Origin of the sequence: Marinobacter sp. (genome assembly GCF_965229985.1) — a bacterium.
In the GTDB taxonomy this organism is placed as follows: Bacteria; Pseudomonadota; Gammaproteobacteria; order Pseudomonadales; family Oleiphilaceae; genus Marinobacter.
In genome coordinates, this window is record NZ_OZ245935.1 from 3,043,046 (window position 1) to 3,158,388 (window position 115,343).

Here is a 115,343-nt window from a genome sequence, read left to right on the forward strand (position 1 = left end):
TAATGGAAAAACCGAGAAAACCCAGGCCGATGAAAGCACCAATCACCGCAACCGGAATGGTCACCGCAGGAATCAGGGTGGCGCGCCAGGAACGCAGGAACAGGAAGATAACGAGGATAACCAGGGACACCGCGATGGCGAGCGTGGTGACCACTTCCTTGATGGACGCCCGGATGAAAATGGACTCGTCGTAGCTTTCCGCGATGGTGACTTCCGGCGGCAGGGTCTCCCGAATCTTTTCCAACTCGGCGCGGACCGCATCGGAAACGGCCACGGTGTTGGCCTTGGACTGACGGATAACACCCATGCCGATGGCGGTCTGGCCGTTCGCGCGCAGACGGCTGACATCCGACTCCACCCCCATCTGGACATTGGCCACTTCCCCGAGACGCAACAGGTCATTACCGTCCCGGCGAATCACCAGTTCCCGAAACTGTTCCACATTCGACAGTCGGCCTTCGGCACGCACCGTGAAATTGCGAGTGGACGAATCCACCGATCCGGCCGGTAACTCCACGTTGTTGGCGCGCAGGGCCCGTTCAACTTCTGCCACGGTGATATCCCGGGCGGCAAGCCGCTCACGGTCCAGCCAGACCCGGATGGCATAACGCCGCTCGCCACCGATACGTACGTCGGCAACACCGTCGAGAACCGACAGCCGGTCCGCCAACACCCGGTCGGCAAAATCACTCAGCTCGGCACTGTCCCAGACATCACTGCGCAGGGTGACCCACATCATCGGGCGGGCATCGGAATCCGCCTTACGCACTACCGGCGGATCTGCTTCGTCCGGCAACTGGTTGGCCACCCGGGACACCGCATCACGAACATCATTGGCGGCAATATCCACATCCCGGGCCGTGGTGAATTCGATGCTGGTTCGGGATTCGCCCTGCTCAGTAGACGATTCAATAGAACGAATACCCTCGATGCCACTGATGGCACCCTCGATCACCTGGGTAATCTGGGTATCTACCACCTCGGCTGCCGCACCGGTGTAATCGGTGGAAATGGAGACAACCGGTGGGTCAATATCCGGGTATTCGCGCACCGGCAGGCCCAACAGGGCTGCCAGCCCGAAAACCACGATCAAAAGACTGAGAACCGTTGCGAACACCGGTCGCTTGATAGAGACATCAGAAAGAACCACCGGTTACGACTCCCTGGCCGTGATAAATCGGTTCTCGGGAATGGCCTTGTCATCTTCCAATACCCGAACCCGGTCCCCGCTGCTGAGCCGGTCCTGACCGGTCACAATCACCGGATCGTCCTGGCTCAAACCCTTCGACACTTCCACAAAACCCGGCATGCGCGAACCCAGGTTGACCGAAACCCGCCGGGCAACACCGTCTTCAGCCACAAACACATATTGTTCATCACCGCGGATCATCACCGCCTGTTCCGGGATAACCAGTGCTTCCCGTTCCCGGAGCGTCAGGGTGGCGGACATAAACTGCCCCGGGCGGAGCAGACCCTCCGGATTATCGATCAGTGCCCGCACCGGCAGCGACCGGCTCAGCTCACTGACCCGGGAACCCAACTCCACCAGCTGACCGGAAAACTGCCGATCCGGGTAGGCCGGCGATGCGCCGCGAACCCGTTGCCCAAGACTCACCTGCCCCAGAAAACGCTCCGGAATGGAAAAACCCAGCTCCATACGGTCGGTGGTATCCAGGGTGGTCACCGAGGTTCCGGCCGTGATGTAGGCCCCGACGCTGATGTCACTCAACCCGACCACACCGGCAAACGGCGCTTCGATGCGGTGGTTCTCCAGACGGACCCGACCCGCCTGACGCTGCGCCTCGGCCACGTCGACAGCCGTTCTCAGCTCATCCACCTGGGACTGGGAAATACTGTTGTTGGAGCGCAACCGCTGTGCCCTCTCTAACTTCCGGCGGGCATCCGCCAGTTGGGCTTCAATCACCTGCAGATCCGCCCGGGCCTGGCGATCATCCAGTCGTAAAAGCACCTCACCCTGCTCTACCCGGCGGCCGGTTTCCAGATTCAGTTCTACCACCCGGCCACTGACTTCCGTGGTCAACTCCACCGCATTCAGGGCTTTCAGACTGCCAACTGCATTGACCACATCCCGCACCATCTCCATCTTCGGAAGGAGCGTGTTGACGGCACTGGCAGGACGCTCAGCACCGCTCTGAGCGGCAGTGCCCTCATCCAGATTCTGGTACACAAAGGCACCGCCGATAGCAACTGCCACCAGCACCAACGCAATCAACCACTGTTTCCACATAGGATTTCCAGATTCTTCCAATTCTCGGTTAGTCGTCTGTTACTTTTTCTGGATCACCAGCACCACTTCGCCCACGTCGATTCCCCACTTGCTCATGGTGGTCTGGTTGATCAGCGTGTCGGGCGTGATCAGATACATCCAGTCGTCCATGCGCACATCCAGAGTACCGTCACCGTATGACACACGGAGGACATAATTCATATGAATGGCGTTACCGCGCCAGCGCATGGTTCCGGGTTCAACCACATCGCCTGCGTCGGCATGATAACCCTCCTCGGAGGGAGTCAAGGTCCAGACCCGGGTCTGCACCTCGCCGTCATTAAAGCGGAACACCTCATCCAGGGTGCCCACACCCTCATCATCCCACGACGCGCTAATATCCGCATCGAAGGTACGAATCACCTCACCGGAGAAATTCTTGACCACCCCCCGGGCGGAAAGTTCGCCAGTGAAGAACTCTTCCGGGACCAGTTCGGGTGTGCGGTCTGCATAATCCTCGAGTGACGGGCTGGCACAGCCGCTGAGCAGCAGTGCCGAAGACAGTACCCAGAGTATAGGTGTCGACAGGCGTTTCGATATCTCAGTAAACGGGCTTTGCATGACTTTTACACTCTCTGAACGGGTTTATTGCGGTTCTTTGGCGAAAAGGAATACGCCACAACCGACTTTAGCGATCATTGCCGGACTCTCTCCGGGCTTTCCCCGGGCTTTTACGTCATCTCGGCCAATTGTCCATTCTGACAGTCTGCCGGGCGCTTTTCGTCAATGGCAGCGCCCGGGTATTGGCGTAAAACAACAGGTAATGGCGGGTGATTGCCCACCGAAGATTCCGAGAAAGACACAGAGGATTCCGCTATGCCGGTTTACAAGGCGCCCCTGCGCGACATGAAATTTTTGCTGAACGAAGTGTTCGACTACCCGGGTCATTACGCCACCCTGGCCAGCGGTGAAAACGCCACGCCCGATATCGTGGATGCGATACTCGGCGAATGCGCAAAGTTCTGTGAAGAAGTGCTGAGCCCACTCTACCTCTCCGGCGACGAGGAAGGCTGCAAACTCGAGAACGGTGAGGTCACTACACCTGCCGGTTACCGCGAAGCCTACCAACAATACGCCATGGGTGGCTGGCAAGGGCTCTCCGCACCCGAGGAATACGGCGGCCAGGGCCTGCCTGCGTCCATGGGACTGCTGAAACAGGAGATGATGGGCACAGCCAACTGGCCTTTCTCTATGTACCCGGGTCTGTCCCTGGGCGCCATGAACACCATTTTCCTGCACGGTTCCGAGGATCAGAAACAGACCTACCTTGCACCACTGACCGAAGGCCGTTGGGCCGGCACCATGTGCCTGACCGAACCCCAGTGCGGCACCGATCTGGGCCAGGTGAAGACCAAAGCTGAACCCCAGGCCGACGGCAGCTACCAACTCACGGGCACCAAGATTTTCATCTCCTCCGGCGACCACGACCTGACCGAGAACATCGTCCACATCGTATTGGCCCGTCTGCCGGATGCCCCCAAGGGTACCCGGGGTATCAGCCTGTTTATCGTGCCCAAGTTCCTGCCCGACAGCCAGGGCGGGGTGGGCGAACGCAACGCGGTGGTCTGTGGCAGTCTGGAAAAGAAAATGGGCATCAAGGCCTCGGCCACCTGTGTGCTCAATTTCGATGGGGCCAAGGGTTATCTGATCGGGCCCGAGAATGAAGGCCTCAACTGCATGTTCACCTTCATGAACACCGCCCGGATCGGCACCGCAATCCAGGGTGTCGGGCCGGCGGAGCTGTCCTATCAGTGGGCGTTGGCCTATGCGAAGGATCGACGCTCTATGCGGGCACTTTCCGGTAAAAAAGAACCGGATCAGGTGGCCGATAGCCTGATTCATCATGCCGATGTGCGCCGGATGCTGCTAACCCAGAAGGCCATCGCCGAAGGCGGCCGGGCCATGCTGTATTACGCTGCGCGGCTGGCCGATCACATGGTGGAAGGGTTCACCGAAGGGGACGGTAAAAAGGCCGACAAATACGATGACAAGCTCGGCTTCCTGACACCGATTCTGAAGGGCTTTCTCACCGAACTCGGCTGCGAAGCGGCCAACCTGGGGGTTCAGGTCTTTGGCGGCCATGGTTACATCCGGGAACATGGGATGGAGCAGATTGTCCGGGATACCCGCATCGCCACCCTGTACGAGGGCACTACCGGTATCCAGGCGCTCGATCTGTTGGGTCGAAAGGTTTTGCTGATGACCCAGGGCGGCGCGGTCCGCGAATTCACCCTGAAGATTGCCAATTTTGCCCGCAAGCATCTCACCGACAAACGGCTGCGACCCTGGGCGCTTGAGCTACTCAAGCTGACCGGCCAGTGGAACCTGTTGACGGTCCGGATCATGCTCGCAGCCCGCAAGGACCGGGATGTGGTGAGCTCTGCGGCCTATGATTTCCTGATGTACAGCGGCTACGTCACCATGGCCTATATCTGGCTGCGCCAGGCCGTCGTAGCTGTGGATAAACTCGATAACGGTGGCGAGGATTCGGCTGCTTTCTACCAGGCCAAGCTCGGAACCACCGAATTCTATTTTGAGCGCCTGTTGCCCCGGGCCCAGAGCCACGCTGCCAGCATGCTCAGCCCCAGCAAGAACCTGATGCAACTGGATGCCGATGATCTGGCCTTTACCGGATAAGCTATCCGGTCCCTCCTGGTCCCGGGCAAGGCCCGGGATTTTTTTGCCCTTGAAATACGCCCGCCTGACCCCACTTCACAGGTGCATTTCCACACTGGAGTTATTAACTAACTGAATTAAATAGAAAAGCTTTGATCTCGAGCATAAAAGAAGGAGGTTCGAATATGGAAACTCGTGCTGACGACTTTTATCCCACCCGCCTGGAACGTCCCACTGAAAGCTTTGAGCGCCAGGACCCTGTGGTGCACAGCAAAGTATCGGAACGAGCTGATGGACCACTGAGTGAAACCGAACTGGCGCAGTATGAACGCGACGGCTTTCTTGTCTTCAACAATTTTCTCGACCAGGCCACCGTTCGCCAGTTCCGGGAGGATCTGCGGGCCTACGAAGACGATGAGAGTATCCTTCGGTCCGAAGGTACCATTACCGAGCCCGGCAAGCAGGAAATCCGCTCGATTTTCGGCATTCACGAACTGTCTGATCGCTTCGACCGGCTGACCCGGAATCCGAAGATTCTGGCGATGGTTCGCCAGCTTCTGGGCAGTGAAGCTTATATCCACCAGTCACGGATCAACTTCAAACCCGGCTTCCACGGCAAGGGCTTCGACTGGCACTCGGATTTCGAGACCTGGCACGCCGAAGACGGAATGCCCCGGATGCGGGCGGTCAGCTTTTCCATCGCCCTCACCGACAACACGCCGTTTAACGGCCCGTTGATGCTGATTCCCGGCTCCCACAAGACCTTTGTGCCCTGCGTCGGCCGCACGCCGGAAGACAACTACCAGTCATCCCTGAAAAAACAGGAACTGGGCGTTCCCAATGATAGGGACCTTGCCGCCATGGCGGACGAATACGGTATCAAGGCCCCCACCGGTCCCGCCGGCTCGCTGATCATCTTCGAATGCAATACGCTGCATGCGTCAAATGCCAATATGTCACCCTGGCCGCGCAGCAATCTGTTCTTCGTCTACAACAGTGTGGAAAACCAGCTTCAGGCCCCATTCTGTGGCAACAAACCACGGCCGGATTTCCTGGGCAATCGCACTAACATCGAGGCCCTGGTGCCAGTCTCAGAAGACGAACGCCGGAAAACCGGTTAGCCTTATTTACCAATACAGAAGCTGCTGAAAATCTTGCCGAGAAGTTCATCCGGGGTGAGATGCCCGGTAATCTCGCCCAGGGCATCCTGGGCCGCCCGCAAATCTTCAGCGAGTAACTCACCGGCACCGACCCCTTCCAACTGGCTCTGGCCCTGGATCAGCAGGGCCTGGGCCCGCTCCAGGGCATCCAGGTGCCGGCGTCGAGCCAGGAAACCGCCTTCGGTAGTGCTGGCAAAGCCCATGCACTGTTTCAGGTGGTCCCGCAGAATTTCCAGACCTTCAGCAGATTTTGCTGCCAAACGGATGACCGGCGCACTCTGGTGGTCTTCAGCGCTGATTCCTACCATTTCACCGGACAGGTCCACCTTGTTGCGAATAACCGTCACAGGCGCGTTGGCCGGCAACTGGTCAATGAAATCCGGCCAGATTTCATGGGGACTGGTTTTATCAGTGGTGGTGGCATCCACCATCAGAAGGATGCGATCGGCCTGACGGATTTCATCCCAGGCCCGGGCAATACCGATCTGTTCCACTTCATCCGGACTGTCCCGGAGACCGGCCGTGTCGATGATGTGCAGCGGCATACCATCAATATGGATATGTTCCCTGAGGACATCCCGGGTTGTACCTTCAATAGCCGTAACAATGGCCGCCTCGCGACCGGCCAGGGCATTCAGCAGGCTGGATTTGCCGGCATTGGGTCTGCCGCCAATGACTACTTTCATACCGTCCCGAAGAATGGTCCCCTGCTGGGCTTCGGCCAGGATTTTCTCGAGCCGGTCCAGCAGGTTCTGAAGATCACTGGCCACCTTGCCATCGGCCAGGAAATCAATCTCCTCTTCGGGAAAATCGATCGCCGCTTCAACGTAGATCCGCAAGTGGGTCACCGCCTCCACCAGATCCTCGATCTGCCGGGAAAATACCCCCTGCATGGAACGAACGGCACAGCGCGCTGCCTGTTCCGAGCTGCTCTCGATCAGATCGGCAATGGCCTCAGCCTGGGCCAGATCCAGTTTGTCGTTCAAAAACGCCCGCTCGGAAAACTCACCAGGGCGGGCCAGTCTTGCCCCCTGGCTGCACACCTCCCGAAGCAGAATATCGAGAATCACGGTACCGCCGTGGCCCTGAAGCTCGAATACATCCTCACCGGTGAAGGAGTGGGGGTTGGGGAAAAACAGCCCAATGCCCTCATCAATCAACTCGCCCCGACTATCGTGGAACGGGCCGTAATGGGCATAACGGGGTTTGGGCTCGAACCCCAGCATCTGTTGGGCAATGGCCCGGGCCCTGGGACCGGACACGCGAACGATGCCGACCCCGGCCTGTCCGGGTGCGGTGGCTATGGCTGCGATGGTTTCAGAACTCTGGCTCATGCTTTTTCCACAGGCTGAAAACAACAAAGGCTCCACACAGGAGCCTTTGCCGGGTCGGTTAGGGCACCAGTCAGTGCTTCTTGCCGGCCATTTCTGCTTCGATCTTGCGGGTAATGTACCACTGCTGGGCGATGGACAGAATGTTGTTCACCAGCCAGTACAGAACCAGACCTGCCGGGAACCACAGGAAGAACACGGTGAAGATCAACGGCATCATCTTCATGATCTTCGCTTGCATCGGATCCGGCGGCGTCGGGTTCAGGCTCATCTGAAGGAACATGCTGGCGCCCATCAGGATCGGCAGGATGAAATACGGGTCCATGACTGACAGATCCTGAATCCACAGCATGAACGGCGCATGGCGTAGCTGCACACTTTCAAACAGTACCCAGTACAGAGAGATGAACACCGGCATCTGCACCAGAATCGGCAGACAGCCACCGAGCGGATTGATTTTCTCCCGCTTGTACAGCGCCATCATTTCCTGGGACATGCGCTGTCGGTCGTCACCGTACAGTTCTTTCAGCCGGGTCAGCTGAGGGGCGACCGCCCGCATCTTGGCCATGGATTTGTAACTGGTGGCAGACAGATGGAAGAAAACGGCCTTCACCAGTACGGTCAACAGGATAATGGAAACACCCCAGTTACCAACGATGCTGTGGAACCAGTCCAGAATGATGAACAGTGGCAGGGAAATGAAGAACAGCCAACCGAAATCAACGGTACGGTCCATGTTCGGAGCCATTTCTTCCAGGCGCTCAATGATCTTCGGTCCGACATAGGCCCGGGCACCAATCTCGGCGGTCTCGCCCGGAGCAACGTTGGTTGCCGGATAGACAAAGCCCATCACAAAGTTCGTGCCACGCCGGGTGGTCTGGTACTGGGCAGGAATATCACGTTCTGGCACCCAGGCAGACAGGAAGTAATGCTGGAGGAAAGCCAGCCAGCCGTTGGTGACAGACTGGTTGATCTGGGTTTCCTGCAGATCGCCAAAATCAAATTTCTCGTAGGGATCCTCCGGGGAGCTGATCACCAGACCCAGGAATGCCTGGATACCCATGCTGGTCTGGGAGGTTGGGTCCGGGGCCTGGTCACGGACGATCTTGCCGGTGAAATTGGCCTGCCAGTCGTCGCTGGACTGGTTTTCGACCAGGTATTTAACCCCGATCTCATAACTGTTGCGTTCGAACTGGTAACGCTTGGTGATCTGGACACCGTTATCAGTGGTGTAAGTCAGATCTACCTGAAGCTGGTTGTCACCCTCAGCCATCTCATAGCTGGAGGCATCTGCACTGTAGACCGGAGCGGAACCGTTCTTGCGGCTATCAGGACCATCACGACCAATCAGACCACTTTCGAGAACGTAAAGACGGTTCTGGGTGTTGTTCAGAAGCGTCAGCGGTTCTTTGCTGTTGAGTGATTTGTCGTAGTCAAGTAGTTGGGCTTTTACCAGATTGCCGCTGACCCGATCGATCTGCAGGTCGTAGACGTCGGTGCGGACAGTGATGAACTGATCGCTCACCGTGGTGTTGTTTTCGGTTGAGCTGACGACAGCCTGGCCTGTTTCCGGGGTCGTGAACTCGCCATCACCATCCACCTGAGCAGCATTATCTTCCGGAAGCACCATATCGTCTGAACTGCCCATGCTGCCGGTGGACTGCGAAGGCTGAGATTCAGCGACTTGAGCCGTCTCCGGCTGCTGATGGTAATCCTCATTCCAGGCAAGCACCATCAGATAACTGACAATAGCCAGGCCGGCAAATAATACGATGCGTTGAATATCCATAGAGTTACTGTCTGGTCTGGGTTGTTGTATGGGAATGATCAGCGTGTACGCAGGTTGTTACGGTTTCCTGAATTCGGGGGTCTGTTGTTCCCGGTACAGGATCATAACCGCCTTCCGCCCAGGGATGACACCTTAACAGACGCCGGATTGCGAGAAATAATCCTTTAAGTGCGCCATGGTAGCTTATGGCTTCAACGGCGTATTGTGAGCAGGTGGGATAGTGGCGGCAGTGGCTGGCCATCAGGGGACTGATTGCGTACTGGTAGAAGCGGATGGGCAGAAGCAGAAGCTTGCGCATTAACCCGTTCCTCGACCGGCAGTTTCCGACGTTGCTGCCCGGGATGGCTGAGATTGAGCGTACTTTTTCCTGAGGCGTCGCCAGAGGTCGTCCATGGATGCCCGTACCGACTGGTTGTCCAGGGAAACCAGCCCTTGGCGTCCCAGAACTACAAGGTCGAGACCGGGCAGATCCGTCTGGTGCCGGAAGCTTTCTCTGACCTGGCGTTTTACCCGGTTTCTCTGGACGGCCAGCTTCAGGTTCTTCTTCGAGAAGATCAAACCGATCCTGGCGTGACCGAGGTTATTCGGTGTGGCCAGGATCAGAAAATTCCGGTGCGGAACTTTCAGCTGCACGTCGTTGAAGACTTTGCCGTAATCAGCAGGTCGCAGAAGACGATGTGATTTCGGGAAACTCAAAGCCTTCATGAGGCAATCAGAGCTTACGCGGACAGACGTGCGCGGCCCTTGGCACGACGACGGGAAATAACCTTGCGACCGTTGGCAGTGGCCATACGGGCACGGAAACCGTGAACGCGCTTACGCTTCAGGACGCTTGGTTGAAACGTTCTTTTCATGGTGATGATCTCACAATTCGTAAGTTGGAAATTCAGTAACTGGCTGGAAAATGAACAGCCAAAACAGGAGCGGCATTCTATGCAAATACCGGTGGGAATTCAATGGTTATTGCTAGGGGGTTATGCGCATGCTGAAAATTCCAGAAAGGTCTGGCCAGCTAATAAATTCAGTAAGTCTTTTTAGAATTCTTTTAAGGATTAATTATTACTGTTATTAGTATCGAAGGTTTCTGTGGATAAGCGATAAAAAATATAGAAAAACATACCCTTGCGCGGTTTATAAGGTTATTGATAAGGCGCCCTGAGCGCTGTGGACGGTGGCAGGGCGAAATGTGGGTAAGTCGGATCTGCACGATGGATCCAAGTTATCCCCGGTTGCGTCCCGGGGTTTCTAACAGGGTTAAACCCGGGCTGTACACACAGGGCTGTGGGTAATTTTCCTGGAAGTTATTTTCTGTACACAAGGCTGTAGGTAAGTTCGTAAAAAACTGAAATACATAGAAATAAATTTCCACAGGCTGTTCATGAACCGGCTGCGGCTCTTTCACTGGAAGGCCGGTCGGGTTAGAATCCGGGGTCATCTCACTGGACAGGAAGTCCCTTGTCCGTTCAGAGACATTTCAGGGTTATCGGGAGCAGGCTGTCGTGCCAAACAGTATGTGGCATCAATGTCTTGAAGTACTCCGGGACGAGTTTCCCGCACAACAGTTCAATACCTGGCTCAGGCCCCTGCAATCCGATCATCGGGAGGGGCAGCTGATGCTGTTCGCACCCAACCGTTTCGTGATGGATTGGGTGAATGAAAAGTACCTGCGGCGTATCGAAGAGGTGCTCAAGGATCTGAACGGCGGGCAGGCTCCCCGGGTCAATATGAAAGTGGGGTCGGCACCCCGTGAAGATGAACCGGTCAAACGCTCGGAAGCACCTGTGCGAGTGAATGGCCAGGTTCATGAGGAAACCGGTAGCCGGGTCACCGAAGAAGAAAAGGGTGTGGCTGCCACGGTGGCCGGTTCGCCCTCTGTTCGCCCGAAAAGTGGCAGCGAGCGGCGGCCGGTTCAGGTTGAAGGGGACATCAAGCACCAGAGTTTTCTGAATGAAGGGTTCACCTTCGAAACCTTTGTTGAAGGTAAATCCAACCAGCTGGCACGGGCCGCGTCGATGCAGGTGGCCGAGAATCCGGGTGGTGCCTACAATCCGCTGTTCCTGTACGGCGGTGTTGGTCTGGGTAAGACCCACCTGATGCACGCCATCGGCAACGAAATTGTCCGTCGCAACCCCAAGGCGAAGGTGGCCTATCTTCGCTCGGAACGGTTTGTAGCAGATATGGTCAAGGCATTGCAGCTGAACGCCATCAACGAGTTCAAGCGCTATTACCGATCCGTGGATGCGCTGTTGATTGACGACATCCAGTTCTTTGCCCGCAAGGAGCGTTCCCAGGAAGAGTTCTTCCATACGTTTAATGCGCTGCTGGAAGGCGGTCAGCAGGTCATCGTGACCTGTGATCGATTCCCGAAAGAAATTGTCGATATGGAAGAACGACTCAAATCCCGGTTTGGCTGGGGTCTGACTGTGATGGTTGAGCCACCGGAACTTGAAACCCGGGTGGCGATTCTTATGAAGAAGGCCGATCAGGCCAACGTGAAGCTCAGTAGCGAAGCGGCTTTTTTTATTGCCCAAAAGATTCGTTCCAATGTTCGGGAATTGGAAGGGGCGCTGCGTCTGGTGATAGCGAATGCTCACTTCACCGGTTCTGAGATTACTCCCCCGTTTATCCGGGAGAGCTTGAAAGACCTGTTGGCGCTGCATGAGAAACAGGTGAGCATCGATAATATTCAGCGCACAGTGGCAGAGTATTACAAGATCAAGGTCGCCGACTTACTCTCCAAACGTCGAACCCGAACGGTCACGCGACCCCGGCAGGTTGCCATGGCGCTGTCGAAGGAGCTGACCAATCATAGCTTGCCGGAGATTGGCGATGCCTTTGGCGGTCGTGACCACACAACCGTATTGCATGCGTGCAAGAAAATCGTGGAGTTGCAGGAGACTGATCCGGGCATCCGCGAGGATTATCAGAATTTTATGAGACTGCTGACCACCTGATGCCGGGCGTTGGCGAATAACATTCACCCTTCCAACATAAAGAAAGCTGAGTGCCATGAAACTGACGATCAGCCGTGAATCCCTGCTTACCCCGCTGCAAAGCATTGCCGGCGTGGTGGAAAAGAAACAGACCATGCCCGTGCTCTCCAACGTGTTGCTTGTGGCGGAGGACAATACCCTGACCCTGACCGGTACCAATATGGAAGTGGAACTGGTGGCGCGGGTAACACCGGTACATGTGGATCAGCCTGGCCGGATTACCGTTCCGGCCCGCAAACTGTCCGATATCTCCCGGGCCCTTGGTGACGAAGCGCCGATGGAGCTGTCCCTTGAGGGGGATCGTTTGCATCTGCGCTGCGGGGCCAGTCACTTCACATTGTCCACATTGCCGGCGGAACACTTCCCGAATGTGGAAGACGAAGACGAAAGCTTCCGCCTGGAGCTGCCCCAAAAAGAACTGGGCCGGATGCTGGATGCAACGGCGTTCGCCATGGCCCAGCAGGACGTTCGCTATTACCTGAACGGCCTGTTACTGGAAGTGGACAAGGATCATGTAAGGACGGTGGCGACCGATGGCCACCGACTGGCCATGGCACATCTGGAACTGGTGACCAATTGCCCGGAGTTGCGGCAGGTGATCGTTCCCCGTAAAGGGGTTCTCGAACTTTCCCGACTGCTGGATGACGTGGAGACACCGGTCACCCTGGTAATCGGTGACAATCACCTTCGGGCGACTGTGGGTTCTTATACCTTCACCTCGAAACTCATTGAAGGCAAATTCCCTGACTACAACCGTGTTATTCCGCGTGGGGGCGACAAGATCGTTCTGGCCGACCGCGCGACTCTGAAGAATACCCTGCAACGAGCGGGTATTCTGTCCCATGAGAATATCCGCGGTGTGCGACTAAACCTGGCATCGAATGAGCTCCAGGTCTTCGCCAATAACCCGGACCAGGAACAGGCCGAAGATGCGCTGCCGGTGGACTATCAGGGCGAATCCCTGCAGATCGGTTTTAATGTAGGCTATCTGGTGGATGTAATGAACGCGCTGGATGAGGACCAGGTAAAAATTACCCTGTCCAACCCGAACAGCAGTGCGTTGATAGAGGCGCAGAATGATAACCGCTGCCTCTATGTTGTCATGCCCATGAGGCTGTAGGAGGAGATGAGGTTGATGAGTACCGTAACGAATGGAATCAAAGGCGCCTTCAGGATTGGCCAGACTGTGTCGGTACTCGGGCGCACCGGGATTAACTGGCTGCGGGGGGATCGCCCTCCCACGCCCAGGCTGCTGAGGCAGACGTTTGAATCCCTGGGTGCGACTTACATCAAGCTGGGTCAGTTTATTGCCAGTTCACCCACGTTTTTCCCCAAGGAGTATGTGGAGGAATTCCAGTACTGCCTGGACAAGACCCCTAACCTGCCCTTTGGTGTGATCAAGAAGATCATCCGGGACGAACTGGGTCGGCCCCTTGATGAGGTTTATGCGGAGATCGATCCGGTGGCGCTGGCCTCGGCATCGATTGCGCAGGTTCACGCCGCCCGGTTGGTATCCGGTGAAGAAGTGGTTATCAAGGTCCAGAAACCGGGGGTTGAGAACATTCTGCTGACGGACCTGAACTTCCTGTATCTGTCCGCCCGAATTATTGAAACCCTGGCACCGAAACTGTCCTGGACTTCCATGTCCGGTATTGTGGAGGAAATCCAGCGGACCATGATGGAAGAGTGCGACTTTATCAAGGAAGCCAACAACCTGAAGGTTTTCCGGGATTTCCTGCATGACACCCATAATGAAGACGCGGCGGTGCCCAGGGTGTTTGAGCATTGCAGTACCCGCCGTATTCTGACCATGGAGCGCTTCCACGGTGTGTCACTGACGGACCTGGAGAGCATTCGCGGTTACGCCCGGGATCCGGAGCGGACCCTGATCACTGCCATGAACACCTGGTTTGCCAGCCTGACCCAGTGCGAATTTTTCCACGCCGATGTGCATGCGGGTAACCTGATGGTGCTGAAGGATGGTCGGGTTGGTTTTATCGATTTTGGCATTGTTGGTCGGATCAAACCGGATACCTGGCAGGCGGTCAGTGATTTTATTTCGGCTGTGATGGTTGGCAACTTCGAAGGTATGGCCGATGCCATGATCCGTATCGGGATTACCCGCCAGACGGTCCGGGTTGAAGATCTCGCCGCTGATCTGCGAAGGCTGTATCAGCAGATGGACAAGATGGTTCCGGATGAAGTGCCTTATGAGGCAGACCAGGCGGAGGACGATGTTAATCACATACTGATGGATATGGTTAAGATTGGCGAAAGCCACGGTCTGCATTTCCCAAGGGAATTTGCTCTGCTGCTGAAACAATTCCTGTATTTCGATCGGTACGTTCACATCCTCGCTCCGGAAATGGATGTGTTTATGGATGAGCGGTTGAATATGCTCCATTGAGGCTGTCGCCTTGAGCGGTTGGCTTTTGTACACTAGGGCAGCGTTACTGAAGGGAGGTAACGCTGCCCTTTTCGTTTTGCGGGTTTTGTTGGTTTCCTTCCCCTCCCCTTCGAGTTTGCTTTTCTATGGCGCTTGTAAAATTCCAGACTGAAAATTTCCGCAATCTGTCTTCTGCGCCTGTCAGCTTCTCGCCTTCTTTTAATCTGTTGTACGGAGAAAACGGCAGCGGCAAAACCAGCGTCCTGGAAGCCATTGGTTATCTGGGGTTGGGGCGTTCTTTTCGGGTGAACCGTCATCAGGCGGTGGTGAGTCATGGCCAACAACGACTCACGGTGTTCGGCGGTCTGGATCACGGTCTGGAGGAAAAGGACGGCGGGAATGACTCTGAGCTCGTGCATCGGTTGGGAATATCCCGTGATGTCGGTCAGAAGGAAACGGTTTTGCGGGTGGATGGTGAAGCAGTGCGCAGCCTTTCTGGCCTCGCGAAACATCTTCCGGTATCGGTAATCGACCCCGGTGTTTTTGATGTGATCGCTGGAGGACCTGGAAAGCGGCGGCAGTTTCTCGATTGGTTAGTGTTCCACGTGGAACCTTCTTTCGGATCGTTATGGCAACAATGCCAGCGAGTCACATCACAGCGGAATCAAACGCTGAGAAATGGTAGACTAGACGAAGCTTTAATGCGGGTCTGGGACCATCAGTACGCTACCCTGAGTGAACGCATTACCGAGGCTCGGTCTCGCACCTTTAGCCGATTCAAGGCGGCTTTTGAAAAGCTGGTTCGGGAGGTGGAAGTACCCTGGACCGAAGGTCTGAGGCTTGAGTACTACCCTGGCTGGGATGTAAGCCGCCCACTGGTGGAATTGCTTGCAGATCATCGGGAGCAGGAACGAAAGGTTGGACACACGCTTTATGGTCCGAACCGCGCGGACATCCGGCTGAAGTTTCAGGGCAGGCCTGTTGCCGAAACCTTCTCCCGGGGCCAGCAGAAAACCCTGGTTATTTTGATGAAGATTGCCCAAGGCATGGTGTTGAGTGAGCTGGGCAAACAGGTGACCTTTTTGCTTGACGACATTAACGCCGAGCTGGATGAGGGGCATCGGGCCATGTTGGCCAACAGGTTACAGGCATTACGTTGTCAGGTGTTTATCACATCGATAGAGCGCCCCCTGGTGGGACAGCTCTGGCCCGGGGGTAACGCACCGGATTACAGATTGTTCCACGTGGAACATGGCAAATTGACGGAAGAATAAGACCGGTGCGAAGAGCTAGAAAGCCCCGGCCTATCACGCTTCAGGAGTTTCCGAATGAGTGAATCTAACTATAATTCCTCCAGTATCAAAGTCTTGAAAGGACTGGATGCGGTGCGAAAGCGGCCGGGTATGTATATCGGGGATACCGATGATGGCACAGGCTTGCACCACATGGTCTTTGAATTGGTGGATAACTCCATCGACGAAGCGCTTGCGGGCTACTGCTCAGAGATTGGGGTGATTATCCACCCGGACGAATCGGTGACTGTTAAAGACAACGGCCGTGGTATTCCTGTAGATCTGCATGAAGAGGAAGGGGTTTCGGCAGCGGAAGTTATCATGACCGTGCTGCACGCCGGTGGTAAATTCGACGATAACTCCTACAAGGTGTCCGGTGGCCTTCACGGTGTGGGCGTTTCCGTAGTGAACGCACTGTCCTCTACCCTCACCCTGACGATTCGTCGTGATAACAAGGTCTACGAGCAAACCTACACCCATGGTGTTCCCAATGCGCCTCTGGCGGCTGTTGGTGAAACCGATGCCTCGGGCACCAAGGTACATTTCATCCCGTCGCCGGAAACCTTCACCCACATTGAATTCCACTATGACATTCTTGCGAAGCGCCTTCGTGAACTGGCGTTCCTGAACAGTGGCGTGCGCATCCGTCTGACCGATGAGCGCTCAGGTAAGGAGGAGGTTTTTGAATACGAAGGCGGTCTGCGGGCCTTTGTTGAGCATCTGAACGCCAACAAGACACCGATTAACCGGGTATTCCACTTCAATCGCGAGCGGGAAGACGGTATAGCCGTGGAAGTGTCCATGCAGTGGAACGATGCGTTCCAGGAAAATCTGTACTGCTTCACCAACAACATTCCCCAGCGGGATGGCGGTACTCACCTGGCCGGCTTCCGCGCCGCCCTGACCCGTTCGCTTAACAATTACATTGAGCAGGAAGGTCTGGGCAAGAAAGCGAAAGTTGCGACTTCCGGTGACGATGCCCGTGAAGGCCTGACCGCCATCATCAGCGTGAAGGTGCCGGATCCGAAGTTCTCCTCCCAGACCAAGGACAAACTGGTGTCCTCCGAGGTGAAAACCGCGGTGGAGCAGGAGCTGTACCAGAGTTTCGCGGAATACCTGCAGGAGCAGCCCAACGAAGCCAAACTCATCGTCAACAAGATGATCGAGGCTGCCCGGGCCCGTGAAGCTGCCCGCAAGGCGCGGGACATGACCCGCCGCAAAGGCGCCCTGGACATTGCCGGCCTGCCCGGAAAACTGGCGGATTGCCAGGAGAAAGACCCCGCCCTCTCTGAACTGTACATTGTGGAGGGTGACTCGGCGGGTGGCAGCGCCAAACAGGGCCGTGACCGGAAGACCCAGGCTATCCTGCCGTTGAAGGGTAAGATCCTGAACGTGGAAAAAGCCCGCTTCGACAAGATGCTCTCCTCTGCGGAAGTAGGCACCCTGATTACAGCGCTGGGTTGTGGTATAGGCCGGGAAGAGTTCAATCCCGACAAATTGCGTTACCACTCGATCATTATCATGACCGATGCGGACGTGGACGGTTCCCACATCCGGACCCTGCTGCTGACGTTCCTGTTCCGTCAGATGCGCGAAATCATCGAGCGTGGCCACGTCTTTATCGCCATGCCACCGTTGTACAAGGTCAAGCGGGGCAAGCAGGAGCAGTATCTGAAGGACGAGAAAGCCAAGGAAGCCTACCTCACCCAGACGGCACTGGAAGGCGCCCAGCTCTATGTGAATCCGGAGGCTCCGGCGATCAAGGATTCCGCGCTTGAAACCATGGTCAAGGACTACCAGGCCGTTATGAACATGATTGGCCGCCTGTCACGGGCCTACCCGGCCAAGGTTCTGGAGCAGATGCTCCAGAACGTCACGCTCAAGCCCGAGCATCTGAAGGAAGAAGAGTCCGTTGCACGCTGGGTTGCACGCCTGGGTGACGGCCTGGATCTGGACACCCGTACTGGAACCAAATACACCTTCTCGGTGACCAAGGATACTGAACGGGGCCTGTTCCTCCCGAAAGTGACCATCTATGTTCACGGGATCCCCTACGATCACGTCTTCAGTCATGAGTTCTTCGAATCGTCCTCCTACGCGGCGATCGCCCGTATGGGTGAGACTCTGGATGGTCTCATTGAGGAAGGTGCCTATATCCAGCGGGGTGAGCGCAAACAGGCGGTTCTGTCTTTCGAGGGCGCTTTGGACTGGCTGATGAAAGAGGCCCAGCGCGGCCTGAACATTCAGCGCTATAAGGGACTGGGTGAGATGAACCCGGAGCAGCTGTGGGAAACCACCATGGATCCGGAGACCCGTCGTATGATGAAAGTAACGATCGAAGATGCCATTGCGGCCGATCAGATCTTCACGACTCTGATGGGCGACGATGTAGAGCCCCGTCGCGACTTCATCCAGACCAATGCGCTGGAAGTGACCAACCTGGATATCTGATCAACAAGTTTCAGGTGCAATAAAAAGCGGCGGAGGCTTTCAAACCTCCGCCGCTTTTTCATGTCCGGCCTTATCGGAAACCCTCCAGGACTGCTATTTTCCAGCGGTTGATTCCGAGGACTTGTTACTTTCCTTCTCTTTTTCGGCCAGATGAGGCGCCATCACCTCTTCCAGAGTGTACCCGGTCAGCCGGCGGATGGTACGCCAGAGATAATAAAAGATGAGCATCATCATGATCATGGAAGGAATGGCGATCATTGGATAGCTCACCAGGGTCATCCGACCAAGCTCTTCATTAAAAGCCTCCGTACCAGACGGGCTGACAACGATCCACTTGGCAATGACGTAGTTCATGATCGATGAGAACAGGAAAGTGCCGGCAAAGAAGTAACTGGCCTTGAGCAGGCGTGCCTCGAACTCTTCAACCCGGTTATGCTCCTCCAGCGTCTTGTGGATTTTATCCACATCCAGAACCGACGGGTTATACAGGAGGGTTCGTACCAGCGGATATTTCGTCCTTGTAGAAGCCAGTACCGCCAGACCAATAATCGCCGGAATCGCAGCTTCCTTGATGGCCAACCATCCCGCATCCAGCTCAAGCAAGCCAATGCCGCCAGTCAGGCCAACGCTGATCAGACCGAGTACCGCGATGAAGTTCTTTTTGCGGTACTTGACCAGCTCGAACAGACCCCAGCCCAATGGAAATCCCAGGCCGATAAGCAGCGCGTTGACGTTGCCCAGATGTTCCTCGCCACTGAATTTCATCAGGATAACGGAGGGGATAATAATGCTGACCAGCAAATCGACCCAGGGCCTTGGCTTGTGGTCCGGTACGTTGGCGGAGCTCGGAGACGTCATGATCTAGCCTGGTTGGTGAAACTGTAGCAGGCCGAGGGGCACTGCCGGAGGACTCCTGGCAGTATACGACGAATCCGAGCCCGGACGTAACCGGTGTTAGAAGGCTCCCGAGGAAGACATGGGGGAGCCCGAACTGCCGGTCTGCAGACTGTTATTTGCACCAGACTGCCAGACCAGCTGAGACGAAGGATCGGATTCACTGCGCTTGATACACTTCCATTCGACGCTGCTGTCGGCGGGCATCTCGAAGGTGCCGGCCCAGGTGGGATAGTTCGAGGCATCGAGTTTCAGGGCACCGGCCGGCGACCAATTGCCTAAGTCACTGTTATTTCCTGTGATATAGACGCTCTGTCCCCAACTGGTTATCCCGTTGGCGCACTGAAAGGTAACCGATACCTTGTCAATATCCCCGGCGTTGTCGTTGCCTGAGTTGTTGTCTCCACTATCCCCGTTGCAATCCGCGCCAACATGCAGGGCTGCAGCCTGCATTGCAGGAATATCCAGCGTAACCTGCCCACCCTGAACGGTGACACAACTGCCATCACCTGCGACATCCCGATAGTCGCCATCCGGGAGGAAAGTGCTGAACGTTCGGAACAGGTTGCCACCTTCCCGGTTAATGGCGACAAAGCCCTTATCGCCACGGCTAAAGGCAATCTGATTGCCGCCGTTGTCCCACCATCCGGAGACGCCGGTGCCATCGGTTATATTCCGGAACTCCACCATATTGGCAATGGAACCCCAGCGGTGCTCACATATCCAGGCGCCGCCACATTCAGCGCTGCCATTCTGATAAACCGACTGGGCAGGCGGGCCCTGATCACCATTGGAAAAGCCATAGCTGGACATCACTTTCGGGTAGCCGTAAGGCCACGCCAGCATGAATACATTGGCGAGGTTATACAGACTGCCGTCTTTGTAAGTCACCACATTACTGCCACCGGCACCATGGCCGCGCTGGTTGTCATGATTGTCGGTAAACACGACGGCGTTACCTCCGGCCAGAAAGCCCCAGCTCTCTCCAAAACTGTTCAGGTAGGCAAGTTTCTGATTTTTAAACACATTGCCGATAGAAGAGCTGTACCGGAACTCGGTGACATCGGAAGTGCCGGTGTATTCCCCAGCACTCACCGCTTCCCCGCCAAGGTCAATCACTTCCTGGAACACATACAACGGCTCGTTCACTCTCGAAAGGATCCCGCTGATGTCCCCGGGCGCCATATGCTTCGCTGCATCAATCCGGATGCCTTTCACACCGAGAGAGGTCAGGTGATTCAGATAACCGGCTATGGTGTTCTGAACGTAGGCCGCATCGGTATCCAGGTCTGGGAGGCCCACCAACTGGCAATTCCGAACCCGCCAGGCGTCGGTTCCATAATCCTCGGGATTGATACCACAGGGCGTATGGAAATCGTTACCGCTGTAGACCGGAAAACTGAACGAACCGGAATCGTAGTACGAACCAGCCGTCCCGGTCCCGGACCCATTGGCCATATGATTGATGACCGCATCGGCGTAGACGTCAACCCCGGCGGCGTTGCAGCGCTGGACCATATCCGCAAAGGCGCTGGCATCGCCACTGCGACTGTTTAACTGATAACTGACAGGCTGATACCGGGTCCACCAGGCGCCACCCTGGATATGCTCCTGAGGCGGCGATACCTGCACCGCGCTGAATCCCTTTGGACCCAGGAAATTCTCACACTCCTGGGCAACATCACTCCACTTCCATTCGAAAAGATGGACAAACGCTCCTGCCTGGGCCTGTTGCATGGGCAGGGTGGTCATGATCACGCCTAGAGTGGCGCCGGCGATAAACCGAGGTAATTGAATCATTGCATGCTCCTGTGTTGTCTTTGTTTTGGTGCATCGAACAGGCAAAAGAGCGTCAGTCGACGTTTCTCACCTGCTCACAGACAACATGCAGTGATCAACAATTGGCCAAAACATCCTCACAAGGATTAAAAGGGGCGTAGTGGCAGGAAGGGTATAGTTAAAGGTCACACTCAGTGGTTTGAACACCAGTGATCAGGTTATTCCAAAGCAGTCCCGGACATAAAAAAAGCCGGGCTTGTGCCCGGCTTCTCTGACTCCTCACGAAACCCAGTACCGATCAGGCACCAACTTCCTTGAGGCTCTCTTCCACAATTGCCAGACCTTCTTCCAGCACATCGTCTTCGATGGTTACCGGCATCAGGAACCGCAATGTATTGCCGTACATACCACAGCTCAGAAGAATCAGGCCCTTCTCCTTCGCCTTCTTGGTCACCGCGGCCGCCAGTTCCGGCTTGGGTGTCCGGCTTTCCTTGCTTTCTACCAACTCAAAGGCAGCCATGGGACCGAGGTTGCGCACATTATCCACGTGGGCGAACTGTTCCTGCCACTGGCTGAAGCGCTGTTTCAGCTTCTCGCCTAGCGCCTGGGATTTGCCAAGAATGTCCTCCTCCTTGAACACATCGAACACGGCCAGTGCTGCGGCACAGGCGGTCGGACTACCTGTATAGGTACCGCCCAGCGAGTTCGGGCCGGAAGCATCCATGTACTTGTCGGTGCCAACAATCGCGGAAATCGGCATACCATCTGCCATACTCTTGGCCATGGTCATCAGGTCCGGCTCAACGCCGCTATGCTCGATGGCAAACATCTTGCCGGTACGACCAAAGCCACTCTGAACTTCGTCCGCGATCATCAGGATGTCGTTCTCATCGCAGATCTTGCGGATTTCTTTCAGGAAGCTGGTCGGTGCCGCGTAGAAACCGCCCTCACCCAATACGGGCTCTATGACGATCGCTGCGGTGTTATGCGCCGGGGAATCGGCTTTCATAGCCATCTTCAGGCCACGCAGTGCTTCGTCTTCGCTGACGCCGTGGTATGGAACGGGGTAAGGTGCACGATATACGGTTCCGGGCATGGGACCGAAATCCGTCTGGTAAGGGGCAGCCTTGCCGTTCATTGCCATGGTGTAGAAGGTACGGCCGTGATAACCGCCGTCAAAGCAGATCACGTTGGTCTTGCCGGTCGCCGCACGGGCAATCTTCATGGCGTTTTCCAGGGCTTCTGCACCGGAGTTGGCCAACATCACCTTGGCATGGCCACGTACCGGTACCACGCCGCTGAGTTTCTCTGCCAGTTTAACGTAGCCCTCATAGGGCATAACCGTCTGGCAGGTATGCATCAGCTTGTCCAGCTGTGCCTTGACCGCTTCAACCACCTTTGGATGACGGTGGCCAATGTTCAATACACCGATGCCGCCGGCAAAATCGATCATGCGTTTGCCGTCTGCATCCCACAATTCCGCATTCGTTGCGTGGTCGGCAAACTGTTCATTGGGACTTGCCGCGCCCGCCGCAACGTAGCGTTCTTTGAGTGCCTGCAATTCTTTATTGCTCACTTTGCCATTCTCCCTGGGTTCAGGTTCGAAAGTTTCACCTACCAGTGTAAGTAGTACGGTGACAGGAAACAAACCGACTATTGTCGCCCTCAGGCGGCATTCTCCCGAAATTGCAGTTTTGCGAGGCGCTGATAGAGGGCGTTATGGCGCATCAGCTCATCGTGGCTGCCCACGGCCAGCAGGCGCCCCTGGTCCAGTACCGCAATACGGTCAGCGTCCCGGACTGTTGCCAGACGATGGGCAATCACCAGGGTGGTTCGCCCGGATGTCAGCGCTGGCATCGCCTGCTGGATCAGGTTTTCACTTTCAGCATCCAGGGCACTGGTGGCTTCATCCAGCAACAGGATCGGGGCATCGGCAAGCAGCGCGCGGGCTATGGCAAGACGCTGCTTCTGGCCACCGGACAGGCCCAGGCCGGCATCCCCGAGCCGGGTTTCGTAGCCTTTGGGCAGAGCCTGGATAAAATCATGGGCATGGGCGATCTTCGCCGCCTGCTCGACGTCTTGCTGACTGGCATCGGGCCTCGCGTAACGGATGTTGTCGGCCACAGTGCCATGAAACAGGGCGGGATTCTGGGGCACCAGGGAAAAACACCGGCGCAGGTCATCGAGAGACAGCTCGGCGGTGTCCATGCCATCGATGAGAATGCTGCCCTCCGTTGGCTGGTAGAAGTGCAGAAGCAGATCAAACAGGGTGGATTTGCCGGCTCCGGACGGCCCCACCAGGGCCAGGGTTTCGCCGGCTTCTACCTCAAGCGTCAGATCCGTCAGCGCGGGCTGTTCCGAACGCCCGGGATAGCTGAAGCTCAGATGGTCAATCTGAATCGTACCGTGCACGTGTTCAGGAAGCTCACGGGTCGCGCCTTTACGCTCAAACGCCGGCTCGGTCTGCAGCAGCTCAAACAGCCGTGCCGCCGAACCGGCCGCCCTCTGCAACTCGCCAATTACCTCACTGATGGCACCGGCAGCAACGCCCACCAGCAGACTGTAAAACACGAAGGCCGCCAGCTCGCCGGGGCTGATCCGGCCGTTAATTACATCCAGGCCCCCGATCCAGATAACAATCCCGACGGCGCCCATCACCAGGGAAATAGCCAGCGTGGTCAGCCAGGCGCGCTGCCGGATACGTTGCCGGGCAATGTCGAAGGCCCGTTCCGATACCTCGGAAAAATACCGACGGTCGTGGGGCTGGTGGTTAAAGGCCTGAACGGTCTTGATCTGCGTGAGGTTCTCGCCCACGTAACTGCCAACATCGGCCACCCTGTCCTGGCTGAGCCGGGACAGCGAGCGAACTCTCCGGCCAAAGAACAGGATGGGAGCAATCACCAGCGGAAAGCCCAGCAGAATGATACTGGCCAGCTTGGCGTTGGTGATGAACAGCAGCAGCAACCCACCGACCAGCATCAGGGCGTTACGCAGGGCAATGGATACGGTGGAGCCAATCACCGACTGCAGCACGGTGGTATCGGCGGTAAACCGCGACTGGATTTCCAGGGCCCGGTTCTGCTCGAAAAACCCCGGATGAAGATCAACCAGGTGGTTGAAGACTTTTTTGCGAATATCCGCCACCACCCGCTCGCCGATCCAGGACACGAGATAGAACCGGGCAAACGAGCCAAATGCGAGCCCCAATACCAGGATGAAAAACAGACCGATGGCCCTGGCCAGGTTCTCCGGCGACTCGGTGGCTAATCCCTGATCGACGAGAATACGTAAACCCTGCCCTAACCCGAGCGTAATTCCGGCCGTAAAAATCAGCGCCACCAGGGCACCGGCGACAGCCCGGCGATAGGGGCTGATAAAGTCGATGACCAGTTTCAGGGCTTTGCGGTGACGAGTGTTAATGATGTGCCTCCTGGATACGGGGTGCTGTAGACTCCGCTAACAATACGGTTTGTACTCCATACAAGACCTATCATACAGCTACGCAAGAGCGTGCGGGTGGAGCGGCTTGCCAGGACCGTCGAAAGCCAGGGATGGCTTTCGCCGAGCGTACAGGGACGTATTTACAGCGTGTCCTGGCAAGCCGCTCCACCCGCGCGCTCGACTACTCCGAAGCGGAAGGAACATGAATTGAGAGCCTACGCCGACAACGATTACCCGGCAGATCATAAACCGGACTGGAAAATCATTTCAGGCCTCTGGCCCTACCTCGCCGAATTCCGCGGCCGGGTGGCCTTATCCCTGGCTTTGCTGGTCTTGGCCAAGCTGGCCACCGTCGCCACGCCCATCGCCCTGAAATACATCGTCGATTACCTGGACCAGAACCGCGGGGCGGACATGCTGCTGTGGATTCCAGTGGTTCTGGTGGTGGCCTATGGTTCGCTGCGCTTTGGCGCCACCCTGTTCAATGAGCTTCGGGATGCGGTTTTCGCGCGGGTGGCCGAGCGGGCCATGCGGCGGGTGTCCCTGCGGGTGTTCGAGCACCTGCACCAGCGGGAACTGGCCTTTCACCTGGACCGCAAGACCGGTGGCCTGGCCCGGGATATCGAGCGGGGTACCAACGGCATCAGCTTCCTGCTGCGCTTTACCCTGTTCAACATTGTGCCCACCCTCCTGGAAATCCTGCTGGTGGCCGGCATCCTGTTCGTGGTGTTCAACGTCGGTTATGTGTTGGCGATTCTGGTGGCCGTGGTGGTCTACGTGGTCTTTTCCATCAAGATTACCGAGTGGCGGACCAAATTCGTGCGCGAAGCCAACGCCCGGGATAACCAGTCGAACTCGCGGGCGATAGACAGCCTGCTGAACTATGAAACCGTCAAATATTTCAATAATGAACGCTATGAGGCGCAGTTATACGACGTCGATCTGGACGACTGGGAACAGGCCCGGCTGAAAAACCGGTTGTCGTTGGCCGCGCTTAACTCCGGCCAGGCATTGATTATTGGTCTGGCGATGATCGTGATCATGGCCATGGCGGTCCAGGAAGTGGCCAGCGGTGAGATCACCCTGGGTGACTTCACCATGATCAACGCTTACCTACTCCAGCTGTTCATTCCCCTGAATGCCCTGGGCTTTGTCTATCGGGAAATCCGGCAGGCCCTGGTGAATGTCGAGCGCCTGTTCAAACTGCTGGGGGATAAACCGGCCATTGAAGATGCCCCGGATGCCACCGATCTGGCTGTGGATAAAGGCGAAGTGCAGTTCGACCATATCCACTTTGCCTACCGCCCAGACCGGCCCATCCTGCGGGATGTGAATTTCACCATCCCGGCTGGCCACAAGGTGGCGGTGGTGGGGGCCAGCGGTGCCGGCAAATCCACCCTCGCCCGCCTGCTGTTCCGTTTTTACGACGTCGATGAGGGCGCCATCCGTATCGATGGCCAGGATATCCGGACCGTGACCCAGGACAGCCTGCGATCGGCGATTGGTGTGGTGCCCCAGGATACGGTGCTGTTCAACGATACCCTGTACCGGAACCTGGCCTATGGCCGGCCGGAAGCCACCGAGGAAGAGGTCTATCGGGCGGCCCGGATGGCTCACCTGGAAGACTTTATCCACAGCCTGCCGGACGGCTATGAAACCAAAGTCGGCGAACGGGGCCTCAAGCTCTCCGGTGGTGAAAAACAGCGGGTGGCCATTGCCCGGGTGATTCTGAAGAACCCGCCGTTGCTGATTCTGGATGAGGCCACTTCCTCGCTGGATTCACTGTCGGAGCAGGCGATCCTTGGCGCGCTCAACGAAGTCAGCCAGCAACGGACCACGCTGGTAATAGCCCATCGGCTCTCCACCATCCGCGATGCCAACACCATTCTGGTGATGGACGGCGGGCGTATTGTCGAAAGCGGCAGCCATAACCAGCTGCTGGCCGCTGGCGGCCACTACTCCCATCTCTGGGCGCAGCAGCACAGCAGTCAGAAAGAAAGCAATGACGACAAAAAGGACGCCAGTGACTAATCCGGCCTGAGCCTTTCGGCCAGGCCTGAGGCACGCACCACCTGCTGCCCGACAGCGTCCCTCAGAACCTCCTGGGTGCCGGTAATCAGGCTGAACCAGTTCCGGGCCCGGGTGATGCCGGTGTAGATCAGTTCCCTCGTCAGGACGGGGCTGAGCCGGTCTGGCAGCACCAGGCAGGTGTGGTTGAACTCTGAACCCTGGGATTTGTGCACTGTCATGGCGTACACGGTTTCCAGCTGCTGCAGACGACTGGGCGAGATCCAGCGGATACCGCCAGGCGCGTCGCTGCTGGGGAACGCCACTCGCAGGGTGTATCGGGGCTCACCGGTTTCAGTCCGGTCCCAGGGCACGCTGACGGTAATGCCGATGTCGCCGTTCATCAGGCCCAGGTTGTAGTCGTTACCGGTAATCAGCACCGGCCGGCCCGGGTACCAGCCCTCGGCCCGCGGGATCAGCTTTTCCGCCAGTAACTGCCTTGCGACCCGGTCGTTCAGTCCTTCCACACCCCAGGGGCCCTTGCGCAGGGCACAGAGCACCTGGAAGTCACTGAAGGCTTCAAGGAGCTGTACCGCCATCGCATCCCAGTCTTCGCGAGGGCTGTTTTCGTTCAGGCCGTGATTCTGTAACCGTTCCAGATAATGGCGGTAACCAACGGGTGGTGGCAGGTTCCGGCCGTTCACATGCCGACCCTGCCCGGCATTGAGGAATGCCTCCGGTGAACCGGTGATGGCATGGCGACATACCAGATCCAGGGTGTCTTCCGGATCCGGTTTTCCGGATTGGCCGTTGAGCAGGATGACGTCGTCGAAGGCCGCTTCCCGGATATGGCGCAACATGTCGCTATCCAGCGCATTGGTATTCACGGCTTCCGCGAATGCCCGGATGCCGCTGTCTTCCCGGAACCGGTAACTCTTGCGCAGCATGGCCACGGCCTGGTCCATGGGCAGGCCGGATGCGTCCACCAGAGACTCCGGTATCTGGCTGCCGGTCATGGCGGCCAGCCACTGTGCCGTTTGCGGGGTGTAGTGGGCCTGCAAGGCCCGCTGGCACAGTTCACCCAGTACCGCACCGGCATCCACCGAGGCCAGCTGGTCCTTATCGCCGAGGAGGATCAGCTGGGCGCTGGCGGGCAGGGCATCGAATACCGACGCCATCAGGTCGACGTCCACCATCGAGGCCTCGTCGATCACCAGGATATCCACCAGCAGCGGGTTGTCGCGGTTATGGCGGAATTTGCGGGTATCCGGCCGGCTGCCCAGCAACCGGTGCAGGGTGGTGACCCTGGTGGGAATGTCAGCAAGCTCCACGTTGCCGGGCAGCTCGGCAAGGGGCAATCGGCTGACAGCACCACCGATGGATTCGTTCAGGCGGGCGGCCGCCTTGCCGGTCGGGGCGGCCAGGCGGATGCGGTATTTGCGGCCGGCCCGTTCTGGCGATTCCCCGGCGACCGCCTGCAGGGCTGCCAGCAGATTAACTACCGTGGTGGTCTTACCGGTGCCGGGCCCGCCAGTGATCACGGCGAAACGGTTGCGGGCGGCCAGGGCACAGGCCAGCTTCTGGTAATCCACCGGTTCTGACGACTGGAACAACTGGCCGAGTGCGCGGGACAGGGTTTGGGCCGGCCCGGATTCCGGATCTGCCAGGGCGGATGGCAGAGCCAGGCGTTGCATGATGCCCTCGGCAATGCGTTGCTCGTAGCGCCAGAATCTGCGCAGGTAAAGCCGGTGCCCATTCAGCACCATTGGTGTTGTGTGTGAGCCATCACTCACTGCGCAGGCCCTTCCCAATATGCTCAGACATTCCGGCAGCGTCACAAAAGCAAGCACCTCGGCCGGTTTTGGCTGGTCCGGTTCGCCGGTGCCGGAATCGGTGAGTGGCTCGTAAACCGACTCCTCCGGTGGCAGTGACAGGGTATGGCCGGCATCGGCAAGGAGATGGCCCAGATCCACGCAAACATGGCCACGACCCACCTGATGCGAGACCAGCGCCGCCAGCAGCAGAACCAGCGGGTTCGGGCGTTCGCCCTGCTCTTCCGACAGCTCCCGGATCAGCCGGGCGAAACCCACATCCAGCGGGCGGATCCACTCCGCCTGCTGCCAGTGAACCAGCAGAGCCTCGGTTTTATCCGGGCTGGTGAGCAGATCGTTGATATCGATGCTGGTACCACCGGCTGCCGTCATGGTCGAGGTTTCCGGAGCGGTGTCCTCGGCGAACAGATCAATCTGGTGGTCGGATTTTCCGGTGTGAGAACGGGAACGGCTCATGCAGCCACCTCCCCGGTTACGGACTCGCCATCGAACAGGGCATCCAGTTGTTCAATCAGGGCTCTGGGTGGTTTGTCGGTGAAGGCACCGCCGCTGGCGGAATCAACGCCTCGCAGGAACAGGTAAACCGCGCCGCCAATGTGCCGCTCGTAGTCGTAATCCGGCAAACGGGCTTTCAGCAGCCGGTGCAGGGCCAGCAGATAGAGCACGTATTGTAGGTCGTAGCGTTTATCCAGAATGGCGTTGCCCATGGCCTGGTCGGTATAGGTGCTGTCATCCTCGCCCAGGGTATTGGATTTGTAGTCCAGCACGTAATACTGCCCGTTGTGTTCGAGCACCAGATCGATAAAGCCTTTGAGCATGCCGTTGAATCGGGTCTCCTCGACCCGGGGCCGGTCTGCGCCGTTCAGGGTGTGCGCGGTCACCAGCTGGTCCAGTTTCCGGACGCTGACGTTGCGGCTTTCAAACCAGAACTCCAGTTCCGGGCGCAGGGTGGTCAGGTTCGCCAGGCTGATGCGTTCTGTGCCGGCCCGGTCGAGGCTCAATGGTCTGCTGATCAATGCCAGCAGCCAACGCTCCAGCGGTTCCACCCAGTCACTCCAGCCACGGGTTCCGCAGCGTCGGGCCAGTTGCTCATGAAGCAGGGGCGGGTTATCCACAACCCGCTGGAACCCCTGCTGCGTGCACCACTCCAGCAATTCGTGCAGGAAAGTGCCGGGGCCGGCGCCCTTGGGAAAGTTGTGCTGGTTGCGGTGCGTAGCTATCGGTTCCGCCTCTTCCCCTGCCTCCTGGCTGCTTTCTTCCAGCAGGTTCTGGGTCTGGGCGTCTTCCACCTCACCGGTGAAGGCGATTCCGGTGCCGGTCATGCCGGTGTATTCGATGGACGAGTAACTGGCAATCCACCAGTCCTCTTTTGCCTCCCGGGAGGAGACCAGCGCCGGGCCGAGGGCCTCCGGGGCCTGCTCGTGGTATTGCGTCTCGTCCGGATCCGGTAACGGGGTAATCCGGATCTCTGCTCTGCCCTGGGCCAGCTGACTCAGGCGGTCGCTGATACGGCTCTGCCCCTCGCCGGCAATCAGGTAGCCCAGACCACTTTGCTGCCAGTTGTCCAGGGCCGCCGTGCCCACCCAGGTGGCGAACCGGGCCCGGGTCAGGGCCACGTAGAGTTTGCGGATATCCTCACCCAGGCGTTCCTGGTCGGCCCTGGCCACGTCTTCCGGTGCCGGGTCGAACACGGTAACCAGCCTGCCCTGGTCATCGTGATAGCGCACGAAGGCCTGCTTTTCACTCTGGGCGCGAAAGGCGGTGCCAAAGGGCAGGAACACCAGGGGGTACTCTAGACCCTTGGATTTGTGCACGGTGATGACCTTCACCAGGCCGGCATCGCTTTCCAGCCGCAGGGTACGGTGTTCGTCTTCCTCATCGGCTGCCCGCAGGATCTGGGTGTAGTGGTGCACCAGGGCATGTTCGCCGTCCAGTTGCAGGCTGTCCTGCTGCAGCAATTCGGCAATGTGCAGAATGTCGGTCAGCCGCCGTTCGCCGTCGGGCCGTTGCAGCAACCGGCCCGGGACCTCGAAATCCATCAGGAAACTGCGCAGCATGGGAAGCACACCCTGCTTCTGCCATTGCTGCTGGTAACCGATAAAGCGCTCGATTTCCCGCTCCAGCACGAGCTCGTCGGTGAGCAGCTGATTCAGGGCATGCCAGGACCGACCCAGGGTGGGCGTGGCCAGGGCGGCGCGGATGTAAGCCAGTTGCCGGGGCTCGGCAAACGCCCGCAGCCAGCACAGTATTTCTTTGGATTCCCGGGAGGTCAGCACCGAATCCCGGTCTGACAGGTAGACGCTCTTGATGCGTCGCCGACCCAGGGCGTCCCGAACCGCACTGGCCTCGTTGCGGTTGTTAACCAGTATCGCGATGTCTTTCGGGGCAACCGCCTCCAGATCCTCCGGATTATCCGGCAAGGCAAAACCCGCCTGCCCGGCTTGGCCCAGGGTCAGCAAACGGGCGATCTCGCTGGCGCAGGTTTCTGCCACGTCGGCTGTAGCGGTGCCCTTGGCAATACCTTTTGGATTGCCGTCCCTGTCCTCTTCCCCGGATTCGTGGGTCCAGAACACCAGGCTGGGCTGCACCTCGCCGTTGATCGACCAGCTTCGTTTGGTGCCGTTGGCGTCCACTCCCTGGAACGGCAGCGGTGAGGTGTCGCCCTTGCCGAACAGGAAGGCGCCGTCCCGGCTGTGCTGGTCGCTGTGTTCAAATACCCGGTTGACCGCCGCCACCATGGTTTTGGCGGAGCGGAAGTTCTTGCCGAGTGTGTAGGTTCGCTCTTTCACGCCCTGCCTGGCCTGCAGGTAAGTGTAGATGTCGGCACCCCGGAAGCCGTAAATGGCCTGCTTGGGATCCCCGATCATCAACAGGCAGGTGCCGGCGTCGGCGCTTTCCACATCATAGATACGGTCGAAAATGCGGTACTGCACCGGGTCGGTGTCCTGGAATTCGTCGATCAGGGCCACCGGAAACTGGCGACGGATGGTGGCCGCCAACTGGTCGCCACGGGGACCGTGCAGCGCATCGTCCAGCCGGGTGAGCAGATCGTCAAAGCCCATTTCCGAGCGCTTCTGCTTTTCCGATTCCAGCCGCTCGGCAATCCAGTGGCTGGCGTGGCGCAGGATATCGGATTTGGCACTGGGCTGGTTCTGGCTGAAATCCAGCAGCGCTTCGATGGCGTCGAGAGCAGGGTGATGGGGGGCGGATTCATCACCTTTGAGAATATTGTCGAGACCCTCGGGCGTCTGATTTTTGTAGCCGGCGGCCGTGTCGATTTTCTCGGGCAACAGGTCGTCCGATTCCGCCCAGGCGACCAGAAAGTCCCAGACCTTGACCATGGCATTCTTGCTGGCGCCGTGGAGCCGCTTGCTCTTGTTCAGATCGTTCAACAGCTCGATGACGTCTCCTCGCCACTGGCTCCAGGGGTAAGCCTTCAGGGCCTGTGACTGTTCCAGACGCCGCCTGACTACCTGGTCGATGGCCTGGTAAACGCTCTCCGGCGGTGTGCCCAGGCTCTGAGGATCGTCAATCAGGTTGCGAACACCCTGGCGCAGATCCCCGGGCGTTTTCCAGTGACCCAGGGCCTCATCCATCAGCAACGGGGGCAGCGGGTAGACAAAGGTGCGCCAGTAATCCCGGGCGACCTCGTCCAGCAATTCACTCTGGTCGGTTTCCAGGGTGAGTTTGAACAGGCTGCCGCTGTCGAAGGCGTGCTCGCTGAGCATGCGGTTGCAGAAACTGTGAATGGTGGATACCGCCGCCTCATCCATCCACTCGGCGGCCAGCAATAGCTTTTTGCGGCATTCCGGCCAGCTGGCCGGATCCGGGTAGCTTGCATTCCGTAGCTGATAGATCAGTGCGGTTTCCGCGGGCGGATTAGGCTCGTCGGGTGCGTCGGAAAACACCTCGGCGGCCTGGGTGAGCCGGGTGCGGATACGGTCACGCAGCTCCTTGGTGGCAGCCTCGGTAAAGGTCACCACCAGCAGGTTGGGAGGCAGCAGGTTCTGCAACGGGCTGTCGGGGGACTGGCCGTGGCCAAGCACCAGGCGCACATACAGAATGGCAATGGTGAAGGTTTTGCCGGTGCCGGCACTGGCCTCGATCAGGGCACTGCCGTTCAGGGCCAGGGCCAATGGGTCCAGATTCGGGTTCCGGTTGTCCATCTGTTCCGTCATTCCACACTCCCGATCTGATCCGCCGCCGACTTGCCCTGCTCCGCTTCCCAAACCGGCACGTAGAGCTGATGCAACAGGGCTTCAAATTCGCCACTGGCCATCAGCCGTTCCGGCGTTTCGAACGCGCCCATCAGGTAACCGGTGTCCCGCTCCAGGGCAGTGGTGTAGGCCTGCTCTGCCTCATTGATGGCACGCTCGTGATCACCGACATACTTTTTACCGCCGTAGAAACTGGTGATCCAGGCAAAGCCGGCCTCGCAGTGAATCGGCAAGGCCCGGGTGGTGGCTTCCATCCATCGGGTGAGTACCGCCTCGAACAGCGGTCTGGCCTGTTCCGGAGCCAGAGCTGCAAAGCGGAACCGGCGGCCCTCCTCCTTGCCCAGAACCAGGGTTTGGAAAGGCTGCCCGCTCAGTTGCCCGGCAAGATGAATCAGCCAGTCCCGGATCAGGTTGGCGTAGCGTACTTTCCTGCCCGATCCGGAGCCGCTCAGCAGGCTGGAACTGGCCACCACCAGCCGGCACAAGTCGCCCTCGGCATTGCAGCGAAGGCCGTCTATCAGATCGGCAACGGCTACCGAACCCAGGGCATTTTCAAACGGGTAGTCAAAAGGCAGAGGCTCGGCGACCGCCTCCGGCCAGTCAGCCAGTGCGTTCTGGTACCGCTCGAACAGGTCCGGCAAGCGACCGGCCAGCTCGGAGCGCAGGCGGTGCTCGGTGACGCCCATCCCCAGGTCCCCGCGTCGGGCCATCCGGTCCAGGGTTGTTTGCAATCGTTCGTCCAGTTCTTCTTCATTACTGGCTTTCAGCAGCCCGTCCTGAATCAGCTCGTTATCCAGGCGCCAGCGGTCCAGACCGTCCAGATCGAAATTCTCGTTGTCGGTGTCGTCGTCTTCGACATCCTCGAAGCGCACCTGAAGTCGACGCTGGTAAAAGGTGTCGATGGGCTTTTTCAGGAAAGCCGCCAGATCGTTCAGGCTGATGGGCTCCTCGGGCGCTTGGTACGGAAGGGCAGACTGCGTCTGCTCTATCGCCCCAGCACCATGAGCACTGCGCCATTCCCGTTCATAGGTGAACAGATGACGGGCCTTCAGGACGTCGTTCAAGGGCCTGGGTGGGCTGTCTTCGCCCTCACCACCATTTTCCAACCCGTTGGCTTTCGGGAAATAGGCCCGGCTGAAGGGTTGCAGTGGATGCTGGGTGGTTAGGGCTTTGGTGACCTTTGCCTCCGGTTGCCCGGCCACGGACCAAAGGCTGTCCAGATGATCCTGTAGCTGACCCACCAGCACTGACGGTGGCCGTTCCGAATCGTCCTTGATGCTGCGGCCGACCCAGCTGATGTACAGCTGCTCCCGGGCAGACAGCAGGGCTTCCAGGAACAGGTAGCGATCGTCTTCCCGGCGGGAACGGTCTCCCGGGCGGTAGTCCTGGGCCATGAGGTCGAAATCCACCGGCGGCCGTGAGCGGGGGTAGTCACCGTCGTTCATGCCCAGCAGGCACACCTTCCGGAAGGGTATGGCCCGCATGGGCATCAGGGTGGCGAAATTCACCTTGCCGGCCAGGAAGCGCTGGTTCAGGCCGCCTTCATCCAGCCCCTCCAGCAGAATATCCTTGACGATATTGAGGGGCAGTGTCTGTTCCTGCAGGCCGGCGGCCATGGCGTCATCCAGCCACTGTTCCAGCTGGCGGCGGAATCGGTTCAGCAGCAACAGGTCGCTGCCTTCCACTTTGTGGAAAAATTGCCCGAGCATCTCTGAAAACAGGCGTTCCCAGTCTTCGGGTGTGCGATTGGTCTGCAGCGCCTGCCAGAGGGCTTCCAGTTGATGCACAAAGTCGTTCAGGCGGCCCGCCAGGCTGGCCTGAAGGCCGCCGATTTCGCCAAAGGGTTCCACGCCGCCCCAGGGCTCGTCGTCACCCATGCCATAACCCAGCAGCATTGACCGCAGGCCGGATTGCCAGGTATTGCGTTCCAGTTCCGCCGGCAGGTCCAGGCTTTCCCGGTGCCGGCCGTGCAGGCCCCAGCGGATATTGGCGCCCTCTACCCAGCGCCGGGCCAGGGGAATTTCCTCTTCGTTAATCCCGAAGCGATCCCGTATGCCCGGCACCTCCAGCAGGCTGATGATCTCACTCACCGCGAATCGGCTTCGTGGCAGTGACATCAGGGTCTCCAGGGCGATCAGCACCGGTTCATGGTGGCGCTGGCCCTGGTCAGAAATGGTGAAGGGAATGTGGCGCTTCCGGCCGGGCTGGTAACGGCCGAACACGGCCTGGATGTGCGGCGCGTACACGTTGATATCCGGCACCATCACGATGACATCCCGGGGCCGCAGCGTGGGGTCCGCGTTGAAAGACGCCAGCAACTGATCGTGCAGGATTTCCACTTCCCGTTGGGGGCTGTGGGCCTGATGGAACGCCAGGGAATGATCCTGCTGCAAATCCAGTTGTCGCTGCTGCTGGCGGATTTCCTGCAGGGGCGTCAGATTGTGGATATCGTTCTGCAGCTGGTGCAGCAGGCGCGGTGTGTCCTCGTTGCCATGGTTCGAGAAGATATCGATTTTCTGGTCCGGGGTCTGGAAGCTGCCCCGGTATTCCTCCGGGTTGTCGAACTCGTCCAGCAGCCGGATGTAGTCGCGGCCCTGCTTGCCCCAGGCGGCCAGCAGCGGATTGGCGTGCTGGTGCAGCTGGTCTGGATCTTCAACGGATGATAGCGCGGGATGGGTTTTGCCCCGTTTACGTTCGGCGGTGAGCAGCTCCCGGTCGCTAATGATATCGGCCCAGTAAAACTGGCAGGGGTTGTGAACGCAGAGCACCACCTCGCTAAACCGGCTCAGGACATACAGGGCTTCCAGCGCTTGCCGCGGCAGCGAGGAGACGCCGAACACGACAATACGGGTCGGCAGCCGGGACGGGTTGGCGGGTGTCGGAAGGCGCTGGCCCTGTTCCATGAACCGGGTGTGGATCTGCGAGCGGCTGGTATGGGCTTCCGCGCCCACATCCTCAACCAGCCGGCGCCAGAGCAGGGGCTGCCAGCGGGTTTCCGCATCCAGCGGCTTCTCCTCTGCCCGGGCCGTGATTATCACGTCTTTGCCCTGCTCCCAGGCCGCCAGCCAGTCGGCCCGGAACACCTGGTACTGGTCGAACAGATCCGCCACTTTCTCAGCAAGCTGGAAATTGCGCAGGTCCGGATCGTGGCCCTCCAGAAACCGGGCCAGCGGGGTAAAGGCTTCGTCCTGCCCCACCAACCGGGGCAGCAACCGGTACAGCCGCCACACCAGGCGACGCTTGTCGAAGGGCGACTGTTCCGGCACCTCGCCGTCCGGGAGCACCGCCCGATAGGCCTGCCAGATAAACCGGGCCGGGAACAGAAAATCCATGCCGGCGGCAATGCCCAGGCCGCCTTCCATGCCATCGTCAGTGCGCTTCTCCGCCAGTGCCAGCTTCAGCCACTGGGCAATGCCGTTGCTCTGTACCAGGAAGGTCTCGCTCTGCAGCGGGGGCATGGGGTTATGCCGGCAGATGTACACAACGGCCCGGCGCAGATCTTCCAGATGGTTGGCGTGGATCGCGTGAAACCCGGGTTCGATGTTGGCGGGTTGCCCGGTGGACTCGGTGGAGAGTGCGGCCATGAATTTCCTTGTCTGGTGTGCAGTTCAATCCTGTTGCCACAGGTTACCGTATGTGACCACAGATGCGGACAGTCTGAAACGTCTGAACACCGGAAATCATGGCGGCCCGTTGCGACAGGCGGTGTCGTGAACTATCTGCGCAGGAGAGACGCATTATGTGGACACTGATCACCGGCGCCGGTTCGGGCATTGGCCGGGCCCTCGCTCTGGAGCTTGCCGCCCGGGGCCATAACCTGATTCTTGCCGGCCGGACCCTGGCGAAGCTGGAGGAGGTGGCGGAAACACTTCGCGCCGAGGCACCTGACTGTGAAGTGATGACACTGGGCGTCGATCTGGCGGATCCGGGCAGTACCCGCGATCTGGCCCACCAGGTGAGTGATGCGGTCGATCACCTTTCAGCCTTTGTCTATTGTGCCGGCGTGGGTGAACCGGCCGCGGATTTCGCCAGCCTTGGCCTGATTGATTTTCAGGAAGCGCTGGCCGTGAACGTGTCTGCCCCGATGCTGCTCACCCAGTCGTTGCTGCCGGTGCTCAAAGGCGGCGATCCCGCGTCGAGGATTGTCATGATTGGTGCGGGTATGGACAAGCACGCCCAGCCGGGAACCGGCAGTTACGGGATCAGCAAAATGGCGTTGCGTCGGCTGGTGCGCCAGATGTCCGTGGAATTCGACACCATGTCGGACGGACCGGTGGTGAGTCTGTTCCAGCCGGGGCTGGTGGATACTCCCGGAATCAGGAGCCATATCCATAAGGCGGGTGAAATGAACCTTCCCCATGCGGAATGGCTGAACAGGCGCCTGGCGTCCGGGGACTGCCTGACCGCCGAGCAAGCCGCCAGTGCGTTGGCGTTCACGCTGAACCAGGTTCCGGAGAGTGATTTTCACGGTGCCGTTTTCAACGGCGCCGATCTGGTGGATTCCTTGTCGTTTGCCGGAAGCTGACGGCTGGCGAAGTGGATCCTTGCCTTAAACCCCTATCTTGAAGGGTAACCCGCATGCTTAAAGGGGAACCCTCATGGTTTCGCCGCTGCTGTCCGGCATACCGATCATTTCGTCGGTACCGGTAGGCGGAATCACTTCGGTGCTGGCTACCTGATAATCGTGAAAGTATTCCCGTACCGCGCAGGCACCTGAAAACAGAACCGGCTTGTCGTGGGGATCGGTCAGAACATAGCCCTGACCATCCAGATAGAACCTCGCCATGTCATAGCGCCCCTCCATGGAGACGATCTCCAGCAAGGAAATGGTGTCGTGTTTGTGGCTTTTCAGTTCGCCAGTATCCATGTGCATCGGAAGTCTCCCGCGGGCTCGTTGTCGTAATGAAGGTTACGGAACACACAGCCAAACAGGTCAATAAACGAGCAATCATGAGCAGGATTGGTTTGGTCAAAGCCGCCGTGGACGAGCAGTTGGATGACAACTACGACCTTTTGGCCATGAGAATACTTTTCCCCCCGGATCGCCCGGCAGTAGAAATCAATCAGGAAATCAAGGACCTGTATGTATACCCGGAACGGCTCAAGACGGGGTATCGGGACGAGTGGCGTGCCATTGCCACCCGTGCGTTGTTCCGGAATGCCTTTGGTGATCACTGGCGGTCGGATGAAGACAATCTGGATCGGTATCTGAGTTTTCTTCGGGAGCAGGCCATTCCCCGCTGTGTTCACGAGAACATTGACCTGTTCCGCATGCTCGGAGAAGTCCTTGCCATCGCCAGGTCTGACAACGCCATTGCCTTTCCCGATCCGAAGCGTCGGGCACTGATGAAGATCATCTGGCCGGAGAAGGGCAGCCGGTAAGATGAATCCCCCTGCCGAAACGCGAATCCGGAGCCCTGTTCCGGCCGTATTGTTTAAAAGATGAACAATAGAGAGGTGCCATCATGGGTCACCAAAACATCATATTCGGAAAGTGGCTGATTCCCGTTCTTCTGACTTTTATGGGGCTGGCCATCCTCGGGTCCTCACAGTCTGTAGCCAGCGACAAAGATGCGGAAATCCGCGACACCATCCTTCGCCAGATCGAAGCCTTTGCCAACAACGACGAGGAGCAGGCCTGGGCCCACGCCTCCGAGGGCATCAAGCGTCGATTCGGGTCGTCCCAGGTGTTCGTGGATATGGTTCGCGAAGCCTACCCGGCTGTGCACAATGCCACGGCCATCGAATTTACCCAGCGCGTGCCCCATGGCGCCTTTGAAATCCAGGTGGTGCGGTTGCAGGGACCGGAAGGCAAGCGGTGGGACGCCTATTACCGGATGGTGTTGACGGAAGGCGCCTGGAAGGTGGCCGGCGTGAGACTCCAGCCGGCCGAGCTGGGCATTTAACGGGCTCAGGCCAGGTGCCGCCCGCCGTCCAGGGGCAGGGTCCTGCCCGTGATGTAGGGATTGTCCAGCAGGAACTGCAGTGTAGCGACAGCGACCTCGGTCCCGGGCTCGATGCCCAGCAATGATTTTTTCAGGGTTTTTTCCCGGTAGGCCTCGCTGTCGCCCTGGTTGAACATGATCAGGGAGGGGGCAACCGCGTTCACCTTCACTTTCGGCGCCAGCAACCTTGAGAACGAAAGGGTCAGATTGGCCAGAGCCGCTTTGCTGGCGGCATAGGCGATATGCTTTGCGCTGCCCTTTTCCACCACATAGTCCGTCATGTGGATGATATCGGTTGTCGAATCACCCTGCTCCAGCATTGATCGGCACGCGAGGTTGATCCGGTACGGCGTCATCACGTGGATCTGCATCATGGCGTTCATCACGTCTGCCGGCTCCGAGTCCTCGCTCTCCGGTAACCAGTCCGAGGCATTGTGGACAATCGCGCGGAGTTTGTCCGTCCGCGCTTTCAGGGCCTCGATGAAGCCATCAATGCCTTCGTCGGTGGCAAAATCCGCGTGGAGACATTCGGCACCCGCTTTCTGCAGTGCATCGATGGCCGGGCGATAGGTGCGGTAGGTAACGATGATGGGCTGGCCACGATCAAGGCAGGCTCTGGCGAAGGCCAGGCCGATTCTCTGGCCGGCGCCGGTGATCAGAATAGGTGCGGTCATGACATCTCCAATCAGGGTTCAATCTGCTTAATCTCCGAATTGAATACGTCAATAATCGTCTCGCAGAGCCATTTATGACCGGATTCTTTCTCCGAGTTCTGATCCCAGCAAAGGTCAAAGGAGAACACCACCTCCTCCAGTGGCAGCGGGGCGGCTTTGAGATGTTTGAGGCGCGGATCCAGGGCCAGCAGGCGCTGTGGCGCTATGGCAATCAGATCTGTTTTCAGCAGGATATCGGGAATGGCGTCCCAGCTGGACACAATCAACGCAGAATGTCGTTCAAAACCACGCCCGGCCAGGGCGTCATCAATCACCGTTGTACCCGTGGACGCCTGGGAGAGTTTTACATGGGGCAACCTGGCATATAGTTCAGGGGTCATCGGCTCCGACGCGGCGGGATGGTCTGGTCGCATCAGCACCACAACGTCATCGGCCATAAGCCGTTTACTACGGACGGCTTTGGGCTTGAGCCGACCGGGGGTCAAACGAATCTGGGCGTCTACCCGGTCCCACTCGGAGCTCTCGGTGGAAATCGAGAACGGCAGAATATCGATGGTGATATTCGGCGCTTCTTCACGAATCCGCCGCGAAAAACTTGGCAGGAAAAAGCCGGAGATATAATTGGCCACCTGCATGCTGAACACGCGCTTTGACTCGGCTGGCACAAATTGCTGCTGGGCACTGATCGCGCTGGACAGGTACGACAGGCCGTCTTCCACCTGGACAATGAGTTCTTTGGCTCTTTCGGTGGGTTCCAGCCCCTTGGCGGTGCGGTAAAACAGCTGGTCATTGAGCATCAGGCGCAATCGCGCGAGTGCGTGGCTGACGGCCGAGGGGGAGAGCCCAAGCTCATTGGCCACTTTTGATATCGAGCGTTGTTCCATGATGTTGGTGAAAATTACCAGCAAATTAAGATCAAAATCGCGTAAATTCACCATATTTATTAATTCTCGCAGCTTGCCGTCATTATTGTTATCGCAACGTCCTCCTGGCAGCGCTGTCGCGCTTCAGGCCGGCCGTTGAGTGCCAGAGGCATCTGACAAGTCTCGCAGACCCGGCAAATTTGCGCCAGATTCAGAGGTGTTGGCAATCAGAGGGAAGCCGGTGCCCTGTTACCAGGCACCGGGTTGAGAGGAGCGGTTACGTGCAGAGATTCCGGAAGCAGGCCACCACAATGGCCCGGGTTCAGCCGAAGGTTGCGGGCAGCCAGAGGGTAATGGCCGGGACATAGGCCACCAGTGCCACCACGCCAAGCAGAACCAGCATGAAGGGCCAGATATGGCGCGCGACAGTCTCCACGCGCAGCCCGCTGATGCTGGAGGCGACAAAAATGGAATAGCCCACCGGTGGCGTCACCATGCCAACGGCAAAGTTGATGACCACCATGGCCCCCAACTGGATCGGATCCAGACCGATCTGCTGGCCCAGCCCTATAAGGACGCCACTGAGAATGACCATAGCGGAGATGTTGTCCATCACGGCGCCCAGCAGCAGCAACATGATATTGACGATCAGTAGCAGGATGATCGGGTTGTCCGTGAGCGCAAGCAGCGCCTGGGTGAGCTGGGCCGGAATCTGTTCACTGGCCATGACCCAGGCGAACCCGTAAGCCACTGCAACGATGAACATGATAACGGCGGTCGTTCTCATAGAGCTCATCAGGATAGAGGGCATTTTCCTCCAGTCTAGATCGCGGTACAGAAACAGGCCGACAATGGCGCTGTATAGGACACCGACCATAGCGGCTTCGGTGGGAGTGAACATGCCGCTGTAGATGCCTCCAAGTATGACAACCGGGGCAAGCAGGGCCCAGATGCCATCCTTCAGAGCGAACAGGAATTCTTTGCCGGTGGCCCGCTTTTCCTTTGCGACGCCGTGATGCCGGGCGTAAAGGACACTTACTACACAGAAACCGGCGGCGGCAATAAGACCGGGAATGATGCCAGCAAGGAAGAGCTTGGCGATGGATTCCTCCGCCAGTACACCCCAGATAACCATCGGGATAGAAGGCGGAATCATTTGTCCCAGCGGCCCCACTGCGGTCGCAAGTGCCGCGGCATACCCGCGCTGGTAGCCCCGGTCTTCCAGCTCATCGATCATGATTGAGCCGACGGCCGCTGTGGTAGCGGGGGCGGACCCGGAGATTGCGCCAAAGAAGGTTCCTGCAGCCACTGTCGACATTGAGAGGCCGCCAGTCAGATGCCCGAAGAAGGTTTCAGCGACTCGCACCAGCCGCCGGGACAGGCCGCCTGCACTCATCACCTCACCTGCCAGGATAAAACCGGGAATGGCGAGTAGGCTCGTGACGCTGCTTCCGGCAATGAATTGCTGGGGCAGAATCATCGGATTCACATCGGCCATCCAGATGCCCACAGCCGCCAGCAAGCCGATTGTGAATGCAATGGGTACACCGAGGGCCAGAAGAACAATCAGGCCAATTATCATGACCAGGCCAATCTCACCCATATTAATGCTCCGAGGATTTGTGGATCGGCCGTGGCCGGACAAGAAGAATCAGGGCATGAATACTGATCAGCGCGCCTCCGACAGGAACCGCTGCATTCTTGACCCAGACTGGATAGCGGATAGCGGGCGATACCTGGCCGGCGGTGAACTCCGCGAAGTTCCAGCCGGTCCAGAGCATTACCAGCCCGAAGCCGATGATCAGCACCATGATGCTTCGTTCCACCAGTTCACCGAGAAGCGCCGGTAGCGAGTCGACCAGCAGGGTTACCCGAACATGGCCCCCGGTGCGGACCAGCGCGCTGGCAAACAGGAAGACCGTCCAGGTAAATGCCAGAGCTGCGACTTCATCGCTCCACACCAGCGCATCACCGAGTACGTAACGGTAGAAGACACCCAGTAGCAGGCTGCCGATCATGGCCAGAGCAGTCACCACTCCGACAGCCTGGGATCCCAGGGCCAGGGCGTTTCCAAATTTATCCAGGTACTGATACATCCAAACGGTTCCCGGTCAGAAGTCCCGATAGATTCGGGGTGTTCCAGGACAGGTGGCGTTACTCGGCCACCTGCTCCAGGGCCATGTCGAGAATATCCGCGCCAATCTTGCTGCGGTATTCGTCGTAGACGTTGGCAACCTTGCTCCGGAACGCCTCCACATCGTCGACCTCATTGACCGTCATACCCGCCGCCTCGATCTGGTCAAGAACCGCACCGTTATTGGACGCAACGGTCTCGCGCTGGCGATCAATGGCCCGCTTGGCGGCCTGATGAACCAGTTCCTGGGTTTCCGGAGAAAGCTTGTTGAAGGTCTGCTTGGACATCAGCAGGGCCAGGGCGTTGTAGGTATGACTTGTCAGGGACAGATAGTCGGTTACTTCCGGGTACTTGTTGGCAAAGATAACAGGCAGCGGGATTTCCAGCCCGTCGACCGTGCCCTGTTGTACCGCGGTAAAGACATCACTCCAGGCCATGGGTACCGGGTTTGCACCTATGGCGCGGAAGCTGGCAATGAACAGATCGCTGGGCTGAACCCGCAACTTCACGCCGTTGAAATCCTCCGGTGTACGGATTGGGCGCTCGTTGTTAATGGTGTGCCGGAAGCCGGCTTCCGGAAAACCAAGCCCGATAATGCCTTTGGCGTCCAGCTTGGCAAGCAGTGTCTGGCCGACTTCGCCATCCAGGACTTTGTGTGCCTGCTGGTTGTTGGCATACAGAAAGGGCAGATCGTTGAGCTGGAATGCAGACTCCAGAGTACCGACCTGGGTTCCCGTAATCACACCTGCGTCCATGGTTCCGAACTGCATGGCTTGCAGCATCGCGGTGTCGTTGCCGAGTTGGTGGTTGGGGTAGAACTGAACGTTGAATTCGCCCGGTGCGGCGGCCTCGAGCTCTTCCGCAAAGTAGTGGGCGGCGATTGCGTAGGGGTCGACTTTACTGTCAGCCGTGGTCCAGCCGAGCTTGATGGTTGTCTGGGCCTGGCTCAACGTGGCGGCGCTGGCCAGGAGGGCGGCGGCGATCAATTTACGATTCATGAGTTTCATTGTTTTTCTCCGATGTAAATCAAACTGGGAAGGTGTTTTGTCTTGATGGTATCCCCTTTCCAGTCAGGCAGGTTGTGCCAAATTTATTTGTGTTTATTTGCTCCGATTTTGATCGGTAAAAAATAATCTAGGGTAAGAAAAACAAAAGCGCAAATTTAATATTATTCAGTCATTTGTGAATAAAATTAAAAAGACACCTTCCTGAATTCCATTCATAACAACCTGAATATAATTGAATTTGCAAAAACTGATAAATCATATTATTTATTTGTGAGCTGATTATTTATTTAATGGGGTTCGTTATTAATTAATAAAAGGAAAAAGCAATGAGCCAGGAAGTGTCGTGTGAAATAGAGCGCCTGGAAAAAGATTTTTTATGGCCCGAAAACAAACGATTGGCGATTAATTTTAATATCGCTTTTGAAATGTGGACGCCGGATTCGTGTTCCAGTGTGAACCCCATGGGCAATGTTCTGGCCGGTGATATGGTAGACCCAAACGCCGACAGTTATGGTCGTTATAACGCCAATGTGGGCGCGAAAAGGCTGTTTGATATTGCGGAAAGCTACGGCGTGGCCACCAGTGTGTTTACCTCCGGTCTGGTTGCAGAACACTGTTCGGCTGAGCTCAAAAAACGCTTTGACTATGGGCATGAGATCATCGGCCACAGCTATGGCCAGAACATGCTTTTCCCGTATCTGAATGAACAGCAGATCGAAGACAATATAAAAAAATCGACTGCGCTGATTCAGCAAGCAACCGGTCAGAAGCCTGGCGGCTGGATCAGTCCCAGAATCACCTCCGATCTGGACGTTCAGCGCAGGCTATCCCTGCATGGCTACAAGTGGCACGGCGATGCACTGGATGATGATCGACCGTACCTTCAGCGGTTTTCCGACAGTACGATCATGGCGATCCCGGTAACCATCGATTTCAATGATCTGCCACACGCCATGCGATTTGGCAGAACGCCCGAGCAGTTTGTCGAGATGTTCACAGCGACGTTGGACAGGCTTTTGGCGAGCAATCGCGAAACCCTGATTCTGGATGTGATTGTTCACGGCCACTGCTATGGCAGGCCTGCGGGCGCCTGGGCATTTGAAGAAATCGTTAAGCGATGTGCCCAGCAAAGCGAACTGTGGCTAACCACCAGAGGACAGATCTTTCATTATGTGAGACCATTTTTCGACGATTGATACCGGAGGCAAAACGCCCACAGCAACTATGGCAGTACGGAACCCGATAAGCCCGCAACCGGGTACCGCAGATCTGAACAATCCGCTGTACTATCTCGAAAACATGGAAACCGTCCTTGGCTGGGTGCAGAGCCATCACGGCGACTTGCTGACGGCAGAAGAGCTGGATCGACTGGCCAGCTTTCATACCCTTTCTCTGCCGGCCCGGGCCTTGCTGACCCGCATGGTGATGCGTACGGGCGATCTATTTCGGTCGGACAAACTCAAGTACCCGGAGCTTGGCGTACCAGAGCACAGGGCCCTGGCGGAACTGTCTGACGCGGGCTGGCTGGACACCGATCCCATGCTCAGCCTGGACGGGCTGTTTCGCCTGTTCACGCTGGGAGAACTGCGTCCGGCTCTGGGGCCTCTGCTAAAGGCGGCCGGAGAGCCTGCCAACCTGCCCAAAGGCCAGATGCGCGACGCCCTGCTTCCGGAGTTTCCCGACCCTCTTACCGTCGCCGACTGGCTCGGTCAGCACGCCAGGCCGGTGGTCAGGCTCAAAACCATGGCGTTGTTTGACCGGGTTCGCCTGATGTTTTTCGGCAACCTTCGCCAGAGCTGGTCCGATTTTGTACTGGTGGAACTGGGTCATCAGCAATACGAGCCGGTCACTTTCACACCGGATTCCCGGGCGTTCCAGCACCGTTCAGAGGTGGATCTGTATATTGCCATGCACCAGTGCCGGGAGTGGCTGGACGCGGGCATACCCGCTGTTGAGGTGTGGCCGGAAGTGCCGGGGCCTTCGGACAATGCCTGGTTAACCAGTCGGCGCGACCGGCTCTTGCTGGAATTGGGCCGGCAGGCGGAGCGTCAGGGGGAGCGTGAGCTGGCGGTAGAGTCCTTCGCTCGCAGCGGCCATCGGGAAGCGCGGTTGAAGCAGCTCCGGTTGCTGGAGCGGCTGAAGCGTCACCAGGAAGCCTGGGTCATTGCCTCCGAGTGGCAGAACCAGGAACTGAGCGATGCCGAAGCCCAGGGCCTGGCGCGGATTCTGAAGCGGCTTGCGAACCGGCTTGGCCAGACCGCGCCACAGCCTCCGGCGAAGCCGCCAATCCGGGACATCACCCTGACCCTGCCCAAACCGGAAATCGGATCCGTGGAGTACGCCGTCCAGCACCATCTGTATCAGGACGATGCACCCGTATTCTATGTGGAAAACACCCTGATCAACGGACTGTTCGGCCTGCTCTGCTGGCAAACCATCTTTGCGCCGGTGCCGGGGGCCTTTTTCCATCCATTCCATGTGGGCCCCGCCGACCTGACCCGGGAAGATTTCGTAAACCGTCGCCAGGCATCCTTCGAGCAGTGCTTTGGGTTGCTGGCGGATGGTCGTTACCGGAACCGGATTCTGGAGAATTATCGGGCCAAGCAGGGCACCACCAACCCTTTCGTGATCTGGCCGGTCATCACCGAGGAACTGCTCAGCTTGGCGCTGGATTGCATTCCGCCGGAGGATCTGGACAAGCTGTTCCGTCGCCTGTTGTTGAATATCCGGGAGCATCGCAGTGGCTTCCCGGATTTGATTCGCTTTTTTCCGGGTGCCACCGACACGGCAAAGCGCTATGAAATGATCGAGGTGAAGGGGCCGGGTGACCGGCTGCAGGATCACCAGATCCGTTGGCTCGAATTTTTTGCCGGTGAAGGTATCCCCGCCAGTGTCTGCTACGTGCGTTGGCAAGGCGATGGGGTGATGGGATGACGGTGAAGGTTGCCGTCCGAACCCTTTGCGAATTTGCCGCCCGCAAGGGTGATCTGGACTTCCGCTACACCCCGGCCCCCAGTGCCGAGGAAGGCATCGCCGGCCATCAGGCCATCCAGTCCCGGCGCGGCTATGGCTACAAAAGCGAGTATTTACTGACTGGTGAATGCCTGGGGTTATTGCTTTCCGGGCGCGCGGATATTTATAACCCGCACCGTGGCCGGCTGGAAGAAATTAAGACCCACCGGGGCGACCTGGCCCGAATCCGCGAGCATCAGCGGGCGCTTCACCGTGCCCAGTTGCGAGCCTACGGAGCCCTGTTGTGCCGGCAGGAAAACCGGAAAACCCTGGAGCTGGCACTGATCTATTACGACACTGGCAGGGACAAGGAAACGCCAGTGGTGGAGACCGCCAGTGCCGAAGAGCTCTGGCAGGAACTGGAAACCCTGTGTAGTCATTACAAGGCCTGGGCCGAACAGGAAGAGCATCACCGCGAGCAGCGCAACTCCCTGCTCTCCGGCCTTACTTTTCCTTTCCCAGCGTTTCGCCCCCGGCAGCGCCAGCTGGCGGAGACGGTGTACAAGAACGCGGTAAAGTCCGACACCCTGCTGCTGGAAGCCCCCACCGGTCTGGGCAAGACCCTGGGCACTCTGTTCCCGGCGTTGATGGCCATGCCAGCGGCCGGGCAGGACCGGCTGTTCTACCTCACCTGTCGCAATACCGCCCGTCAGTTGGCCATGGATGCCTTGGCGCGCCTGCGTTCGGCTCAAGCGGCCTCGAACTGGCCCCTGCGAACCCTGGAACTGGTGTCGAAAGACGACGCTTGCGAGCACCCGGACAAAGCCTGCCATGGCGAATCCTGCCCCCTGGCCAAAGGGTTTTTCGACCGGCTGCCCGATGCCCGGGCGGAAGCGGCCCAGACCGAGGGCACACTGGATCAACACACATTGGCGAAGATCGCCGCCGGTCACGAGATTTGCCCCTACTTTCTGGCCCAGGAAATGGCCCGGTGGAGCGATGTGGTGATCGGTGATGTGAACCGGCTGTTCGATCAATCTGCCCTGCTCCATGGTTTGATTCGCCAGAACAACTGGAAGACCAGCGTGCTGGTGGATGAGGCCCATAACCTGGTGGACCGTGGCCGGGGCATGTATTCGGTTCGGTTGGATCAGCAGCGTTTGCTGAGGATCAAAAAAACCGCACCGAAGCCGCTGAAATCCGCCATCGACCGGACAGCCCGGGCGTGGCAGAGCCTGATCCGGGATCACCAGGCTGATACAGAGAGCCCGGAGTTTCTGGAGACACTGCCCACGCAATTGCTGGGTGCCCTGCAGGCCATGGTCTCCAATCTGACCGATTATCTCGCCGACCATCCACCGGATCTGGCCCTGCAGGAACTGCTGTTTGAAAGTGTCGCCTTCATGAAGCTGGCGGATACGTTCGGCGATCACTCCCTGTGTGAATTCCAGCGGGCCGGTCGGGGACGGGCCAGTCTGACGATCCAGAACCTGATCCCGGCGGATTTTCTGCGAGAGCGGTTTGAAGCCGCGCATTCGGTGCTGCTCTTTTCCGCCACCCTAAGCCCGGGTGTCTACTACCGGGATCTGCTGGGGCTGCCCGAGGATTCGCGCTTTACCTCCTTGCTCAGTCCGTTCAGCGCGGATCAGTTGCAGGTTCAGTTCACGCCCGGCATCAGTACCCGACAGGTTCACCGGGAGGCGTCCCTCCAGCCCATCGCCGAGCTGATCGCCCGCCAGTTCCGGGAGCGGCCCGGGCATTACCTGGCGTTTTTCAGCAGCTTCAAGTACGCGAAACAGGTCAGTGAGGCCCTCGCGAACCAGGCCCCCGATGTCCCCCAGCGAGCACAGGCGCCGGGTATGTCTTCCCAGCAACGGGCGGACTTTCTGGCAGGGTTCAGGGAACCGGAAGGCAGTGTGGCGTTCGCCGTTCTGGGTGGGGTGTTCAGTGAAGGGATTGACCTGCCCGGGGATCAGTTGATCGGGGCCTTTGTTGCAACCCTTGGTTTGCCGCCTTTCGATGCCTGGCATGAAATCCTGAAGGCTCGCCTGGAACAGCGCTTCGGCGCCGGTTATGACTACACCTATCTGATTCCGGGCCTGCAGAAGGTTGCCCAGGCGGCCGGGCGGGTAATTCGTACCCCGGAAGACCGGGGCGTGATCTGGCTGATTGATGACCGGTTTCTGCAGCCGGCCATCAACAGGTTTTTTCCTCGCTGGTGGCTTGCAGAGAGCCACTCTGACGATCCGCGGCGCGAATCTTCAGAGACCGGTTAATCACGGTGGTGTCGACGGAGCCTTTCTGTGCGATAGCCGACAGGGCCTGTTCGAGCGTGGCATTGGCGATGGCCTCATGATTCTGGGGCAAAGAGTTCACCGCCAGTGGAAGAAAGTCCAGCAGTCGGTCATCGCCGAAGGTCGCAATTTTCAGAGTCTCCGGAAGCCGGCCCGGCTGTTCGAGCAGGGCATCCAGAACCCCTTGAAGCAGCGTGTAAGAGGCGGTAACCAGGGCATCCGGAAGGCCATGGTCAGTCAGGATCCGACGCATCATTGCGGCACCCGAGGCACGATCGTAATGTGGGCCGCTCTCCACCAGGGAAGAGACGCCGGCCTCACCTGCTGCGGCCAGAAAGCCTTCCCGGCGCTCCTGGGTCATGGCAATCTCCGGTACCGCATCCAGCCAGGCGATGCTGGCGGTTCCCGCATCCAGCACGGAACGAGTCAGGATTTCGGCTGCTGCACGGTTATCGCTGACCACGCATCGGATCTGATCCGGTGACTGGGACCGGTCGACTGCAACCACCGGCAGACCCTCTTTCTGCAGTTCGGGATAGAAGGGGTCGTCCAGGGCCAGGGCACTGGCGACAATCAGCGCGTCGCAGCGCCTCGCTTTCAAGGCTCGGGCCAGGGACTTTTCGGTCTCAGGGTCGTCATCAGAGCCGGCAATCAGGAGCTGATAGCCTCTCGCCCTCGCGCCCTGCTCAAGCAGCTTGGCCAGCCGGGCATAACTGGTGTTCTCCAGATCCGGCAGGATAAAACCGAGGGTCCGGCTGGCGCCACCCCGCAGCGCTGCCGCCTGGGTATCTACCTGAAAGTCATGGGCCTTGGCCACCGCCAGCACTTTCTCGATGGTGTCCTGTTTGATGCGCCGTGTAGCGCCCTGGCCATTGATGACATAGCTGGCCGTGGTTCTTGAAACGCCGGCAAGCCGGGCAAGTTCCGCAAGGGTCATGGGCGACAGCTCCGATTAAAAGATTGCTTGATTTCTGATCATATCTGTTTCATCATCGATTTTAAGCATGCTGACACGATTCAGCAAACAAAAACCGATACGCGGTATCGAAACAAAGACGCAGTATCAAAACAAAAAGCGAGGCAACGATCATGCTGACGCTGACTGCCAATGACGTTCTACTGGGTGCCACTGCCTCTGACTGGCAGGACGCACTGCAACAGGCAGCCCGGGATCTTGAGGCCGCTGGCCGAACATCCCCCGATTACCTGGCCGGAATGAAGGCCCGTGAACAGCAATCGTCCACGGTACTGGGTAACGGCATTGCCATTCCCCACGGTACACCGGAAAGCCGGGATGCCGTTCTCAAAACCGGTATCCGCATTCTTCAGTTCCCGGAAGGCATCACCTGGCACGACAATGCACGGGTTCATGTGCTGGTGGCTATTGCGGCCCAGTCTGACGAACACCTGGATATTCTCCGCCACCTGACCCGCGTGCTGGACAAGCCCGGGCTGGCGGAAAAATTGGGCCGGGCCACGGATGCCGCCGAGCTGGTTGCCCTGCTATCCAAAGCTCCGGCGGTGGCCAAATGCGACACCGAAACCCTGTGCCTGGGCATCGATGCTTCCACTCCGAATGAGCTGTCCCTGATTGCCGCCGCGCGCCTGCAGAGCCTGCGCTGTGTGGACACAGAGTTTCTGGCCAGCATTATCGGTCAGCCGCCAGTGGCCCTCGGCCAGGGTTTCTGGCTGACCCATCATACCGTTGGTGCCAGACGCCCGACCCTGTCCCTGGCGACACCCAGGCGGGCGACGCCGGAACTGCGGGGCGTGTTCTGCCTGGCCGGTCCCGGTGACGAATGTCATGACCTGCTCGATCGCATTGATAACTTCCTGGCTCGTAATGAACCCATTGATGGCCTGAGCGCCGAGGCTGTGCTGGCCCGGCTGTCCGGTGAGGCTGCTGATGCGGTCACCGCCAAAGTGACCCTGCTTAATACCCACGGGCTGCATGCGAGGCCAGCGAAGCAACTGGTCCAGGAGGCCCGCCGACACAATGCCGGCATCCGGATTCGTCTTCTGGAGGGTGACGGCAGTGCGGTGTCCGCCACCAGCCTCACCCGGGTGATCGGCCTGGGCGCTCGCCGGGGCCAGACGCTTCTGCTGTCGGCAACAGGAGATGAGGCCGCGCAGGCCATTAACTCCCTGACCAAAGCCATCGAAGAGGGTCTGGGCGAAAAGGTCGCGCCGTTACGCTCGGCGGAGCAGCAAACAGCGGAGCCCAGCGTTCAGCCTTCAGAGCCGTTGGCTGATGACCAACCGGTGAAAGCCGTGGCTGCGTCACCGGGGCTGGCGCTGGCGCCGGCGTTTGTGATGCGCCAGCCGGAGCTGGAGTATCCGGAGTCCGCCGCGGACAGTGAGCAGCAGATCCAGCGCCTTAACCAGGCCATGGATGAGGCCGATGGTCAGCTCCGGACCCTGATCCGGCAAGCTGAAGGTGGTGAGGCCGCGCCAATTCTTTCGGTGCATGTGGAGATGCTACAGGACGAAGATCTCTACCAGGCGACGCTGGAAGCGATCAACGAAGGGGCGTCCGCCGAGGCAGGCTGGTGGAAAGCCATAGATACCGCGGCCCGGGCCCAGGAAGCACTGGCTGACCGTTTGCTGGCGGAACGCGCCGCGGATCTGCGGGACGTCGGGCGCCGGGTCCTGGCCAACCTCTGTGGCGTGGGCATGCCGACGCCGCCGGACACCCCTTATATACTGGTGGCCGATGATCTGGGGCCGTCGGATGTGGCTCGGCTGGATACCACCCGGGTGCGCGGCCTGGTCACAGCCCGCGGGGGAGCGACGTCCCACAGTGCGATTCTGGCCCGAGCCCTGGGCCTGCCAGCGGTTGTGGGTGCCGGTGAGCGAATACTGACTATCCTGAATGGCTCTGATCTGGTGGTGGATGGCGAACGGGGCTGCCTGGTGCCGAACCCCGGGGCCGGGCGATGCGAGAAGATCCGTCGCCGTTTGCAACAACTGGAAGCGTTGCAGGCCGAAGCCCATGAAAACCGCAATCAGCCTGCTACTACCGAAGATGGCCATACCATCGAAGTCTGCGCCAATCTCGGCAACACCGCACACACCCCGGATGCCGTGGAAAGGGGCGCCGACGGTGTTGGCCTGCTTCGTACCGAGTTCATTTTCATGGCCCATCCGGAAGCGCCGGATCTGGCCACCCAGGTCAGTGAATACCAACACGCGTTTGACGCCCTGAACGGCCTGCCCCTGGTGGCCCGTACCCTGGACGTGGGCGGCGACAAGCCCTTGGATTACTGGCCGTTGCCCCAGGAAGACAACCCGTTTCTGGGCATGCGTGGTATCCGGCTGTCACTGACCCGGCCGGACATCCTGGAAACCCAGGTGCGGGCGCTGCTGACTGCCGCTGGCGACCGGCCCCTGCGCATCATGTTCCCTATGGTCAAGGATGTAGAAGAGTTCCGGGCTGCCAGGGCAATTGTCTCCCAAGTGCAGGCGGAGGTGGCCGCCAGCGATGTTCAGGTTGGCGTGATGATAGAAGTGCCCTCCTGTGCCTTGCTGGCGTCGACCCTGGCGCCCGAGGTGGACTTCTTCTCGGTCGGCACCAATGACCTGACCCAATACACCCTGGCCATCGACCGTGGCCACGGACAGCTGTCGGCGGAATCGGATGGACTGCACCCCTCGGTATTGCGGCTGATCCGGATGACCGTGGAAGCCGCTCATGCCCACAATCGCTGGGTCGGGGTATGCGGTGAGCTTGCGTCCGACCCCCAGGCCATTCCGGTACTGGTCGGGCTGGAGGTGGACGAGCTGTCTGTGACCAGCCGTCGGGTACCCCTGGTCAAGGCCTGTATTCGTGGCCTAAACCTTGAAACCGCTCGTCGGCAGGCTGAAAAGGCCCTGTCCCTGGCAACGGCGGCCGAGGTGCGTGATGCCCTGGAGGCCTGGTGATGGCCAATATCCTCACAATCACTCTGAACCCGGCCCTGGATCTCAGCGTTGAAACTCCGACCCTTGCCGTCGGTGAAGTCAATCGCACCGGCAATACCCGGCTGGAACCGGCGGGCAAGGGCATAAACGTGGCCCGTGTACTCGCGCGACTGGGCCATTCGGTCACGGTGACCGGCCTGATGGGCGAAGCCAATGCCACGTCCTTTGAGCGCCTATTCGCCGCCGAAGGGCTGCAGGACAGCTTTGTGCGCGTTCCGGGCCAGAACCGCATCAATATCAAAATTGCCGAGGCCGGTGGCCGGGTGACCGACCTGAACGGGCCGGGTTTCCGGATGCCGGAAGATGCCCTCCAGCGCCTGGAATTCCGGCTGGCGCCGCTGTTGCCGGAATGCGACGTGGTGGTGATCGCTGGCAGTCTGCCCGATGGTTTTCCGCCGTCCGGACTGGCAGCCCTGGTGCAGCAGGCCTCCAGGGCCGGCAAAGCCGTTTGGCTGGATACCAGTGGCGAGGGCCTGAAGGCCGGCATCAAAGCGGGACCCTTTGCCATCAAACCCAACACGGATGAGCTGTCTGACTGGGCCGGCATGCCCCTGAAGGATTTGGCCTCAGTCGCAGCTACGGTTGACGGCATCCGTGCTGGCGGCGTGTCCCACGTGGTCGTGTCCATGGGTGCAGACGGCGTGTTGTGGTCGTCGCCGGCCGGCACCTTGAGATCGCAGGTACCTCCGGTCTCGGTGGTCAGCACCGTGTGCGCCGGCGATACGCTGCTGGCGGGCATGCTTCATGGTGTGCTTCTGGGCCAGCCCGATGAGGTAATACTGAAGTTTGCCACCGCTTTGTCTGCCGAATGCGTGCAACACATCGGTGTCGGAGACCCCGAGGCCCCGGACTTTTCTTCCCTTCTCCAAAAAACCCGGGTGCAGCCGTGGCCCGCGGAAAACAACACCGGAGAGATGCCGTTATGAACCTGATTATTGTGACCGCCTGCCCCCAGGGCGTGGCAACTCGTTTTCTGGCCGCACGTGCCCTTGAGCGGGCGGCGAACCGGCGCGGCTGGTCTGTTACGACTGACACTCGAGGCCCGGATGGTAAAGCGGACAACAAACCCAGCGAAGAGGCTATCCGACAGGCGGATCTTGTTATTGCCGCGGTCGGTGTCCCGGTAGATCTGGAAGCCTATGCAGGCAAACGCCTGCTGCAGATTCCGGTCACCGCCGCCCTACCAGATCCCGACGCCATCCTGACCAGGGCACAGGCAGAAGCCACACCCTGGGACCCGGCAATGGCCAGTCAGGAATCTGCAGCAACCAGTTCCGCTGTCGGCAGTGCCTCGGTGGGTAAGCGGATTGTTGCCGTTACTGCCTGTCCCACTGGCGTCGCCCATACCTTTATGGCGGCGGAGGCACTGATCGCCGCGACGGAATCCGCTGGCCACAAGATCCGGGTGGAAACCCAGGGCTCAGTTGGCGCGCAGGATCCTCTAACTGCCGAAGAAATCGCTGCTGCCGACGTGGTGATCCTGGCCTGTGACATTGAGGTGGACCCGGGACGCTTTGCCGGCAAGCGGGTCTGGCGGACCTCGACCGGTGCGGCCCTGAAAAAACCAGCCGATACCATCCGTGATGCCCTGGTCGAGGCCGTGGTTTTTGAAGGCGGCCAGCAGAAAGCTACCAGTGGTGCCGGAAGCGGCGAAAAGCGGGGGCCCTATAAGCACCTGCTCACCGGCGTGTCCTTCATGCTGCCCATGGTGGTTGCTGGCGGTTTGCTGATCGCCCTGTCCTTCGTATTCGGAATTGAAGCGTTTCAGGAAGAAGGCACGCTGGCTGCCGCCCTGATGCAGATTGGTGGCGGTACCGCGTTCAAGCTGATGATTCCATTGCTGGCCGGGTACATCGCCTGGTCGATTGCCGACCGTCCCGGCCTGGCGCCGGGCATGATCGGTGGGTTTCTGGCGGGTGAGTTGGGAGCCGGGTTCCTCGGCGGTATTGTGGCGGGTTTCCTGGCTGGCTATGTCGCGCGCTTTATCAGCCAGAAACTGCCGATGCCAGAGAGCATCGAATCGCTGAAGCCGATCCTCATTATTCCCTTGCTGGCCAGTCTGGTGACGGGCCTGGGGATGATCTATGTGATCGGAGAGCCCATGGCCGCCATCATGGGCGCCCTGACCGGTTTCCTCGAAAGTATGGGAACGACCAATGCGATCCTGCTTGGTGGCATTCTCGGTGCCATGATGTGCTTTGATCTGGGAGGGCCTGTCAACAAGGCGGCCTATACCTTCGGCGTGGGTCTGCTTTCAGAGGGCAGCGGCGGCTCGGCACCGATGGCGGCCATCATGGCGGCAGGAATGGTGCCGGCGATCGGCATGGGTGTGGCGTCGTTCATCGCCCGGCGTAAGTTTGCAGAGGCGGAACGCCAGGCCGGACGGGCGTCCTTCGTGTTGGGTTTGTGCTTTATCTCGGAAGGAGCGATACCCTTTATGGCGAAGGATCCGTTGCGGGTAATTCCGGTGTGCATGATCGGTGGCGCAATTACCGGTGCCCTGTCGATGCTGTTCACCGTCAAGCTGATGGCACCCCATGGCGGGCTGTTTGTGCTTGCCATTCCGAACGCGGTTAGTACCGTATTGCCCTACCTGATTGCGATTACCGTGGGATCACTGGTGATCGGTTTCGGTTACGCGTTGCTGAAAACCGGCAAGGCGGAAGTGGCGACAGCGGTAAGCTGAAAATGTAAAAACTGCGGCCCTCGTCTGAGGGCCGCAATTAATCAACCGAATACAAAAAACGCCAGCTTGTTGCCGTCCGGGTCTTTCACATAGGCGCCGTAAAACTGGTCCGGAATTCTCTGCCCGGGCTCACCGTCGCAGGTAGCACCAAGCTCGATCGCTTTCTTGTACATGGCATTCACGCCTTCTTTGGAACCCGCAGGAAGGGCGACCATATTGCCGTTGCCGGGATGGTTGGGCTCTTCGTTGAAGGGAACGCAAACGGCGATCATGGGCTCGCTCATTCGCTTGCCGATAAAGGCGATACGGCCCATGTCCAGAAGCAGCTTGGCCCCCTGGTCACTCAACAATTCAGCATAGAATGCCTTTGCTCGTTCCATATCACTGACGCCAAGGGTGACGTATCCGATCATACCTGTTCTCCGTTGATGATTGTTTGGGGCGTATTTAATACGTTGAGCACCAGGCCGGGATCATTCTCCGTCGCCATCGGCCACTACCCGATTACGCCCAGATCGCTTGGCGGCATACAGTGACTGGTCGCAGGCCGATAGTAAATCCCGAACCGAAGTGCTCTGGGTATCTGACCCGGACCAGTTAACTACCCCGGCACTGAACGTGATGCTGAAGGTTTCTCCTTCATCACTGATAAAGCTCTCTGTTTGCAGGGCAATCCGCAGGGATTCCGCCACCTGGCCGGCTTCGGACAGCCCGGTATTGGGCATGAAGATAATAAATTCCTCACCCCCCGTGCGGGCTACGATATCGGATTTTCGGGTGCTGGACTCGATGATATCGGCGAAGCGCTTTAGCACCGCATCGCCGGTTGGGTGCCCATAGGAATCATTGATGATCTTGAAGAAATCGATATCCAGAGAAATCAGCGAGAAAGTATCTCCGTACCTCTCTCCCTGCACGACGGACTCCTGCAACTTCCGCAGCATATACCGCCGGTTGTATAGCCCGGTCAGTTCATCGGTAATTGAGAGTTGTTCCAGCTCCAGTTCCAGGTTCTTCTGGGTGTCGATATTGATGGTCATGCCGTGCCAGCTGATTCGGCCATCAGGATCTTTGTCGGGCAGTGATACGCCCTTGAGCCAGTAGCTTCCGCGTTTGGTCTGGACGCGGTATTCGCAAACCCACTCCTCCAGGGTCTCGGCAGAAACGGCGATGCTCTCGTGCACTCTGGGGAGATCATCCGGATGGATCAGGTTGAAGATCTTGTCGGGATCAGACAGACATTCTTCTGCTGTCAGTCCGTAAAAATCCCAGGTTTTTTCGCTGAGGTAGGAAAAGTAGTAGCGACCGCCCGGTTCCAGCACAAAGGTGTAAATAATGCCCGGCAGGGATTTGGCGAGTTGCTCCATCTGGTGTTGGCTCAGCTTCTCCCGGGTGACATCCAGGTGTGTTCCCATCAGCCAGCGGGTATCCAGGCCTCGATCGTCGGTAAGCAGCGTGCCACGGGTGTGAATGTAGCGCCAGTCCCCGCATTTATGGAGCATGCGGACCACGCAATCGAACTGTGGGGCGTCACCATCCAGATAGCGGGCCAGAGCCTCGCGGGCCTCCTGGAGGTCCCTCGGATGGCAAAGGTTTTCCCAGGTCTTGAAGGTGACGGGCTGGAGTTCTTCGAGGCAATAGCCGAGCAGGTCTGCCCAGCGAGGATTGTAGATAACCTCGCCAGTATCAAGATTCCATTCCCAGGTACCCGCTCCGGTGCCTTCCAGAATTGCTTTCAGTCGGATTTCCGGTGTCAGTTCCATGTGCCTTCACTCTGAGTACGACGTTCAGATCACCCAGTCGTTCCGCGTGTCCCGGTTTTGCCATTCAAATCGCTGTGCCCATTCCAGGGCCTGTTTCAATGGCAGTGGTTTGCTGTAGAAAAAACCCTGGCCCAGCTCACATCCCAGTTCAATCAGTTTAGCCTCTACCTCTGCTGACTCAATGCCCTCGGCCACCAGACGACGTCGGAAACTTTTCGACAGACTGATGATGGCACTGACAATCATGTCGCTGTCTGGATTGTCGAGCATATCGAATACGAACGAACGATCGATCTTGATTTCCTGGGCAGCCAGCCGGCGGAACAGGTCCAGGGAAGAGTAGCCGGTGCCAAAGTCGTCAAGCGAGACGTCAACGCCCAGCTCACGGCAGGCGCTGACGTTCTCGAGAACGCGGTCGGTATCGTCCAGCGTTGTCGTTTCCAGAACTTCGAGTATCAGGCGCGAACGTATCGCTACCGGACATTCATACAGGGCGGCCTCCAGATCGTCCCGGAAGCCCGGACCCAGAAAGTGCGACGGGCTCAGGTTTACGCTGATGGTGTAGGGCAGCTCATTGCTTTGAAACTCCTGGAGTCGTGTGATGGCTTCACCCAGCACGAAGTTGCCGACCTTGCGGGCATATTCGGTGTATTCAATGTGGTCCAGAAAATGACCGGGGCCCAGCAGGCCATCCTCGGGATGATTCCAGCGGATAAGTGCCTCAAAGCCCTCCACCCTTTGTTTGCCGAAGTGAATCTTCGGTTGATAGTAGAGTTCCAGCTGGCCAAGCTCGAGAGCAGTGCCCATCTGCTCAATCACTTTGATTCGTTCTTTCCGGGAGTAGTGAGAATCCAGATCAAACAGCACGTAATTATTTTTGCCCGCCTCCTTGGCTGCGTACATGGCCTGGTCTGCGTGGCGAAGCAGCTGGTCGGCGTCCGAGTCGTCCTCGGGGTAAACCGTGACCCCCATGCTGCCGGACAAATGCAGTACATTGCGTTTGTAATTTATCGGTTGGCTAATGGCTTCCAGGAGCCTGGCATAGACTCGTTCGTCGTTGACATCCCTCAAAATAGCCACGAACTCGTCGCCGCCGAGGCGGGCAACCACATCATGAGCTCTGACACTCGCAAGCAGTCGATCGGCGACCGATTTCAGTACAGCATCGCCGACGGCATGGCCATGCTGGTCGTTGATGTCCTTGAAGCCATCGAGATCAATAAAGCACACCGACACCAGACCCTCGCGCTGATTGGCTTCAAACAACTCCTGTTCAAACAGTTCGGTCATCCGGCGCCTATTCGGCAGGCCGGTGAGCGCGTCGTAATTGGCTGCCTGTTCGAGATGCTTCTGGTGTTCCCGCTTCTCCTGGTACAGGCGCTTTCGCTCGATCAGGTTGCCCACAGTCTGCATCAGAGGTTCCAGTTCCTCGGCCAGTCTGGCGGTGTATCCGCCCAGGCGATTGGCCAGGCCAATCAGACCGATTTGCCGATCCCCGGAAAAGACCGGGATACCGATGTAAGCCGTTATGGGGGGGTGGCCTTCTGGCAGGCCCTTCGCTCTGCTGTCTGAGGCTACCGAGTCAGAAACGATGACTTCGCCAGTGGTCATGGGCAGGCCGAGGATATTGTCGAGGCGGTCGAAAATCATGCCCCTGCGCTCAACCTCTTGATAAAGCGCCTGGGTTTCGGGGCTCCAGGCTATATTGGTGATTGCACCGATCTTCAGGAACGGAGCGTCGTCGTTCCGTTGGAGTACCTCGCCAATGAATCCGAACTGGCTCCCGGTTAGTGCCAGCAGATCATTGAGCATCAACTCGAAGGCCGCGTGTTCGTTATCGCTGGTCAGAAAGACATTCTGTGCCCGATGAATGGCACGGCTCAGATGAGAGACTTTGACATACTCGCCCGTCGTCGTGGAAAGAAAAGCCCGCTCTAGTTCGTCCTCTACAATACTTGCGAGGCTGCGCAGTACGTCCAGCTCGATCTCGGTGAACATGCGGGGCTTGTCATCAATGATGCAGAGTGTGCCGATCTTGAAACCACTGGGTTCGCGTACCGGCATGCCGGCGTAGAACCGGATGTGGGGTTTACCGGTAACCAGGGGATTGTTCCGGAAACGGGGGTCTTTGGCAGCATCCTCCACCAGCAGGATTTTGTCCTGCTGGATAGCGTAGTCACAGAAGGCGACAGAACGAGGTGTCTCGGATTCGTCCAGTCCCTGTCGGGATTTGAACCACTGGCGTTCTGCGTCCAGGACCGAGAAGAGCGCCGTCTTAACCCCGTAATAGTGCTTCGCAATCCGGGTCAAACGTTCGAAGCGCTCTTCTGGAGGAGTATCGAGAATACCGAGCCGCTCAAGCGCCGCCAGTCTGCGTTTCTCGATACCCGGGTTTGCCATCGGCCAGTCTCCGAACAAGGTTCAACGGCTATTTGAACCTTACCACCAGTTCGTGGAGTTCACTCGCGATCTGCTCCATCTCCCTCACACTATGAGTGGATTCTTCGCCTTTGGCCAGATTGTTTGTGGCCAGCGATGAGATTTTTTCAACCTGCTCATTGATCTGATCAGACACCTGGGCCTGCTCTTCCACCGCAGCCGCCATCTGCATGGCCATTTCGGCGATGGTACTGACAGTGCCGGCGATGTCGTTCAGGGTCTGCTCCGCTTCCAGCATTTGCTCGAGGCCCGCGTCAGCCGCGGCCGTGCCCTGATCGGCGACTTTCACAGAATCTGATGAGCGGCTGATCAGCGCCTCCACGATGCCGTGGATGTCGCTGGTGGAATCCCGGGTTCGTTTGGCAAGACTGCGGACTTCGTCCGCCACAACGGCAAAGCCACGCCCGTGCTCTCCGGCACGGGCTGCCTCTATGGCTGCGTTCAGAGCAAGTAGGTTGGTCTGATCTGCGATGTCTTCAATAATCTTTGCGGCTGAGGCGATTTGCTGGGTCTGCGTTGAAAGCTGCCCCACCGACGCACTGATTTCGTGAACGGTTTTCTTGAGGTTCTCAATGGCCTTACGGGTCCCGGCGACCACCTCCGAACCCTGGTGGGCGAACTCCCGGGCGCCCTCGGCTTTGTCCGCCGTTGACTGAACGTTGGCGGATACATCGGCAATGGTTTGCGACATCTCATGAACCGCTGCAGCCACCTGTTCAGTTTCTGCTTGCTGCTTGTTTAGCGTTTCCTGCGCCTCATAGGCGATTTCCAGCCCCCGGACGGCGGTGGTTTTCACCTGGCCGGCGGAGTCCTCCAGCCTCGTCAGGACGGCATCAAGATGAGATCGCAACGCCAGTACCGCTACCTTGATCCTGCCAAGCTCCAGGTCATCGTCGGTATAACTCTGAGCTGCAAGGTTATCGCTGAAGTTGTTTTCCAATAACTTCATTACCGAGGTCATGAGGTGCCGCTTTGCCATGTGCATCCATATGGCGTAGGCAACCACACCGATGGCCAGAACCATTTCAGAGAGGTATTCATGGCTGGTTACGAAAAGCGCTGCAGCAACCAGGAAAACCAGGCCAAGGAACAGGGATGCCGGCTGGACGCGTTGCGAGAGCTTTGTGGACGATTTTCCGGCCCGCATGGATGCGTAGAGTCTTTCTGCCCGTTGGACATCGCTTCTTTCCGGACAGGAGCGGACTGATTCGTAGCCAACGATCTGGCCCTTTTCAGTCACTGGCGTGACATAGGCACTGACCCAGTAGAAGTCACCGTTTTTGCACCGGTTTTTGACCAGCCCCATCCAGGGTTTACCGGCTTTAAGGTAAGACCACATGTTCTCATAAGCCTCGGGCGGCATGTCCGGATGACGAACGATGTTATGGGGTTGTCCAATGAGCTCTTCCCGACTGAAGCCGCTGATTTCAACGAAGGCTTGATTGCAATGTTTTATCTTGCCTTTGAGGTCGGTTGAGGAAATCAGTTTCTGGGACGGCTTGAACGTTTTTTCGTGGTTGGTTACGGGAAGGTTTTTACGCATTGAGAGTCCTCAAAAAGTCATGGCCTGGCCATTCCTTGATCAGGATAAGTGAAAAGCTGAATTGGTAGTATTTCTTATTGAAAGCCCTCGTAAAGAAATAAATCCAGGAGCGCAAGTACGGTTACTGCAGAAATATCGGGATTGAAAAATACCGGAACGGAGCGTTCCGGTATGGCATGAAATCAGTGTTTGGCTGAGCGCGGCGCCGGCTTGGCCAGCCATTCGTGTCCCTTCAACATCCCGTGCCAATAGAGTGTTGGCAGCTGCTTGGCCTTCAACCACCAGGCGGCGCGGGTAGCCTTGGTGCCGTCGTTGATCCATTTCGGGAAGCTGGGCTGGAGTACTCCACCGTAGCCGAATTCTGCCAAAACGATCTTTCCGTTCTCCACCGTGAGCGGGCATGAGCCATAGCCCATGTAGGCGGCTTCAAGGGGCTGGTTTCGGAGCGTGGCCACCAGGTTTTCCGCCACCACCGGCGCCTGTTTGCGCACCGCAGCGGCGGTTTTAGCGTTGCCAGTTCCGCTCACGTCGCCAAGGCCAAAGATGTTGGCGTAGGCTTTGTGGCGCAGGGTGTCGTCCTCAAGATCCAGCCAGCCGCCTTCATTGGCCAGGGCAGACTCCCGGATCAACTTCGGTGCCCGCTGGGGTGGCACGGCGTGCAGCATATCAAAACTAATCTCGCGGTCCTGGTTCTTGCCCTCGCTGTCGGTCGAGCGGAACACAGCCGTTTGCGCGGCCCCGTTCACAGCAACCAGCGTGCTCTGGAAGTTCAGGTCAATGCCGTATTTTTCGATGTAGGCTTCCAGGGCCGGGACGTAATCGGCCACACCAAACAGAACGGCGCCAGCGTTATGGAACTGGATATCCACGTCGTTCAGCACACCATGCTTGAGCCAGTAATCGGCGGACAGATACATCGCTTTCTGGGGCGCGCCGGCACATTTGATCGGCATTGACGGCTGGCTGAACAGGGCGCGACCTTTCTTGAGGTTCTGAACCATGTCCCAGGTGTAGCTGGCCATGCCCTCCCGGTAGTTGGAGGTGACGCCGTTGGAACCGAGGGCCTCTTCGAGGCCTTCGATGCCAGCCCAGTTCAGTTCCAGGCCAGGGGCGAGCACCAGGGCTTTGTATCCGATGGAAGAGCCATCGCCCAGGGTTACCTGGTTGTTGTCCGGGTCGATGCCGCTAACCGGTTGCTTATACCAGGACACGAAACTGGGCATAACGTCTGACATGGGCTTGGAGGTGACCTCGGGCCTGAACACGCCGCCGCCGACCATGGTCCAGCCGGGCTGGTAGTGGTGCCGGGTGGCGGGCTCGACGATGGCAATGTCGATATTGCTGTCCCGTTTGTGAATGCTGGATGCCACCGATATACCGGCCGCCCCGCCGCCCACGATCACGACTGTGTGACTTTTGACGCTGCCTGTGGTGGTTGTGTTGCTGGTCATGCCTCGAACCTCTTGTCTTTGTTTGCTCTGCGCGTGTGGTGCTTGAGATATATCAAAGCGTACCAAACTTATGGATCTATCATTAGATTAATTGGGAATATGCGGGGCAGGCCAGCTTTACGTCAGGCATAGCGTTGAAAGTGACTTTGTCACTGAAGGCTCGATCTTGGCCAGATACATTGGTTTTGAAGTCTTTCGATCAAACAAAAAGGAATTTCTCCCATGATCAAATCAATCAAAGCCATCGCCGCCGCTGCGCTGATTGCCGCCGTACCTTTCAGCGTTCACGCCGACAGTCATAAAGGTGGTGTTGAAGAAGTGCTGGTGATCCTGTCCAGCGATTCGCTGCAGACCCAGGGCATGGCGATGGTGCTTTCCAACACCATGGCCCAGCAGGGGGCCAAGGTAAACGTGCTGCTCTGCGACAAGGCCGGTGACCTGGCACTTAAGTCCTACGAAGCGCCTGCGCTCAAGCCCAAGGATGTGACACCGGGGCAGATGCTGCGTGGCCTGCTCAAGCAGGGTGGCGAGGCGAAGGTGTGTGCGCTGTACCTTCCGAACAGCGACTACGGCAAGGACGATCTGATTGACGGCGTTGGCGTTGCCATGCCGCCGGAAATGGCCGGCCAGATGCTGAACTCGAAGATTCGCACGTTCACCTTCTGAGGGCGGAAGCCCGGGGCGCAACGACCCCGGGCGTTTAAATCCCACTCACGGACGATAGATCTTCTCTGGATTGAGTTTCATGGACCATGGCAGGCCGTTGTTCTGCCAGCCGTTCACGATTCTCATGCCTTTCTTCTTGCCTTCTTTGGCACCACTGCCCTGAAAGCCGTGGTCAATGTACTTCACATTGGTGAAGCCCCGTTCCATCAGGTATTCCGCGCTGGGCTTGCCACGGCTGGAACCGGAGCGGCACATGGTAATAACCAGGTCATCCTTGGTAAGACCTTTCTCTTTAAGCGCTTTTTCTACGTCTACCGCGAACTCCGGATTGGTGTTCATGGCAAACCGACCCTTGTCATCAAGGAAAGTCGAGCGATCGGCGAGTTTGAACGGGATATTCTTGTCGACGACATCGGTAAAGCCAATAAACATGATTTCCACTGGATCCCGGACATCCACAAACAGCAGTTGGTCCCCCTGCTTCTGAACCATGTCATAGGTTTGTTGTGGGGTAAGGGAAAGTGCTTCTTCTGCCTGGGCGCTGAAAGCAATGGTGATAGTGGCGAGCAGGGCTGTCAGTATATGCTTCATGATGGCTTCCTCCTGCATTGGGGAAGCCCGCCGAACGGCGGGCCCCTTATTTATCCGCGAACGGGATTAAAGCTTGGTGGTGCGGAGGTAAGGACGGATTTCATTCCAGCCCTGCGGGAACAGACCCTTGGCTTCCTCGTTGGAAATGGAGGGCGGAATGATCACATCGTCTCCTTTGCGCCAGTCTGCCGGCAGGGCAACTTTATTGGCATCACCGGTTTGCAGGGCATCGATAACCCGGAGGATCTCGTCGAAGTTACGGCCTACCGCCATCGGGTAGGTCATGGTCAGACGAATCTTTTTGTTCGGGTCGATGATGAACACATTGCGTACTGCGGCGGTTTCGCTTTCACCAGCGTGGATCATTTCGTACAGCTCGGCCACTTTGTGGTCAGCGTCGGCAACGATTGGGAACTGGAGGTCGCAGTTCTGGGTGTCGTTGACGTCTTCAATCCACTTTACGTGCTCTTCCACGGTGTCGGTGGACAGACCCAGGGGCTTCACGTTGCGGGCTTCAAATTCTTTCGCCAGCTGAGCCGTGCGGCCCATCTCGGTGGTGCAGACCGGGGTGAAGTCGGCCGGGTGGCTGAAGAAGAATACCCAGGAATCGCCTGCCCATTCGTGGAAGTTGATCTGGCCGGCGGTGCTGTCGATGGTGAAGTTCGGGGCGGTAGAGCCAAGCAATAAACTCATGATGAATCTCCTGTCGGGTTTTGCTGGTGGAGGCGTATTGCCTCTTGATGTCGGAATAACGATAACCCGTTCGATGGCTCTTAGCCAATATGGTTATATCTATAGAACAAATAGGTTTAACGCATTGGAGAGTAGAAGAGAGCCGCGGGGCCAGTGTTTGTCACGGAACTGCCATAAGCTGCTGATAGCGTAGCGAAGCATCGGGTATGGTCTTACATACCCTCCCTCTGTTTCAGGATCGAAGAGTTGCCAACGGAAGGCCTGTTCAACTGCCAGTCAAACGCCATTCCGCCAGGGTAACTTTAATGCAGCGAAAGCCCGCCTCCTCCCTCAGTGCTGTTCAGATCGCCATGCTGGTTCTGGGCGCCCTGATGGTTGTCTTTATCTGGGCCCTGTTTGGCTACCAGACCATTACTTCCCGAACTGAGGCGCTCCAGGCAAGACAGTCTGAGCACCGCAATCTTGCGTTGATCGTTTCTGAAAGTCTCAAGCAGATGACGGATCGAGCCAGAGCCATGGGGAGTCTGGTGATGGCAGATCCTGCCCGGGAAAGCTCGGGCTTTGAAAGGCTGCTGGGCTTGTTGGCCGAGGATCCGGTATTCAATCGTTTGAGTGTCTACGACGGCAGTGGCAATGTTCTTTATGCCAGCCACCCCGAGGCCGCCAGGATGAGTCTGTCTGATTGGTATGGACAACTGGACCGGCACCTGGACGAGCACGGTTTCGTGCCTCTATTACCGCATAAGTCGGGAGATCCGGAGTCAAACAGCACTGGTCCCAGCTGGCGCCTTCCATTCCTCGTGCCAGCTGGCGCGCCGGGTTATGAGCCTTTAAACAGATTGATCTTGGTCGAACTGGATATCGGTTACCTGGCGGGTCTGCTGCAGCACGTAGAACTGGGGCCGAAAGGCTTTATCCAGATTCTTGATGCGAAAGGCGATGAGTGGATGCGTGCGGATACCAATGGCGTCATTCTGGGCGGCCTTCGCATTCCACGTATCAAGCCTGCGTTGACAGGCCGGCTCAACACTGGAACGAACAGGTTTGAGAGTGCCGGACAGCGGTACCAACAGGTATTTGTCACCCGACCGATCCATGGTTTTACAGTCAGTGTCACCCAGCCTTTCGCCGAAATTCTTGGTCCGCTTTGGAGCGATCAGTATAAGCAGTTGATCCTGAACTTATTGATGACGCTTTTGGTGGGATGCATCGTGCTCTGGCTGGTGCGTGCTCTGAAGCAGCAACAATCCGTTATGCAGGCCCTGCAGCTATCGGAGCGCAAAAATCAGCAACTGATTCAGCGACTGGAAGGTGAGCATGCTCGAAGTAGCCGGGCAGCATCCATTGACCACCTCAGTGGCCTCTACAACCGCCGGCAATTCCTCGATATCGCCACGGGCACGCTCGATGAACAGCGCCGCAACCGGCGCCTGTCGGCAATGCTGTTTATCGATCTGGATCGTTTCAAATCAATCAACGATTCTCTGGGCCATGAGGTGGGTGACCTCCTGCTTCAGGCTGTTGCGGGCAGGATTCAGCGCCTGCTGGACACCGATGATGTCGCGGCCCGTTTTGGCGGCGATGAGTTCGTCGTCCTGCTGGCGGGCAATCGCACCGAGAGTGACATTGAGCAGTGGGCCGATGGGGCAACACGGCATCTGTCCGCGACTTATGAGCTCAATGGCACGGAATTGAACAGCAGTCCCAGCATTGGCATCGCGATTTGCCCGAGGGACGGCCAGACTGTTGAAAGCCTCTTGCGCTGTGCCGACGCCGCCATGTACTCCGCCAAAAAGGCGGGCAGGGGCCAATACCGCTTCTTTGACCAATCGCTCAATCTCAAGGATGTGGAGGAGTTCCATCTGGAACAGGCCTTCGCAGATGCTCTGCGAAATCGTGAATTTGTAATGCACTACCAGCCGCAGGTTTGCCTGGATTCCATGGAGGTGGTCGGTTACGAGGCCCTGGTGCGCTGGCAGCATCCGGAATTCGGTCTGCTTTTCCCCGACCGCTTTATCCCGATGGCGGAAAACAGTGGATTTGTTATTCCTCTCGGCATGGAGGTCTTGCGGCTCGCCTGTGCCCAGATAGCAGAGTGGAAACTGGATGATGAAGTATCAATAAGGCCGATTGCGGTGAATGTTTCCCCGATTCAGCTTGCCCAACCAGAGTTTTGCCGACAGGTGCTTGAGCTGATCTCAGAATATGGCCTGGAGACGCGGCACTTGGAGCTGGAAATAACCGAAACTGCGATGCTTGATGTTAATGCGGTCGAGAGCCTGCACTCTCTCAAAGCTGCTGGTGTGAAACTGAGTCTGGATGACTTTGGCACAGGCTATTCAGGATTTGCCCACCTGGAAGCGGTTCCAGTGGACAAGTTGAAGATTGACCGAAGTTTGATCGCTAAAATCTGCAATAGTCACGACGACAGCCCGATTGTTTCTTCCACTATTATTCTGGCTAAACGAATGAACCTCAAAGTGGTTGCGGAGGGTGTCGAAACAAGGGAACAGGTAGTGCACCTGAAAGTTGCCGGATGCGATATAGCTCAGGGCTATCACTTGAGTCGGCCTATGCCGCCAGAAGACATTCCGGATTTTCTCGAAACTTTTTCCAATGCGGAGGCTGCTGTTTGATGCTTCGACTACTCGCCCTGCTAATGGGAGTCATCTTGCCTTTGACGCTTCTGGCGAAAGAAAATCCGGGGGTGTGTGAGGTTACCGGGCTGACATTTACCGTGGTGCCCAAGAAGGACATCGATGAGCAGCTTCAGGAATTTCAGCCTTTGATGGCGCTTCTCAGTGATGAGCTTGGCGTGCCGGTTGAGCTGATCAGGGCGAGCTCCTATGAGAGCGCGATCGACTCAATCGTTTCGGGCGCCGTCGATGTTGCGGTGCTGGGTCCGGCATCTTATATCATCGCTCGTAGACGCAACCCCGGCATCGAAGCCTTTGCATCTCTGGCCGTGGAAGCTGGATTCTTTACGCCAGAGGGCAGCTACTATAATTCCATGCTGATCGTGAATGATGGAACCGGCGTGAAAGACAGAGAAGGCCTGAGAGGTGCCCGTGTTGCTCTCGGCGACCCCTCCAGCACCTCGGGGGCTGTGGTACCCAAAGCCATGTTCCCGGAAGTCGTTGGCGTGCCGTTTGAGCGTTTCTTTGGCGCCCTGGTGTACGCCGGGGGCCATGACAAGGCGATGGATGCTCTGCTAGACAGTGACGTTGATGCTGCTTTCGTCTCCAGTGCCCGCGCGGATGAATATCTCAGACGGGGAATTATCAATGCAGATTCTTTCCGCGTGCTTTGGCGCTCATCGCCCTTGCACTACGATCCTTTCGTTTTCCGCAATAACTTGTGCCATTCTGTTCGTCAGAAGTTGCTCGAGTTGATGACTACGCAATCACCACGCCTGAGTGACTTTCTCGACAGCCAGCACGCCACCCGGATTACCCCAGTGGGGCATGCGGATTATCAGGCGCTTGAGGGATTGATGTAGATTCGGGCTCTTGCAGGAGTTGGCGTTTGCCATTAAGAGAGGGTGTTTTGCCAAAACACAGTGCCCGGCAAAGCTGGGCTATGCTTGCATTCATCACACTGGTGTTGGTCCAGACAGGCTGCGCATTGCCCTCCCTGAAAGACCGGTCGCAGTCCGAAGCGTTTGCTCAAGAGCTAACTGCAGATACCCGTCTTGGTCAGGCGATTAGTAAAGAAATCGAAAGTCATCCTGACCTGAACGGCATTGCTACGCTGGAGCATCCCCTTGATGCTTTTGTTGCCCGCGCGTTGCTCGCCGAGGCCAGCGATACCTCCCTGGATGTTCAGTACTACATCTGGCGGGATGATATTACTGGTAAGTTGCTTTTGTACTCGCTCTATCGGGCGGCCGAGCGTGGCGTTCGGGTTCGACTGCTTCTGGACGACAACGGCATCGCCGGCCTGGACGACTGGCTGGCGGCGCTGAATCACCATAACAACGTTGAGGTTCGGCTGTTCAATCCGTTTGTGATTCGCAGCTCCCGGGCCCTCGGGTTTCTGACCGATTTTGGTCGCCTGAACCACCGGATGCACAACAAGTCATTCACGGCTGACAACCAGGCCACCATCATTGGCGGCCGCAACATTGCCGATGAGTATTTCGGTGTGGGTGACGGTGCCCTTTTCGCGGATCTGGACGTTCTGGCGATCGGGCCTGTCGTGGATCGTGTTTCCGGGGATTTTGATCGCTACTGGGCGAGTCAGTCTGCGTACCCGGCGGATCGGTTGCTGGCAGGCGCCAATGATGAAGATCTGGATGCTATGGCAGCCGACCTTGCTTCCGTTCAACAGGATGCTGAAGCCCGGCGCTTTGTCGCTGCTTTGCACAATTCGGATTTTCTCAAAGCGTTATTGGACGGGGAGGTGTCGTTTGTCTGGGCGCCGGTGGAGATGGTCAGCGATGATCCGGCGAAAGCCCAGGGGCTCGAAGAAGAGCAGGGTCTATTGAGCCAACAGCTCGCCCTGGCACTCGGTGAACCCAAAAAGACAGTGACCCTGGTTTCGCCCTACTTCGTTCCCGGTAATCGTGGCGTTGAGCTGTTCCGCGACCTTGAAAGCGCCGGTGTGGAGGTGCGGATTCTCACCAACTCCCTGGAAGCCAACGACGTCGCCCTGGTGCATTCAGGTTATGCCAAATACCGGGAGGCTTTACTGGAAGCGGGTGTCGAGTTGTTCGAGCTGCGTAAATTCAGGTCGGAGAATGAAGACGAGCGCCGTAGCTCTGGCGGTATTGTCGGCAGTTCCGCAGCCAGCCTTCACGCCAAAACGTTCGCAGTGGATGGCGAGACGCTTTTTGTTGGCTCCTTCAATTTCGACCCCCGTTCAGCAAACCTGAACACCGAGCTGGGATTCCTGATCAGGAGCCCGGAACTGGCCAACGCCCTGGAGTCGGCTTTTCCCGAGCAGGTAAAGCTGGCGGCCTACGAGGTTATCCTGGACGACGAGGGTGAACTGCGTTGGCTGGAATTCAACGGAGCGGAGACAGTCGAACACCGTCATGAGCCGAATACCGGGGCTTTCAAGCGTGCGTTGGTGTTTCTGTTTTCCTTGCTTCCCGTGGAGCCATTGCTTTAGTTATATAATCAGCGCTGTGATTGATGGCGGCGAAGTTAGGGTGATCTTTTGCTGCGTACTGATAGGGGAGAAAGGAAGGAAACAAACGGGAAAATGGTCGGCGTGGCAGGATTCGAACCTGCGACCCCTTCGTCCCGAACGAAGTGCGCTACCAAGCTGCGCCACACGCCGATCAACGGCCGGTATTATACGGATTCACTTTGGTTTTACCAGCCCTCGGCGGATAAAAGGGCATCCGTAAATTTGCTGAGATTATCGTAGATACTGACATCGGCGCCGGGCATCGGTCTGGCGTCCAGGTGGCGTTCGGTTTCCTCGCCATTGCCGGTTCTTACCAGTACCGGGTGGCAACCTGCAGCGTGGCCGGCTTCCAGGTCTTTGCGGCTGTCCCCGACCATGATGGCCCCTTCAAGGCTCGCCAGGTGAAAATGTTGGCGAATCTGTTCCAGTAGCCCCGTCAGCGGCTTGCGACAGCAGCATTGGTCGTCTGGATGGTGGGGACAGTAGGCGATGAAATCGATGCAGCCACCCTCGGCCTCCACCAGTCGCTCCAGCTTTTCATGCATGGCGTCCAGTTCATCGGTGTCGTAGTAACCTCGGCCGATGCCGGACTGGTTGGTGGCGATGGCGATGCGGTGGCCGGCGTTACAGAGCCGGGCCACCGCTTCTACGCTGCCGGGAATGGGGTGCCATTCATCCGCTGAGCAGATGTAATTGCCATCGTATTCGTTGATGACCCCGTCCCGATCCAGAATGATCAGCATCGCTGTGCGCGCGTTCCTTCGGCTGATCTCAGCCTGCTGTGGGCAGCAGGGAGATATCCGCAACGCGCAGGAACAGGTTGCGCAGACGGTTCAGCAGAGCCAGTCGGTTGTTCCGGATGGCGTCGTCGTCGGCCATGACCATCACCTCATCAAAGAAGTTATCCACCGGTTCCCGCAGGCTGGCCAGGGAGCTCAAAGCGCTGGCGTAGTCGCCGTTCTCGAACAGTGGCAGGACCTTGGCGGCCTGTTGGTCAACCTGCTCGGCCAACGCCTTTTCCGCACTGTCCTGCAGCAGGCTGGCGTCGACGGTTTCACCGATGCTGTCACCACCCTGCTTGGTCAGGATGTTCGAAACCCGCTTGTTGGCGCCGGCCAGGGCCTGCGCTTCGGGCAGCTGGCGGAAAGCTTCCACCGCTTTCACCCGGCGGTCGAAATCCAGCGGGCGGGTCGGACGGCGGGCGTGAACGGCCAGGTAAACCTCGGCACCAATGCCCTGCTCATCGTAATGGGCGCGGAAACGCTCCAGCATGTAGTCCACAACCGTGCTGGCGGTATTCTGCTCGGTCAGTACCGTGAAATACTCTTCGGCCCACTCGCAGCATGTCTGCAGATCCAGCGGCAGTTCACGTTCGATGATGATGCGAAGCACACCGAGAGAGGCCCGGCGCAGGGCGAACGGGTCCCGGGTGCCGGATGGCGGCTGGTTGATGCCGAACAGGCCCACCAGGGAATCCAGACGGTCAGCGATGGCAATGGCACAGCCGGTCAGGGTTGTTGGCAAATCGTCGCCAGCGAAACGGGGCATGTACTGCTCGTTCAGCGCCTTGGCCACGTCTTCCGGTTCGCCGTCGTTAGCGGCGTAATACTGACCCATGATGCCCTGCAGGTCGGTGAACTCCAGCACCATTTCGGTGACCAGGTCAGTCTTCGCCAGCATGGCCGCGCGCTCGGCCAGGGCCGGATCACTGCCGATGGCGTCAGCAATTTTCTTTGCCAGCGCAGCGACGCGTACGGACTTGTCGTAGATGCTGCCCAGCTTCTCTTGGAACACGATGGGCTTGAGGGCGTCAACGCGGTCCTCAAGCTTGGTCTTCCGGTCGGTTTCGTAGAAGAAGGCGGCGTCCGACAGGCGGGGCCGGATCACTTTCTCGTTACCGGAAACCACCTGTGAAGGATCCTTGCTCTCGATGTTCGCAACAGTGATGAACAGCGGCAGCATTTCCCCGTCGGCGGCCACCACGTGGAAGTACTTCTGGTGTTCCTTCATGGAGGAAATCAGGGCTTCTGCAGGAACCTCGAGGAACCGTTCCTCGAATCGACCCATCAATGGCACTGGCCACTCGTTCAGCGCGGTGACTTCGTCCAGCAGGTCTTCATCAATCACTGCTTTCCCACCGGCTTCCTTCTCGGCCAGTTCGGTCACGCCGGCACGGATTTGCTCCCGGCGCTCGGCGAAGTCGGCGATGACGTAGCCTTCCTGCTTGAGGATGACTTCGTAATCGTTAGGTGTGGGCACGATCAGGGACTTGGGGCAATGGAAGCGATGGCCGCGGGTCTTGTTGCCCGGGTTCAGGCCCATGATCGGCGCCTCGATCACCTTGTTGCCAAACAGCATGACAACCCAATGGACCGGACGTACAAATTCGGTGCGGTGGGCACCCCAGCGCATGCGCTTGGGAATCGGCAGGCCGGCCAGGGATTGCTCCACCAGGTCCGGCATCAGCTCTACCGTGGGCTTGCCCTGCTCCACCGTGCGATAGACCACCCAGGCACCCTTGTCGGTTTCCAGGGTGTCGAGCTGGTCCGGGGTAACACCCAGAGACGTGGCAAAGCCAGTCAGCGCGCGGGTTGGGTTGCCGGCATCGTCAAAGGCTGCCTTGACGGCAGGGCCACGCTTTTCCACGGACTTGTCCGGCTGGGAGTCAGCCAGATCCCGGACACGCACGGCAAGACGGCGCGGAGCGGCAAAGGCTTCGACCTTGCCGAATTCGATGCCCGCTTCTTCCAGACCCCGGGTAATGCCCTGGGTGAAGGCGTCAGACAGCGGCTTGAGGGCCTTGGGAGGCAGCTCTTCAGTGCCCAGTTCAACCAGAAAATCCTGTGTAGCCATGGTTATGCGTTCCCCTGTTCCTGCTGTGCCTTCTTCGCTTTCTTGCCCTTCTTGCTTTTCGCCTTGTCGTCGGCGGCCTCAGCGGCAGCAAGGACTTCCTTGCGCAACGCCTCGGGGGCGAGCGGGAAGCCGAGTGAGCGACGGCTGTCGAAGTACGCCTGGGCGACGGCACGGGCCAGGGTGCGAACCCGCAGGATGAAGCGTTGACGCTCGGTTACCGAGATCGCGTGGCGGGCGTCCAGCAGGTTGAAGGTATGGGAGGCCTTGAGAACCTGTTCGTAGGCTGGCAGGGCCAGGCCGGCTTCGATCAGCCGGGCGCTTTCGCGCTCGTGAACGTCGAAACTGTGGAACAGGAATTCGGTGTCGGCGTGTTCGAAATTGTAGGTGGACATCTCCACTTCCTGCTGGTGGAACACGTCACCGTAGGTGACCACACCGTCAGGGCCTTCGGTCCAGACCAGGTCGTACACGCTGTCGACGCCCTGCAAGTACATGGCGATACGCTCAAGACCATAGGTGAGCTCGCCGGTGACGGGGAAGCATTCCAGGCCACCCACCTGCTGGAAGTAGGTGAACTGGGTGACTTCCATACCGTTGAGCCAGATTTCCCAACCCAGGCCCCAGGCGCCGAGCGTCGGCGACTCCCAGTTGTCTTCCACAAACCGGATGTCGTGTACCAATGGGTCCAGGCCGAGGGCCTTCAGGGAATCCAGGTACAGCTCCTGAATGTTGTCCGGTGACGGCTTCAGAACCACCTGGAACTGGTAGTAATGCTGCAGGCGGTTGGGGTTCTCACCGTAACGGCCGTCGGTGGGACGGCGGCTGGGCTGAACGTAGGCGGCGTTCCAGGTTTCCGGCCCGATGGCACGCAGGAAGGTGGCCGGGTGGAAAGTGCCGGCACCCACTTCCATGTCCAGTGGCTGGAGGACCACGCAGCCGTGCTGCGCCCAGAAATTCTGCAGAGCCAGGATAAGGCCTTGAAAGGTCCCGATATCCGGAGTTGTCTGTTTCGTTGCCTTGTCTGTCACGACGGTTGCCTGCTGATCAGTCTGTGTGTGGCGCCCCGGTTGTCCTTCGGGGCACTCCGAAAAAAGAAAGGCGCATTATACGCGTGCTGGCTGTGTATTTCTAAGTCAGAAGAAGGTGAGTCCCACCTGGAACAGTTTTTCCACATCCCGGATGCGGGTTTTGTCCACCAGGAACAGGATGACGTGGTCATCCGGCTGGATCCGGAGATGATCGTGGGCGATCAGAACTTCGTTGCGCCGCACGATGGCGCCGATGGTGGTGCCTTCCGGCAGGTTGATCTCATCCAGCCGCTTGCCGACCACCTTCGAGGACCGGTGGTCGCCGTGTGCAATCGCCTCGATCGCTTCCGCGGCGCCCCTGCGCAGTGAGTGAACGTTCACAACATCGCCCCGGCGGACGTGGGTCAGCAGGCTGCCGATGGTGGTTTGCTGGGGCGAGATGGCCACGTCGATATCACCCCCCTGGATCAGGTCCACGTAGTCCGGGTTGTTGATCAGGGTCAGAACCTTGCGGGCACCCAGGCGCTTTGCCAGCAGGGAGGCCATGATGTTCGCTTCATCGTCGTTGGTCACTGCACAGAAAACGTCAGTATTCTCGATGTTTTCTTCGAGCAGGATGTCCTTGTTGGCGGCGTTGCCCTCCAGCACCACGGTTTTCCGCAGGTTCTCCGAGAGCATCACGCAGCGTTCGTGGTCCCGCTCCAGCAGTTTGACCTGGTAACGGTTTTCCAGGGTATGGGCCAGCCGCTGACCGATGTTGCCGCCCCCGCAGATAAAGATGCGCTTGTAGGGCTTTACCAGCGGTTGCAGTTCACTCATGACCGACTTGATGTGGTCGCCGGCGGCAATAAAGAAAACCTCATCGCCGTCTTCAATGACGGTGTTGCCCTCGGGCATGATCGCCCGGTCTTTCCGGAAGATGGCCGCCACCCGGGTATCGATCTTGGGCATGTGGGTGCGCAGGTAGGACAGCTCGTGGCCCACCAGGGGGCCGCCCCGGGTGGCGCGGATGGCCACGAGGCGGGTCAGGCCCTTGGAGAACTCCAATACCTGCAGGGCCCCGGGATTCTCGATCAGCCGGGTAATATGCTTGGTCACAAGGTGTTCCGGACTGATCAGAACGTCTATGGGAAAGCCCCGCAGGCTGTCGAGATCCTTGGTCTGGTCGCGCTGATAGAAAAGCTCGGATTTTGCCAGGTAGGCATTGGCGCGCACCCGGCAGATGGTGGTGGGCGTCTTGTACAGCAGTTTGGCTACCTGGCAGGCCACCATGTTGGTTTCGTCGCTGTTGGTGACGGCAATCAGCATGTCGGCGTCTTCGGCCCCGGCCTGGCGCAGTGCCGTCGGATAAGACGCCGCGCCCTGGACGGTGCGGATGTCGAGCCGGTCCTGCAACTCGCGCAATCGGGCGCCATCGCTGTCAATGATGGTGATGTCGTTGGCTTCGTTGGCAAGGTTTTCGGCGAGTGTTCCGCCGACCTGGCCGGCACCGAGAATCAGGATTTTCATGGTTCGGGTTTCTCCAGCACGGCATAGAAGAAGCCGTCATGGCTGTCCGGATCGGGGAGCAGTTGCCGCCCCGCACCCATATCGCGCCCCCACTGAGCATCTGGCTCAAGGAGCATGGCATCGGTCTGCTGCTTGCAGAACCGCTGAATTATACGGTGGTTTTCCTGGGGGAACACTGAACAGGTGGCATACACCAGCCGTCCTCCGGGTTTCAGGATAGCCCACATGGCGTCGAGCAACCCGAGCTGTATGGCCGCCAGGGGGGTAATGTCCGATTCACGGCGCAATAACTTGATATCAGGGTGGCGGCGAATCACGCCGCTGGCGCTGCAGGGCACGTCCAGCAGAATGCGATCGAATGCCTCGCCGTCCCACCATTGTTCGGTCGCAGCCGCATCCGCCTGTTTCAGGGTGGCGTTGAGATCAAGTCGGTCCAGATTCTCCTGAACCCTGGGCAGGCGATCAGGAGATTCGTCGATGGCGACCACTTCCGCCAGCTCGCCACAGCTCTCCAGAATCGCGCAGGTTTTGCCGCCGGGAGCGGCACAGGCATCCAGGACCCTCTGGCCAGGCGCCAGATCCATCAGGGTGGTACACAATTGTGCGGCCTCATCCTGCACGCTGACAGCGCCATCGGCGAACCAGGGCAGCCGGTCAACAGAAACCGGGGTGGCCAGTTGAATGCCATGGGGCGCGAAGCGCGTCGCGTTTGCTTCGATGCCGGACTCAGCCAGCAGGCCAAGATACTCATCCCGGGCAAAACGGAGGGCGTTTACCCGCAAGGTCATGGGCGCCTGGGCATTGTTGGCGTCGAGAATGTGCTGCCAGTCTTCCGGCCAGTTGTGGCGGAGTTTTTCCACCATCCACACCGGGTGGCTGAACCTGGCGGCATCGTCTGCCGGTTCTGGTGCGCCTTCCCGCTCCGCGGCCCTGAGGACACCATTCACCAGCCCGGTCAGGTGGGGTTTTTCCAGGGCCCGGCAGGCTTCGACGGTTTCATTGAGTACGGCGTACGTGGCCTGTTGGCTGAAGCGTAACTGGAACAGTGCAACCAGCATCAGGTGGTGGATGATGCGGTCCGGCTTGCGCAGGGGTTTTTTTAGCCGGCCATTCAGCTCGCCATCCAGCCGGTGAAACCAGCGGCAGGTGCCATAGCAGAGGGCCTGGAGTTCGGGGCGTTCGTTTGCGGGCAGTCGGTTCAGGGCCGGCGGCAGGCATTGGGACAGGGACTGGCCGTTTTCCACGGCCAACATCACGCCGGCGGCGATGGCGCGCATGGGGTGTTGTCGGTCCCCCATGTCAGCGCAGCTCCTGGCCGGGCATGAGCAGTTCCTTGCCACCGTTGATCAGGTCGTTCACGCTCTGGGCGCGGGAGCCCGGCAGTTGCAGGCGGGTGATACGCAGGGTTCCGTTGCCACAGGCAATATCGATTCCCTCCCGATCCCGTTGGACGACGGTTCCGGGCGGGCCATCGCTGGTGGTAATCAGAGCCCGGGCCTCGTGAATCCGGATGCGTTGATCGCCCAGATCCGTATAAGTGCCAGGCCAGGGATTGAAGGCGCGAACCAGTCGTTCAATTGCCGTGGCGTCTGTTGCCCAGTCAATATGCCCTTCGGTCTTGCTCAGTTTGCTGGCGTAGCAGGCCAAGTCCTCGTTCTGCGTTTCCCCGGTGAGTTCTCCTTTCTGAAGCAACTCCAGGGCCTTGATGATGGCCTTGCCGCCGAGCTCTGCCAGGCGGTCATGCAGGCTGCCGCCGGTGTCGCTGTCATCGATAGTGGTGAGGGATTTCAACAGCATGGCCCCGGTATCCAGGCCTTCGTCCATCTGCATAATGGTGATGCCGGTCTCGGCATCGCCAGCGGCGATGGCCCGCTGGATAGGTGCGGCGCCGCGCCAGCGGGGCAGCAGCGAGGCATGGATGTTCAGGCAGCCGTGGACGGGAATGTCGAGCACCGCCTTCGGCAGGATCAGGCCATAGGCGGCGACGATCATCACCTCCGGGTTCAGGTCGGCCAGTTGCTTCTGGGCTTCGGGTGTTTTCAGTGTTTCGGGCTGAAACACCGGGATCTCGTGGTCCAGAGCCACCTGCTTGACCGGGCTGGGCTGCAGCTTTCGGCCGCGACCGGCGGGCCGGTCCGGCTGGGAATAAACGCCAACGATGGTATGGCCGGCAGCAATCAGTGCTTTGAGCGCGGTTGCCGCGAAATCCGGGGTGCCAGCAAAAACAAGTCGCACGGTGTTTTGATCTCTGTTCCGTTGTAATACGAAAAGACCGGGTCATGGCCCGGTCCGGAAGATAGTGTCTGGTTCTGGTTCGCCTGCAGCCCTATCAGGCGCTCTTCTTGTGCTGCTTCTCCAGCTTTTTGCGAATACGGTTGCGCTTTAACGAGCTGAGATAGTCAACGAACAGTTTGCCGTTCAGGTGGTCCATCTCATGCTGGATACAAACGGCCAGCAGGCCTTTTGCTTCCAGTTCGAAAGGCTTTCCATCCCGGTCCATCGCCCGGATCATGCAGTGTTCGATCCTTTCGACATCTTCGTAAAATCCGGGTACCGACAGGCAGCCTTCCTGCATGGCTTCCCGTTCACCGTCCAGCACTTCCACCTCGGGGTTGATGAACACCCGCGGCTCGCTCTTGTCCTCGGACAGATCCATGACAATGATCTGCTTGTGAACATTTACCTGGGTGGCCGCAAGGCCAATGCCGGGCGCATCGTACATGGTCTCGAACATGTCGTCGATCAGCTTGCGGTCGGCGTCTGTCACCTCTTCTACCGGCTTGGCAATGGTGCGCAAACGGGGATCCGGGTATTCGAGAATCTCTAGTATCATAGGTCGGTCTTTTGCCTGTATGTCGGGACGCCCGCAGAATTATGCCGGCATCTCTTTTGACTTTGCTGCTCTTTGTAACAGTGTGAAACTGATCTCCGAAATGCGACAGCGTACTGCGCAAATTTTCGCCCTGCCTCTACTATTATCGGGGCAAGGCCCCAGCTTTCAACGGCTGGAGGGGTTATGAACGTTTATACGACTATTATCCAACAATTCGTCGATTGAGTACAAACTGATCAGTTAATAGTTAAAATCTTTCAACGGCGGGATAGAATTTACTGGAAGAACAAAAGATAACATCACAATTTGCGAGACTTCTTCTATAGTAACTGGAATAACAACGTAATAAGCTGCAGGAAACTGACTGCATCCCAACAGAATGCAAAGAATCAAGGCACGCGATCAAGGACTTACACAATGAGGAAACTGCTGTACGCTCTGGCAGCAACTACGCTGCTTATAACCTCCTGGGCCCATGCTGCACCGGAGCTGCGGTCCGATCATCCCGAGCGTTACACCGTTGTGAAAGGTGACACCCTCTGGGACATTTCGGCCCGTTTTCTGAACAACCCCTGGTACTGGCCGGAAATATGGCATGTGAACCCGCAGGTCGCCAACCCTCACCTGATTTACCCCGGTGATCGCCTTGCCCTGGTTTATATTGACGGCAAACCGCGTATCACCAAGGTGGCCAGCAGTGATGTGGTAAAGCTGTCGCCGAAGGTACGTTCCGAGCCGATCGATACGCCCATTCCCGCTATTCCGCTGGACGCCATCGGCAGCTTCCTCACTGACACCCGAATTGTCAGCCCGGAACAGATTAATGGCGCCCCGTATGTTCTGGAGGGTGAGGATGGCCGGATTATCACCGGTGCCGGTGACAAGCTCTATGCTCGCGGCGAGAAGCCTGCGGACAAGGTAGGTATCTTCCGCCGCAGCAAGGAGTTCCGGGATCCGGACACCGGCGAATTCCTCGGTCTTGAAGCCCGAAGCATTGCCCGTGGGGATGTAGCCCGGGAAAACGGCGACGTCCTGACCGTAAACCTGACCAGTTCCAATGAAGAAGTTCGCATTGGTGACCGGCTTCTGGTGAGCGAAGACCGTCGGCTGACCACCAGCTTTGTGCCCAGCGCGCCCAGCCAGGAAATTGAAGGGGAGATGATCTCGGTTGATGGCGGTGTGAGCCAGATCGGTCAGTTCGATGTGGTTGCCATTAACCGCGGTACCCGGGAAGGTCTGGAAGCTGGCAACGTGATGGCCGTGCTGAAAAGCGGCAATCTGGTTCGCGATCCGGTGACCGGAGAAACCATCGAGCTGCCCTCCGAGCGTGCCGGGTTGCTGATGGTGTTCCAGGCTTATGAAAAAATGAGCTATGGTCTGGTGCTGCAGGCCAACCGCGTGTTGACGGTGGGTGACAAGGTTACCAACCCCTGATTGACTGAATACCGATAGACACAACGGCCGGACCAGGAAGGTCCGGCCTCGCTGTTTTCAAGGACGATGCCGTGTTTTCCTGCTCCTCAGCCCAATGGCTGTTTCTGACTTGCCTGCCAAACCTTGGTCGCGCCCGTCGGCGTGAACTGCTGACAGAACTCCCTGACCTGCCCCGACTACTCTCAATGAATGCCGCAACCTTGCGGGCCATGGGCATGACTGCGGATGCCATAACCGCAATCCAGGCCTGGCAACAGCAGGATGATGCTCATCCGGCGGTTCGGGAGGTACTGACCATTTCGCGCGATTGTCGCAAACATGGCATCGGTATTCTGACCTGGCAGGATACCCATTACCCGGAGCAGCTCCGGCACATTCACGATGCACCCCTGGTACTTTATACCCTGGGTGATACGGAGCTTCTGGCCAGGGATCAGGTCGGCATTATCGGTAGCCGCAAGGCAACTCCCGCCGGTCTGGACCATGCCCGGCGTTTCGCTGCGGAACTCAGTTGCCGGGAGTTACTGGTGACCAGTGGTCTGGCGCTGGGCGTCGATGGCGCTGCCCATGCCGGTGCGCTGGATGCCGGGTTTCCGACCATAGCGGTGATTGGCTGCGGCCTGGACCGCATCTACCCTCACCAGCATCGGCGCCTGGGTGGTCGGGTGATTACCCACGGGTTGATTATTTCCGAGTATCCCCCTGGTACGCCGGCAAGAGCCGCGCACTTTCCTCAGCGCAACCGGATTATCAGCGGCCTGAGCCGTGGGGTGCTGGTGGTGGAGGCGGGACTGCGCAGTGGCTCCCTGATCACCGCGCGGATGGCGCTGGAACAGGGGCGGGAAGTATTCGCCATTCCTGGCTCGGTGCATAGCCCGGTTGCCCGGGGCTGTCATCATCTGATCAAGCAGGGTGCCCGCCTGGTGGAGACGGTAGACGATATTCTCGAGGAGCTGGGTGCCTGGTGGTCACCGCCGCTAACGACTGATTCTGCCTCTGCGCCGGAGCCAAAGCGGCAGGGCAACGAACCCCTGGCCGGTCTGGACAGCCGCGAAATCGCGGTATTTGAGGCTTTAGGGTATGATCCACAATCAACCGATGCACTGAGTTCAGCAACCGGTCTTCCCGCCGATCAGCTCATGCAGTCCCTGCTGCTTCTTGAGTTGCAGGGCCTGGTAAGTTCGGCACCGGGAGGCTTCCAGAAAATCGCCTGAACCTGGTGTGAACATCTACCCTGATCAATTCCGACAGAGCCGTATGCCCAATTCCCATCCTCTTTCTGACTGGCAATTGCATTGTGCCCGCCGCACGGTTTTCAGTGGCGGTGTTATCGCCTATCCCACCGAAGCTGTTTGGGGCCTGGGTTGTGACCCTTGGGACGAGGAGGCCGTGGACCGGATTCTGGAGCTGAAGCAGCGCCCGGTCGAAAAAGGCGTGATCCTTGTGGCTTCGTCCGTTGACCAGATCCGCTTCCTGCTGGACCCTCTTCCTCAAGCGCTGCAAGCCGAGGCAGAGAGTCACTGGCCGGGTCCCGTGACCTGTCTGCTGCCCGACATAGAGCGGCAGATTCCAGAATGGGTTCGTGGAAAACATAGCTCCATTGCAGTCCGGGTCAGCCAGCACCCTGTAGTACGTGCCCTCTGCGACGCCACCGGAATGCCCCTGGTTTCCACCTCCTGCAATCCGGCCGGGCGTCAGCCAGCCCGGCATATCTGGCAGGTCAGGGGCTATTTTGGCGATCAGCTTGACTGGATTGTGCCCGGGGCACTGGGCGGCAATCGCAAACCCAGCCGTATTATTGATATTGTCAGTGGTCAGCAACTTCGTTAGGAGCGTTTATGGCACAGCAACCCGATAGCCAGGCGGTAAAGCAGTACCTGCTGGGATTGCAGGAGTCTATCTGTAGCCGGCTGGAGGCTGTCGATGACGGTGCATCGTTTATCCGGGATGCCTGGGACCGGCCGGAAGGCGGCGGCGGTGTCAGCCGCGTGATCACCGAAGGCCAAGTGTTCGAGAAAGGCGGTGTCAATTTCTCCCATGTGATGGGTGATACCATGCCAGCCTCGGCCACGGCCCACCGCCCGCACCTGGCCGGTGCTCCCTGGCAGGCCATGGGTGTGTCGCTGGTTATCCACCCCAACAACCCTTACGTGCCTACCTCTCACGCAAACGTCCGGTTCTTTATTGCCACGCCGAAGAACAGTGAGCCGGTGTACTGGTTTGGTGGTGGCTACGACCTCACTCCCTACTACGGTTTCGAGGAAGACTGTGTGCACTGGCACCGGACAGCCCGGGCCGCCTGTGAGCCGTTTGGAGAGGGCATCTATAAGCGCTTCAAGGACTGGTGTGACGACTACTTCTACCTGAAACACCGGGATGAACCCCGCGGTGTCGGTGGTCTGTTTTTCGATGATCACAACACCGGCGACTTCGAGCAGGATTTCGGCCTGATGAAGGCGGTGGGTGACAGCTATATTGATGCCTACGAACCCATCGTCCGGCGCCGAATGGATCATCCGTTTGGCGACCGCGAGCGGGATTTCCAGCTCTACCGCCGGGGGCGCTACGTGGAATTCAACCTGGTTTATGACCGCGGCACCCTGTTTGGGCTGCAATCCGGCGGTCGCACGGAATCGATACTGATGTCCCTGCCGCCGCTGGTGCGCTGGGACTACAACCGGACCGCCGAGCCCGGCTCAGAAGAAGCCCGGCTTACCGACTATTTTCTGACCGGTCGGGACTGGCTGGAGACCCAACATGACTAACGATCTCTACGCGGTTGTTGGCAAACCCATCAGCCACAGCAAATCGCCGAGAATACACAGCCTGTTTGCCAGCGAGACCGGCGAGCCGGTTGAGTATACCGCCATCCAGGCTCCGCTGGATGATTTCGCTGGCACCGTGAAGCAATTTTTTGAGCGAGGCGGGAAGGGCCTGAACGTGACCGTGCCTTTCAAGGAAGAAGCCTGGAAGCTCGCCGATCGCCGTACCGAACGAGCCGAAAATGCCGGGGCAGCCAATACCCTGTACCTGGATGACGATGGCCGGCTCACCGCTGACAACACCGACGGTTGCGGTATTGTCCGGGATCTTGTCAGCAACCATGGTGTTACTCTGAAGGCGGCGCACATTCTGGTGCTGGGTGCCGGCGGTGCGGTTCGCGGTGTTCTGGGTCCGATCCTGGAAGAGCATCCTGCCTCAATAACCATTGCCAACCGGACGGTCGCCAAGGCTGAAGCCCTGGTCGACCTGTTTACACCGGTGGCGGGTGAGACCGCGCTTTCCGCCTGCGGCTTCGAACAGCCCTGTGCGCCATATGACCTGATCATCAATGGCACCAGTGCGAGCCTCCAGGGCGATTTGCCCCCGCTGTCACCGAAGGTGATTGCGGAGAAAACCGTGATCTACGACATGATGTATTCCCTGCAGACCACCACCTTCAATCAGTGGGCACTTGAACAGGGCGCACAGATCGTTCATGACGGGCTTGGTATGCTGGTGGAGCAGGCGGCGGAATCGTTCCGGATCTGGCGCGGCATCAGCCCTGCCACACGCCCTGTCATTGAGGAATTGCGTAACGACTGAGCCGCTGCCCCCGGATTGGGCTATGCTCAGGGTCAACATTCCGTAGGGATTTTTGATGGATATTCTCACCCTTGTAGGGCTCGTGGCTGGTGTCCTGATCGTCATTCTGGCGATGCTGGCCAATGCCTCCTTCCTGACGTTCCTGAACCTTCCGGGCCTCGCCATTGTGGTGGGCGGGACCTTTGCTGTAACCCTGATCAAGTTCCGCATGGCGTCGGTGATGAGCGCCTTCCGCCTGGCCATGTCTGCCGCGTTTACCGACCGCATGGCGCGGCCGGCGGAGCTGATCCGGGAAGTGGGCTCGCTGGCCATGGTGGTGCGCAAAGAGGGCATTCTGGGCCTGGAGAACCACCAGACGGATAATGAGTTTCTCCAGAAGGCGATCAATCTGTGTGTCGACGGCCACCCGCCGGAACTGGTGGAGGAGGCACTGGCCCAGGAAACCCAGCAGACCGCCGAGCGATACGAAGTGGCCGAGCGAGTGTTCCGGGGCATCGGCGAATCGGCCCCGGCCATTGGCATGCTGGGCACCCTGGTGGGTCTGGTACAGATGCTCAATACCCTGGATGATCCGTCCTCCATTGGCCCGGCCATGGCGATTGCCCTGCTCACCACCTTGTACGGTGCGTTTATTGCCCAGCTGATTGCCCTGCCCCTGGCCGACAAGCTGCAGCTGAAAGCCGAGGATGAGGCCCGCAACCAGATGCTGATCATCACATCCATCAAGAACATCATGCGCGGCGAGAACCCCCGGGTTATGACCGAGCTGCTGTCTTCGTTTGTCCACCCGGAGCAGCGCACCGGCCTGGCGCCGGAGCGGGAGGCCTGAGGGTTTGGAACTGGTCCAGAAGAAAAACAGGAAGCGTCTGCAGAACCAGACGCCGGCTTGGATCGTTACCTTTGCCGATCTGGCCACCCTGCTGCTGACCTTTTTCATACTGCTGTTGTCGTTTGCCGAAATGGACGTTGAGAAGTACCGGGCCATGGCCAATTCCATGGCGGTCGCTTTTGGCTCCAGCAATGTCCTGGCCGAGGATATCGGTGGTTCCCCGCTGACCATGATTGAATCCGAGACGGTATCCCTCCCCGAGCCAACGGAATCCCAGACGAGGGAGCCGGAGTTTATTGATGAACGCGCAGAGGGTGTCGCGCCCACCCAGATTCCGGGTGGTGTGATTGATCTGGCCAGCCGGATGATCCGGGAACTGGAATCGGAGGTGGCTTCCGAAGCTCTGAGTGTCAATTACGATCAGAACCAGGTTGTGATCCGCTTCTCCGAGGAAGCTACCTTCCGATCCGGTGAGGCCGCCATCAAGCCCGAGATGATCCCGATCATCGAACGGGTGGTCAACGTGCTGTCCGCCTGTACCGGCGATGTGTTGGTGTCCGGCTACACCGATGACCGGCCCATTTCCAGTGACCGCTACCGCTCTAACTGGGATCTTTCGGCGGCCCGTGCGGTGTCCGTGGTGCACGAGCTGGTGATGAACCGCCAGGTACCGGCCGAACGGGTGGTTGCGGCCGGGCGTGCCGAGACCAACCCGCTTGCGCCGAACGACACCCCGGAGAACCGGGCTCTGAACCGCCGGGTGGAAATTGCCATTCGCAATCCCGAATGCAACGACGAGGTGTCCACCGGCGACCTGCCCGTCGAAATCATGCCCTGAGCCTTATATCTGAGGCGTAGCTTCTCATTCGCAATCCATATAACTGTCCAGCTTTCAGGGCTTTATACTGTGCGCCCGATAATTGACTGGCACAGCGAAGCGAGAGAGCAACCATGAGTGGACCGGACAAGCCGAAAGTGATTGGCGAAGAATGGAGCGATGAGCGGGTCAGGAGTTTTCTGGATATCCGCCCCTGGGATGCCGCTGAAAATGCCGACTATAACGCTCTGTTGAAAGCCTACCAGGCCATGCGGGCGGAAGATTTCGAACGCTTTATCGGATTTTTCGTTGCCGAAGGACGGGATCTGAATGCCACCGGCCCGGACGGGGAAACCATTCTGGACCTGATCTCCAGGCATCGACGCAGTGTGGATTACGCCAGCGCGCTGGAAAACGCCGGTGCCAAAAAAACGACCGCAGCCGGAATCTGATCCCGGTGCAGTCGTGTGTTGTTGCCTGAGGTTGTCGGCGTTTACTGCACGTCGACTTCAATGGCCTTGGGCTCTTTTGGTTCGGCTTTCTGGAGCGTCAGGGTCAGCATGCCGTCCTTGAAGTTCGCCTTCACGCTATTCTCATCGACATTCTCTGGCAGCGTAAAGCGGCGCAGGAAGCTGCCGTAAAAACGCTCTATCCGGTGGTGCTTCTTGTCGTCGGTCTCGTTCTCACTCTTGCGTTCACCCTGAATGCTCAGAACGCCCTCGTGTACTGTCACCTTTACGTCTTCCTTTGACATGCCCGGCAATTCGGCCTCGATGGTAAAGGCCTCCGGGGTTTCCTTGATGTCCACAGCCGGAGCCCAGTCGCTGCGGCTGAACAGGTCTTTGCCTTCGCGCTCGCTTCCCGAGCGTGCCAGGCCGAACATGCGATTATAGCGATTCATCAGGTCTTCGAATTCATTGACCGGATTCCAGCGGGTAAGATTGCTCATAAGGAACTCCTCCTTTTAACGGAACGAATCTGGATGTTTGACATCAGCTTCGATCGCGGAACAGCTCCATGCCGGTGGCGCCAGCCGGATGGTTATCCGTGAACTTCTGCTAGTACCCAATGTAGGTTCAGCGCGGATGTTTTCAAGGGCGGGGTTGATGGAATTTTGATCAGGGTCAAATAGGGTTCAGAGTTCGCCGAAATGGCGGTGTAAAAACGGGCGGAATCGGCTCATGGTGGCTCCCGCTGTTTCCGGATCGGGCCGGATACCCGGTCGAAATCCCGGCAATTCGCCGGAAAGGAAGGGAGCTACCAGCGACGGATCAGCGCTTATGACATGCACAATGACATCCCGACTGGCGTCCTCACCCGTAATCAGTGGTGCCGGCTGATGGTCACCCAGAATGATCATCAGGGCGTCCTGCCTTAGATGGTGAGCGGCGAAACCTCCGGCAACTTCCAGGGCATAGGCAATTGCCTGCCCATAATGCTGGCGGACCCGATCCGGTTCCCGCCATAACGAAACCGGTGCCTCGCCAGCACCCTCCCAGTTCCGGAACACCTCTCCGTTGCCGATGCTTTGCCAGTCATCAAGCACCGGCAGGATCGGAACCCAGGGTGCGTGGCTGCTGATCAAGGCCAGTTCGGCGAACAGCGGCCCCTGGTGAGCTTCGCGGATAGCCTGAAACCGGTGCCAGGTGTACTGGTCGGGCATGGTGACCCAGTTAAATGGCGGCCCCTGGTAATCCAGATCATCGTGATCGTAGATCTGGTCGTATCGGAACAGTCGGCCCTCAGGCCAAGCCTGGGTGATAGCTGGCATTACGGCCACGGCTTTGTGCCCGGTGCTGCGGAAATCATCGATCAGAGTCGCGTAGCCGCTGCTGAGTAGTGTTTCGTAGGCAAGTTGGTTGTGAATCCACTGGCCACTGAGTACTGACAGGTGGCCCAGCCAGGACTGGCCACCCTGGATCGGCGACTGCAGCCTGCCGGTGGCGACCGTCAGCCCCGCCGCGTTGAGTGACCGGCCCATGGCTTCAAGGCCTGGGCTGACTATGGAACGGTAGCGCTCGTCAGTGACCGTGGAGACGCCGTAGGATTCAATAAACCCCAGAATCACGTCGGTTCGCGCCAGTCCAGGCAACGGAGTCGGTTGGTTTTCCCGCCCCGGTCGAGCGCTCAGCTCTTTGGCAAAGCTCCGGGTTGTCTGATGAGTGTGATTGATCAGGGAGGCCTGATTGGCAACAAAGGCCAGCGCCGGGCTACCGATCCACGGGGTCACGGCCCCGGCCAGGAACAGGCCTGACACCAGCCAGAGGGGGTTCCCCAGGCGAGCCGGAGAATGATGCGCCAGCCGTTGCAGTCCATGTTGAAATACCCAGCCTGTCCCGGCCACCACCGCAGCCAGGGCGACGAGAGCCAGCAACGCCAGAACGCCTCCCAGGTTGGTATCCAGCAGGTTCCAGGCCGCATCCAGCAGGCCAAGTTCCAGATAAAGGTTCAGCCCGCGGCCAAGACTTTCCCGAACCAGGGCATCTGCAAGAACAAGAAGCACCAGCAGCCCAAACAGAACGGCCAGCATCTGGGTGACGCGATACCGCTGTTCCGGCACCCTGAGCCCGCAAACGACGGCCCAGATGATCAGGGCTTCCAGGGAAAACCAGGGATTGTCCCCGGGCAATGCCAAGGCGGGCAGCAGCAATAACCCGTTCAGGATGAGCAGCCAGACCAGTATCAAGACGCTACCTCCACCCATGCCAGTTCCTCTCGGCGACGGGGCAAGGACACCGCTGCCGGGGAAGCACTTTCAACCGATTGCGCCATGCAGCCAAGCACGGCCCGCCAGGGCGATTCTGGAGTGGCATGCCAGGCCCGCCAATGCAGAGCTTCGAGGGCCTCCGGATGATTGCAGATCAGGCTGAGTTCCCGGTGAGTCAGGGCCTGTTTGCCTTCTGTGGCACAGCGATCGACCAGGCGTTCCAGTGCCCGTGCTTTTTTACCGGTCGCCGGCTGAGCACCAGATTGGGAAGCCCGGGCAAAGACTGGCGACAGAACCATCTGTTCGAACCAGCTCAACCTGCCTGGATCATGGTGAAGTGGGGATGTGGAATCGGCGAGTTCAATCACTCTTGTGATCTGACCATCCTCCGGCACTTGCAGCCAGGTATCTGTGCCGGGCTTTCGGCGCAGCCAACAGGCCAGGGCCGGTGCCAGAAACACCGGTGCCAATACCGGCAGGGCCCAGGGCGTCAGGGTTGGTGCCTGCCAGTGAATCAGTGCAAGGCCTGCGGCTGCTGAAAACAGAAGCAGGCCAAAGTTATGGAGGCGGAGGCCCGGACTGAGGCCGCCGGCTCTGTTCTGCCCCTGCCAGCCCACTTTTAGGTTCAGCAGAGCCCGGACCACATGAAGGGTGTGAATCAGCATCCGGATCGGGGCAAGCGCCAGCGCCGCCAGTGTTTCAATGAGGGTGTTGCCATAGAGCCTGAACAATTCGCCAAACGCGAGGGTTCGCCTGGCCAGCCCGTGGTCCGCCACGGCAAGAAGCCGCGGGCCGAAGAGTAGCAGTGCAGTTACGGCAACCAGCAGGCTGCCAGCACCAGAGCCGGCTTCGTTTGCGGCCATCACGCCGGGTAGCGCTGGCTCTGGCGTCGGTCCGGCCAACGCCACATAGCCCGATAAGCCCAGGAAAAGCAGCCAGAGCGGAGAAGCCAGATAGGAGAGAATACCGGTCAACAGGGCCATTCGGTGGGCCATTCGGATCTTGCCCATGGTTACCAATAGCCACAGGTGCTGGAGATTGCCCCGACACCAGCGCCGGTCGCGGATCAGGTCATCTTCGAGTGTCGGCGGTGATTCCTCGAAACTGCCGGCGATGGCCGGTTCCAGCCACACTTCGTAGCCTGCCCGGCCCATCAGTGCAGCCTCGATGAAGTCATGGCTGAGCACAGGCCCCCGGAACAGGCCGGGACCCCGAAGCTTGCGCAGTCCACAATGGGCCATAAACGGGGCTACCCGGATGATCGCATTGTGGCCCCAGTAAGTGGCTTCCCCCAGTTGGATGGCTGCCAGTCCGGCACTGTAGAGCCTGCCATAACAGCGGTTGGCAAATTGTTGCAGGCGGGCAAACCGGGTTTCTGCCCGGGCCAGGCGGGGTGTGGTCTGGATAATCCCCGCCTCGGGCCGGGCTTCCATGAGCTGTATCAGCCGGGTAATGCAGTTGGCACTGAGCAGACTGTCGGCATCCAGAACCACCATATAGCGGTAGCGTCGACCCCATCGACGCAGGAAATCGGCGATATTGCCGCTCTTGTAGTTCAGGTTGATGTTGCGCCGCCGGTAGAACAGCTGCTGACCAGGACCCAGCTCCCGACGTATTTGCTCGCAGGTCGCCTGTTCCTCCAGCCAGATGTCCGGGTCACGACTGTCCGAAAGCACGTAGAAATCCACAGCCCCGGCCTGCCCCTGTTGCTCGAGATCCTGAATGATCGCTTTCAAGCCACCGAGGGTATGCTGTACCGGTTCATGGCAGATGGGCATCACGACAGCGGTTGGGGCAGAGAGCGGCTCCGGGGCCCCTTTGGGCCTTACACGGCTGGAAAGGCTCCAGGGGTCGCCACCGAAACGAAGGACAACGAATCCGAAAACCGCCGTCCAGAAACCCACGCCAATCCAGGCAAACAACACCCCGAATACTATCAGCAATAGGGCGATTGTTCCGGAGCCGGCCTGGTCCGGGACAGTCTGGGCAAACAGAAATATGCCGGCCAGGGTCTGAGCGGCGACAAGGAGGACAAGCAGGAAGCGCCGCCGGAAGGCAATCGGGCGCCAGGAGCCAGCATTATTCACGGGGATACCCGATACTGGCCCGCGTTATCGGTGGCAGATGACGACCCACACGCGGCTCGGGCAGCGCAAACCACAGGGGCATATGCTCCAGTAATTGCCCGGGACTCAAGGCCGGTTTCTCAGCCCCGCGCGCCTGCAACATGCTGTACAACCGTGCCCGGGTTTCCGGGCCGGTATCATGGCCTGCAGCACGCAGGTACAGCAATGCTCGATCAAACGGTTCGTCCGATGTATCCACAAGGGTCTCCGGGATCCAAGGTTACCCCGAAACATACGGCTACGGCCTTGAGTTCAGACCACTGGCTTACTGATCGTTAAGGTACTCATCCTTCAGGCGGACGTAGTTGGCGGCGGTGTATTTGAAGAACCCCCGCTCCTTCTCGGTCAGCGCCCGGGCTTTTTTGCAGGGCGATCCCACATACAGATGCCCGGATTCCAGGGTTTTTCCCGGTGGCACCAGACAGCCCGCGGCAACAATCACCTCGTCCTCCACCACGGCGCCATCCATAATGATGCAGCCCATGCCCACCAGAACCCGACTGCCAATGGTGCAGCCATGCAGCAGCGCCTTGTGGCCCACCGTTACATCATCGCCAAGCGTGAGCGGATAACCGCCGGGGTTGTAGTCACTGGCGTGGGTGATGTGCAGAACTGATCCATCCTGAATGCTGCACCGATGCCCGATACGGATTTTGTGCATATCACCACGCACCACAGTCATCGGCCAGATGGAAACGTCATCGCCGGTTTCAACATCGCCAATCACCACCGCACTTGGATCTACCCACGCCCGTTCCCCAAAATATGGCGTGATACCCTTGTGTGAACGTATATTCGTCATTACATAGTACCTTTGAGGCGTTTTCTGCTCTGGAGTATGGAGCATCCGGGGGAAGCCTTTCCGAAACACGCTCCTTGCGGCACGTCCATGTGACGCTTGGGCTCCGCCATCCATGGCTCCGCACAGTTTCGGAAAGGCTTCCCCCGGATACTCCCCCAACGTTGGAGTCGCCTGAAATTACCTGAGATCTTACTAGCTGAGAAGGGGACCTATGAATAACCCGTTACTGACTGACGACCTGTTGCCGAAGTTTGACCATGTTCGCACTGAACACATGGAAACGGCAATTGACCAGATTCTCAGTGAAAACCGGATGAAAATCAGCCAAATCGCAGACCAGGACGATCCCACCTGGGAGACCCTGGCGCAGCCGATGCAGGCGCTGGACGACAAGCTGAGCAATGCCTGGTCGGTGATTTCACACCTGAACGGCGTGATGAACAACGACGAGCTGCGCAAGGTGTACAAGAACTGCCTGGAGAAGCTCACCGAGTACAGCACCGAGGTGAGCCAGAACGCGGCTCTCTGCAACGCCTACAAGAAGCTGGCCGAGCGAGACGACTTCAAGAACCTGAGCGAAGCCCAGCGCAAGTCTGTGGAAAACACCCTCCGGGATTTCCATCTGGGTGGTGTCGACCTGCCGGAAGACAAGAAAAAGCAGTATGCCGAGTTGTCCCGGGAGCTGTCCGAGCTGTCCAACAAGTTCAGCGACAACGTGCTGGATGCTACCCAGCACTGGTTCAAGCACATTACCGATGTAGATGAGCTGGCCGGGGTTCCCGAAACCGCCATTGAGAGCGCCAAGCAGGCTGCCCGCCAGAAAGAGCTGGAAGGCTATGTGATCACCCTGGATTTCCCCAGTTTCTATCCGGTCATGACCTACTGTGACAACCGGGATCTGCGCCGGGAAGTCTATGAAGCCTTTGTGACCCGCGCCTCCGACCAGGGCCCCGATGCAGGCCAGTGGGACAACACCCCGGTGATGGCGGAGATCCTCAAGCGCCGCCACGCCCAGGCCAAACTGCTGGGCTTTGACAACTACGCCGAGCGCTCCCTGGCCACCAAGATGGCCCGCAGCAGCGACGAGGTGCTTGGCTTCCTGAACCAGCTGGCGGCCAAGTCCAAGCCTCAGGCCGAGAAAGAGTTCGCCGAGTTGAAGGCGTTTGCCAACCATGAGTACGGCATGGACGATCTGCAGGCCTGGGATATCGGCTATTACAGCGAAAAGCTTCGCCAGAAGCGCTACGACATCTCTCCGGAAACCTTGCGTCCCTGGTTCCCGGTGAACAAGGTGGTGCCCGGACTTTTCCGTGTGGCTGAGAAGCTGTTCGATGTCCAGATTGAAGCGAAGCCGGAAGTGGAAACCTGGCACGAGGATGCCACTGCCTATTGCATCAGCCGCAATGGCGAGCCGTTGGCCTGGTTCTACCTCGACCTGTATGCCCGCCAGGGCAAGCGTGGTGGCGCCTGGATGGCCGATTGCCGCGTGCGCTGGCGCAACCTCCGTGGCCAGCTCCAGCTGCCGGTGGCCTTCCTGACCTGCAATTTCACCCCGCCGGTCAACGGCAAGCCGTCACTGCTGACCCACGATGAGGTCACCACCCTGTTCCACGAATTTGGCCATGGCCTGCATCACATGCTGACTCAGGTGGACGTGCTGGATGTGTCCGGCATCAACGGTGTCGCCTGGGACGCCGTCGAGCTGCCCAGCCAGTTCCTGGAAAACTGGTGCTGGAATCCGGAATCCCTGGGCCTGATCGCTTCGCACCACGAAACCGGTGAACCGCTGCCGGAAGACCTGCTGCAGAAACTGCTGGCGGCCAAGAACTTCCAGTCTGGCATGGGCATGGTGCGCCAGCTCGAATTCTCACTGTTCGACTTCCGCCTGCACGCGGAATTCACCGACGAAGCGCCCACCAACCCGCTGGATATGCATCGCAAGGTGCGCAGCGAGATTGCCGTGGTGGAAGCCCCGGAATTCAACCGCTTCCCCAACTCCTTCTCGCACATCTTTGCCGGTGGCTATGCCGCAGGTTACTACAGCTACAAGTGGGCGGAAGTGCTGGCGGCCGATGCCTTCTCACTGTTCGAGGAAAAAGGCATCTTCGACCCGGAAACCGGCAAGGCCTTCCTCCACAATATCCTGGAGAAAGGCGGCTCACAGGAGCCCATGGAACTGTTCAAGGCCTTCCGGGGCCGCGAACCGCAGGTGGATGCGCTACTGAAACAAACCGGCATCGCTGACGAAGCTGCCTGACGATAGCGAGGGTTGTTTGGCAGCCTTTGGAGCGGATCCGGCTGATGTCGGATTACGCTTTGCTAATCCGACCTACATGACGTTTCGATCCAGGCATGGCGGGAGCAAGTAGGTCGGGTTAGGCCAACGGCCGTAACCCGACAACCACTGCCCAAATATACGGGAGTTTTAAAATGGCGAGTCCAAAACGTTTTATCGCCGGCGCCGTCTGTCCCCGCTGCGCGGAGATGGACAAGATCATGATGTTCACCACCGACGACGATGACCAGGTACGCGAGTGCGTGGCCTGCGGCTTCACCGACGCGGTGTCAGATGCCGAACAACCGTCCAACCCCGAGCTCGAGACCCGGGTGAACAAGCGCAAGAACGAGGACGATCACACGGTCAAGCAGGTCGTGTTCTTCAAGTCTTCTGCCGACGACGAGTAAGCTGTTCTTCCTAGCCTGCAGGTTTGCGGGCGGAGAGGCCATGGGAATGCTTTTCTTCTGGGGAAAAGCAACTCGCTTCGCTCAGACATCTTTTCCCCGCCAGAAAAGCACACCCACACCCTCTCTACCTGACTCAAAAGATATTTCTTCAGAACAAGATCTTTTCAGCGATATCCGTGAGTTCTTATGTGAGGGGGCCGGATTATTTTTCCCGCCGGAAATTGATGTCTGAGCGCAGCGAGTTGCCATTTCCAAGGGAAAAATAATCCGGCCCCCTCGCAATTCCCCTCAACACGAAGGCTACGAGGGACGGCAAACTCCAAGCTCAGAGAACCATAGCCGCCAACCACCCAAAGCCAAGCAACGGCAGATTGTAGTGCAGGAACGTCGGCACCACGGTATCCCAGATGTGGTTGTGCTGGCCGTCGGCGTTCAGGCCGGCGGTGGGGCCGAGGGTGGAATCAGAGGCCGGGGAGCCGGCATCGCCCAGGGCGCCGGCGGTGCCAACGAGGGCCACGATGGCCAGCGGGCTGAAACCCAGTTGCAGGGCCAGAGGCACGTACAGGGCCGCGATAATGGGGATGGTGGAAAAGGACGAACCGATACCCATGGTGATCAGCAGACCCACCACCAGCATCAGCAGTGCGGCCATGGCCTTGTTCTCACCGATCACGCCCACGGAGCTGTCCACCAGGCTGGCGATTTCCCCGGTTTCCCGCATCACTTCGGCAAAACCCGACGCGGCGATCATGATGAAGCCGATCATCGCCAGCATCTTCATGCCCTCGGTGAACAGGTCGTCGGCCTCTTTCCAGCGCACCACACCCGACAGGTTGAAGAGCACGAAACCCGCCAGGGCGCCCAGGATCATCGAGCCCAGCCAGAGCTGCACCACAAAGGCGGTGACGATGGCCAACAGAGCCATAACCAGGGTGCGCGGGCTGTAGCTGGTGTCTACCCGCTCGGCTTTGGTGATGGTTTCCAGGTTGTAGGTGCGGCCACTGCGGTAGCTGAAAAAGACCGCGATCAGCAAGCCGCACAGCATGCCCAGTGCCGGCAGGGCCATGGCTTTCATGACGCTCAGGCCGGAGGCATCGACGCCGTTGGCGTTGATCTTGGCGATCAGGATTTCATTCAGGTAGATGCCGCCGAAGCCGACGGGCAGGAACATGTAGGGAGTGATCAGGCCGAAGGTCAGCACGCAGGCTACCAGGCGGCGGTCCATGTTCAGCTTTGCCATCACGTACAGCAGCGGCGGTACTACCAACGGTATGAAGGCAATGTGGATCGGCAGGATATTCTGGGACGAGATGGCAATGGCCAGCAGCAGGCCAATGATCAGGAAGCGGATGCCGTTAACGGCGGCGCCTTCTTCCTGGCGACCGACCAGGGCCAGGGCCTTGTCGGCAAGGGCGTGGGCCAGGCCGGACTTGCCGATGGCAACGGCGAAAGCACCGAGGGTGGCATAGGACAGTGCCACGGTGGCACCGCCGCCCAGGCCGCTATTGAAGGCTTCGATGGTGGCTTCCAGGGACATTCCTGCAATCAGGCCGCCGGATACGGCACCGATGATGAGGGCAACAACAACGTGAATGCGGCACAAACTCAGGACGAGCATGATGGCAACCGCAGCAACAACGGCATTCATGGCAAAACTCCGGGTAGGAATTAATGGTTTGTCCGGCCCCTTGTGGGGACCGGCATCATGAAAAGCGCGGTAATGTGCAGGAAATGATCGCGGTAGTCAAAGCGGTTGTGTAACGGTCAGGCTTCGTCGAGGCGGGCAAAGCGAGGCACCTGCTCTCCAGCGACCTCAACGGTTTCCCGGAACATGGTCAGCGGGCGCACCCAGAGGCTGTAGTCGCCGTAGAGGCAGCGGTAGACCACCATCTGCTCTTCGGTTTCACTGTGCCGGGCAACGCCGATGACTTCATAATCCTTGCCCTTGTAGTGTCGGTATTTACCCGGACGTATCTCGTTCTTGCGCTCGGTCATTATTGGCCTCAATGGATTCGGGCTATGCTGGCCCTGTCGGTACGGAGGACGTAGCACGCGCAACCGTCTAAACTGGAAACAATTGCAAGGATGCGTACGACTCAGTCAGGGCCTGAAAGTGTAGAACACCAGGACGGGCCCGAAAACCGGAAACAGCTATGATGCGGCAGGTTCCCTGCATCCTCCTGCTTTTATTGTCGCTGGCCTGTCTGGCCGGTGCACCTGTTCAGGCCGCTCCAGTGGCCTTCGAATGGCTGGAAGCGCCCGCGGATGAGCTGGCATTGGACGACGTGCGCGGCCTGTCCCCGGGTGCCTGGCAGGCATTCGGCGCCAGCGAGGTGTTTAACCGGGGATTCAGTGACGGCAGTTTCTGGTTGAAGATCGGGATTCCGCCGGAGCCTGCGAATCGGGTTCTGGAAATCGGCTATCCGTTGCTGGATGAGGTCTCTGTGCACTGGGTGCTCAACGGTGAGCTGATCCAGACCCATCACACGGGCGATACTCTGCCATTCAGCAGTCGCCCGATCCACCATCGTAATTTTGTATTCCTGGTGCCGTCGAACACCGAGCCGGTCACGGCGTTCGTTCGGGTAAAAACGCTCGGATCTGTCCAGATTCCAGTCGAGGTTACTCCCTCGGCGGAATTTCTCGCCAATGAGCAGTTTTCTTACGGTTGGCAGACGATGTTTCTGGGCATCATTATTGCGATGGCGCTCTACAATCTCTTTCTGTACGTGATCGTGCGCCATTCCACCTACCTCTGGTACGTGCTGACCGTTGTATTTACCGGGCTGGTTCAGCTCAATTTCAATGGCCTACTGTTTCAGTGGCTGTGGCCGAACGCCCCCGGTATCAACCGGTATTTCACCATTCCGGTTATCTGTGTCGCCTTGTTCTCCGCCATAATTTTTACAATCCGGTTCCTCAATGTCCGGTCATACAGCCTCAGAAGCTACCGGTTTCTGCAGTGGATTCTGACCGCTATTTTTGCCTGCTTCGTCTTCACTCTCTTCGGCAGGTACCAGACGGGCATCGTATTGGTTAGCGGTATTGCGGCCGTGGTCACACCAGCGGCCTGGCTCATCGGTTTTCTGGTCTGGCGCAAGGGCCAGGTCCTTGGCGGCTTCTATGTACTGGCCTGGACGCCATTGCTGATCGGTCACCTGATTCTTGCCGTCAGCAAGCTCGGTATGATGCCGCGCAGTTTCCTCACTGAGTTCATGCCCCAAATCGGCGTTGCTCTGGAGGTGGTCCTGCTGTCCTTTGCCCTCGCCTACCGAATCAACCTGGAACGACACAAACGCCATAAAGCCCAGGAACAGGCACTGGAAATCCAGCAGCAGGCCAACCTGACGCTTGAAATGCGGGTTCAGGAGCGTACCGATGAGCTCGAACGGGCCAATGAGCGGCTCAAGGCGATCAGCCTCACTGACGGGCTGACTCATGTGGCCAACCGGCGACGTTTTGATGAAAAACTCCAGGATGAGTGGAGACGGGCCCAGCGACACGGTCACCCGTTGAGCCTGCTACTGCTGGATATTGATCACTTCAAGCGGGTAAACGATGAGCTGGGCCACCTGGTTGGCGACGATTGCCTGACCGAGGTGGCCGCCCTGTGCTCCGCAGAAGTCCAACGTTCCGGGGATCTGTTGGCCCGCTACGGCGGCGAGGAATTCAGCATCCTGCTACCGGCGACCCCGGAAGAGGGAGCGGTTCGGGTTGCCGAGCGAGTGCGTCAGGCGGTGGCCCGTTCCCCGGTGCATTCCGGCGAACGGGTGGCTCCGGTCAGCCTTACCATCAGTGTTGGTGTTGCTTGCCTCGTGCCCGGGTCAGAAATGGAGCCCCAGGAGCTGATCCGTCAGGCCGATGAGGCACTGTATGCGGCCAAGGAGTCTGGCCGTAATCGGGTCATGGTGGCCCGTGATTTCAGGGCGGCAAGCGTGCCCGGCGCCTGAGGCGCCTCAGTTCTTCAGTTTGTACCGCCCCGGTCCGAGGAAAATCAACGCCACTGCCGTGAACAGGAAGAAGCCCTGCAGTTCCAGTGCCCAGCCGCCGCTGCGTCCAAGGCTTAGCAGCTCGTTGCCGTGAACCAGAATAATGGCAAACAGCATGTTGAAAATAATCAGTAGCGCACCGATCCGGGTCTGATAGCCAAGGATGACCATCAAAGGCGCGATGATCTCACCCACGTACACTCCGTAGGCGAGGATGGTTGGTAGGCCGTGGCTGGCCAGTTCGCCTTCAATGAAGCCGACGCCGTTGAGCAGTTTGGCAATGCCGTGGAACAGCATCAGGCCGCCCAGAGTCAGGCGAATAATCAGTTTTCCCAGATCAGCGTTTTCGAGCAAGGTACAGGTCTCCGTTTTACAGATTGCGAATGTCAGGGTACAGCGGCAGCAGCTGTTTGATCAGCCGGTTCTGGGCGCCGGTTGGGATGTCGTTCTGTTCCATGGCCAGGATCAGGTTCTCGGCCAGGGCGTTGAACTGCGTGTCGGTAATCGCCATATCGGCATGAAGTTCGCGCATCTCGCGTCCGCTATAGGCGCACGGCCCGCCACTGAGCTCGCACAGCTGATCCGTGAGGTTGCGGTGGAACTGGGCGACATCCATGCCTTTGAACTGCTGGTTGATGCGCTCATCCTCGACGATCAGGTAAAGCAGGTCTTCCACCACGTTTGCGATGCCTTCCCGCTCACCCAGCTGCTGATAAAGACTGTTTTCGGGTTCGGTATTCAGGCTCTGGCAGCCACCGAGCAGCAGTGTCAGCATCATCAACAGGGCGGAAAGTGTGGCGTAGCGATTGGTAAGGCCCATGTTCAGAAACTCCCCTGCAGCGACAGATACAGACCTTGCTGGTCTTCCAGTGTGGCAACGTCGCCCAGGTTGACCAGGGCGCCCGTGACCGCCAGACGACGGTCCGGCACCCAGGCCACGAACAGGTCCCACCAGTCATCTTCGGTGGCAAACCCCAGGTTGTCCGGTTTTTGCCGATATTCCGCGCCCACCAGCCACTGGCGGTTGAGGAAAAGCCCGACGCTGCCCTCCATCATCAGTTCGTGGCTGTTGTTACGGTCACCGCCAAAACCAAGTAGCCCGCCCTGGTTGGCCCGGGTTGCCCGCGCTGTCAGGTTTACCAGTAGGTTTCGTTCCATCACCGCGGCGAAGAACAGCTTGCTGCCGCTGACATAGACATCGGTGCCACTGTCATCCCGGGCGCCGATCGCCGAGGGTACGGTGAAATCCCGCTGCCGCTTGTACTGCACGCCGGCGGACCACTGGCCCCAGGGACTGTAAAGCACATCGCCAACGAGCCGGATCTTGGCGCCGAAAATATCCTGGTTCAGCTCGTCCTGTTCAAGGCCGAAGCCGTCTTTGAGTGTAAACACCAGGCTGTCCAGATCCAGGGTCTGGCGGGCCACGGTGATCTCCAGGCGGTTATTCCAGTTCAGCCCGGCGCCGGTCACCGAGAGTGAGTAATCGTCCACTTCGGCCCGGCTGAGTGCCAGGGTGCCGCCCCACTCCTCGTCGCTGGCGTAACTGCCCAGCAGCGCCCAGGGTACCAGCCCCCCGCCGGCACTGCCCTCAATGGTGGTGACGCCTCCGGTCGCCCAGATCCGGCTGCCGATATCGGCCATGGCAGCCGGTGCTACCAGGAGCGCCATGGTCAGTGTCACCAGACGTCTTGCTGTCATTCTGAATACTCCGGGTTGGGTTGGCTCAGTTCCCCTTTGCGGGTAGCCAGGGACCGGGCAGTCTCCGGCAGATCCTCGGGGGCAACCGGGCGGCCCAGGTAAAAACCCTGGCCGAGGTTGCAACCCCAGTGTTGCAGCAGCTGCCAGGCTTCCAGGTTCTCGATGCCCTCAGCTACGACCTTCAGCCCGAGGCCGTGGGCCATATCAATGGTGGACCGCACAATCAGCTGGTCCTGGGGCTCGGAATCCAGCTTCAGCACGAAAGACTTGTCGATTTTCAGCTCCTGCACCGGAAGCTTGCGCAGCTGGGACAGCGAGGAGTAGCCGGTGCCAAAGTCGTCCACCGACAGGGTTACTCCCAGCGCCCTGAGCTGGTTCAGGGTGGCCATGGCCTCTTCCGGGTCCTCCATCAGGGCACTCTCGGTGACTTCCAGGGTGACCCGCTCCAGGCCGTGGTGCCAGCCGTGAAAGGTTTCCGCGATGTGCCGGGTCAGCGCGGGCCAGGTGAGGTCCATAGCGGACAGGTTAATAGCCACGCCCGCGTCAACACCCTGTTCATGCCAACGTCGGGCATCGCTGGCCACCCGTTGCAGGATGTGGGCTGTCAGATCGTGGATCTGCCCTGATTGTTCGGCAAGAAAGATGAACTCTTCCGGCGATATAAAACCCAGCTCCGGGTGAATCCATCGCACCAGGGCCTCTACCTGCACCAGCTCGCCGGTCTGGCTGTTAAGTTTCGGCTGGTAGTTCATGTGCAACCCGTTATGCAGGATTGCGGCGTGCAGATCGGTAACCAGCTTCAGTTCCCGTAGATGGCTTTCATCCTGTCCGGGCTTGTAGCGGGTGAAGGCTTCGGGGTGGGCCTCCGCCTGCTCGAAGGTGAGATTGAGCCTGCGACGCAGGGCATCGGTATCGGCGGCGTCCTCTGGCAGTTCCATGGTGACGATGGTAACTCGCAAGGAGAAGGGGGTCTGGTCTACCTGCAACGGGGATTCGATGACCTCGTGCAGTGCCCGGACCCTCTGGTCGGCGGTTTCTGGCGGCAATGAAGGAATCAGGGCCAGGAACTCCCCTCCGCCGGTGCGGGCAAGGATTCGGGCACCCTGCAGTTCCTGCTGCAGCCGCTTGGCAATGCCAATCAGGACCTTGTCGCCGAATTCCAGACCCAGAGTATCGTTGATGTCGGAGAGGTCGTTCAGTCGGATCCCCACCAGTGTGGCCCGGCCTCGGTTATCAAACAGCTCGGCGGCCTCCTGCATCAGAGCGTTCCGGTTTTTCAAACCGGTGACGTCATCGTGGGTCGCTGCATAGCGGATCTGGGCTTCCCGTTCCCGCAGGCCCGACAGCATGTCCCGGAGGGCGTTGCGGAGCTGGGTCAGTTCGCCGCCGGCCCGAATGGCCGGTGCCTCGGGTGTGGTGCCCTCACCGATAGCCCGCGCGTAGCTTGCCAGCTGCAACACCGGGCGCCCGAGGTTGCGGGCAATGACCAGCGCCAGCAGAATGGCGAAAATCAGGATAGCGGTTACCAGCAGGGCGATTTCCACGGCCCTTCGGTAATAGTTCTGGAGTGTGGCATCACGGCTGATCAGCAGCACGGCCTGGACGGCGGCGGGGTCTGATTCGCCCAGGTTGATTATCCGGGTGAAATAACCGGCACTTTCGATGAACTTGGCGTTGTCGGATGCGCCTGCAAGCTCCTGTTCCAGCTTGTCGTCGATGCTGGTGGTGGCGGCAAAACTGCTCAGGCTATCGCTTTGGCCCGATCGCGCCCGGAAGATCACCGAGGTGCCACTGAGTCGGGCGATGACCTCTGCCAGGGACTGGTCCATGGCAAAACCGGTAACCAACCAGGCCCGCAGCCCGGGCGCTTCTATCGGGATGATGAGAATCTCGTAGCCACTGCCGTCTATGGCTCGAAGCGACCGGGTAAATCCGTTGCGGCGAGAGCGTGTCAGCTGTTCCTGGGTGATGGCAGGAAAGGAGCGTTGCAGGGTGGAGGCCAGGGGCTCCCCCTGGCTGTCCAGCAAGAGCGCAAAGTCTGCACCAACCCTGCCGCTGTGGTTTTCCAGGGCGCTGTCGATGGTTGCCGGGTCGCGGCTGGCAATGGCCGAGCGGAAGCCGAAATCCTGCACCACGACGCTGAGCCGGGACAGCTCCAGATCGGTGCGGCGGTCAATGACCTCGTTGGTCAACCGCTCCCCGATGGCCAGCTGTTCAAGTGCCCGACTTTTTTCATCCTCGAACAGGTAAACCATCAGCAGGGCGACGATCACCAGACTGACCAGGGCCACCAGCGAGATCATGGCGGCAATGAGTCGGCCACGGAATCCGAGACGAGACGCTAAACCCATCAAAGCTCCCGAAAGCGTTGCTGGAGTCGGTCCAGCGAGCCTTCTGCGGAAGGCTCGGGCTCAAGATTGAGGGCTACGATTGCCGGCTCACTGCCGCGTTCGATTTCACGGGTGACCGGGCGTGTGTTGTCTGGCAGTCGTGGGTGCCAGATCTCAATTGTCACCTTGTCCTGGCTGCTTTCGGTACCCTGAGGTGCGATAGACAAAGTGACCTGTCCAGAGGCATCTGTCTGGCCAACTGAGGCGGTATCGGTGACCACCACAAAGCCCTGCATGTGATCGTGTATGTTGCAGCCCAGCTCAACGATACCTGGTTTGTCGAACACAATCGGAGCAGCCGGGCGGTCAGCGTACAGTTCAATGTTGAAGGTTTTTGCCGGCGAGAAGGAGTACACGTGGTGCTGGGTATTGTCGCGGTTCGGGAAATCCACGCTCGAGCCAACGGGAACCACCAGCACATGTGGATGGAAGGCACGATCCTTCTGATAGATTTCGGCAGAAACCGGGGTACCGGGACGGGCGCTGTCCACGGAAACCACGGCATTGGCCACGGGCTCGTTGCTGCCATCCAGGGTAACGGTTACAGACAGCTCGTACGCGTTAGCTGTCACTGCCATGGCAGACATCAACAGGCCCGCCAGTACTGCAATCGCTGATACTCTCATTAATCCTCTGAACCTGTCAGGCCAGACCGGAACCGAGGGAAAATCGAATGTGGTTCCTTACCAACAGATTTTCCCAGTAGTGCCGCATCCAGTCCCAGGCGGCATTGTTCACCTGCTCGACAAAGGGGTCGAGGTTCAGCTCGTAATAGTCCGGCGTGCCTGCTATCTGCAACACGGTCACGGTGATGGAATCATCCAGCTCGTTGGCAAAGGGCTCGCCAATCAACTGGTGGGCGAGCAGGTTAGCACGAGTTGCTTCTATATCCACGATTTCGCTGGCTCTGGTACACCGGTTATTTTCATACATCTCTTCCATCAGCCGATGGCAGAGATAGGCACGAATCAGCAGGCCATCGAGACCGTCATAGCGCACCAGAAGTGCCGACGGCTGGGTGAAATAGCGGATGGCGGCATTCACGAATGGCTCAAAGAGATCGGCTTTGCCCGCCTCACGGGCACAGGCTTCGACGCACTCGATAAGGCGTGGTGCCATTTCAATGTACTCAACCACAAACTGGAACAGGCACGTGGCGGGCTGGTAACCCTCGATTGTGACGGCAGCCGGCAACTCAGCAACCTTTTCATGAAGCTGCCGGAGGAAGGTCCCGGAGCGGGCCTCCTTGCGCCGCGCCTGGTCAATAATCTCTAGGACTACCTGTGGTGTCATTTCAGGAGATGCCGATGTCTGAACGAATTGAGGTCGCAAGGCGCCTCCCGTTGTTAGCAACTGATAGCAACGAGTTCCCGGGCAGGATGAGGAGGGCTGGCTACCACAACGTGCCTGCCTGTTCAGACAAGTGTAGCCGAGATTTTTCCACCTGCTTTTCCGCTATTGTGAAAATACCCGGCCGTAATGTTACAGATTGCATCTCCGTCACTGGCTCTGGAACCACCGGCCATGACGGGTGTGGGACCAGCAGAGCCAGCCCATGCTTACCGCCCGTGCCACCATCAGGGAGATCAGCGCGAACCAGAGCCCGTGATTTCCCCAACCCGTGGTCAGCCACCATACCGGAGCGAAAACGCCTAGGGCCGAGAACAGCATGGTGTTCTGCATGTCCCGGGTTCGGGTGGCTCCGATGAAGATGCCATCCAGGAGGAAACCCCAGACTGCGGCAAATGGTAGCAGCCAGAGCCAGGGCAGGTAGCGCCAGGCGGTGGCTCTCACTTCTTCGATACCGGTCAGCAAAGCAATCAGCCAGTGCCCGCCGGCAACAAAAACAATGGTGAGCAACAGGGCGCCCCAGAGAGACCACCTCAGGGCACTGCGAAAAACCACCCGGAACCGGCGCCGGCTGCCTTTACCGACGGCTTCGCCAATCAGCGCCTCTGCCGCATTGGCAAAACCGTCCAGGGCGTTGGAAATGAGCAGCAGAAAGGTGATCAGAACCGCGTTGGCCGCCAGGATGGTGTCTCCCTGACGGGCACCCTGGGCAGTGAAGAACGCCAGCACCAGCAACAGGGCGATGGTGCGAACCATGATGTAGCGGTTCACCCGGAGGATCTTCAGGTAATCCTCCAGTTTGCCGAACAAGGCCCGGGTGAGTGTTTGACCTTCGGGCATCCGCCTTAACACGATCAGGAAACCGATAGTGGCCGCACCGTACTCGGCAATTACCGTGGCGATGGCCACGCCGCGGCTGTTCCAGCCCAACACGGTGACAAAGAGAATATCCAGCACGATGTTCAGGCCGTTCGCCGCGATCAGCATGATCATCGGGCCCCGCGGAAACTGGGTGCCGATCAGCCAGCCAACCAGCGTGTACTGGCACAGAACCGCCGGCGCGCTCCAGATCCGGATAGCAGCATACTCGGCGGCCAGTTCAGTAACGTCTTCACCGGGATTCATCAGGGTCAGCCCTGTATGGATCAGCGGCTGGTGAAACAGAATCAGTAGCACACCGATACCGGTTGCCAGCAGCACCGACCGCAACAGCAAGGCTACCTGGCTGAACCTGTCACGCTTGCCCCAGGCCTGGGCGGCCAGGCCGGTCGTGCCCATACGCATGAAGCCGAAGGTCCAGTACAGGATGCTGAACAGATTGGCACCAACGGCGACGGCACCCAGGTATTCGGGGCTTTCCAGATGACCGAGCACGGCAGTATCCACCAGCCCCAGCAGAGGAACCGTGAGATTGGTGAGCATCAACGGCCAGGCCAGGGCCCAAAGACGCCGGTCGGTTGCCGGAAGGTTAAAAGTCATATTCTTTTTAAGTCTTAAAATTCTGTGGTTAGCTTTTTTGGATTTAGCCGATTTTTTAGTCTTTTTTTGATCTGTGTCTATACTCGAATCTGAGGTATCCGTAAGCAGGCTTCCACTCTGGTCTTTCCGGTGTATGCGAGCGCCAGTGAGACCGGTGGGATAACGCAAAATCCGACAAGAATAACACTCTGTGGAGACACAGTATGCGCGTGCACGCTCAGCGGGCAGGTGCCCTTTTAGGCGGTCTGATGTTCCCCGCCTGGTCCATGGCGGACTGGACACTGAACATGACCCCGGGGGTGACCGGCACCAGTAATGAAATTTTCAGCCTTCACATGACCATACTCTGGATCTGCGTCGTCATTGGCGTCGTGGTCTTCGGAGTCATGTTCTGGTCTATTTTTGCCCACCGGAAATCCCAGGGCGCCAAACCGGCAAACTTTCACGAAAACACCCTGGTCGAGATTCTCTGGACCATCATACCTTTTGTCATCCTGGTTGTTATGGCGATTCCTGCCACGGCGACGTTGGTCGACATGTATGACACCACCGAATCGGAAGTGGACATCAAGGTCACTGGCTACCAGTGGAAGTGGCAATACGAATACATCAATGAGGACTTTGGCTACTTCTCCAACCTTTCCACGCCACGGGATCAGATCGAGAACCGCCAGGCCAAGGGCGAGAATTACCTTCTTGAAGTGGATAACCCGTTGGTGATTCCGGTAGGAAAGAAGGTTCGCTTCCTGCTGACGGCCAACGATGTCATCCACTCCTGGTGGGTGCCGGACTTTGGCGTCAAGAAAGATGCTATTCCGGGCTTCATCAACGAGACCTGGACCCGGGTCGACAAGCCCGGCATATACCGTGGTCAGTGTACTGAGCTATGTGGCAAGGATCATGGCTTCATGCCGGTCGTTGTCGAGGCGGTTCCCGAAGAGGAATACAACGCCTGGGTCGCCGAAAAGAAAGAGGCTGCCGAGCGTGAACGCCAATTGACCCAGAAAGACTGGACCATGGCCGAGTTGATGGAGCGGGGCGAGAAAGCCTACCAGACCGCATGTGCTGCCTGTCACCAGCCAGATGGCAGCGGTGCGCCACCGGCGTTTCCGGCGCTGAAGGGCAGTCCGATTGCGACCCAGGATATGGCAGCGCACATCGATATTGTCGTGAATGGCAAGGCCGGCACCTCTATGCAAGCGTTCGGCAATCAGTTGAGCGAAGTGGACCTCGCCGCGGTGATTACCTACGAGCGGAATGCCTGGGGTAACAACACGGGTGAAATGGTCACTCCGAAAGAAATTTTTGATTACAAGAATCAGCAGTAATCAACGCCAGATAACAGATATCACCAGCCACAATAAATGGCGGTAACGGGGGTTTTCATGAGTGCGGTTGCAGATACCCACGCCCAGGATCATCATCACGGCCCGGCAAAAGGCATCAGCCGATGGCTGCTGACTACGAACCACAAGGATATCGGGACAATGTACCTGATATTCAGTTTCGCCATGTTCCTGCTGGGTGGAACCATGGCCATGGTGATCCGTGCGGAACTGTTCCAGCCCGGGCTGCAGATTGTGCAGCCGGAATTCTTCAATCAGATGACCACCATGCATGGCCTGATCATGGTCTTTGGTGCGGTCATGCCGGCCTTTGTCGGCCTGGCCAACTGGATGATTCCGCTGATGATCGGCGCGCCGGACATGGCACTTCCACGGATGAATAACTGGAGCTTCTGGCTGCTGCCCTGTGCCTTCCTGATCCTGGTCTCCACGCTGTTCATGGAAGGTGGCGCGCCCAACTTCGGCTGGACGTTCTACGCGCCCCTGTCGACGACATACGGGCCACCCAGCACCACCTTCTTCATCTTTGCTGTCCATATCATGGGCATCTCCTCGATCATGGGCGCCATCAACGTGATCGCCACCATCCTGAACCTGCGGGCGCCGGGCATGACCCTGATGAAAATGCCCCTGTTCGTCTGGACCTGGCTGATCACCGCGTTCCTGTTGATTGCAGTAATGCCGGTGCTGGCCGGTGTGGTCACCATGATGCTGATGGACATCAACTTCGGCACAAGCTTCTTTGATGCCTCCGGCGGTGGTGATCCGGTGCTGTTCCAGCATGTGTTCTGGTTCTTCGGGCATCCCGAGGTGTACATCATGATCCTGCCGGCTTTCGGCGCGGTCTCGCACATCATTCCGGCGTTCTCTCGCAAACCGCTATTTGGCTACGCCTCCATGGTCTATGCGGTCGGCGCCATTGCCCTGCTGTCGTTCGTGGTCTGGGCGCACCATATGTTCACCGTGGGTATTCCCATAGTCGGCCAGCTGTTCTTCATGTATGCCACCATGCTGATTGCGGTACCCACCGGGGTGAAGGTGTTCAACTGGGTGGCTACCATGTTCCGGGGTTCCCTCACCTTTGAAGCTCCGATGCTGTTTGCCGTGGCGTTCGTGATCCTGTTCACCATCGGTGGTTTCTCCGGTCTGATGCTGGCCATCGCCCCGGCCGACTTCCAGTACCACGATACCTACTTCGTGGTTGCCCACTTCCACTACGTGCTGGTACCGGGTGCCATCTTCGGGATCTTTGCTTCAGCTTACTTCTGGCTGCCCAAATGGACCGGTCACATGTACGACGAAACACTGGCCAAGACCCATTTCTGGCTGTCCTTTATCGGCATGAACCTGGCGTTCTTCCCGATGCACTTCCTGGGCCTGGCTGGCATGCCGCGCCGGATTCCGGACTATGCCCTGCAGTTTGCGGACTTCAACATGGTTTCCAGCGTAGGCGCCTTCATGTTCGGCGCCACGCAGCTGTTGTTCCTGCTGATCGTGATCAAATGTATCAAGGGTGGCAAAAAAGCTGCTGCCCAGCCCTGGGATGGTGCTGAAGGCCTGGAGTGGACCGTGCCCTCACCGGCGCCTTACCACACCTTTGCAACACCACCGGAAGTGAAGTAACCGGAGCGCGAGGCCATGGCAGATCAGCAGGCAAACAAGGCAGGCGCGCCCCGGAGCAACACCCGGGTCGTGGGCTGGTGCATGGCCAGCGTGGTCGGCATGTTTGCCTTTGGGTTTGCCATGGTGCCCCTGTACGACGTGTTCTGCGAAATTACCGGGATCAACGGCAAGACCGGTGGCCGGTACGAGTCCACCGAGGTGGCCGAAGCGGACATGAGCCGGACGGTGAAAGTGCAGTTTCTCGCCTCCAATGGCCCGGGGATGACCTGGAAGTTTCGTCCGGTTGTGCGTTCCGTGGATGTCCATCCCGGGGAGCCGACCACGGTTAACTTCTATGCGGAGAACCCGACAACCGAGGCCATGGTCGGGCAGGCGGTCCCAAGCCTTGCACCTTCAGAAGGCACACTTTACTTCCACAAGACCGAATGCTTCTGCTTCAACCAGCAACCGCTTGAAGCTGGTGAAAGCACCCAAATGCCGCTCATTTTCATCGTCGACAAGGACCTGCCGAAACACATCACCAAGCTCACGCTGTCTTACACGCTCTACGATCAGGGCAAGCAGCCGGCGGTAACGCAAACTTCCCGGAAAGACACAACAACAAACGATAACGGATAAGCCATCGGAGACTGTCATGGCGGAAAACCAGACCTATTACGTTCCGGAACAAAGCAAGTGGCCCATCATCGCGACCGTTGGCCTTGGCGTAACCCTGTACGGGGTTGCGGCCATTATGGTCAATGGCAAGCAGGGCGAGAGTACGACAGGTGCCTGGATCATGTTCATGATCGGCGCCATCATCATGGCGTACATGCTGTTTGGCTGGTTCGGCAATGTCATTCAGGAGAGTCGCCAGGGGTTATATAGCCCGCAGATGGACCGCTCTTTCCGTTGGGGGATGAGCTGGTTTATCTTTTCGGAAGTGATGTTCTTTGCGGCATTTTTCGGTGCCTTGTTCTACGTTCGGGTCTTCGCTGTGCCCTGGCTGGGAGGTGAAGGCGACCGGGGAAGCTCCAACATGTTGTGGGAGGGCTTCCAGTCCAGCTGGCCCCTGGTCAGCAACCCGAATCCGGAGGCCTATCCCGGCCCCAAAGAGGTGATCGGTCCCTGGGGGCTGCCGCTTATCAACACGATTCTTCTGGTGACATCATCCTTCACCGTAACCGTTGCTCACCATGCGCTGAAGGCTGGCAATCGGGCGAAAACCAAGCTCTGGCTGGCTCTGACCATCGCGCTGGCCATCGTATTTGTGTTTGTTCAGGGCTACGAGTACATGCACGCCTACCAGGATCTGGACCTGACTCTGCAGTCCGGCATCTACGGCAGTACCTTCTTCATGCTGACCGGCTTTCACGGGGCTCATGTGATCTTGGGATCACTGATGCTGATCATCATGCTGGTCCGAATAACCAAGGGTCACTTCACCGCCGATAATCACTTCGGCTTTGAAGCTGCGGCCTGGTACTGGCATTTCGTGGATGTGGTCTGGCTGGGCCTGTTTGTCTTTGTCTATATCCTTTGATGAACATCTGTCAGGGCGTCGGATTCAAGGTCAGGGCGCCCTGCCACAGAGCAATCAGAATCACCGCCAGGAGCAGTATGCTGAGCGCGACCCGTACCGCCAGGGAGTTCACGACACGATGGGTCTTGCCGCCATCCTTTATGAGAAAGAACAGGCCACTGAACAGGCTCACCAGAACGGCAAGCATCAGAAAAACGATTACGGCCTTTAGCATGGGACTTCCTGTTTTTGTAGGTGTCATGAATTTACGGCCCGGAACCTGTTCCGGACTCGCTGAGGTCACTATAGCAGAGCATGTCTGATACGCAGCGCAAACGCCGCCAATGGCAGTTCGACTGGCGGTTGCTGGTCTTCAGTGGCGTGTTCTTGCCGATCCTTATCAGCCTGGGTATCTGGCAGTTGAATCGGGCTGCGGAAAAACAGCTTCTGCTGGACCAATGGCAGCAGGAGGCGGAAAACCTGGCATGGCAGGATATCGTGGCTCGGGACCTGACTGCCGGTCGGCCGGTGACATTGACCGGCCTTTATGGAAGCCGGACCTGGCTTCTGGATAACCGGACGCGGGATGGGATTCCAGGCTATGAAGTGCTTACCGAGTTTCGCCCCCTTGAAGGTCCGCCGGTAGTGGTTAATCGTGGCTGGGTGCAAGCACCGAGGACACGGGATCAGCTACCGGATGTTAATACGCCAGAGGGGATTTTCATCCTGGAGGGAAGGATCAGCGATTATCCGGTGCCTCCGGTGCTGATGGATCAGCCAGCGGCAGATGGGCAATGGCCCCGGCGAGTGCAAAGCCTCTCAGAACAGGCAGCCCGGCAGGAGATTCCTGAACTTCCCGGCCAAATCGTACGACTTTCCGGGGCGCGCCAGGCGGGTGCCTACCGGGCAGACTGGGAACCGGACCTGATGGGGCCACAAACCCACTACGGATACGCCACACAATGGTTTGCGCTGGCCGTGGCACTGACTATATTGACGGTAGTGGCGAGTTATAGAAAGAGCGAGTCATCGAAAGACAGGAACCAATAATGACAATGACAATGGCTAACCGGATATCCGACCAGGAACAGAACGAAGGGCCAACCCCGGAACAGGCCCGTCGCGGTCGCCGCACGGCGTTCCTTCTGTTTGCGCTGGGCTTTGGCCCGATGATTGTCGCAACCATCATGTTTTATACCGGCTGGCTGAACCCTGCTGGCCACACCAACAACGGCGTTCTGTTTCAGCCAGTGGCTTCGGTCTCGTCGCTTAACCTTGAAACCACTTCCGGCACTCCCCTGGCGGAACGCTTTGGCCCGGACAAGACTGACCCGGACTGGTTGATGATTGTGGCTGCCGGCCAGTGCGGCAGCCAGTGTGAGGAACTGCTCTATCTGGCCAGACAGGTGAATATTGCCCTCGGCAAGAACGCCAATCGCGTTTCGCGGGCAGCCGCACTGGGGAGTGTGCCTTCCGATCTGCAGGCGCGGTGGTCCTCCGAATACAGCTCCATGGAACGTCTTGTGCCTGCGGAAGGCGCCCAGCCAAACTGGCCATCCGGCATCAATCCGGAAGCCGAGCCCCGCATCCTGCTGGTCGATCCCTTCGGCAACGTGATGATGCATTACGGTTCCGAACATACCGGCAAGGATATGCTGGAGGATCTCAAGCATCTGCTCAAACTGTCGCAGATCGGTTAATGGTCGGAGCGGAGAGTCAGCCTTGAACCAGTCGTTTCCTTCATCCTCCCTGCCGGCCCGGAAGATGGCCAGATGGGCCACGTTCGCCGTTCTGCTGGCGGTTATCGTCATCATGCTGGGTGCCTGGACCCGTCTCGTGCACGCCGGGCTGGGTTGTCCTGACTGGCCCGGCTGCTATGGCTTTCTGACGGTGCCCCAGAGCGAATCCAGCATTGCCATCGCAAACGCCCGCTTCCCGGATACGCCGGTGGACGTGGAGAAGGGCTGGCCTGAAATGATCCATCGATACGCCGCCGGAACCCTCGGGCTGGTGGTCTTCGGGCTGGCGGGATATGCCGTTCGCCACCGGCGCGAAGGTGTTCCGGTGAAGCTGCCGCTGTTTATTGCCGGATTTATCCTCCTTCAGGGCGCCTTCGGCATGTGGACGGTAACCCTGAAATTGTGGCCACAGATTGTGGCACTGCATCTTCTGGGTGGCTTTACGACGCTGAGTTTGCTGACGCTGTTGACCTTTCGTTTGCGTCGGCAAGCCAGGCAAAAACCGGATCAGGCGCCACCGCCAACGACTGCATTGGCGGGTTTCCGTCCCTGGCTGTATGGCGGGCTTCTTCTGGTGGTGATGCAGATTGCCCTCGGGGCCTGGACAGCGGCCAATTACGCGGCCGTTGCCTGTACCGACCTGCCCACCTGCCAGGGGCAGTGGTGGCCTGAGGGCATGGATTTCCGGCATGGGTTTGACGTAACCCAGCACGTGGGCCCCAACTATCTCGGTGGCCAGCTCACGGCTGATGGACGGGTCGCCATCCATGTTACCCACAGGGTGGGCGCCATGGTGGTGCTGGTGTATTTCACCGCTTTGCTGGCGTTGATGTGGCGGCGTCGTGGCGACTCCGGACTCAACAACGCTATCAAGCTGGTGTCGGTCTTATTGGGTATCCAGATCCTGCTGGGGTTGGCCAATGTGATTTTCCATATCCCCCTGTCCATCGCCGTGGCCCATAACGCCATGGGTGCGGGGCTCCTGCTTTCAGTAATCCATTTGATCTGGCAGCATCAATTGTTACCGAAGCCACACACCGCCACAGAAACACATACAACAACAATGAACCAGGAGGTTACGGCATGAGCGAGCAAGTGGAAGCACTGCCGGCCCAGGCAATTGCGAGCGACTCCAGAACAACCATTTCCTGGCGTGACTATCTGGAGCTGACCAAGCCCCGGGTGGTTGCGCTGATGATCCTCACCTCGGTAATCGGCATGCTGTTGGCGGCGCCTGGGGTGCCCGGCTGGGGCGTTCTGGTGTGGGGTAATCTTGGTATTGCCCTGTTAGCGGGTGCTGCAGCGGTGGTTAACCATGTGGTGGACCAGAAAATCGACACGGTCATGGCCCGCACCCGCAAGCGCCCGGTAGCCACAGGCAAGATTTCGCCCCTGGATGCGGTGCTGTTTGCGGCCATCCTGGCGTGTATTGGGATGGCCGTGCTGATGTGGCAGGTGAATCATCTTACTGCCTGGCTGACCCTGGCCTCCCTGGTGGGCTATGCCGGTGTCTATACCCTGTTCCTCAAGCGGGCCACGCCCCAGAACATCACCATCGGCGGCCTCGCCGGTGCTATGCCACCGCTGCTGGGCTGGACCGCCGTAACCGGACAGGTTGAGGGCCATGCCCTGCTGCTGGTGCTGATCATCTTCGCCTGGACCCCGCCGCATTTCTGGGCCCTGGCCATCCACCGCAAGGAAGAGTATGCCAAGGCGGGCATTCCCATGCTGCCGGTCACTCATGGCAACAAGTTCACCGAGCTGCATATCCTGCTCTACACCCTGATGTTGCTGGCGGTCAGCCTGCTACCTTTTGTCACAGGCATGTCCGGCGGTATTTACCTGGTTGGCGCCCTGGCCCTTGGCCTGCGCTTCCTGCAGTACGCGGTGCGGCTGTTGAAGGGGGACGACCGGCGCGTGGCACTGAATACCTTCAAGTATTCCATCACTTACCTCATGGCGCTGTTTGTGGTATTGCTTGTGGATCATTTTGTATTCTTCTGAGTCAGACATTGTGCTGACGCAGGCGGGGATGGCTTTCCGAAACACGCTGTAAATACGTCCGTGTACGTTCGGCTCCGCCATCCATGGCTCCGCACGGTTTCGGAAAGCCATCCCCGCCTGCTTGTCTGACCATCGAATTGGACGATCCATGAAAACTTCGAGCTCTATCCGCCTTACCCTGTTTTTCCTGCTGTTAATCGTCGTTCTGATCTTTGGACTGGTCGTTGGCAGACAGGTGTTTCTGGTAGGTAACCAGGAACCGATTCCGGCGCCGGAGCTGACGGAGTTCAATACCTACGTGTATGACCAGCCCAGGCAGCTAGCGGAATTCACGCTGACGGACGAGAACGGTGAAACGGTCACCCGGGAAAGCCTGAGGGGTCGCTGGACCTTTGCCTTTGTGGGCTACACCAATTGCCCGGATATCTGCCCGGCGGCCATGGCCAATTTGCGCCAGACCGACAAGCTGCTTTCTAAGGAATTGCCCCAGCCGGACTATCTGCTGGTGAGCGCCGATCCGGAGCACGACACGCCGGAAAAACTCAAAGCCTACACCGATTTCTTCGGAGAGAACTTCCATGGCCTGACCGGCGATCTCGATACCCTGAGGGAACTGGCCAAGAGCCTCAGCGCGGTGTTTGTGCACCGGGAGGTGGACGGCGAGCTGTTGGTGGATCACAGCGGCCATTTTGCCCTGCTGAACCCCGATGGCGAACTTGCTGCTGTGATCCAGCCACCCCATAATCCGCACAACCTGGCCGAGGCCTTCGAGCGGATCTACCAGTGGGCGAAGGCCAATCGTGACCGGGTAAGCTCCTGAGGCCCTGAAAACCAGGAACCCGATGCTCCCTATCGACGCCATTCTTCCAGAGCTGCAAGCGGCTCTAGAGCAGACCAGTACCATACTCCTGCAGGCCCCGCCGGGTGCCGGTAAAACTACCCGTGTTCCCCTCGCTCTGCTTGAGGCGCCCTGGCGCGGTGACGGCAAGATCCTGATGCTGGAACCTCGTCGCCTGGCGGCCCGGTCCGCGGCCCGGTATATGGCCAGGCAGCTCAATGAACAGCCCGGCCAGACGGTGGGTTACCGCACAAGGCTGGATACCCGGGTGTCTGGCGCAACCCGCATTGAAGTAGTGACCGAGGGTATTCTGACCCGGCTGATCCAGGCCGATCCGATGCTGGAGGACTACGCCGCAGTCATCTTTGATGAGTTCCATGAACGTTCCCTTCAGGCGGATCTTGGCCTTGCCCTGGTTCGGGAATCCCAGCAGGCGTTGCGGGAGGATCTGCGGCTGCTGGTGATGTCGGCAACCCTGGATACCGCACCCATTGCCAGGGTGCTTGGAGACGTCCCGGTAATTACCAGCGAGGGGCGGGCATTCCCGGTGGCTATTCACTACCGGCCGTTGCCCCGCAATGGACGGATGGTGGATCAGGTCACGTCGGTGATTCAGGAGGCACTGCGGGATCAAACCGGCTCCCTGCTGGTGTTCCTGCCCGGCGCCGGCGAAATACGCCGGGTGGAGCAGCAACTGCGGGGAAACCTGCCGGACCATGTGATGGTTGCACCGCTTTACGGCAACCTGAAATCGGAACAGCAGGATCAGGCCATCTCACCGGCGCCTGAAGGCCAACGCAAGGTGGTGCTGGCCACGGCCATTGCCGAAACCAGTCTGACCATTGAAGGCATACGGGTTGTCATCGACAGCGGCCAGCAGCGCCGGGCGGTATTTGACCCAAATAGTGGCATGACGCGACTGGTTACCGGTCGGGTCTCCAGGGCCTCGGCGGAACAGCGCAAGGGCCGGGCCGGCCGGGTTGAGCCGGGCATCTGTTATCGCCTGTGGAGCGAATCGGAACAGTTCGGACTGGCGGACTATACGCCTCCGGAAATTCTGGAGGCCGATCTGGCGCCCCTGGTTCTGGAGTTGGCCCAATGGGGCGCCCGGGCTGCCGCCGCTGTCTCCTGGATTGATGAGCCGCCGGCAGCCCACTGGCAACAGGCGGTGGCCTTGTTGCAGTGGCTGGATATGCTGGATTCAGACGGGGCTATAACGGATCACGGCAAAGCGGCCCGTGACCTGGGAATCCACCAGCGCCTGGCCCATATGGTCCTGAGGGGCCGCACCATGGGGCTTGAAGGGCCTGCCGCGGCACTGGCCGCCCTGCTTGGAGAACGGGATCTTCTGGGCCCCGGCGCCGGAGCGGATATGCACGAGCGGATTCGTGTGTTTTACGGCGAGCGACGTGACCGCACGCTGGATGCGGCCCGCCTCAAGGCCGTGCGTCAGTCGGCCCGAAGGCTTTCCGGGCCGGCTCCTGCTGATGCGCCAATGCCGTCCGAGACGGAGGTAGGACGATTGCTGGCTCTGGCCTATCCGGATCGTATCGCCCGCCGGCGTGCGGGCAAGGCGCCAAGGTACCAACTCAGTAACGGCAAAGGCGCAGCACTGAGAGAGGAGGATCCCCTGGCCCGGCACAACTGGCTGGTGGCCGCCGAACTGGATGGCCGGGCCCGGGAAGCAACCATCTACCTGGCGGCTCCGGTGGACACTCCGGATCTGGAGTTGGATCTGGCTGACCACATCCACGAGACCGAAGAGGCGCTTTGGGACGACAGCCAGGGCAAGATCCTGGCAAGACAGGTACGTAAACTGGGCGAACTGGTGCTGCAGGAGAAACCGATTACCCGGGTGGATCCGGAGCTGGTTCAGCAGGGCCTGATCAACGCCATCCGGAAAAAGGGCCTGGAAAGCCTGCCCTGGACCGACGACAGCCGCCAGTGGCGTGCTCGTGTGCGGTTGCTCGCCGACACCTTCCCCAATGATGGCTGGCCGGACACAAGCGATGCGGCCTTGCTGGAAAATCTGGAGGATTGGCTTGGACCGTTTCTGGCTGGCATGGGCCGCTGGTCGGATCTGGCCCGGGTCGACCTGCTAGCGGCCCTGAACAACCAGCTTGATTACCCGGCACAACAGCAGCTTCAGGCCCTGGCGCCAACGCACTTGAGCATCCCCACCGGCCAGCGGGTGCGCCTGGACTATACCGCGGACAATGGCCCGGTTCTGGCGGCCAAGCTTCAGGCCCTGTTCGGCTGGACAGAAACCCCGGCCGTTGCCGGCGGGCGCGTACCGGTGGTGATCCATTTGCTCTCACCGGCCCAGCGTCCGTTGGCGGTCACCGCCGATCTGGCCAGTTTCTGGCGCAACGCCTACCCCGAGGTGCGCAAGGACATGCGCGGCCGATACCCCAAGCACCCCTGGCCGGAAGATCCCTTTACCGCCGAGGCCCAGCAGGGCACGAAAAAACGCCCTGCTCGCTGATCCGCTGGCTGACCAGGGAGTGTGGCACCAGCTCAAAGTAGACGTTCCGGGGGGTTATCCACTCTCCTTCAGGCGCGTTGAGTTCGTTTACCGGCATTTCCTCAAGCTCAACCGATGCGGAGTCCGCGTCGCTCTGGCGGAAGCTGTCCGCCAGAACCCAGAAGGGCTTGTTGGCGGCCTTGGCTGCCAGGGCCAGAAGGAGGGTCCCGCTTTTATTAATGAAATATCCATCGTCGAGCCAGGTATCGCACCCGGTGATCACCACATCGGCCCCGGAGATAAACAGCCCCATCTGGGCATCGGTAATCAGCGTGACGGGTACGGAGAGGTTATCCAGGGCACGGGCCAGGGAGTGACCCTCAAACCCCGGGCTGCTCTGGGTGCAGATGACGGAAAAGGACTGTTGGTTCTCGGCCATGCTCCG

General features: G+C 58.7%; 95 protein-coding genes and 1 tRNA gene (2 of these 96 running past the window's edge). 43 read left to right on the forward strand and 53 right to left on the reverse strand.

Going from position 1 to position 115,343, the window contains the following annotated elements; genetic code table 11:
- The 3 genes in view from ACO06L_RS13900 to ACO06L_RS13910 are tightly spaced (at most 39 nt apart) and all read right to left on the reverse strand, a layout consistent with a single transcriptional unit that may run on beyond the window.
- A protein-coding gene (locus ACO06L_RS13900) for an efflux RND transporter permease subunit (protein ID WP_064229480.1) crosses the window boundary here: on the reverse strand, positions 1-1,150 show its 5' end (the start). The gene continues 1,997 nt to the left of window position 1, outside the view; the window shows 1,150 of its 3,147 coding nt (coding positions 1-1,150); the start codon lies at positions 1,148-1,150; its stop codon lies off the left edge, out of view.
- Positions 1,151-1,153: 3 nt separating this feature from the next.
- Positions 1,154-2,248 (reverse strand): efflux RND transporter periplasmic adaptor subunit, encoded by a 1,095-nt coding sequence (locus ACO06L_RS13905; RefSeq protein ID WP_064229479.1) that lies wholly within the window; start codon positions 2,246-2,248, stop codon positions 1,154-1,156.
- 39 nt (positions 2,249-2,287) lie between these two features.
- On the reverse strand, positions 2,288-2,848 hold the full coding sequence (locus ACO06L_RS13910; protein WP_064229478.1) for a DUF3833 domain-containing protein: 561 nt from the start codon (positions 2,846-2,848) through the stop codon (positions 2,288-2,290).
- A 255-nt stretch (positions 2,849-3,103) separates the two neighbouring features.
- On the opposite strand from ACO06L_RS13910, the gene ACO06L_RS13915 reads away from it, so the two are divergent.
- Both ACO06L_RS13915 and thpD read left to right on the forward strand, forming a co-directional pair.
- Entirely contained in the window at positions 3,104-4,924 is a 1,821-nt protein-coding gene (locus tag ACO06L_RS13915; protein ID WP_202346223.1) for an acyl-CoA dehydrogenase C-terminal domain-containing protein, read from the forward strand.
- Positions 4,925-5,088: 164 nt separating this feature from the next.
- On the forward strand, positions 5,089-6,024 hold the full coding sequence (gene thpD / locus ACO06L_RS13920) for an ectoine hydroxylase (protein WP_202346224.1): 936 nt from the start codon (positions 5,089-5,091) through the stop codon (positions 6,022-6,024).
- Positions 6,025-6,026: 2 nt separating this feature from the next.
- On the opposite strand, the gene mnmE is transcribed toward thpD, so the two are convergent.
- The 5 genes from mnmE to rpmH form a co-directional block, all read right to left on the reverse strand.
- A complete protein-coding gene (gene mnmE, locus ACO06L_RS13925) occupies positions 6,027-7,397 on the reverse strand; it encodes a tRNA uridine-5-carboxymethylaminomethyl(34) synthesis GTPase MnmE (RefSeq protein WP_202346225.1) in 1,371 nt (456 codons plus the stop codon).
- A gap of 70 nt (positions 7,398-7,467) precedes the next feature.
- A complete protein-coding gene (gene yidC, locus ACO06L_RS13930) occupies positions 7,468-9,183 on the reverse strand; it encodes a membrane protein insertase YidC (protein ID WP_202346226.1) in 1,716 nt (571 codons plus the stop codon).
- Between the two features lie 4 nt (positions 9,184-9,187).
- The gene (gene yidD / locus ACO06L_RS13935) at positions 9,188-9,481 is read right to left on the reverse strand and encodes a membrane protein insertion efficiency factor YidD (protein WP_202346227.1); all 294 of its coding nucleotides are present in this window, start codon (positions 9,479-9,481) and stop codon (positions 9,188-9,190) included.
- Positions 9,481-9,888, reverse strand: a complete 408-nt coding sequence (rnpA, locus tag ACO06L_RS13940) for a ribonuclease P protein component (protein WP_202346228.1) — start codon at positions 9,886-9,888, stop codon at positions 9,481-9,483. Before rnpA ends, yidD begins: the two co-directional genes overlap by 1 nt.
- 14 nt (positions 9,889-9,902) lie before the next feature.
- Positions 9,903-10,037, reverse strand: a complete 135-nt coding sequence (rpmH, locus tag ACO06L_RS13945; protein ID WP_008172542.1) for a 50S ribosomal protein L34 — start codon at positions 10,035-10,037, stop codon at positions 9,903-9,905.
- A gap of 645 nt (positions 10,038-10,682) precedes the next feature.
- Between rpmH and dnaA the strand changes: the two genes are divergently transcribed.
- The 5 genes from dnaA to gyrB all read left to right on the forward strand — a co-directional run bounded on the left by dnaA (position 10,683) and on the right by gyrB (position 18,305).
- Positions 10,683-12,137: a chromosomal replication initiator protein DnaA gene (dnaA, locus tag ACO06L_RS13950; protein ID WP_202346229.1), complete on the forward strand. Its 1,455-nt coding sequence runs from the start codon at positions 10,683-10,685 to the stop codon at positions 12,135-12,137.
- Between the two features lie 55 nt (positions 12,138-12,192).
- Complete coding sequence (dnaN, locus tag ACO06L_RS13955) at positions 12,193-13,296, forward strand: DNA polymerase III subunit beta (protein ID WP_202346230.1); 1,104 nt, start codon at positions 12,193-12,195, stop codon at positions 13,294-13,296.
- Positions 13,297-13,311: 15 nt separating this feature from the next.
- Positions 13,312-14,583: an ABC1 kinase family protein gene (locus ACO06L_RS13960; RefSeq protein WP_202346231.1), complete on the forward strand. Its 1,272-nt coding sequence runs from the start codon at positions 13,312-13,314 to the stop codon at positions 14,581-14,583.
- 125 nt (positions 14,584-14,708) lie between these two features.
- Positions 14,709-15,836, forward strand: coding sequence for a DNA replication/repair protein RecF (recF, locus tag ACO06L_RS13965; protein ID WP_202346232.1), 1,128 nt, complete (start codon positions 14,709-14,711; stop codon positions 15,834-15,836).
- A 54-nt stretch (positions 15,837-15,890) separates the two neighbouring features.
- Positions 15,891-18,305: a DNA topoisomerase (ATP-hydrolyzing) subunit B gene (gene gyrB / locus ACO06L_RS13970; RefSeq protein WP_202346233.1), complete on the forward strand. Its 2,415-nt coding sequence runs from the start codon at positions 15,891-15,893 to the stop codon at positions 18,303-18,305.
- A gap of 93 nt (positions 18,306-18,398) precedes the next feature.
- Here gyrB and ACO06L_RS13975 read toward each other — a convergent pair whose 3' ends face one another.
- The 4 genes from ACO06L_RS13975 to ACO06L_RS13990 form a co-directional block, all read right to left on the reverse strand.
- Positions 18,399-19,163: a VC0807 family protein gene (locus ACO06L_RS13975; RefSeq protein WP_202346234.1), complete on the reverse strand. Its 765-nt coding sequence runs from the start codon at positions 19,161-19,163 to the stop codon at positions 18,399-18,401.
- A gap of 96 nt (positions 19,164-19,259) precedes the next feature.
- On the reverse strand, positions 19,260-20,999 hold the full coding sequence (locus ACO06L_RS13980; RefSeq protein ID WP_202346235.1) for a carbohydrate-binding module family 20 domain-containing protein: 1,740 nt from the start codon (positions 20,997-20,999) through the stop codon (positions 19,260-19,262).
- Positions 21,000-21,276: 277 nt separating this feature from the next.
- Complete coding sequence (gabT, locus tag ACO06L_RS13985; protein ID WP_202346236.1) at positions 21,277-22,554, reverse strand: 4-aminobutyrate--2-oxoglutarate transaminase; 1,278 nt, start codon at positions 22,552-22,554, stop codon at positions 21,277-21,279.
- An 89-nt stretch (positions 22,555-22,643) separates the two neighbouring features.
- A complete protein-coding gene (locus ACO06L_RS13990) occupies positions 22,644-24,374 on the reverse strand; it encodes an ABC transporter transmembrane domain-containing protein (RefSeq protein ID WP_202346559.1) in 1,731 nt (576 codons plus the stop codon).
- Positions 24,375-24,626: 252 nt separating this feature from the next.
- Between ACO06L_RS13990 and ACO06L_RS13995 the strand changes: the two genes are divergently transcribed.
- Positions 24,627-26,450, forward strand: a complete 1,824-nt coding sequence (locus ACO06L_RS13995; protein WP_202346237.1) for an ABCB family ABC transporter ATP-binding protein/permease — start codon at positions 24,627-24,629, stop codon at positions 26,448-26,450.
- On the opposite strand, the gene recD is transcribed toward ACO06L_RS13995, so the two are convergent.
- The 3 genes from recD to recC are packed head-to-tail and all read right to left on the reverse strand — an operon-like array spanning position 26,447 to position 36,059.
- Positions 26,447-28,714: an exodeoxyribonuclease V subunit alpha gene (recD, locus tag ACO06L_RS14000; RefSeq protein ID WP_202346238.1), complete on the reverse strand. Its 2,268-nt coding sequence runs from the start codon at positions 28,712-28,714 to the stop codon at positions 26,447-26,449. The two genes, ACO06L_RS13995 and recD, sit on opposite strands and share 4 nt — an antisense overlap.
- The gene (gene recB / locus ACO06L_RS14005) at positions 28,711-32,436 is read right to left on the reverse strand and encodes an exodeoxyribonuclease V subunit beta (protein WP_202346239.1); all 3,726 of its coding nucleotides are present in this window, start codon (positions 32,434-32,436) and stop codon (positions 28,711-28,713) included. The genes recD and recB overlap by 4 nt, the downstream gene beginning before the upstream one ends.
- Positions 32,433-36,059, reverse strand: coding sequence for an exodeoxyribonuclease V subunit gamma (gene recC, locus ACO06L_RS14010; RefSeq protein ID WP_202346240.1), 3,627 nt, complete (start codon positions 36,057-36,059; stop codon positions 32,433-32,435). The genes recB and recC overlap by 4 nt, the downstream gene beginning before the upstream one ends.
- Positions 36,060-36,214: 155 nt before the next feature.
- On the opposite strand from recC, the gene ACO06L_RS14015 reads away from it, so the two are divergent.
- Positions 36,215-37,000: an SDR family NAD(P)-dependent oxidoreductase gene (locus ACO06L_RS14015; protein WP_064229460.1), complete on the forward strand. Its 786-nt coding sequence runs from the start codon at positions 36,215-36,217 to the stop codon at positions 36,998-37,000.
- Positions 37,001-37,057: 57 nt separating this feature from the next.
- On the opposite strand, the gene ACO06L_RS14020 is transcribed toward ACO06L_RS14015, so the two are convergent.
- Complete coding sequence (locus ACO06L_RS14020) at positions 37,058-37,348, reverse strand: DUF6482 family protein (RefSeq protein ID WP_202346241.1); 291 nt, start codon at positions 37,346-37,348, stop codon at positions 37,058-37,060.
- A 77-nt stretch (positions 37,349-37,425) separates the two neighbouring features.
- Between ACO06L_RS14020 and ACO06L_RS14025 the strand changes: the two genes are divergently transcribed.
- Positions 37,426-37,857 (forward strand): hypothetical protein, encoded by a 432-nt coding sequence (locus ACO06L_RS14025; protein ID WP_202346242.1) that lies wholly within the window; start codon positions 37,426-37,428, stop codon positions 37,855-37,857.
- 83 nt (positions 37,858-37,940) lie between these two features.
- Positions 37,941-38,381: a DUF4864 domain-containing protein gene (locus tag ACO06L_RS14030; protein WP_202346243.1), complete on the forward strand. Its 441-nt coding sequence runs from the start codon at positions 37,941-37,943 to the stop codon at positions 38,379-38,381.
- 5 nt (positions 38,382-38,386) lie between these two features.
- Here ACO06L_RS14030 and folM read toward each other — a convergent pair whose 3' ends face one another.
- From folM to ACO06L_RS14055, 5 genes are all read right to left on the reverse strand, one after another.
- Positions 38,387-39,094 (reverse strand): dihydromonapterin reductase, encoded by a 708-nt coding sequence (folM, locus tag ACO06L_RS14035; RefSeq protein WP_202346244.1) that lies wholly within the window; start codon positions 39,092-39,094, stop codon positions 38,387-38,389.
- A gap of 11 nt (positions 39,095-39,105) precedes the next feature.
- Positions 39,106-40,032 carry a LysR family transcriptional regulator gene (locus ACO06L_RS14040; RefSeq protein WP_104321034.1) on the reverse strand — a complete coding sequence of 309 codons (927 nt, stop codon included), beginning with the start codon at positions 40,030-40,032 and terminating at the stop codon, positions 39,106-39,108.
- A gap of 247 nt (positions 40,033-40,279) precedes the next feature.
- Positions 40,280-41,560, reverse strand: a complete 1,281-nt coding sequence (locus ACO06L_RS14045) for a TRAP transporter large permease (RefSeq protein WP_064229454.1) — start codon at positions 41,558-41,560, stop codon at positions 40,280-40,282.
- 1 nt (position 41,561) lies between these two features.
- The gene (locus ACO06L_RS14050; protein WP_064229453.1) at positions 41,562-42,053 is read right to left on the reverse strand and encodes a TRAP transporter small permease; all 492 of its coding nucleotides are present in this window, start codon (positions 42,051-42,053) and stop codon (positions 41,562-41,564) included.
- A gap of 58 nt (positions 42,054-42,111) precedes the next feature.
- Positions 42,112-43,098 carry a TRAP transporter substrate-binding protein gene (locus ACO06L_RS14055; RefSeq protein WP_064229452.1) on the reverse strand — a complete coding sequence of 329 codons (987 nt, stop codon included), beginning with the start codon at positions 43,096-43,098 and terminating at the stop codon, positions 42,112-42,114.
- A 461-nt stretch (positions 43,099-43,559) separates the two neighbouring features.
- Between ACO06L_RS14055 and ACO06L_RS14060 the strand changes: the two genes are divergently transcribed.
- From ACO06L_RS14060 to ACO06L_RS14070, 3 genes are read left to right on the forward strand one after another with little or no spacing between them, the layout of a single operon-like run.
- Entirely contained in the window at positions 43,560-44,294 is a 735-nt protein-coding gene (locus ACO06L_RS14060; RefSeq protein ID WP_421845846.1) for a polysaccharide deacetylase family protein, read from the forward strand.
- Positions 44,295-44,322: 28 nt separating this feature from the next.
- Positions 44,323-46,032: a VRR-NUC domain-containing protein gene (locus tag ACO06L_RS14065; protein ID WP_202346246.1), complete on the forward strand. Its 1,710-nt coding sequence runs from the start codon at positions 44,323-44,325 to the stop codon at positions 46,030-46,032.
- Positions 46,029-48,326, forward strand: coding sequence for an ATP-dependent DNA helicase (locus ACO06L_RS14070; protein WP_202346247.1), 2,298 nt, complete (start codon positions 46,029-46,031; stop codon positions 48,324-48,326). The genes ACO06L_RS14065 and ACO06L_RS14070 overlap by 4 nt, the downstream gene beginning before the upstream one ends.
- Here the strand turns inward: ACO06L_RS14070 and cra are convergent.
- Positions 48,247-49,281, reverse strand: a complete 1,035-nt coding sequence (gene cra / locus ACO06L_RS14075) for a catabolite repressor/activator (RefSeq protein WP_202346248.1) — start codon at positions 49,279-49,281, stop codon at positions 48,247-48,249. The genes ACO06L_RS14070 and cra overlap by 80 nt on opposite strands.
- Before the next feature lie 152 nt (positions 49,282-49,433).
- Here cra and ptsP point away from each other — a divergent pair, with 152 nt between their 5' ends.
- The 3 genes from ptsP to ACO06L_RS14090 are packed head-to-tail and all read left to right on the forward strand — an operon-like array spanning position 49,434 to position 54,990.
- The gene (gene ptsP / locus ACO06L_RS14080) at positions 49,434-52,265 is read left to right on the forward strand and encodes a phosphoenolpyruvate--protein phosphotransferase (RefSeq protein WP_202346249.1); all 2,832 of its coding nucleotides are present in this window, start codon (positions 49,434-49,436) and stop codon (positions 52,263-52,265) included.
- The gene (pfkB, locus tag ACO06L_RS14085; protein WP_202346250.1) at positions 52,265-53,230 is read left to right on the forward strand and encodes a 1-phosphofructokinase; all 966 of its coding nucleotides are present in this window, start codon (positions 52,265-52,267) and stop codon (positions 53,228-53,230) included. Before ptsP ends, pfkB begins: the two co-directional genes overlap by 1 nt.
- Positions 53,227-54,990, forward strand: coding sequence for a PTS fructose-like transporter subunit IIB (locus tag ACO06L_RS14090; RefSeq protein ID WP_202346251.1), 1,764 nt, complete (start codon positions 53,227-53,229; stop codon positions 54,988-54,990). The genes pfkB and ACO06L_RS14090 overlap by 4 nt, the downstream gene beginning before the upstream one ends.
- Positions 54,991-55,031: 41 nt before the next feature.
- Here ACO06L_RS14090 and ACO06L_RS14095 read toward each other — a convergent pair whose 3' ends face one another.
- The 5 genes from ACO06L_RS14095 to ACO06L_RS14115 all read right to left on the reverse strand — a co-directional run bounded on the left by ACO06L_RS14095 (position 55,032) and on the right by ACO06L_RS14115 (position 62,186).
- The gene (locus ACO06L_RS14095; protein ID WP_064229446.1) at positions 55,032-55,403 is read right to left on the reverse strand and encodes a VOC family protein; all 372 of its coding nucleotides are present in this window, start codon (positions 55,401-55,403) and stop codon (positions 55,032-55,034) included.
- A 60-nt stretch (positions 55,404-55,463) separates the two neighbouring features.
- Positions 55,464-56,753: a sensor domain-containing diguanylate cyclase gene (locus ACO06L_RS14100; RefSeq protein WP_202346252.1), complete on the reverse strand. Its 1,290-nt coding sequence runs from the start codon at positions 56,751-56,753 to the stop codon at positions 55,464-55,466.
- Positions 56,754-56,777: 24 nt separating this feature from the next.
- A complete protein-coding gene (locus tag ACO06L_RS14105) occupies positions 56,778-59,153 on the reverse strand; it encodes a sensor domain-containing phosphodiesterase (protein ID WP_202346253.1) in 2,376 nt (791 codons plus the stop codon).
- Between the two features lie 28 nt (positions 59,154-59,181).
- Positions 59,182-60,735, reverse strand: a complete 1,554-nt coding sequence (locus ACO06L_RS14110; protein ID WP_202346254.1) for a methyl-accepting chemotaxis protein — start codon at positions 60,733-60,735, stop codon at positions 59,182-59,184.
- A gap of 182 nt (positions 60,736-60,917) precedes the next feature.
- Positions 60,918-62,186: an NAD(P)/FAD-dependent oxidoreductase gene (locus tag ACO06L_RS14115; RefSeq protein WP_202346255.1), complete on the reverse strand. Its 1,269-nt coding sequence runs from the start codon at positions 62,184-62,186 to the stop codon at positions 60,918-60,920.
- A 222-nt stretch (positions 62,187-62,408) separates the two neighbouring features.
- Between ACO06L_RS14115 and ACO06L_RS14120 the strand changes: the two genes are divergently transcribed.
- Positions 62,409-62,852 carry a hypothetical protein gene (locus tag ACO06L_RS14120; RefSeq protein WP_202346256.1) on the forward strand — a complete coding sequence of 148 codons (444 nt, stop codon included), beginning with the start codon at positions 62,409-62,411 and terminating at the stop codon, positions 62,850-62,852.
- Positions 62,853-62,897: 45 nt separating this feature from the next.
- Here the strand turns inward: ACO06L_RS14120 and ACO06L_RS14125 are convergent, their stop codons facing one another.
- Positions 62,898-63,443, reverse strand: a complete 546-nt coding sequence (locus ACO06L_RS14125; RefSeq protein WP_227715682.1) for a rhodanese-like domain-containing protein — start codon at positions 63,441-63,443, stop codon at positions 62,898-62,900.
- A 66-nt stretch (positions 63,444-63,509) separates the two neighbouring features.
- Complete coding sequence (locus tag ACO06L_RS14130; protein WP_202346258.1) at positions 63,510-64,136, reverse strand: peroxiredoxin; 627 nt, start codon at positions 64,134-64,136, stop codon at positions 63,510-63,512.
- A gap of 305 nt (positions 64,137-64,441) precedes the next feature.
- Between ACO06L_RS14130 and ACO06L_RS14135 the strand changes: the two genes are divergently transcribed.
- The 3 genes from ACO06L_RS14135 to ACO06L_RS14145 all read left to right on the forward strand — a co-directional run bounded on the left by ACO06L_RS14135 (position 64,442) and on the right by ACO06L_RS14145 (position 69,248).
- Positions 64,442-66,772, forward strand: coding sequence for a putative bifunctional diguanylate cyclase/phosphodiesterase (locus ACO06L_RS14135; protein WP_202346259.1), 2,331 nt, complete (start codon positions 64,442-64,444; stop codon positions 66,770-66,772).
- Positions 66,772-67,635 (forward strand): phosphate/phosphite/phosphonate ABC transporter substrate-binding protein, encoded by an 864-nt coding sequence (locus ACO06L_RS14140; protein ID WP_202346260.1) that lies wholly within the window; start codon positions 66,772-66,774, stop codon positions 67,633-67,635. Before ACO06L_RS14135 ends, ACO06L_RS14140 begins: the two co-directional genes overlap by 1 nt.
- An 80-nt stretch (positions 67,636-67,715) precedes the next feature.
- Entirely contained in the window at positions 67,716-69,248 is a 1,533-nt protein-coding gene (locus ACO06L_RS14145) for a phospholipase D family protein (RefSeq protein WP_202346560.1), read from the forward strand.
- Positions 69,249-69,342: 94 nt separating this feature from the next.
- Here the strand turns inward: ACO06L_RS14145 and ACO06L_RS14150 are convergent.
- From ACO06L_RS14150 to def, 8 genes are all read right to left on the reverse strand, one after another.
- Positions 69,343-69,419, reverse strand: a tRNA-Pro gene (locus ACO06L_RS14150).
- 35 nt (positions 69,420-69,454) lie between these two features.
- Positions 69,455-70,012 carry a D-glycero-beta-D-manno-heptose 1,7-bisphosphate 7-phosphatase gene (gmhB, locus tag ACO06L_RS14155; RefSeq protein ID WP_202346261.1) on the reverse strand — a complete coding sequence of 186 codons (558 nt, stop codon included), beginning with the start codon at positions 70,010-70,012 and terminating at the stop codon, positions 69,455-69,457.
- 28 nt (positions 70,013-70,040) lie between these two features.
- Positions 70,041-72,122, reverse strand: coding sequence for a glycine--tRNA ligase subunit beta (glyS, locus tag ACO06L_RS14160; protein ID WP_202346262.1), 2,082 nt, complete (start codon positions 72,120-72,122; stop codon positions 70,041-70,043).
- A gap of 2 nt (positions 72,123-72,124) precedes the next feature.
- Positions 72,125-73,150: a glycine--tRNA ligase subunit alpha gene (gene glyQ, locus ACO06L_RS14165; protein ID WP_064229433.1), complete on the reverse strand. Its 1,026-nt coding sequence runs from the start codon at positions 73,148-73,150 to the stop codon at positions 72,125-72,127.
- A 105-nt stretch (positions 73,151-73,255) separates the two neighbouring features.
- Complete coding sequence (gene trkA, locus ACO06L_RS14170; protein ID WP_064229432.1) at positions 73,256-74,659, reverse strand: Trk system potassium transporter TrkA; 1,404 nt, start codon at positions 74,657-74,659, stop codon at positions 73,256-73,258.
- A complete protein-coding gene (rsmB, locus tag ACO06L_RS14175) occupies positions 74,656-75,957 on the reverse strand; it encodes a 16S rRNA (cytosine(967)-C(5))-methyltransferase RsmB (RefSeq protein WP_202346263.1) in 1,302 nt (433 codons plus the stop codon). Before rsmB ends, trkA begins: the two co-directional genes overlap by 4 nt.
- Position 75,958: 1 nt before the next feature.
- Positions 75,959-76,894 carry a methionyl-tRNA formyltransferase gene (gene fmt, locus ACO06L_RS14180; RefSeq protein WP_202346264.1) on the reverse strand — a complete coding sequence of 312 codons (936 nt, stop codon included), beginning with the start codon at positions 76,892-76,894 and terminating at the stop codon, positions 75,959-75,961.
- A 94-nt stretch (positions 76,895-76,988) separates the two neighbouring features.
- Positions 76,989-77,492 (reverse strand): peptide deformylase, encoded by a 504-nt coding sequence (def, locus tag ACO06L_RS14185; RefSeq protein ID WP_108018217.1) that lies wholly within the window; start codon positions 77,490-77,492, stop codon positions 76,989-76,991.
- A gap of 417 nt (positions 77,493-77,909) precedes the next feature.
- Here def and ACO06L_RS14190 point away from each other — a divergent pair, with 417 nt between their 5' ends.
- The 8 genes from ACO06L_RS14190 to ACO06L_RS14225 all read left to right on the forward strand — a co-directional run bounded on the left by ACO06L_RS14190 (position 77,910) and on the right by ACO06L_RS14225 (position 84,609).
- The gene (locus tag ACO06L_RS14190) at positions 77,910-78,926 is read left to right on the forward strand and encodes a LysM peptidoglycan-binding domain-containing protein (RefSeq protein ID WP_202346265.1); all 1,017 of its coding nucleotides are present in this window, start codon (positions 77,910-77,912) and stop codon (positions 78,924-78,926) included.
- 71 nt (positions 78,927-78,997) lie between these two features.
- On the forward strand, positions 78,998-80,140 hold the full coding sequence (gene dprA / locus ACO06L_RS14195; RefSeq protein ID WP_202346266.1) for a DNA-processing protein DprA: 1,143 nt from the start codon (positions 78,998-79,000) through the stop codon (positions 80,138-80,140).
- A gap of 43 nt (positions 80,141-80,183) precedes the next feature.
- The gene (locus ACO06L_RS14200) at positions 80,184-80,756 is read left to right on the forward strand and encodes an L-threonylcarbamoyladenylate synthase (protein ID WP_202346267.1); all 573 of its coding nucleotides are present in this window, start codon (positions 80,184-80,186) and stop codon (positions 80,754-80,756) included.
- Between the two features lie 8 nt (positions 80,757-80,764).
- Positions 80,765-81,691, forward strand: a complete 927-nt coding sequence (gene hemF, locus ACO06L_RS14205; RefSeq protein ID WP_202346268.1) for an oxygen-dependent coproporphyrinogen oxidase — start codon at positions 80,765-80,767, stop codon at positions 81,689-81,691.
- The gene (gene aroE / locus ACO06L_RS14210) at positions 81,684-82,511 is read left to right on the forward strand and encodes a shikimate dehydrogenase (RefSeq protein ID WP_202346269.1); all 828 of its coding nucleotides are present in this window, start codon (positions 81,684-81,686) and stop codon (positions 82,509-82,511) included. Before hemF ends, aroE begins: the two co-directional genes overlap by 8 nt.
- A gap of 55 nt (positions 82,512-82,566) precedes the next feature.
- Positions 82,567-83,340 carry a motility protein A gene (locus tag ACO06L_RS14215; protein WP_202346270.1) on the forward strand — a complete coding sequence of 258 codons (774 nt, stop codon included), beginning with the start codon at positions 82,567-82,569 and terminating at the stop codon, positions 83,338-83,340.
- A 4-nt stretch (positions 83,341-83,344) separates the two neighbouring features.
- Entirely contained in the window at positions 83,345-84,178 is an 834-nt protein-coding gene (locus ACO06L_RS14220) for a flagellar motor protein MotB (protein ID WP_064229423.1), read from the forward strand.
- Between the two features lie 113 nt (positions 84,179-84,291).
- Positions 84,292-84,609 carry a PA4642 family protein gene (locus ACO06L_RS14225; protein ID WP_202346271.1) on the forward strand — a complete coding sequence of 106 codons (318 nt, stop codon included), beginning with the start codon at positions 84,292-84,294 and terminating at the stop codon, positions 84,607-84,609.
- Between the two features lie 41 nt (positions 84,610-84,650).
- On the opposite strand, the gene ACO06L_RS14230 is transcribed toward ACO06L_RS14225, so the two are convergent.
- The 5 genes from ACO06L_RS14230 to ACO06L_RS14250 form a co-directional block, all read right to left on the reverse strand.
- A complete protein-coding gene (locus ACO06L_RS14230) occupies positions 84,651-85,106 on the reverse strand; it encodes an Hsp20/alpha crystallin family protein (protein ID WP_202346272.1) in 456 nt (151 codons plus the stop codon).
- A 186-nt stretch (positions 85,107-85,292) separates the two neighbouring features.
- A complete protein-coding gene (locus ACO06L_RS14235; protein WP_202346273.1) occupies positions 85,293-86,861 on the reverse strand; it encodes a sulfatase in 1,569 nt (522 codons plus the stop codon).
- Positions 86,840-88,951, reverse strand: coding sequence for a glucans biosynthesis glucosyltransferase MdoH (mdoH, locus tag ACO06L_RS14240; RefSeq protein WP_202346274.1), 2,112 nt, complete (start codon positions 88,949-88,951; stop codon positions 86,840-86,842). Before mdoH ends, ACO06L_RS14235 begins: the two co-directional genes overlap by 22 nt.
- Complete coding sequence (locus ACO06L_RS14245) at positions 88,944-89,189, reverse strand: hypothetical protein (protein ID WP_202346275.1); 246 nt, start codon at positions 89,187-89,189, stop codon at positions 88,944-88,946. Before ACO06L_RS14245 ends, mdoH begins: the two co-directional genes overlap by 8 nt.
- Positions 89,190-89,255: 66 nt before the next feature.
- Positions 89,256-89,792, reverse strand: coding sequence for a gamma carbonic anhydrase family protein (locus ACO06L_RS14250; protein WP_064229419.1), 537 nt, complete (start codon positions 89,790-89,792; stop codon positions 89,256-89,258).
- A gap of 211 nt (positions 89,793-90,003) precedes the next feature.
- Between ACO06L_RS14250 and prlC the strand changes: the two genes are divergently transcribed.
- The 3 genes from prlC (at position 90,004) to ACO06L_RS14265 (ending at position 92,709) form a co-directional block, all read left to right on the forward strand.
- Positions 90,004-92,049, forward strand: coding sequence for an oligopeptidase A (prlC, locus tag ACO06L_RS14255; RefSeq protein WP_202346276.1), 2,046 nt, complete (start codon positions 90,004-90,006; stop codon positions 92,047-92,049).
- A gap of 173 nt (positions 92,050-92,222) precedes the next feature.
- Complete coding sequence (locus tag ACO06L_RS14260; RefSeq protein ID WP_041645867.1) at positions 92,223-92,477, forward strand: YheV family putative zinc ribbon protein; 255 nt, start codon at positions 92,223-92,225, stop codon at positions 92,475-92,477.
- 40 nt (positions 92,478-92,517) lie between these two features.
- Positions 92,518-92,709, forward strand: coding sequence for a hypothetical protein (locus ACO06L_RS14265; protein ID WP_146162204.1), 192 nt, complete (start codon positions 92,518-92,520; stop codon positions 92,707-92,709).
- Positions 92,710-92,802: 93 nt separating this feature from the next.
- Here ACO06L_RS14265 and ACO06L_RS14270 read toward each other — a convergent pair whose 3' ends face one another.
- Entirely contained in the window at positions 92,803-94,125 is a 1,323-nt protein-coding gene (locus ACO06L_RS14270; protein WP_064229416.1) for a Na+/H+ antiporter family protein, read from the reverse strand.
- A gap of 116 nt (positions 94,126-94,241) precedes the next feature.
- Positions 94,242-94,472, reverse strand: a complete 231-nt coding sequence (locus ACO06L_RS14275) for a DUF1653 domain-containing protein (protein ID WP_064229415.1) — start codon at positions 94,470-94,472, stop codon at positions 94,242-94,244.
- A 158-nt stretch (positions 94,473-94,630) separates the two neighbouring features.
- On the opposite strand from ACO06L_RS14275, the gene ACO06L_RS14280 reads away from it, so the two are divergent.
- Positions 94,631-96,427 (forward strand): sensor domain-containing diguanylate cyclase, encoded by a 1,797-nt coding sequence (locus ACO06L_RS14280; protein ID WP_227715683.1) that lies wholly within the window; start codon positions 94,631-94,633, stop codon positions 96,425-96,427.
- 6 nt (positions 96,428-96,433) lie between these two features.
- On the opposite strand, the gene ACO06L_RS14285 is transcribed toward ACO06L_RS14280, so the two are convergent.
- The 7 genes from ACO06L_RS14285 to ACO06L_RS14315 form a co-directional block, all read right to left on the reverse strand.
- Positions 96,434-96,820 carry a DoxX family protein gene (locus ACO06L_RS14285; RefSeq protein ID WP_064229414.1) on the reverse strand — a complete coding sequence of 129 codons (387 nt, stop codon included), beginning with the start codon at positions 96,818-96,820 and terminating at the stop codon, positions 96,434-96,436.
- 16 nt (positions 96,821-96,836) lie between these two features.
- Complete coding sequence (locus ACO06L_RS14290; RefSeq protein WP_082905153.1) at positions 96,837-97,286, reverse strand: group I truncated hemoglobin; 450 nt, start codon at positions 97,284-97,286, stop codon at positions 96,837-96,839.
- 2 nt (positions 97,287-97,288) lie between these two features.
- A complete protein-coding gene (locus tag ACO06L_RS14295) occupies positions 97,289-98,164 on the reverse strand; it encodes a DUF3034 family protein (RefSeq protein WP_202346277.1) in 876 nt (291 codons plus the stop codon).
- Positions 98,161-100,515, reverse strand: coding sequence for a putative bifunctional diguanylate cyclase/phosphodiesterase (locus ACO06L_RS14300; RefSeq protein WP_202346278.1), 2,355 nt, complete (start codon positions 100,513-100,515; stop codon positions 98,161-98,163). Before ACO06L_RS14300 ends, ACO06L_RS14295 begins: the two co-directional genes overlap by 4 nt.
- The gene (locus ACO06L_RS14305; RefSeq protein WP_202346279.1) at positions 100,515-101,180 is read right to left on the reverse strand and encodes a methylamine utilization protein; all 666 of its coding nucleotides are present in this window, start codon (positions 101,178-101,180) and stop codon (positions 100,515-100,517) included. The genes ACO06L_RS14300 and ACO06L_RS14305 overlap by 1 nt, the downstream gene beginning before the upstream one ends.
- Positions 101,181-101,196: 16 nt before the next feature.
- Positions 101,197-101,847, reverse strand: a complete 651-nt coding sequence (locus ACO06L_RS14310; protein ID WP_202346280.1) for a hypothetical protein — start codon at positions 101,845-101,847, stop codon at positions 101,197-101,199.
- Positions 101,848-102,054: 207 nt separating this feature from the next.
- Entirely contained in the window at positions 102,055-103,383 is a 1,329-nt protein-coding gene (locus ACO06L_RS14315; protein WP_421845861.1) for an MATE family efflux transporter, read from the reverse strand.
- Between the two features lie 203 nt (positions 103,384-103,586).
- Here ACO06L_RS14315 and coxB point away from each other — a divergent pair, with 203 nt between their 5' ends.
- Genes coxB through ACO06L_RS14335 form a run of 4 tightly spaced genes read left to right on the forward strand, consistent with a single transcriptional unit; the run spans position 103,587 to position 107,874 of the window.
- Entirely contained in the window at positions 103,587-104,711 is a 1,125-nt protein-coding gene (gene coxB / locus ACO06L_RS14320) for a cytochrome c oxidase subunit II (protein WP_064229408.1), read from the forward strand.
- A 57-nt stretch (positions 104,712-104,768) separates the two neighbouring features.
- Entirely contained in the window at positions 104,769-106,352 is a 1,584-nt protein-coding gene (ctaD, locus tag ACO06L_RS14325; protein ID WP_064229407.1) for a cytochrome c oxidase subunit I, read from the forward strand.
- Positions 106,353-106,367: 15 nt separating this feature from the next.
- The gene (locus ACO06L_RS14330) at positions 106,368-106,970 is read left to right on the forward strand and encodes a cytochrome c oxidase assembly protein (RefSeq protein ID WP_202346282.1); all 603 of its coding nucleotides are present in this window, start codon (positions 106,368-106,370) and stop codon (positions 106,968-106,970) included.
- A gap of 16 nt (positions 106,971-106,986) precedes the next feature.
- Positions 106,987-107,874 (forward strand): cytochrome c oxidase subunit 3, encoded by an 888-nt coding sequence (locus ACO06L_RS14335; RefSeq protein WP_064229405.1) that lies wholly within the window; start codon positions 106,987-106,989, stop codon positions 107,872-107,874.
- A 10-nt stretch (positions 107,875-107,884) separates the two neighbouring features.
- On the opposite strand, the gene ACO06L_RS14340 is transcribed toward ACO06L_RS14335, so the two are convergent.
- Positions 107,885-108,088, reverse strand: a complete 204-nt coding sequence (locus ACO06L_RS14340) for a twin transmembrane helix small protein (RefSeq protein WP_064229404.1) — start codon at positions 108,086-108,088, stop codon at positions 107,885-107,887.
- 80 nt (positions 108,089-108,168) lie between these two features.
- Here ACO06L_RS14340 and ACO06L_RS14345 point away from each other — a divergent pair, with 80 nt between their 5' ends.
- The 6 genes from ACO06L_RS14345 (at position 108,169) to hrpB (ending at position 114,919) form a co-directional block, all read left to right on the forward strand.
- Positions 108,169-108,903 (forward strand): SURF1 family protein, encoded by a 735-nt coding sequence (locus ACO06L_RS14345; RefSeq protein ID WP_227512809.1) that lies wholly within the window; start codon positions 108,169-108,171, stop codon positions 108,901-108,903.
- An 11-nt stretch (positions 108,904-108,914) separates the two neighbouring features.
- The gene (locus ACO06L_RS14350; RefSeq protein WP_064229403.1) at positions 108,915-109,553 is read left to right on the forward strand and encodes a hypothetical protein; all 639 of its coding nucleotides are present in this window, start codon (positions 108,915-108,917) and stop codon (positions 109,551-109,553) included.
- A 64-nt stretch (positions 109,554-109,617) separates the two neighbouring features.
- Positions 109,618-110,679 carry a COX15/CtaA family protein gene (locus ACO06L_RS14355; RefSeq protein ID WP_064230080.1) on the forward strand — a complete coding sequence of 354 codons (1,062 nt, stop codon included), beginning with the start codon at positions 109,618-109,620 and terminating at the stop codon, positions 110,677-110,679.
- Complete coding sequence (gene cyoE / locus ACO06L_RS14360; RefSeq protein ID WP_064229402.1) at positions 110,676-111,596, forward strand: heme o synthase; 921 nt, start codon at positions 110,676-110,678, stop codon at positions 111,594-111,596. Before ACO06L_RS14355 ends, cyoE begins: the two co-directional genes overlap by 4 nt.
- Before the next feature lie 148 nt (positions 111,597-111,744).
- A complete protein-coding gene (locus ACO06L_RS14365; protein ID WP_064229401.1) occupies positions 111,745-112,416 on the forward strand; it encodes an SCO family protein in 672 nt (223 codons plus the stop codon).
- A 22-nt stretch (positions 112,417-112,438) separates the two neighbouring features.
- Positions 112,439-114,919, forward strand: a complete 2,481-nt coding sequence (gene hrpB / locus ACO06L_RS14370) for an ATP-dependent helicase HrpB (protein WP_421845865.1) — start codon at positions 112,439-112,441, stop codon at positions 114,917-114,919.
- On the opposite strand, the gene ACO06L_RS14375 is transcribed toward hrpB, so the two are convergent.
- Positions 114,873-115,343, reverse strand: the 3' portion of a protein-coding gene (locus ACO06L_RS14375) for a translation initiation factor eIF-2B (protein ID WP_202346283.1). 384 nt of this gene lie beyond the right edge of the window; only the last 471 of its 855 coding nucleotides appear in the window; its start codon lies beyond the right edge, outside the window — the gene reads right to left on this strand; it ends in the stop codon at positions 114,873-114,875. The two genes, hrpB and ACO06L_RS14375, sit on opposite strands and share 47 nt — an antisense overlap.

Bases quoted from the DNA above. Each gene is read 5' to 3' on its own strand.
- rpmH (WP_008172542.1), bottom strand. From the start codon at position 10,037: ATGAAAAGAACGTTTCAACCAAGCGTCCTGAAGCGTAAGCGCGTTCAC.
- ACO06L_RS13960 (WP_202346231.1), top strand. From the start codon at position 13,312: ATGAGTACCGTAACGAATGGAATCAAAGGCGCCTTCAGGATTGGCCAG.
- ACO06L_RS14065 (WP_202346246.1), top strand. From the start codon at position 44,323: ATGGCAGTACGGAACCCGATAAGCCCGCAACCGGGTACCGCAGATCTG.
- coxB (WP_064229408.1), top strand. From the start codon at position 103,587: ATGCGCGTGCACGCTCAGCGGGCAGGTGCCCTTTTAGGCGGTCTGATG.
- ACO06L_RS14215 (WP_202346270.1), top strand. From the start codon at position 82,567: ATGGATATTCTCACCCTTGTAGGGCTCGTGGCTGGTGTCCTGATCGTC.
- dnaN (WP_202346230.1), top strand. From the start codon at position 12,193: ATGAAACTGACGATCAGCCGTGAATCCCTGCTTACCCCGCTGCAAAGC.
- ACO06L_RS14125 (WP_227715682.1), bottom strand. From the start codon at position 63,443: ATGAAGCATATACTGACAGCCCTGCTCGCCACTATCACCATTGCTTTC.
- ACO06L_RS14025 (WP_202346242.1), top strand. From the start codon at position 37,426: ATGAGCAGGATTGGTTTGGTCAAAGCCGCCGTGGACGAGCAGTTGGAT.
- thpD (WP_202346224.1), top strand. From the start codon at position 5,089: ATGGAAACTCGTGCTGACGACTTTTATCCCACCCGCCTGGAACGTCCC.
- ACO06L_RS14295 (WP_202346277.1), bottom strand. From the start codon at position 98,164: ATGACAGCAAGACGTCTGGTGACACTGACCATGGCGCTCCTGGTAGCA.
- ACO06L_RS14135 (WP_202346259.1), top strand. From the start codon at position 64,442: ATGCAGCGAAAGCCCGCCTCCTCCCTCAGTGCTGTTCAGATCGCCATG.
- ACO06L_RS13905 (WP_064229479.1), bottom strand. From the start codon at position 2,248: ATGTGGAAACAGTGGTTGATTGCGTTGGTGCTGGTGGCAGTTGCTATC.
- ACO06L_RS14090 (WP_202346251.1), top strand. From the start codon at position 53,227: ATGAACCTGATTATTGTGACCGCCTGCCCCCAGGGCGTGGCAACTCGT.
- ACO06L_RS14365 (WP_064229401.1), top strand. From the start codon at position 111,745: ATGAAAACTTCGAGCTCTATCCGCCTTACCCTGTTTTTCCTGCTGTTA.
- ACO06L_RS14030 (WP_202346243.1), top strand. From the start codon at position 37,941: ATGGGTCACCAAAACATCATATTCGGAAAGTGGCTGATTCCCGTTCTT.
- ACO06L_RS14070 (WP_202346247.1), top strand. From the start codon at position 46,029: ATGACGGTGAAGGTTGCCGTCCGAACCCTTTGCGAATTTGCCGCCCGC.
- mnmE (WP_202346225.1), bottom strand. From the start codon at position 7,397: ATGAGCCAGAGTTCTGAAACCATCGCAGCCATAGCCACCGCACCCGGA.
- ACO06L_RS14100 (WP_202346252.1), bottom strand. From the start codon at position 56,753: ATGGAACTGACACCGGAAATCCGACTGAAAGCAATTCTGGAAGGCACC.
- ACO06L_RS14340 (WP_064229404.1), bottom strand. From the start codon at position 108,088: ATGCTAAAGGCCGTAATCGTTTTTCTGATGCTTGCCGTTCTGGTGAGC.
- ACO06L_RS14260 (WP_041645867.1), top strand. From the start codon at position 92,223: ATGGCGAGTCCAAAACGTTTTATCGCCGGCGCCGTCTGTCCCCGCTGC.
- ACO06L_RS14280 (WP_227715683.1), top strand. From the start codon at position 94,631: ATGATGCGGCAGGTTCCCTGCATCCTCCTGCTTTTATTGTCGCTGGCC.
- ACO06L_RS14310 (WP_202346280.1), bottom strand. From the start codon at position 101,847: ATGACACCACAGGTAGTCCTAGAGATTATTGACCAGGCGCGGCGCAAG.
- ptsP (WP_202346249.1), top strand. From the start codon at position 49,434: ATGCTGACGCTGACTGCCAATGACGTTCTACTGGGTGCCACTGCCTCT.
- hrpB (WP_421845865.1), top strand. From the start codon at position 112,439: ATGCTCCCTATCGACGCCATTCTTCCAGAGCTGCAAGCGGCTCTAGAG.
- recC (WP_202346240.1), bottom strand. From the start codon at position 36,059: ATGGCCGCACTCTCCACCGAGTCCACCGGGCAACCCGCCAACATCGAA.
- ACO06L_RS14335 (WP_064229405.1), top strand. From the start codon at position 106,987: ATGGCGGAAAACCAGACCTATTACGTTCCGGAACAAAGCAAGTGGCCC.
- trkA (WP_064229432.1), bottom strand. From the start codon at position 74,659: ATGAAAATCCTGATTCTCGGTGCCGGCCAGGTCGGCGGAACACTCGCC.
- ACO06L_RS14020 (WP_202346241.1), bottom strand. From the start codon at position 37,348: ATGCACATGGATACTGGCGAACTGAAAAGCCACAAACACGACACCATT.
- pfkB (WP_202346250.1), top strand. From the start codon at position 52,265: ATGGCCAATATCCTCACAATCACTCTGAACCCGGCCCTGGATCTCAGC.
- ACO06L_RS14250 (WP_064229419.1), bottom strand. From the start codon at position 89,792: ATGACGAATATACGTTCACACAAGGGTATCACGCCATATTTTGGGGAA.
- recF (WP_202346232.1), top strand. From the start codon at position 14,709: ATGGCGCTTGTAAAATTCCAGACTGAAAATTTCCGCAATCTGTCTTCT.
- ACO06L_RS14105 (WP_202346253.1), bottom strand. From the start codon at position 59,153: ATGGCAAACCCGGGTATCGAGAAACGCAGACTGGCGGCGCTTGAGCGG.
- ACO06L_RS14270 (WP_064229416.1), bottom strand. From the start codon at position 94,125: ATGAATGCCGTTGTTGCTGCGGTTGCCATCATGCTCGTCCTGAGTTTG.
- ACO06L_RS14140 (WP_202346260.1), top strand. From the start codon at position 66,772: ATGCTTCGACTACTCGCCCTGCTAATGGGAGTCATCTTGCCTTTGACG.
- ACO06L_RS14040 (WP_104321034.1), bottom strand. From the start codon at position 40,032: ATGGTGAATTTACGCGATTTTGATCTTAATTTGCTGGTAATTTTCACC.
- ACO06L_RS13915 (WP_202346223.1), top strand. From the start codon at position 3,104: ATGCCGGTTTACAAGGCGCCCCTGCGCGACATGAAATTTTTGCTGAAC.
- ACO06L_RS14015 (WP_064229460.1), top strand. From the start codon at position 36,215: ATGTGGACACTGATCACCGGCGCCGGTTCGGGCATTGGCCGGGCCCTC.
- ACO06L_RS13975 (WP_202346234.1), bottom strand. From the start codon at position 19,163: ATGACGTCTCCGAGCTCCGCCAACGTACCGGACCACAAGCCAAGGCCC.
- ACO06L_RS14330 (WP_202346282.1), top strand. From the start codon at position 106,368: ATGGCAGATCAGCAGGCAAACAAGGCAGGCGCGCCCCGGAGCAACACC.
- hemF (WP_202346268.1), top strand. From the start codon at position 80,765: ATGGCACAGCAACCCGATAGCCAGGCGGTAAAGCAGTACCTGCTGGGA.
- ACO06L_RS13910 (WP_064229478.1), bottom strand. From the start codon at position 2,848: ATGCAAAGCCCGTTTACTGAGATATCGAAACGCCTGTCGACACCTATA.
- ACO06L_RS14300 (WP_202346278.1), bottom strand. From the start codon at position 100,515: ATGGGTTTAGCGTCTCGTCTCGGATTCCGTGGCCGACTCATTGCCGCC.
- gmhB (WP_202346261.1), bottom strand. From the start codon at position 70,012: ATGCTGATCATTCTGGATCGGGACGGGGTCATCAACGAATACGATGGC.
- rnpA (WP_202346228.1), bottom strand. From the start codon at position 9,888: ATGAAGGCTTTGAGTTTCCCGAAATCACATCGTCTTCTGCGACCTGCT.
- ACO06L_RS14110 (WP_202346254.1), bottom strand. From the start codon at position 60,735: ATGCGTAAAAACCTTCCCGTAACCAACCACGAAAAAACGTTCAAGCCG.
- ACO06L_RS13980 (WP_202346235.1), bottom strand. From the start codon at position 20,999: ATGATTCAATTACCTCGGTTTATCGCCGGCGCCACTCTAGGCGTGATC.
- cra (WP_202346248.1), bottom strand. From the start codon at position 49,281: ATGACCCTTGCGGAACTTGCCCGGCTTGCCGGCGTTTCAAGAACCACG.
- ACO06L_RS14305 (WP_202346279.1), bottom strand. From the start codon at position 101,180: ATGAGAGTATCAGCGATTGCAGTACTGGCGGGCCTGTTGATGTCTGCC.
- ACO06L_RS14200 (WP_202346267.1), top strand. From the start codon at position 80,184: ATGCCCAATTCCCATCCTCTTTCTGACTGGCAATTGCATTGTGCCCGC.
- yidD (WP_202346227.1), bottom strand. From the start codon at position 9,481: ATGCGCAAGCTTCTGCTTCTGCCCATCCGCTTCTACCAGTACGCAATC.
- yidC (WP_202346226.1), bottom strand. From the start codon at position 9,183: ATGGATATTCAACGCATCGTATTATTTGCCGGCCTGGCTATTGTCAGT.
- ACO06L_RS14055 (WP_064229452.1), bottom strand. From the start codon at position 43,098: ATGAAACTCATGAATCGTAAATTGATCGCCGCCGCCCTCCTGGCCAGC.
- recB (WP_202346239.1), bottom strand. From the start codon at position 32,436: ATGACGGAACAGATGGACAACCGGAACCCGAATCTGGACCCATTGGCC.
- gyrB (WP_202346233.1), top strand. From the start codon at position 15,891: ATGAGTGAATCTAACTATAATTCCTCCAGTATCAAAGTCTTGAAAGGA.
- ACO06L_RS14130 (WP_202346258.1), bottom strand. From the start codon at position 64,136: ATGAGTTTATTGCTTGGCTCTACCGCCCCGAACTTCACCATCGACAGC.
- glyS (WP_202346262.1), bottom strand. From the start codon at position 72,122: ATGGCTACACAGGATTTTCTGGTTGAACTGGGCACTGAAGAGCTGCCT.
- ACO06L_RS14225 (WP_202346271.1), top strand. From the start codon at position 84,292: ATGAGTGGACCGGACAAGCCGAAAGTGATTGGCGAAGAATGGAGCGAT.
- aroE (WP_202346269.1), top strand. From the start codon at position 81,684: ATGACTAACGATCTCTACGCGGTTGTTGGCAAACCCATCAGCCACAGC.
- ACO06L_RS14050 (WP_064229453.1), bottom strand. From the start codon at position 42,053: ATGTATCAGTACCTGGATAAATTTGGAAACGCCCTGGCCCTGGGATCC.
- ACO06L_RS14355 (WP_064230080.1), top strand. From the start codon at position 109,618: ATGGCCAGATGGGCCACGTTCGCCGTTCTGCTGGCGGTTATCGTCATC.
- ACO06L_RS14120 (WP_202346256.1), top strand. From the start codon at position 62,409: ATGATCAAATCAATCAAAGCCATCGCCGCCGCTGCGCTGATTGCCGCC.
- ctaD (WP_064229407.1), top strand. From the start codon at position 104,769: ATGAGTGCGGTTGCAGATACCCACGCCCAGGATCATCATCACGGCCCG.
- def (WP_108018217.1), bottom strand. From the start codon at position 77,492: ATGATACTAGAGATTCTCGAATACCCGGATCCCCGTTTGCGCACCATT.
- ACO06L_RS14350 (WP_064229403.1), top strand. From the start codon at position 108,915: ATGGCTAACCGGATATCCGACCAGGAACAGAACGAAGGGCCAACCCCG.
- rsmB (WP_202346263.1), bottom strand. From the start codon at position 75,957: ATGGGGGACCGACAACACCCCATGCGCGCCATCGCCGCCGGCGTGATG.
- folM (WP_202346244.1), bottom strand. From the start codon at position 39,094: ATGACCGCACCTATTCTGATCACCGGCGCCGGCCAGAGAATCGGCCTG.
- ACO06L_RS14145 (WP_202346560.1), top strand. From the start codon at position 67,716: ATGCTTGCATTCATCACACTGGTGTTGGTCCAGACAGGCTGCGCATTG.
- ACO06L_RS14290 (WP_082905153.1), bottom strand. From the start codon at position 97,286: ATGGGCCTTACCAATCGCTACGCCACACTTTCCGCCCTGTTGATGATG.
- recD (WP_202346238.1), bottom strand. From the start codon at position 28,714: ATGAGCCGTTCCCGTTCTCACACCGGAAAATCCGACCACCAGATTGAT.
- ACO06L_RS14045 (WP_064229454.1), bottom strand. From the start codon at position 41,560: ATGGGTGAGATTGGCCTGGTCATGATAATTGGCCTGATTGTTCTTCTG.
- ACO06L_RS14235 (WP_202346273.1), bottom strand. From the start codon at position 86,861: ATGGGTGGAGGTAGCGTCTTGATACTGGTCTGGCTGCTCATCCTGAAC.
- ACO06L_RS14230 (WP_202346272.1), bottom strand. From the start codon at position 85,106: ATGAGCAATCTTACCCGCTGGAATCCGGTCAATGAATTCGAAGACCTG.
- ACO06L_RS14315 (WP_421845861.1), bottom strand. From the start codon at position 103,383: ATGACTTTTAACCTTCCGGCAACCGACCGGCGTCTTTGGGCCCTGGCC.
- ACO06L_RS14115 (WP_202346255.1), bottom strand. From the start codon at position 62,186: ATGACCAGCAACACAACCACCACAGGCAGCGTCAAAAGTCACACAGTC.
- cyoE (WP_064229402.1), top strand. From the start codon at position 110,676: ATGAGCGAGCAAGTGGAAGCACTGCCGGCCCAGGCAATTGCGAGCGAC.
- prlC (WP_202346276.1), top strand. From the start codon at position 90,004: ATGAATAACCCGTTACTGACTGACGACCTGTTGCCGAAGTTTGACCAT.
- ACO06L_RS14275 (WP_064229415.1), bottom strand. From the start codon at position 94,472: ATGACCGAGCGCAAGAACGAGATACGTCCGGGTAAATACCGACACTAC.
- ACO06L_RS14265 (WP_146162204.1), top strand. From the start codon at position 92,518: ATGGGAATGCTTTTCTTCTGGGGAAAAGCAACTCGCTTCGCTCAGACA.
- ACO06L_RS14095 (WP_064229446.1), bottom strand. From the start codon at position 55,403: ATGATCGGATACGTCACCCTTGGCGTCAGTGATATGGAACGAGCAAAG.
- ACO06L_RS14190 (WP_202346265.1), top strand. From the start codon at position 77,910: ATGAGGAAACTGCTGTACGCTCTGGCAGCAACTACGCTGCTTATAACC.
- ACO06L_RS14345 (WP_227512809.1), top strand. From the start codon at position 108,169: ATGTCTGATACGCAGCGCAAACGCCGCCAATGGCAGTTCGACTGGCGG.
- ACO06L_RS14060 (WP_421845846.1), top strand. From the start codon at position 43,560: ATGGGCAATGTTCTGGCCGGTGATATGGTAGACCCAAACGCCGACAGT.